Source organism: Streptomyces capillispiralis, from assembly GCF_007829875.1.
Taxonomy (GTDB): Bacteria; Actinomycetota; Actinomycetes; order Streptomycetales; family Streptomycetaceae; genus Streptomyces; species Streptomyces capillispiralis.
The window spans coordinates 2,052,086-2,166,149 of sequence record NZ_VIWV01000001.1; the positions used below are offsets into that span (position 1 = coordinate 2,052,086).

The following is a 114,064-nucleotide window of genomic DNA, read 5'->3' on the forward strand; positions in this document are numbered from 1 at the left end:
CGCGACCTGGCCTTCTCGGACATCGCGGCCCTGCTCTCGGAGCGTGAGGCCATGCTGCACGGCATCAGGGAGGGCGTCGTCGCCTTGGACCGCGGCGGCCGCATCCGCCTGCTCAACGACGAGGCGCAGCGCCTGCTGGGCATCGGTGAGGAGACCGTCGGCCGCTCCCCCGACGAGGCGCTCGGCGCGGGACGCACCTCCGATGTGCTGGCGGGCCGGGTGACCGGCACCGATCTGCTCACCGTCCGCGGTCCGCGCGTCCTGGTCGCCAACCGCATGCCGACCGGCGACGGCGGCGCCGTGGCGACCCTGCGCGACCGTACGGAGCTGGACCGGCTCGGCCGGGAACTGGACTCCACCCGCGGCCTGATCGACGCCCTGCGCGCCCAGGACCACGAACACGCGAACCGCATGCACACCCTGCTGGGGCTGCTGGAACTCGAGATGTACGACGACGCGGTGGAGTTCGTCGGCGAGGTCGTGGGGGATCACCGGGCGACGTCGGAGCAGGTCACCGAGAAGATCCGGGACCCGTTGCTGGCGGCGCTCCTGGTGGGCAAGGCGACGGTGGCCGCCGAGCGCGGGGGGGCGCTGTGGGTGTCGGACCGCACGCGGCTCCCGGACCGGCTGATCGACCCCCGGGGGCTCGTCACCATCGTCGGCAACCTGGTGGACAACGCCCTGGACGCCGTGGCCGGGACGCCGCACGCGCGCGTGGAGGTCGAACTGCGCGCCGACGGCCGCGCGGCGGTGCTGGTGGTGCGCGACACGGGCCCCGGAATTCCGCCCGGGCAGCGCGAGTTGATCTTCGCCGAGGGCTGGTCCACCAAGGAGCCGCCGGCCCACCGCGAGCGGGGGATCGGGCTGCCCCTGGTGCGCAGGCTGGCCGAGCGGCAGGGGGGCAGCGCGTCGGTGGGCGAGGCGGACGGCGGCGGCGCGGAGTTCACCGTGGTCCTGCCCGAGGCCCTGACCGAGCCCGGCGAGCGGCCCGCGCTCGCCGGGGCGTCCACGGCGCCGGCCGCCGACGAGGAGCCCAGGACCGTCAAGGAGGAGTCGCGATGATCGAGGTCCTGGTCGTGGACGACGACGTCCGGGTCGCGCGGGTCAACGCCGCGTACGTCGAGAAGGTGCCCGGCTTCCATGTCGCCGGGGAGGCGCACAACGCGGCCGAGGCACTCGGCTGCCTGGAGACACTGCCCCGGCTGGATCTCGTGCTCATGGACCACTACCTGCCCGACGAGACGGGCCTGGAGGTGGTCCAGGAGATGCGCCGGCGCGGCCACCAGACCGACGTGATCATGGTGACGGCCGCGCGTGACGTGTCCACCGTCCAGGCGGCGATGCGCCACGGCGCCCTGCAGTACCTGGTCAAGCCGTTCGCCTTCGCCGGACTGCGCGTCAAGCTGGAGGCGTACGCGGAACTGCGGCGCTCCCTCGACGGCGGCGGCGAGGCGGAACAGGCTGAGGTGGACCGGCTCTTCGGTGTGCTGTCGGCGTCGGCCGAGCCCCAGCTGCCCAAGGGCCACTCCCCCACCACCGCCGAACTCGTACGGCAGTCCCTGATCAGCGCCGACGGGCCGCTGTCGGCCCAGGAGATCGCCGAACGCACGGGGGTGAGCCGCCAGACCGCACAGCGCTATCTGAAGCTGCTGGAGCGCACGGGACGGGCCAGGCTGACCCTGAAGTACGGCGACGCGGGCCGCCCGGAACACCGTTACGTGTGGGCGACCCGCGCCTGAGGACACGGCCCGTGAAAGCAAGGGCTGTGGGCGACCCGCGCCTGGGGACACGGCCCGTGAAAGCGGGGGCGGACCGTGCCCGCCCTCCTTGGATGCCGTGCCCTCCCCGGATACGGAGGACGGCGCCGGCCGTCTCCGCCGGCCGCTACACGGCCCCCGCGCCGGTCAGTGAGCGCACCTCGGCCTCCGCGTGCCGGGCCTCGTCGGGCACCTCGGTCGAGGTGACCGTGCCGAGCCAGCCCGCGGCGAAGCCCAGCGGAATGGAGACCAGCCCCGGGTTCTGCAGCGGGAAGACCTGGAAGTCGGCGCCGGGGAAGAGGGACGCGGGGCTGCCCGACACGACGGGTGACAGCAGCACCAGCACCACGGCCGGGACCAGGCCCCCGTAGACGGCCCACACGGCACCGCGCGTGGTGAAGCCCCGCCAGAACAGGGAGTAGAGCAGCACGGGGAGGTTGGCGGAGGCGGCCACCGCGAAGGCGAGGCCCACGAGGAACGCGACGTTGAGATCGCGGGCCAGCAGCCCGAGGGCGATCGCGAGCAGGCCGATGCCGACGGCGGCGACCCGGGCCACGGCCACCTCGCTGCGCGGTCCTCGACCGCTTCGGCGCCGCAGGGAGGCGTACAGGTCGTGTGCGACGGACGCGGAGGAGGCGAGCGTGATCCCGGCGACCACGGCGAGGATCGTGGCGAAGGCGACGGCGGCGACGACCGCGAACAGGACCGTTCCGCCCGTGGAGCCGGCGCCGCCGCCGAGGTCGAGTGCCAGCAGGGGCACCGCCGTGTTCCCGGACCGGTCGGAGGCGCGTATGGCGTCCGGTCCGATGAGGGCGGCCGCACCGAAGCCGAGCACGATCGTCATCAGGTAGAAGCCCCCGATGAGGCCGATCGCCCAGACGACCGAACGCCGTGCCGCGCGGGCGGTGGGGACGGTGTAGAAGCGGGACAGGATGTGCGGCAGCCCGGCCGTGCCGAGCACCAGCGCGAGACCGAGGCTGATGAAGTCGAGGCGCGCGGTCCAGTCCCCGCCGTAGGCGAGACCGGGTGCGAGGAACGCCTCCCCGTGGCCGCTGCGCTCGGCCGCCGTGTGCAGCAGGCGGTTGATGTCACCGTGGAACCGCAGCAGGACGAGGACGGTCAGCGCGACGGTGCCGCCGAGCAGCAGGACCGCCTTGACGATCTGGATCCACGTGGTGGCGCGCATCCCTCCCAGCGACACGTAGATCACCATGAGCGCGCCGACGCCGATGACGGTCCATGCCCGCGCGGCCTCGCCGGTGCCGCCGAGCAGCAGCGCGACCAGGCTGCCCGCGCCCACCATCTGCGCCACCAGGTACAGGACGGACACGGTGACCGACGAGGTCCCGGCCGCGATGCGCACCGGCCGCTCCCGCATACGGGCCGCGACCACGTCGGCGAGGGTGAACCGACCGCAGTTGCGCACCAGTTCGGCGACCAGGAACAGGACCACCAGCCAGGCCACGAGGAAGCCGACCGAGTAGAGCATCCCGTCGTAGCCGACGAGCGCGATGAGTCCGGAGATGCCGAGGAAGGACGCGGCCGACATGTAGTCGCCCGCGATGGCAAAACCATTCTCCATCGGCGAGAAGAGCCGGCCGCCCGCGTAGAACTCCTCCGCCGAACCCTGCCGGTGGCGGCTCACCCAGGTCGTGATGCCCAGCGTGACCGCGACGAACGCGCTGAACAGCAGCAGGGCCGACGTCTGGTGATCGGCCGTCATGAGGCACCGCCCCGCTCCCGCGCCAGCTCCTGGGTGTCCCAGCGCAGTTCCAGCGCCGCCCGGTCCCTGCGCAGCCGCGCGTGCCGTACGTAGGCCCAGGTGAACAGGAAGGTGGTCAGGAACTGGCCGAGCCCCGCCAGCATCCCCAGGTTCACGGCGCCCGCGACGGGCCGTGCCATCAGGTCCGGCGCGGTCGTGGCGGTGACGACGTACGCCACGTACCAGGCGAGGAAGACCACGACCGCCGGGACCACGAAGCGCCGGTACCGGCTGCGCACCTCCTGGAAGGCCGCGCTGCGCTGGACTTCGAGGTAGACGTCGGCGCTCCGCGCGGCACCCGGCTCGCGGCGCGGCGGCGGCACCCCCGCCCCGGCCTGCTCGCCCCAGCCCGAGGCCAGGGCGTCGTACCAGGGATCGTCGTACCTCACGTCCCCCGAGTTGCTTGGCTGCATGCCCAAGGATGGACAGAACGGGAAGATCTCTGACTCTTCTTCCCGTTCCGCTTCACCCCATCAGGTGACTCGCTCCCGCCCGAGCCCACCCGAGCGCGTCCGGCGGAGCCGTTACGCGTCGATGCGCGACCGGTCGAGCGTCGCCGCGGAGCTGGAGATGAACTCCTTGCGCGGGGCGACGTCGTTGCCCATGAGGAGGTCGAAGACCTGCTCGGCGGCCTCCAGATCGGTGAGGTTGATCCGGCGCAGGGTGCGGTGACGGGGGTCCATGGTGGTCTCGGCCAGCTGGTCGGCGTCCATCTCGCCGAGACCCTTGTAGCGCTGGATCGAGTCCTTGTAGCGGACGCCCTTGCTCTGGAATTCCATGAGCTTGTCGCGCAGTTCCCGGTCCGAGTACGTGTAGACGTACTTGTCCTGCCCCTTCTTGGGCTGGACGATCTCGATCCTGTGCAGCGGGGGCACCGCCGCGAACACCCGGCCGGCCTCCACCATGGGGCGCATGTAGCGGTGGAACAGCGTCAGCAGCAGCGTGCGGATGTGCGAGCCGTCGACGTCGGCGTCGGTCATCATGATGATCTTGCCGTAGCGCGCCGTGTCGATGTCGAAGGTCCGGCCCGATCCGGCCCCTATGACCTGGATGATCGCACCGCACTCGGCGTTCTTCAGCATGTCCGTCACGGACGACTTCTGGACGTTGAGGATCTTTCCGCGGATCGGCAGGAGCGCCTGGAACTCCGAGTTCCGCGCGAGCTTGGCCGTGCCGAGCGCGGAGTCGCCCTCGACGATGAACAGCTCGCTGCGGTCGACGTCGTCACTGCGGCAGTCGGCGAGCTTGGCCGGCAGCGAGGAGGACTCCAGGGCCGTCTTGCGGCGCTGCGCGTCCTTGTGCTGGCGGGCCGCGATGCGGGTGCGGGCCGCGGCGACAGCCTTCTCCATGACGACGCGCGCCTGCTGGGCGGCGTCGCGCTTGGTGGAGGTCAGGAACGCCTTGAGCTCCTTGGCGATCACGTTGTTCACGATGCGGCGGGCCGCCGAGGTGCCGAGGACCTCCTTGGTCTGCCCCTCGAACTGGGGCTCGGCCAGGCGGACCGTGACCACCGCGGTGAGGCCCTCCAGGGCGTCGTCCTTGACGATGTCGTCCTCGGCCACGCGCAGCATCTTCTTGGCGCGCAGCACCTCGTTCATCGTCTTGGCGACGGCCTGCTCGAAACCGGCGACATGGGTGCCGCCCTTGGGGGTGGCGATGATGTTGACGAACGACCGGAGCGTGGTGTCGTAACCCGTGCCCCAGCGCATCGCGACGTCGACACCGAGCTCGCGGGTGACCTCGGTGGGCGTCATCTGGCCGTGCTCGTCGAGCACGGGGACCGTCTCCTTGAAGGTGCCCTGACCAGTGAAGCGGAGGGTGTCGCAGACGGGCCTGTCGGTGGCCAGGAACTCGCAGAACTCGCTGATGCCGCCGTCGAAGCGGAAGGACTCCTCGCCCTTGCTGCCGCCCTCGCCGAGCCCGAACTCGTCACGGACGACGATGGTCAGGCCGGGCACCAGGAACGCGGTCTGGCGGGCGCGCTGGTGCAGCGTCTCCAGGGCGAGCTTGGCGTCCTTGAGGAAGATCTGGCGGTCGGCCCAGTAGCGCACGCGCGTGCCGCTGCGGGTCTTGGGGATCTTCTTGGTCCTGCGCAGCCCGCTCCCGGCCTCGAACTTCGCGTCCGGCCCCAGGGCGGCGAAGGCGCCGGGGACACCGCGCCGGAAGCTGATGGCGTGGGTGTGCCCGCCCCGGTCGACCTCGACGTCCAGCCGCGCGGAGAGCGCGTTGACGACGGAGGCACCGACGCCGTGCAGACCGCCGGAGGCGGCGTAGGAGCCGCCGCCGAACTTGCCGCCGGCGTGCAGCTTGGTCATGACGACCTCGACACCGGAGAGACCGGTCTTGGGCTCGACGTCGACCGGGATGCCCCGGCCGTTGTCCCGGACCTCCACCGAGCCGTCGTCGTGGAGGACCACGTCGATGTGGTCGCAGTAGCCACCGAGGGCCTCGTCGACGGAGTTGTCGATGATCTCCCAGAGGCAGTGCATCAGACCGCGGCTGTCGGTCGATCCGATGTACATACCGGGGCGCTTCCGCACGGCCTCGAGCCCCTCGAGGACGAGCAGGTGCCGCGCGGTGTAGTTGGAACCGTCCCGGTCTGCTCCTGCCAGCAGCGCTGTGGACGGCACGGACGTCTCGGCGGTCACGCGGTTCGCTCCTCGCTGAATTTCGAATGGGGCCCTCATGGGTAAGGGCGCGGCTTCAGTCACCGGTGAGAGGGTACCGAGGCCTGGTAGAGCCGTTGTAACGCCACCCTCGTCTGCGCCCACCCTAGACGAGAGTCGTATGCCTGTTCGATCCCTCGATGGAGTGAAGCACACATCACGTTCCCTTCCAGGCATGAACCATTTAGGCTCCGGGCACGTCCTCATGAACAACCGGCAACCCAGCCGGGAGGGCCGACCACCGATACGACGCGAATCCGTACGACACAGAGAAACGCACTACGGCACATTCGCCGCCAACCGGCAACAGCCACCCACTTCGGAAAGATTTTTTCGAGGAGAAGCCACGAGCGGGAACGTTTTGGGGCTGGTTGGATGTTGACCCTGGTACGACAGCTCGTCGAGCTAGAGAAGAGGCGACGTGACTACTGTTCTGACCCCCGCGAGCCCGCTGACGGCCGCCGATCGCTGCGACCGCTGCGGCGCCCAGGCATACCTGCGCGTCGTCCTGCTGAGCGGCGGAGAACTGCTCTTCTGCGCCCACCACGGCCGCAAGTTCGAGCCGGAACTCAAGAAGATCGCCGCTGAGATACAGGACGAGACGGAGCGGCTGACCGCCCCTCCGGCGACCGCTTCCGAAGAAGAGCGCTGACACCTCGCGTCCGACGACGAGCAGCCCGGCACAGGCCGGCGAACGGGCGGCTGCCTCCGAAGCAGGGGCAGCCGCCCTCTCTTCGTACCCGGACGGGCCCCGGGACCGGCCCCGGGACCTCCGGATCGGGCCCGAGCGCTCCGATCGGCCCGAGCACACCGGGTCGGCCCGACCACTCCACGGCGGCCCACGTCCTCCGGGCCGACTCGCACACCCACCCTGGAGACCCCTCGTTCCGACACGGGGGCGATCCGCGGGGCGGTGCCTGGAGCCCCTGACCGACCCCGGGCCGCGGGCCGGTCCCCGGCTCCGCTGCCGGACCGGAACCCCTGAGCCGCGCTTCTGACCCCTTTCAGGCCTGCGGCCACCCGAGGGTCCGCAGGACCGCGGAGACGCGCGTGTACACCCCTGGACTGCCCGCCCAGCCGCACCCCGCCCCCCACGACACGAGCCCTATGAGCCGCCCCTGGGCCACCAGCGGCCCCCCGCTGTCCCCCTGACAGGCGTCGCGCCCCCCTGCCACCTCCCCCGCGCACAGCATCGTCTCGGCACGGTAGGTGCCGTCGGAGCCCCCCGGGTAGGCGCTCTCGCACACCCCGTCGGGCTGCACCCGTACGCGCGCCGCGTGGAGACTTCCGGCGTAGGCACCGGACCCCGTGGTGTCCCCCCACCCGTAGACCGTGGCGGCCGTTCCCGCCCGGTAGGCGGGGTCCCCCGTCCCCGCCATGGCTATGACCGAACTCGAGGGGAGCGGCTCGGCCAGGGTGAGCACGGCGAAGTCACCGGCGTTGGTGGCGCTGTCGTAGCCCGGGTTCACCCACACGTCACGCACGGCGACCTCCTGGCCGCGTTCCGAGAGCAGTTCCGTGCGCCCGGTGATCACCCTGAGGTCGTGCACGTGGTCCGGCGGTGCCCCCAGCACCTCCTCGTCCATGCAGTGGGCCGCGGTGAGCACGGTGGTCCGGCCGACCGCCACACCCCCGCAGAACTGTCCCGCCCGCGTACCGCCGAACCGGTCACGGCTGGCGAGGGCCACCGTCCACGGACTGTCCGACACATCGACGGGGGACCCGCCGACGACGATGCTGTCGGCGGCCGCGGGAAGAGCCGAGGCCAGCGGTATGACGGTCCCGGCGGCCGCGAGGGCCAGCGGCCGGGCCAGCGCCCGGACAAGAAGACGTCGCATGCGCGCTCCTCACACTGGGGTGATCCTGAAACACCCAGAGTGAGCGAGCCCGCCCGGGCCCGCACCCGCGCACCCACGCGAAAGACCCGGCTCCCGACGAGGGGAACCGGGCCTTGGGGGCCGGGGCGCCGCGACGGCCGGTCGCGGCGATCCCGACTAGTCGAGGTAGTCGCGCAGCACCTGGGAGCGGGACGGGTGGCGCAGCTTCGACATCGTCTTGGACTCGATCTGGCGGATGCGCTCGCGCGTGACGCCGTACACCTTGCCGATCTCGTCGAGGGTCTTCGGCTGACCGTCGGTGAGACCGAAGCGCATGGAGACGACGCCCGCCTCGCGCTCGGACAGGGTGTCGAGGACGGAGTGCAGCTGCTCCTGCAGCAGCGTGAAGCTGACCGCGTCGGCCGGGACGACCGCCTCGGAGTCCTCGATGAGGTCACCGAACTCGCTGTCGCCGTCCTCGCCCAGCGGGGTGTGCAGGGAGATGGGCTCGCGGCCGTACTTCTGGACCTCGATGACCTTCTCCGGGGTCATGTCGAGTTCCTTGGCCAGCTCCTCCGGGGTGGGCTCGCGGCCCAGGTCCTGGAGCATCTGGCGCTGCACGCGCGCGAGCTTGTTGATGACCTCGACCATGTGCACCGGGATACGGATGGTGCGCGCCTGGTCGGCCATGGCGCGGGTGATCGCCTGACGGATCCACCAGGTGGCGTACGTGGAGAACTTGTAACCCTTGGTGTAGTCGAACTTCTCCACCGCGCGGATCAGACCGAGGTTGCCCTCCTGGATGAGGTCCAGGAAGAGCATGCCGCGGCCGGTGTAGCGCTTGGCCAGGGAGACCACGAGACGGAGGTTGGCCTCCAGCAGGTGGTTCTTGGCGCGGCGCCCGTCCTCCGCGATGATCTCCAGCTCGCGCTTGAGCTTCGGCGCCAGCTTGTCGGAGTTGGCCAGCTTGTCCTCGGCGAACAGGCCCGCCTCGATGCGCTTGGCGAGCTCGACCTCCTGCTCGGCGTTGAGCAGGGGGACCTTGCCGATCTGCTTGAGGTAGTCCTTGACCGGGTCCGCGGTGGCGCCGGCGGCGGCGACCTGCTGCGCGGGCGCGTCGTCCTCGTCCTCGTCGGACAGCACGAAGCCGGCGTTCTCGGCGCCCTCGGGCTCCTCCGCGGCCTTGGTCTCCTCGAGGACCTCCTCGTCGACCAGCTCGGCGTCGTCCTTCTTCGCCGTGGTCTTCTTGGCGGCGGTCTTCTTGGCCGTGGCCTTCTTCGCGGGCGCCGCCTTCTTGGCGGTGGTCTTCTTGGCGGCCGCCTTCCTGGCGGGCGCCTCCTCCTCGCCGGCGGGGTCCGCGGCGGACGCCGGCGTGGCGGTGGCGGTGGCCTTCCGGGTGGTCGCCGTCTTGGCCGCGACCGTCTTGGTGGCGGTGCGCTTGGCGGGACTCTTCGCTGCGACGCTCTTTCGGGTGCGCTTGGGCTCTGCGGCACTGACCATCAGCGTCACACCCTCTTCCTCGAGGATCTGGTTGAGGCTGCGCAGTACGTTCTTCCACTGAGTGGCCGGAATCTGGTCAGCTTCGAAGGCCCGACGCACGTCATCGCCGGCGATCTGCCCCTCGGCCTTTCCCCGCTCAATGAGAGCCATGACAGAGACGGACTCGGCGATCTCCGGCGGGAGCGTACGGGATGTGCTGGCCGACACGAACAACCTCTCGGAACGTTGGAAAACGGCTTCCGGCCCCGTCCACCGTGGACAGGAGCCGACCGCCGGCTTGGAAGTGGGCCGACGGCGCGGGCGGGTGCCGGGAGGATGCACAGCGCCATGAACGGCGTCCGTATTCCCTCCGCGGCTGTCACCTCTTAGGTCATCGCGTTCTTCCCGGGAGCGTTACGCCCAATCCGCGTGGCCCGAGTCACACCCCGTAAGCACCCGGAAGCGGTCGGACAAGGACAAAAGTGTTCACCCCGGGGCAGCGGGCTCACCTCCTGGCATCTCGCCTACCCCGTCTTGCCGGTCGGACCCCACGGGATCGCCGATGATCCCGCGGGGTCCGACGGGGGACGGCTCACGGGTGGGGCACCGCCACAGGAGGGGGATGGCGGGCCGGACCGCGCCGTCCGCGGAACGCGGTCAGTGCTCGCGCGGGGCGGGCACCACGCGTTCCACCTCGGGGTGGACCGTGAGCAGTTGGCGCATGGCCGTCTCGGCGGCCGCGCCGTCGCCGTCAGCGAGGGCGGCGACGATCCGGGCGTGGTGGCCCAGCGAGGTCTCGTTCGGGCGCTCACAGCCCGTGACCGGGCCGCCCGAGACCTGGAGCGCGGAGGACACGATCCCGGAGAGGTGCTCCAGCATCCGGTTGCCGGCGACCTGGATGAGCAGGGAGTGGAACTCGACATCGGCTCGGGCGAACGTGAGCGCGTCCCCCTGGCTCAGGGTGTGCCCCATGATCTCCACCATGTCGGCCAGGCGCTGCTGGATGTCCTCCCGTCCGTGGCCCGCCGCAAGGCGTGCCGCGAGCGGCTCGATCGTCCAGCGGAGCTCGCTGAGCTCGCGGCGCTGGTCGTCGCGCTGCGGCCCGAAGGCCCGCCACTCGATGATGTCCGGGTCGAGAAGATTCCAGTCGCTGACGGGGCGCACGCGTGTGCCGACGTTCGGGCGGGCGCTGACCAGGCCCTTGGCCTCCAGGACGCGCAGCGACTCGCGGACGACGGTGCGGGAGACCTCGAAGCGCTGGCCGATCTCCTCCGGAACCAGGGGGCGGTCGGCACCCAGGTCCCCCGAAACGATCATCTGACCCAACTGCTGAACGAGTTGGCCGTGCAGTCCGCGCCCGCGGCTGCCCGCGGCGCGCCGGCTCACACGGCCCAGTTCCGGATCCGCGCCCTCCCAGACAGGGGCCCCGACACGGTCGGCGGCGGGCGCCTCGGCGTAGGGGTAGCGGTCGAGTTCGCCCGGGCTCGCGAGGCCGGAGTCTGCGGAGCGGGCGGCGGTCATCATGGTGTGCGCAAGGGTACTCACGCATCCTTTGTCGGCGCCGTTCCCAACTCCCTTGAGGTCTTTGGTGAAAAGCACACGAAAGGGTGATCGCTCACCTCGTCGCAATTGACGCCTTATCGGAAAGATACGGGCGTTTCACTGGGAGTTGCGGGCAAGGACGGTCCGATGCGCTCACGGACGGTCATCATCGGACCCTGCTCCGCAGATTGGTGAGCAGGTACGCGCAGAGCAGCGCCGCCAGCGACAACGCCAGGGCGCTCCCCACGGGTTGGGCGACCAGCCGCAGCACGGCCTCCAGATGCTGCTCCCCTGCCAACGGCCAGCGCAGCGGCACGTCCTCACGCGACCGCGGGGTGCGCGCCGGCAGCCCTTCCATCGCCTTGCGCACGAGGGGCACGACGAGCAGGGGTACGGCGACGACCACGGCGAGACCCGCGGTCGTGGACCGGAACACGCCCGCGGCCAGCACTCCGGCGCAGGCGCACCCCGTCACCAGCCCGAGCCAGCCCGCGCCCAACCGGAGCCAGTCGGCGGGAACGCGCACGACCTCCGGTCCGTAGAGGAGATGGAGGAGTTCGGCATCGCATCCGACGGTCAGGACGGCCAGCACCACCGCGGTGACCGAGGCGACGAGCAGTTTGGCGGTCAGCAGCCCCAGCCTGCGGGGGACGGTTCCGCGGTCCGCCGCCAGCGCCGGGTGACGGAACTCGTCGCCGAAGGCCAGCGCGCCGAGCAGCCCCGCGCCGAGCGCCGCGGGCGGCAGCGGCAACTCCGCCGGCCATGCGGCCAGCAGGCGCGGCTGAGGGGTGTGTCCCACGCGTGCCAGCAGTACGGCGGTGAGCGCGGACACGACGAGCACTCCGGCCCCGACGAGGAACCCCGTGCGGATGCCCGTGGCACGGCGGATCTCGTAGCGGAGGGGGCGCAGGGGCCTGGGCGCGGGGCGGACGGTGATGGGAGGCGGGAGTTCGCCCTCGGCGCCGGGTGCGCGCCTGCCCCGGCTCCCGTCCCCGGCCCGGCGCGGGCGGGGACCAGGTGGGCGGGCGTCCTCGTCGCTGGATTCCTCCGGCGCCTTCCGGTCTTCGTCGGGCGCGGCCACGGGCGTGCCGGGACCGGCGGGTACCTCGGGGTGGCGGCCCTGCGGTGCGGTCGAGGGGGAGGGCTGTGGTGCGGTGGCCGGGAAGGGCCGCGGTGCGGTGGCGGGGAGGTGGAGGGGGTCCGCCGTCGCGTGGAGTGGGGTGCGGGTGGCGGGTGACGGTGTGCGCGGGTCGGATGGGACCGATGGGGTGGACGCCGATGGGGTGGACGGGGTCGATGGGGTGGACGGGGTGGATTCCCCAGCGGTCGGTTCGGTTCCGGGGGCGGGGCCCGCTCCGTCATCCGCCGCCCGGCCGGCCGCCCCGGCTCCGGGCCCCATGTCCGCCACCTCGTCTGCCAGTTGGTGGACGACGATGCCGTTGCGGAACGCCGTTTCGCCGACCTCCGCGCAGGTACTGCCGTAGACGCAGAGGCGGTTGCCGCTCTCGCGTACCACCTCCACGGACCGCTGTGCCGCGCGGGCCTCCTGCGTGAGCAGCGCGGACAGGCGGGCGGCGTGCGGGCTGCGGACGGCGACGCGGGGGCGCAGCCGGGTGCGTGCGAAGTCCGCGGCGTCCTGGTCGGCGACGAGCCTTCCCCGGTCCAGGGTGACCACGCGATCCGCGACCCGGGCGGCCTCCTTGGGGTCGGCCGTGGTGCACAGGACCGTGCCGCCCTGGTCCGCGTGCGCCCGGAGCACGCCGTACAGCCAGCGGTTCTCCCGGACGGACAGGCCCCGTGCGGGGTCGTCGAGCACGAGTGTGTGCGGGTCCGGGAGCAACGCGCAGGCCAGGCCCAGACGGCGGTCCATTCCGCGCGAGAGGGTGCCGAGGCGTTCGTCGCGCAGGCTCACGAGTCCCACCGCTTCGAGGACCTCGTCCGCGCGGCGGCCCGGAACTCCCGCGGCGGCGCACAGCATGCGCAGGTGCCCGCGGACGGTGCGGGCGGGGTGCCCCGGGACATCACCGAGCAGCACGCCGACTTCGCGGGCGGGATGGGGGATGCGGTGCAGGGGGCGGCCCCTGAAGTAGGTGACGCCACGGCCGCGTTGGAGTTCGAGCATGAGCCCGAGCGCCGTCGTCTTTCCCGCGCCCGGTGCTCCGAGCAGCACGGTGACGCGGCCGGCGTGTGCCTCGAAGGAGACGTCGTCTACGGCGGGCGGAAGCTCTGCGCGGGGGGTGCTGGTCAGTCCGATGGCCTGGATCACCCGATGCAAGATAGCGCGCCATATCGGGTTTTTCGGGCACCCTTGGCCCGCGGCCGGACGGGGCGTACGCCCGCCGGGCCCGCCGGCCGGTCCGGTGGTCCCGGGGTCAGACCTCGGGACGCAGCATCGGGGGGTTGAGCAGGGTGGCGCCGCCGGCCCGGAAGAGCTGGGCGGGGCGGCCGCCCTGCCGGGTGGTAGTGCCCCCGGTGGGGACCAGGAAGCCCGGTGTGCCCGTCACCTTGCGGTGGAAGTTGCGGGGGTCGAGCGCGACGCCCCAGACCGCCTCGTAGACCCGGCGCAGCTCGCCGACGGTGAACTCGGGCGGGCAGAAGGCCGTCGCCAGCGACGAGTACTCGATCTTGGAGCGGGCCCGCTCCACCCCGTCCGACAGGATCTGGGCGTGATCGAAGGCGAGCGGGGCCACCGGCTCCCCGTCCCGGCCGAAACCGCCCTGCTGGAGCAGCTCCTCGACGGGTGCCCAGCGTGCGTTGCTGGCGTCACCGCCCGCCCGGGGAGCGGGCAGGTCGGGGGCGAGGGCGAGGTGCGCGACGCTGACGACCCGCATCCGGGGATCGCGCTTGGGATCGCCGTACGTGGCGAGCTGCTCCAGATGGGCGCCGTTGTCCTGGGCGGGGACGGCCGGGTCGTGCACCCGCAGCCCCGTTTCCTCGGCCAGTTCCCGGGCCGCGGCCTGCGCCAGGTCCTCGTCGGCCCGTACGAACCCGCCGGGGAGTGCCCAGCGCCCCTGGAACGGGGCTTCGCCCCTGCGCACCGCGAGCGCGCACAGGGCGTGGCGGCGCACGGTCAGCACGACCAGGTCCACGGTGACGGCGAAGGGCGGAAAGGCTGACGGGTCGTAGGGCATGCGGCGATCATAGTCGTCTGCCTGACGATAAACACTCCCTTCGCCGGTGGTCTCGACGGTTGATCAACTGCGGTCCGGCACGGATCCCGGCGCGGTCGCGCGGCCGCCGCTCGTGCCCTCCCGGCCGCCCTCGGCCGCCGCCTCACGCCAGGTCACACCCCCAGTTGCAGTCCCTCGGCCGCTTCCTCGACCACGGCCAGACCGAGCCGGCCGACCCGTACGGCGAAGGGGGCGCCCGCGACGCGCAGTCCCGTGAGGACGATCTCCCCGAGGGGGGCGCCGCGCACCGGTCTCAGCGTGACCGTCCGGGCCGGTGCGTCGGGCCGGATCCCGACGAGGGTGGTCAGCAGCAGGACTCCGGAGGCCGCCGCCGTGGCGGCGGGGCGGCAGGCCGCCGGATGCGGGAGCGGGGCGCCGTCGTCGGTCCGCCGCTCCCCGCCGAACATCTCGGGCAGGCGGTGGCCGAACGCCTCCGCCGCCGCGAGGACGCCCCGCAGCAGCGACGCCGCCTCCTTCTCGTAACCGGCGGTGGCGAGCCCGGCGACGGCGACCGCCGTCTCGTGGACCCGCACGGCGCCGGTGCGGTGGCCGAACGGGTTGTGGCCCGGTTCCCTCTCCCCCAGTCCGCGCAGCCCCCAGCCCGAGTCCAGGTCGGGGCTGCCCAGCAACCGGGCCAGCCGCTCGGTCCGCACCGCGTCGAGCAGGCCGGGCGCGAGGGTGCCCCCGCCCAGCAGGCCGGTGTCGAGGAGGTGGGCGACCGGGGCGCCCAGGTGGGGGACGGGGCGGCCGTCCGGAGCGCGGGCCGCCGCCGGCCGGGCTCCCCGCGGGTGGTCGATCCAGAAGTCGTCGGCGAAGGCCCCGCGCAGCGCCCGCGCCCACTGCCGCAGTCCGGTGCCGCCCGGTCTGCCGTACGCGTCGAGCAGGTCGGCTCCGAGCAGTGCCGCCCGGTGGGCGTGCGCCTGGGTTTCGCAGCGGACGGCGCCGCCGGGCTGCGGGTCGGGGAGGTAGGTGCCGTCACCGACCGTGTTCCGCAGCCAGGTCAGACACCGTTCGGCGGCCGGGAGCAGTTCCTCCGTCACGCGTTCGGGGAGCCCCCAGCGGCGGGCCTCGGCCAGCAGGGCGGGGAAGAGCAGCGTCGCCTGCGTTCCGGTGCAGGCCGGGGGCAGATGCGGGCCGGCGTCGCGCCGCGGGCCGGGGACCATGCCGGACTTCGGTCCGGGTCCGGTGAGCTGGGTGCGGGCGAGCGTACGGAGGGTGCCCGCGGCGAGGCTGGTGCCGAGGGGCAGTGCCATCCGGGCCGCGGCGAGGGCCTCGGCCGGGGCGAGCCCGCAGCGCCAGGGCGCGCCGGCCGCGAGGTGGAGGTCGGCGGGGTGCGCCGCGTCCCGCAGCAGCAGGGCCCGGAGGTCCTCGACACTCCTCCGCATCAGTGCGGGGACCCGGGGATCGTCGCCCGTCGCACACGCCGGGGCGAGGGGGTTCGTGGCGGCGCGGCCCGCGGGACGCAGGGGTGCCGCTCCGTCCGGCCGGACCCGCAACTCGACGCTCGCGCTGCCGCCGGGAGGCAGGTCCACCTCCCATCGCAGCAGGCCGGCGGCGGCCAGCGCCTCGCTGGGGGGCGGCTGCGCCGTGACCGTCGCGCTTCCCTCGGCGTTCGACCAGCGCAGACCGCCGTCGTGGACGCCGGCGGGCTGTTCGGGGCCCGCGCGACCGGAGGCGATCGCGCCGAGCGCGGCGAGGTCCGAGCCGAGCGCCACTTCGAGCGGGAGGCGCAACGGGCGGGCGGCCGCGCTGTGCAGCGTGATCCGTTCCGTACCGTCGGCGCGGCGCGTCCGCTCGACGACCACGTCCGGGTCCGGGCCGCGCCCGTCCGCGCCGACGCGCAGGGTCCCGACGAAACGGGCCCGGTCGGCGGCCGGCATCCGGGCCTGGACCGCGAGCGGCTCCTGCCCGGCCACACGGACCTGGCAGCGGGAGAGGAGACGCCTTCCCGCGCGGTAGAACCCCTCCAGGCCGCGGCCCGTCAACTGTCCCTGATCCGTCGAGATGACGAGGCCGGGAAGGGCCACGCAGATCAGGGCGGTGTGGGCGGGCGGCAGTTCGGGGAGTCGCCGACGGGTGGGGTGGTGCTCCCGTCGCGGTGGGCGCGGTACGCGCGGGAGCGTGTCGGTGAGGTGGGGAGTGGCGGGAGCCGCCAAGGCTCCGGCAAGGTCGTCGGCGCCGAAGGGCGGAGCCGGCTGATGCATGGAAAGGCTTTCTCTGGGCTCTGTGTGCCGCGGGCGGGCCCGGACCCGACGGGCTGCGGCCGGGCGGGTGCGGTACGGCGTCACGACCCGTCCGGGCGTTCCGCCACTCAGGTGAACGGCGCCGCCCGCCTCCTGGTCACGCCCGTGCCCGCGGCCCCGGTCACGGCGCGCCCTCACGGTCCTCGCCCGCCCCTTCTCCCCCGTCGCTGTGATCACCACGGCTCACTCCTCCCCGTCGCCGTCCCGTCGGCCGGCCTGCGTCACGCCGCCCTGGGGGACACCGGGCCGCCGCCCGGTGCCCGGACCCCCCGTGGTCGGCTTCGCCCCGCCGGGACGCGCGCCACCGGGGCGCGTGCTGCGCTCATCGGCCGTACCGGGGCGGGCCCCGCCCGGCGCGCCGCCCCCGGGGCGCGGGCTGCCCGCCGACGCCCGCGGATACGGGAGCCGTCCGCTCGGCCGGCCCGTCTCCGTCCGCACCCGGCGCGGGGACCCACCGCACCTGCCACTGCCGGCACCGGCACCAGCACCAGCACCAGCACCAGCACCAGCACCAGCACCAGCACCAGCACCAGCGTTACTGCCACTGCCGGTGCGGGGCGTGCGGGTCCGGCGTCGGCGGGGCAGGGGCGGAGCCGTCGGCGGGCCGGGAACCGCGGATTCCACGGTCTGCGGCGCGCGATCGACGCTCCTCGACGGCTCGCCGTCGTCGCTCTCGCGCGGCTCGCTCCACGGGGCCGGCTCGTCGGCCGCCGCCGTACCCCGTCCCTCGCGTTCCGTGCGCAGGCAGCGGCGGATGGACTCGGGGTCGAGGCTCTCGTTGCACGCCTGGTGCAGAAGACGGGCGAAGAGGTAGTCGGGGTCCGCTGCGAGGGCCATGGCGAAGGCCTCGCGGGCTTCCAGCTCGTCACCGGCCGACCAGGCCACCCACCCGGCGAGGGTGAGGGGCGCCGCGGCGTGTTCGCCGTACGGTCCGACGCAGCGGCGCGCCAGCGCCCGCCACAGGCGCAGGGCGGTGCCGGCCTCGTCGCCCTCCATCCACTCGGCCGCGCGGTCCCGTGTCGTGCGGTCCTGGAGGCCGAGGATCAGCGTCGCGGCCTCGTCGTGCCCGATCAGCTCGTCGTCCCGCAGATCCGCCGGAAGGGTGCCGGGGAGGGGCGGTGCCCCGGCGAGACGGCCCATGATCCGCTCGGCCAGCCGCAGTGTCTCCTCGGCGACCTCGTGCCGCTCCGCCGCGTCGAGGATCCGGGGCACGAGGGACATGCCGGCGGCGTCCAGGGCGGCCTCCTGTTCGAGGGTGGCGGAGTGCTCCCACGGCAGGAGCCTGGCGCGCAGCTCGCGCAGGGTGCCGCGGACCTGGAGCCCGGCGTACGTGGCGGCGGCGGCCAGGACCGAGGTGCCGGGCAGGCCCATCGGCGTCCCCTCGGCCGGACAGCAGCCCTGGTCGTCACAGCAGTAGGACCAGAAGCGGCCGTCCGAGACGCACAGGGCCTCCACCACCGGGATGTCCAGGGCACCGCATTCCAGGCGCAGCGTGTGGGCGAGGGGCCCCAGCCGCTCCTTGACCTGCCGTCCGGTCTCGCCCCGGCCGGGCTCCTGGCAGAGGAAGACGACCATCTGCTCGGGCCGGGCGCCCCGGCGCTCGCTGCCCTTCACCAGGCCCTGGGCCAGCTGACGGGCGGCGGAGGGCCAGTCGTCCGCGCCGACGGGGATGCCGAGCCGGGCGCGGCCGCCGAACCGGCCCTTGCCGTCCCTGTCGTGCAGGGCGACCAGCACGATGCTGTCCTCGGGGCGGTAACCGAGCAGGTAGGGCAGGGCGTCGGCGAGCTCGGCGGGGGTGCGCAGGGTGACCTGCTGCTCCTCGCCGTGGCGGTCGTACGCGGTGCAGCCGGTGGTCTCCGGGCGCGGCACGCGGTTCTCCTCGCCGCCGGGTGCCGGGGGCCCGGTGGACTCCGCGCGGTCCTCGGGTGCGTCCCGCCGCGGGGTGCCGGCGCACTCCCGCGCGTCATGCCCCGGGAGGCCGCTGTTCTCGGGGAATCCCGTCGTCTCGCTGTGGTTCGTCATGCGAGGACGATCTCCCGGATTGCCGCATTCCGGTTCAACCTGTGGATAAGTCCGATCAGGAACATGCCACTCATCTCGGACGCGACACCCCCGGACGCCCGGGATACCCAGGGCACCCAGGACACCCACGGACGGCCACCCACGGCCACCTGCGCCGAACGCCCGGCCGGATCCTCCCGGCCGGGCGTTGGCGTGCACGGTTCACGGCCCAGTCGACGCGACCGCACCCCCAGCGGCTCGGCTCAGTCGAAGCTCGGCGGCGCGGTGCGGGCCCGCTTGAGTTCGGCGAAGCCGGGGACGGACGCGGCGTGGACGACCGTGTCCCAGAGGGACAGGGCCGCGTCCGACCGCGGGACGGGGCTGACGATGGGCCCGAAGAAGCCGACCGGGGTGGCGTCCGGGCCGGGCACGGCGAGGATCGGGCTGCCCGCTTCCTCGCCCACCGCCTTCTGGCCCGCCTCGTGCGAGGCCCGGACCTCGGCGTCGTACGTCGTCGCGTCGGCGTGCTCGGCGAGTTCCGTGGGCAGCTCCGCCGACTTCAGCGCCTCGGTCAGGGCTTCCGGAGTCGGGCCCTTGCCGTCCCGGTGGAAGACGGCGCCCAGCGCGGTGTAGAGGCGGGCGACGGCCTCGTTGCCGTGGGACTGCCGGACCGCCACGAGGGTGCGCACCGGCCGCAGGCCCTTGGGGCCGAGCAGGTCGTGGTACTCCTGCGGGACCTGGTCGAGCCTGCCCTCGTTGAGGATGGCCAGGCTCATCACGTGCCAGCGGATGTCCAGGGGCCGCAGTGCGGCCACCTCGGTCAGCCAGCGGGACGTCATCCAGGTCCACGGGCACAGCGGATCGAACCAGAAGTCGACCCGGGTCCTGTCCGCGTCGGCCGTGCTTGCCATGTGTGTCCTCCTTGGTGAGTCTTCAGCCCGGTCCCTGTCCCCGGTCCCGGTTCCCGGTCCCTGTCCCCGGTCCCGGTTCCCGGTCCCTGTCCCCGGTCCCGGTTCCTGTCCCGCGGCCCGGCCCCCGGTTCCTGTCCCTCGGCCCTGGTCCCCAGTGCCCGGTCCCCGGAACCGCGGGGTTCACACCGTGGCGATGCCCAGGAGGAGCGGTGTCACGCCGAGGAGCAGCATCACCGTCGGGGCCGGGAGGCCCTTGGTGTCCTTGGCGCGCAGGTGGGTGATGATCGCGCCGACGAAGTACAGGACGACGCCGATGCCGGCGGCGATGCCGAGCGGGCGGTAGAAGATGCCGGCGACCAGACCGAGGGCACCGGCGATCTCCAGTGCGGCCAGGCCCGCGAACCAGCTCTCCTGGACGCCGATCTGGCGCATGCCGGCGGTGATCTTCTCGTCGCGGGTGAGCTTGGCCCGGGCGGAAGCGACCAGGGCGAGTGCCAGCAGGCAGGCGACGACGACGTAGGCGATGAACACGGGGATCTCCTGGAGAAGTGCGGCCCGGGTCAGACCGAGGGGATGGGGACGGCTTCCACGGCGCTGCTCGGGGAGCGCGTGGGGAGGATGCGGGTGAGGGTGAACCCGGCCCTGGTCAGCAGGCGGTCGAACTCCTCGGCGGTGCGTTCCCGGCCACCGCTGAGCACCATCATGTTGAGGTCGATGATCTTGCTGGGCGAGAAGTCGTCGCCGTCGGGGACGACCGTGTCCACCACCAGCAGGCGGGCCTCGTCGGACATCGCCCGGCGGCAGGACCGGAGGATCTCGACGGCGGCGGAGTCGTCCCAGTCGTGCAGCACCCACTTCATGGTGTAGAGGTCGCCGCCCTCGGGGACCTTCTCGAAGAAGTTGCCGCCGACCAGCTCGCAGCGGTCCGTCAGGCCGGCCCCGGCGATCCTCGCCCTGCCGCCCTCGACGACGTGCGGCAGGTCGAGGACGACGCCCGTCGCCGCCGGGTGGGCGGTGAGCAGGGAGGCCAGGAAGCCCCCCTCGCCGCCGCCGACATCGACGATCCGGCGGTACGGGGCGAAGTCGTACGCCTCCAGGACCGCGTCGGCGACCATCGCGGTCAGCCCGGTCATGGCCTTGCCCAGGTGGTCGTTCATGACCGGGTCGGTCTCGAAGAAGTCCCAGATCCTCCGGCCGACGGCGCGCTCGAAGACCGGCTCGCCCGTCCGGACGGCGTCGACCAGCCGGCCCCAGGTGAGGTGGTGCGCCTCGCCCAGTTCCATCTGCACGAAGGACGCCAGGGAACCGGGTACGTCGGTGCGCAGGGCGTCGCCCAGCGGGGTCGTGGTGTAGCGGCCCCCGCCGTCGCCGCGGAGGACTCCGACGGCGGCGAGGGCGCGCAGCAGGCGGTGCAGCGACCGCGGGTCGCTCCCGGTGAGTTCCGCCAGTTCGGGTGCGGTGCGCGGAGCCCGGGCGACCAGGTCCGGGAGCCCGAGGGCGGTGCCGGCGTGGACCGCCCGGGCGGTCCAGTACTGGGCGACGACGGCGAACACGCCGTCGAAGTCGGGTCGGGTCGGTGCGCCGTCCCCGGCGGTCCGCTCGTCCGGTGCGTTCAGGTCGTCCATGTCCGGCCTGTCCTTAGGAAGTGGGTGGAGTGTCCTGCGGAGTGGGTACGGGCGGGAGGACCGCCTCAGTCGACGCTGATCGCGATCTTCCCGAGCGTTCCGGCGCCGAAGGCGCCCAGCGCCTGGGCCACGCCGTCCAGGCCGTAGGTCTCGCCGATCCCGACCTTCAGGTCGCCCTTCGCCGCCGCCGTGGCGATGCGCTCCAGCGTCGCGGGGTCGGGGTTGGCCATCAGGGACGTCACCGTGAGGTCGCGGCCGGCCGCCTGCTCGGGTCCGAAGCCGAGGGTGGAGGCGAGGCGTCCGCCGGGCGCCACCAGGTCGAGCAGCGGGGCCGGGTCGCCCGCCAGGTGGATCACCGCGGCGACGCCCTCGGGTGCGACGGAGCGGACCTGGGCGGCGAGGTCGGCGGTGTGGTCCACGGTGTGGGCGGCGCCGAGGGCCTGGACGAAGTCGCTCTCCTCACCAGGCTTGGCCGTGGCGAGGACGGTGGCGCCCGCGGCGGACGCGAGCTGGACGGCGTAGGCGCCGACGCCGCCGGTGGCGCCCACGACGAGGACCGTCTCGCCCTCGCGCGGGGCGATCGTGTCGACGGCGTTCGCCGCCGCCGTGCCAGCCAGGGCCAGGGCACCGGCCCGGGTGAAGTCCAGGTCGTCCGGGAGGGAGGCGATGCCGTAGCCCTCCGCGACGACGACGTACTCGGCGAAGGAGCCCTCCTGGACGACGGGCTTCATCACGACGCCGAACACCCGCTCGCCCACGGCCCGCCGCACCCCCTCGCCCACGGCCTCGACCGTGCCCGCGAAGTCCTTGCCCAGGGTGACCGGGAACTTGTGCTCCAGCATGTCCTTGAAGACGCCGTAGACCACGGCTCCGTCGAAGCCGTTGAGCGACGAGGCGCGGACCCTGACCAGGATCTCACCGGGCCCCGGGGACGGCTTGGCCACCTCGGTCACGGCGGGGGCGGCTCCGAAGTCGTCGATCGTCACTGCGCGCATGGAGAGTTCTCTCTTTCTGGTGAATCCGCGGGACAAGGAAGGTGCGGTTGATTGATTCGTGCACGAATTACCGGGATCAGGCCCGCGCCTGCTCGTAGGACGCCCGGACGACCTGTGTGGCCACCTCGAGTTCGTCCTCGTCGCGCGGCGCGTAGAGCATGACGATGGTGTCGGGGAATTCCGCCCTCCGGACAATCGGATGGGGTTCGGTCCAGCCGAGTTCCTCCAGCAGGTCGAGGGTCTCCGTGGGCACCGTGAGGTGCAGGAAACCCGAGCGGTGGATGTGCCCGAACTCGTCGACCGTGGGGTGCAGGAAGGCCTCGAAGGGACGGTTGCTGCGGCGCAGGCGCAGGGCGAGCGACGACGGCTCGGACACCAGGCTCATACTGGTGAAGACGCCGGGCAGCGCCTCGGCGCGGGCCACCAGCGCCTCGCGGATCTGCGGGGGCGAGAAGTCCTCGAGCTGGTCGTGCGGGATTTCCCGGCCGGTCGTCGCGGGCCGGGTTCCCTTTCGCGGGGGCAGAGCGCTCAGATCGACGGCCATGGGTCTCCTCAGCTGCATGACGAGCGGGCGGTGCACCGGAATGCGGCCGGGAAACGGGTCCGGTAACCCAGAAATCCGGAACTGCAATTTCCGGTTCTGTTTTCGGGCCGTGGATCACTGCTCCGGTGCACCTCACGAATGGTGCGTTGGTCACTTCTTGTTCTCGCGATAATTCTGGGCGATGATGCCTGGGTGACAGAAGACGGCACTTCAAAGATCGCTACGCACATTGATGTTCCCGACCACGTCAGCGAGGGTCTGCCGACTTGCCGGCTGCGCGAGGTGCTGGACCGGGTGGGCGACAAGTGGAGCGTCCTGATCATGGCGATACTCGGCGACGGCCCCCGCCGGTACTCCGAGCTGCGCCGCTCGATCGACGGCATCTCCCAGCGGATGCTGACGCTGACGCTGCGCAGCCTGGAGCGTGACGGACTGGTGATCCGGACCGTCACGCCCACCACGCCGCCCCGGGTCGACTACGAGCTGACGCCGGTCGGGAAGACCCTCTCCTCACGGGTGAGTTCGCTCATCGAGTGGGCCGAGCAGCACCGGGAGTACATCAGCATCTCCCGGCGCAGCTACGACGCGGAGTAGCTCAGACGATCCGCATGTTGGCCATCATGCCCATCGCCGCGTGGTCGAAGATGTGGCAGTGGTACACGTAGGTGCCCCGGTACCCGGTGAACGTCGCCTGGAGTCTGACCGTCTCCCCCGGCATCAGGGAGACGGTGTCCTTCAGGCCGTACTCCGGACCGGACGTGACGGGTTGACCGTTGCGCTCCAGGACCCGGAACTGCACCAGGTGCATGTGGAAGTTGTGGGGCGCGATCTGGTTGGCGTTGGTGACGGTCCAGATCTCCGTGGTGCCGTAGGCGATCTCGGTGTCGATGCGGTCGTGGTCGTAGACCTTGCCGTCGATGTAGGCCAGGCCGTGGGGGCCGCTGGTCTCGTCCATGAACAGTTCGACGCTCCGGTCGACGGTGGCGGGCGGCAGCTCCGGGAGGGTGCGCAGCACGCCCGGCACCACGCTGCTGTCGGCCGCGGTGCGCGTCACGCGGAACTGCAGGACCTGGGAGACCAGGTCGGCCGGCCCTCCGGGCACCGCGTCCGGGCGGTTGGCGAGGACCAGTTCGGTGCCGACCGGGTACCGGGAGAAGTCCACGACGATGTCCGCGCGCTCGCCCGGGGACAGCGCGACCGACGTCGTGCGGTACGGCGCCGGCAGCAGGCCCCCGTCGGTGCCGATCAGCTGGAACTCCGAGCCGTCGGACAGGCTGAGGTCGAAGTACCGCATGTTGGCCGTGTTGTAGACGCGGAAGCGGTACTTGCGCGCGGCCACCTCGAAGTACGGCCACGCCTTGCCGTTGGCGAGGATGACGTTGCGGTGGAGGAAGTCGCCCATCTCGTAGACGAGCGCGCCGGAGTCGTCGAAGCGGGCGTCGCGCAGGGAGACCGGCACGTCGTAGGCGCCGGAGGGCAGCCCCAGGCGTTCCTCGGTGTCGTCGGTGAGGAGGTAGGTGCCGGTGAGGCCGCGGAAGACGTTCTCCGACTCGGCGTGGTGGGCGTGGTCGTGGAACCAGAGGTTCGCGTGCGGCTGGGTGTTGGGGTACGTGTAGGTCTTCCGGCCGCCGTTCGGGGCGATGAGGTCCATGGGGCCGCCGTCGCTGTCCTCCGGGACGTGCGCGCCGTGCAGGTGGACGGAGGTCGGGACGGAGAGCTGGTTGGTCTGCCGGACCACCACGCGCTCGCCGGACCGCGCCTTGATGACCGGGCCGGGGAAGCTGCCGTTGAAGGTGCGCACGGCGGTCGTCCTGCCGGGGACGACCGTCTTGTTCACTTCCTTGATCGGCATCGCGTAGTAACGCGTGGTGCCCGACACCGCGTACGGGCGCAGCACCGGCGGCACCGGCATGCGCAGCGTGAACTTGCGGATGCCGGCCGGGTCGAGGTCCGCCGCGGCGGCTTCCTGGCCGGAGGGCGGGAGGAGCAGTCCCGCGCCGCCGAGAGCTCCGGTGACCGTGGCGCCCGCCACGAGGAAGGTTCTGCGAGTGATCACTTGATGTCCCCCATGCGTACTGCCGGGGACGCTCTTGCCGCGTCCCGCGGTCGGTCCGGGCGGTCGGGTCACGAGGTGGGGGGAACGGCCGCGCCACGGCCGCCGGCTGGGTGACCCGGGACGGAGGGTGGGGCCTCGCAGCGCCGGACCGATCTTGGCCACAATTCTCCGGCGCTCCGAACTGCCGCTCAAGACAGGGCAGTTGCAGAAGCAGGTCGGATTCTCCAGGTCACGGCGTGGTTGTACCGGGCAGTGCCAGGAGAACGTCAATCCTGTGCGGGTTCCTCGCGGACGGAACCGGTCCGGTACCGGCGGCCGGAAACCGGCCTTCCGGTGCCGGGCGGGGCTCACGGTGTCCGGGCGATCGCCTCGTGGTGCCGGATCACCTCGGTGATGACGAGGTGCAGCAGCTTCTCCGCGAACGCCGGGTCGAGGCGGGCGGACTCGGCGATCTCGCGCAGCCGGGCGATCTGCCGGGCCTCGCGGGCCGGGTCGGACGGCGGCAGCCGGTACTGGGCCTTCAGCTCGCCGACCCGGCGGGTGTACTTGAAGCGTTCGGCGAGCATGTGGATCACGGCCGCGTCGACGTTGTCGATGCTCTGGCGCAGCAGTTCCAGTTCGCCGCGCACGGACTCGCCGGTGGTGGTGATGGTCGTCGCCGTCATGGGCATGGGGTCTCTTCCCTCCGCTGCTGGTTCGGATGCGGTCGGCCGCGTCTCCCGCGCGAGGAGCGGGGCACGCGGGCGCGGCTGCGGTGACGGTGCCACCGCCCGGGGACGGGCCCGCCGGGGGCGGGAGAGCGGGTCGTGCCGGGTACGGAGGGGGCCGGTCGCGCGCTGTGGCCTCGCCGTCCCGTTGGCCGTCACCGGCCGCCCCGACCTCCCCTCGCCCCACGCCCGGCCGGGACCGCCGGGACCGCCGGGACCGCCGGGACCGCCGGGACCGCCGGGACCGCCGGGGCGGCCGGGGTACGGGCGCCGGATGGCGGGTGGGCGGCGCTCACCGTACGACCAGGTGGTCCAGGTACGCGGTGACGTTGCGGCGGGTCTCGGTGACGCTGTCGCCGCCGAACTTCTCCGCCACCGCGTCCGCGAGGACCAGCGCGACCATCGCCTCGGCGACGATGCCGGCCGCCGGTACGGCGCAGACGTCGGAGCGCTGGTGATGGGCGAGCGCCGGGCGGCCCGTGCTCACGTCGACGGTCGTCAGGGCCCGCGGGACGGTCGCGATCGGCTTCATCGCCGCCCGCACCCGCAGCGGTTCACCCGTGGACAGCCCGCCCTCGGTGCCGCCGGAGCGGGCCGTGACCCGGCGGATGCCGCCGGGCGTGGGCACCATCTCGTCGTGGGCCCGGGTGCCGGGCACCCGGGCCAGTCCGAAGCCGTCGCCGACCTCCACGCCCTTGATGGCCTGGATGCCCATCAGGGCCCCCGCCAGCCGGGCGTCAAGACGGCGGTCCCAGTGCACGTGCGAGCCGAGGCCGACCGGGACCCCGTACGCCAGCACCTCGACGACGCCGCCGAGGGTGTCACCGTCCTTGTGAGCCCGGTCGATCTCCGCGACCATCGCCGCCGAGGCGTCCGCGTCCAGACAGCGCACCGGATCGGCGTCCAGCCGCTCCACATCGTCCGGGGTCGGGTGGACACCCCGGGGCGCCTCGGCGCCCGCCAGTTCCACCACGTGGCTGACGATCTCGACGCCGGCCGTCTCCTTCAGATACGACCGGGCCACCGCGCCCAGGGCCACGCGCGCCGCGGTCTCCCGGGCGCTCGCCCGCTCCAGCACCGGTCTGGCCTCGTCGAAGCCGTATTTCTGCATGCCGGCGAGGTCGGCGTGGCCCGGCCGGGGGCGGGACAGGGGCGCGTTGCGGGCCAGGTCGGCCACGGCCATCGGGGCCACCGGGTCGGCGGCCATGACCTGCTGCCACTTGGGCCACTCGGTGTTGCCGACCATGACCGCGACCGGGGAGCCGAGGGTGAGGCCGTGGCGGACGCCGCCGAGGAAGGTGACCTCGTCCCGCTCGAACGTCATCCGCGCGCCGCGGCCGTGGCCGAGTCGGCGCCGGGCGAGGTGGTCCGCCACCAGGTCCGTGGTGACCGGCACCCCGGCGGGCAGCCCCTCCAGTGTCGCGACGAGTGCGGGACCGTGGGACTCCCCCGCGGTCAGCCAGCGCAACCTGCCCACGGCAGTGCCCCTTTCGTCCGTCGGTGACCGGCGGGCGGGCGGCCCGCCGCGCGGCAGCCCGTCACGGCGGTGGCCGCCCTCGAAGTGACCTTCACCCCCTGCCGCCGCGCCGCGGGCACGGAACGCGGTGCGCCCGGGGAGCGGCCGGACGTGTGCGGCGCGAACGGTTCGGACGTCATGGCTCAGGCCGCCGGGCCGTCGGGCACCGGCCGGTCCCCGTGCAGGAACTCGGCGACCAGGAAGGCCAGGTCGAGCGACTGGCCGCGGTTCAGGCGCGGGTCGCAGGCCGACTCGTACCGGTCGAACAGGTCCGGGAAGCCGAGGTCGTGCCCGCCGCCGACGCACTCGGTGACGTCGTCACCGGTCAGTTCGACGTGGATGCCGCCGGCGTGCGTGCCCAGCGCGCGGTGCACCTCGAAGAAGCCGCGGACCTCGGCGAGGATGTCGTCGAAGCGGCGCGTCTTGTGACCGGAGGGCGCCTCCATGGTGTTGCCGTGCATCGGGTCGCACACCCAGGCCACCCGCGCGCCGGACGCGGTGGCCTTCTCCACCAGGTCGGGCAGCACGTCCCGGACCCGGTCGGCGCCGAGGCGGACGACGAAGGTGAGGCGGCCGGGCTCGCCGTCCGGGTCGAGGCGGTCGATCAGCCGCAGGACGGTGTCCGGGGTGGCGGTGGGGCCGAGCTTGACGCCGATCGGATTGTCGATCCGGGAGAAGTACTCCACGTGGGCGCCGTCGAGGTCGCGGGTCCGCTCGCCGATCCAGAGCATGTGGCCGGAGGCGGCGTGGACCCGTCCGGTGCGCGGGTCACGGCGGGTGAGCGGGCCCTCGTAGTCGAGCAGCAGCCCTTCGTGGGAGACGTAGAACTCGGCGTCGTCGAAGTGGTCGGGGCGGGCGCCGGTGGCGCGCATGAAGTGCAGCGCCCGGTCGATGCCGGCGGCGATCGTCTCGTAGGTGCCGCGCAGCGGGGAACCGGCGATGAAGTCGCGGTTCCACTCGTGCACCTGGCTCAGTCCGGCGTGGCCCCGGGCGGTGAAGGCCCGCACCGCGTTGAGGGTGCTGGAGGACGCCCGGTACATCCGCAGCAGCCGCTCGGGGTCGGGGACGCGGGCCTCGGCGGTGAAGTCGAAGCCGTTCACGGCGTCGCCGCGGTAGGTAGGCAGGGTAACGCCGTCACGCGTCTCGACCGGCTGGGAGCGGGGCTTGGCGTACTGGCCGGCCAGGCGGCCGACCTTCACCACCGGCACCGAGGCGGCGTAGGTGAGGACGGCCGCCATCTGCATCATCGTGGTGAGCTTGCGGTGCACGGAGTCGGCGGAGGCCTGAGCGAAGGTCTCCGCGCAGTCGCCGCCCTGGAGCAGCAGGGCCTCGCCCCGGGCCACGGCGGCCAGGCGGTCGCGGAGCCGGTCGCACTCGTCGGCGAAGACCAGGGGCGGGGCCCCGGCCAGTTCCTCGGTGACGCGGTGGAGGGCGGCCGGGTCCGGCCAGTCGGGTCGCTGGGCCGCCGGGAGGCCGCTCCAGGTGTTCACCAGCGCGACGCCGCTCGTCTCCGACTTCAAGGTGTCCATGTCAGAACCTCTGGATTCCGGTGCTACGAAGGGTGGTTGTGGGCAGATGGGCCGTCCCGGGGGCCGGTGCCCGGCCCCGTGTCTCAGGCGCGGACACGCCGGGCGTGCAGGCGGGCGCCCTCCAGCGCCTCCTTGAGCGAGGAGGCGGCGAACTGCTGGAAGGACGCGAGCCGGGGGACGTGTCCGGACTTGGTCATCTCGGCGTGCAGGAAGGTCAGGTCGTCGGCGAGGGCGACCATGCCCAGGGCGGCCCGCAGATAGGGCTCCTGGAAGTCGTAGGAGTGCCGGGGCGTGCCGGGGCCGTAGGCGCCGCCGCGGGCGGTGACGACGACGACCTGCTTGCCGGACAGCGGGCCGGTGCCGGTGTCCGGGTCGACCACCAGGGGCGGTATGACGAGCCGGTCGAACCACGCCTTGAAGGTGGAGGGCAGGGAGAAGTTGTGCATGGGCAGCCCGAGCAGGATCGTGTCGGCGGCCAGCACCTCGTCGATCACCTCCCAGGCCAGCAGCCAGCCGTGCTTCTCCTCGGGCGTCCGCGCGGCGTCCCGCGCCACGTCCAGGCCGCGCTGCCCGCTGCTCTCCAGCCGGTGCATGACGGCGATCTGTCCGGCGTCGATGTGCGGCACCGGCCGCGCCGCCAGGTCGCGGTGCAGGTGCGTGCCGTCCGGGTGGGCCGCCCGCCACGACGCGGCGAACTCGGCGGTGACCCGCCGTGTCGTGGAGCCCGGCCGGGGGCTGGTGTCGAGGTGCAGCAAGGTGGGCATGGGTGTTCCTTAAGAATGTTGGGCGGTCCGGGAGGACCGGGTGTGGCTGATGGGGTGTTTGCCGTTGATGGCTCCCGGAGAATGGCCGCCCGGTCCTCCGGGACGCTCCGACTGCTGATTGAGAACTGCGGGCATCGCTGGTTAAGGACCTGTCGGCGGAGTGTTCCCCGGGCCACAGAAGTGCTGGTCACGGTGGAACGGAGCGACGGGCTTGAGCAGGGCTCACGCGCGGATATGGGTCGGCATCGACGCAGGCAAGGGGCATCACTGGGCGGTGGCGGTGAACGCCGACGGTGAGACACTGTTCTCGACGAAGGTGCTCAACGATGAGGCCCAGATCCTGACGCTGATCGACACGGCCCGGGAGAAGGCCGACGAGGTGCGGTGGGCGGTGGACATCTCCGGCCGTGCCTCCGCCCTGCTGCTGGCCCTGCTGATCGCGCACGGTCAGCAGGTGGTCTACGTGCCCGGTCGCACTGTCAACCGGATGACCGGCGCCTACCGCGGTGAGGGCAAGACCGACGCCAAGGACGCCCTGGTCATCGCCGACCAGGCCCGCATGCGCCGGGACTTCGCCCCGATCGGGACTCCGCCAGAGCTGGTTTCCACACTGCAGCTGCTGACCGGCTACCGGCGGGACCTGATCGCCGACCGGGTCCGGCTCATCAACCGGCTGCGCGACCTGCTGGTCGGCATCTGCCCGGCCCTGGAGCGGGCATTCGACTACTCCGCCTCCAAGGGCCCGGTCGTCATGCTCACCGAGTACCAGACCCCGGCCGCCCTGCGGCGGATCGGCGTCAAGCGGCTGACCACCTGGCTGGAACGACGCAAGGTCCGCAGTGCCGACACCGTCGCGGCCAAGGCCGTCGAGGCCGCCCAGTCCCAGACCACCGCCCTGCCCGGCGAGGCCCGGGCCGCCAAGCTGGTGCGCGACCTGGCCCACCAGCTCCTGGCCCTGGACGAACGGATCAAGGACAACGACCAGGAGATCCGCGAGACCTTCCGCACCGACGACCGCGCCGAGATCATCGAGTCCCTGCCCGGCATGGGCCCGATCCTGGGTGCCGAGTTCGTCGCAATCGTCGGGGACCTCTCCGGCTACCGCGACGCCGGACGCCTGGCCTCGCACGCCGGCCTGGCGCCGGTGCCTCGCGACTCCGGCCGCCGCACCGGCAACTACCACCGGCCCAAACGCTACAACCGGCGCCTGCGCTGGCTGTTCTACATGTCCGCGCAGTCCGCGATGATGCGACCGGGACCTTCGAGGGACTACTACCTCAAGAAACGCGCCGAGGGCCTGATCCACACGCAGGCATTGCTCGCACTCGCCCGCCGACGGGTCAACGTGCTGTGGGCGATGCTGCGTGACAAGAGGCTGTTCACCTCCGTCCCGCCAGTCACGCAGGCGGCTTGACACGATCATTGAGATTCTCCCTGTACGCGCGGTGAGTGGTGGGTCGGGGCGGGACGAGGGGCCGGGCGGGGCAAGGGGCCGGGCGGTGACGCGGCCTTCACGGGCCGGGCGGCGCCGCGGCCTTCATTGGTCCGGGCGGTAACGCGGCCTTCATTGGTCCGGGCCGTCGCGCCGTCACGCGGCCGTGGCCCGCGGGCCGGCGGCCGTGGTGCCGGGTCGGTGGGCGCGGTCGCCGGTCCAGCGGGGGTAGCTGCCCAGGAAGCGGACGTCCACGGACCGGGCGGTGAGCGTGGAGACCGCCTCGCGGACGGCGGGGTTCTCGATGTGGCCCTCGGCGTCGACGAAGTAGCGGTAGCTGCCCAGGCGTTCGCCGGTGGGCCAGGAGTGCACCCGGCTCACCTCGATGCCCCGGGAGGCGAAGGCGCGCAGCACCTCGGCGAGCCCGCCGGGGCCGCCGTCGCCGGGGGCCACGACCAGCGAGGTGCGGTCCTCGCGGGTGCGGGCCGGCGGGAACCACGGCTGGGCCACGCGGACGAAGCGGGTGACCGCTCCGGCCCGGCGGCCGAGCCCCGTGGCCAGCGTCCGCAGGCCGTAGAGCCCGGCCGCCGGCGGGGCCGCGACCGCCGCGAGCCCGGCCGGGCCGGCCTCCGCGACCTCGCGGGCCGCGGCTGCCGTGGAGTCGGCCGGCCGGGTCCGGGCCCCCGGCAGGTGCTCGGCCAGCCAGTCGGCGCACTGGCCGAGGGCGTGCGGATGGCTGAGCACCTCGGTGACGTCCGCCAGGTCCGTGCCCGGCGGCGCCATCAGCGCGAACGCCACCTCCACCTCCACCTCGGCGGTGATGTGCAGTCCGGCGCGGGCCAGCTCGTCCATGGTGGCGGGCACCACACCCCGTACGGAGTTCTCCAGCGGTACCACCGCCGCCCCGCACTCCCCGCGCCGTACGGCGTCCAGCGCCGCCGGCACGCTCGGGAACGCCCGGTGTGCCGTCCCGGCCCCCGGCGGCGGCAGCCGGTGCAGCGCCGCCTGGGTGAAGGTGCCCTCCGGGCCCAGATAGGCGCAGGTGGTGAAGCCGTGCGTCATGGCGGGCCGTCAGCTCTCGATCAGGCGGCGGAACGCGATGGTGTCGAAGACGTCCTCCATCCGTACGGCCTTCCCCTCGCGCAGCGTCCAGGAGTGGACGAACGAGAGGGTCTCCGTGCGGCCGGACAGGGAGGTGACCTCGCGGGTGCCGAAGACGATCACCCGGTCGCCGGACTGGACGATCTCCAGCGGCTGGAGCCGCATGCCGCCCAGGACGGTGGGCACGTGCGCCAGGAACTCCTTGACGCCGGCGTGCCCGACCTTGGTGCCGCCGAGGCCGAACTCCGCCATCGACTCGGGGTGGATCCACTCCATGTCCTCGGCCATGGTCGCGAGCAGGGCGTCCACGTCCCGTGCGTGGAACGCCTGGTAGGCGGCGTGGACGACGCCGACGTTGTCCGTGTACCTGGTCATGCGCGGACCGCTCCTCGGGTGGTGGCGTACTCGGGATACATCGCCTCGACGGTGCGGCGGATGCCCTCCCGCCAGCCGACCTTGCAGGGACCGGTCAGCTCCAGGCGCCGCGTCGGGTCGAACCGGTAGGTCTCGCGGGTCACCTCGCTCGGCACGAGCCGGGCCTCGACCCCGGTCAGCTCCTCCAGGTAGCGGACGCAGTCGGTCATGCCGACGGCCTCGTCACCGCCCCAGTTGGTGAGCACGGCCGGGACCGTCGCGGCCTCCCACAGGCGCGGCACCTGCTCGACGAGGTCGTCGGTGTGGAGCAGGGAGCACCAGTTCTGGCCCTCGACGGGCACCGGGATGGGCTCCCCGGCCAGCATCCGCTTGAAGTAGAGCATCGGGACGCCGCCGTAACCGCCGGGCCCGTAGGCGATGTTGAGGCGTGCGATGACCGTCGGCAGGCCGAGGGTGCGCGCGTAGGCCCGCACCACGCCCTCCGTGGCGATCTTGACGACAGGGTAGACGGGCAGCCAGTCGGCGACGCCGTCGACCGGGTCGTCCTCGGCGTAGGCGTGGTCGAGGGTCTGCCGCTTGTACAGGGCGCCCGTGGACACGTACAGGAACGCCTCGGCGTCGCGGCAGTGGGTCATCAGTCGGCCGGTGGCGACCGTGTTGACCTCGACGGCGGTGTTGAGGTCGCCGTCCTCGCCGCGGCGGACGGCGGAGTGGATGACGTGGGTGAAGTCGCCGGGCAGGGCCGCGAGCGCGGCGCCGGTGGTGTCGTCCATGTCCCAGCGGAAGGTGGTGACGCCGTGCCGGGTCAGTTCCTCCTCCGCGCCGGGGGTGCCGAACCGGCCCAGCGCCCAGACCTCGTTGTCCGCGGCCAGGGCCTTGGCCACCGGGCCGGCGACCTGTCCGGTGCCGCCGGTGACCAGGATCTTCTTGCCTTTCACGCGTTTCCTCCTAGGACGGATGGCTGGGGTCGGGGTCATGTGCCGTCGCCGAGGGCCCGGTCCAGTTCCCGGCGCAGGATCGACTGGAAGCTCGCCACGTGCTGCGGGCCCATCAGCGTGTAGTGCTCGCCGGGCACGTCGAGGAAGCGGACCTCGTCGGAGTGCTCCCGCCAGCGGCTCAGCTCGTTGTCGAGCCAGTCCTGCTTGGTGCCGCGCAGCGGTACGGCGTAGAAGACGGACATGGTGCGCACCCGGCCGCCGGGCGCGTAGGTGCGGCCCAGGTCGGTGAGTCCGTCGGCGAGTTCGGCCCAGGCGGTGAACTTCTCCAGGGTCAGGTCGAGTTCCTCGAGCCGGGCGCGGGGCGCGATGTCGATGAAGTGGGCGAGCTGTTCGGACCGGGAGAGGTGGCGCAGCTTGCCGGGCAGGTCCAGCGACTGCTTCTTGTCGATGAGGGCCAGGAAGAAGGCCAGGTTGGCCGCGGTCTCGACGAAGTCCAGTTCGTCCATGCGGTACTTGATGTGCGGGGGCAGGTTGAAGCTGCCGACGAAGTCGACCCGCTCCCCCTGCTCCTCCAGGACCTTGGCGATCTCGAAGGCGACGGCGCCGCCGTAGGAGTAGCCGGCGACGGCGTAGGGGCCGTGCGGCTGCTTGGCGCGGATGGCCCGGACGTAGGTGGAGACCATCTCGTCGAAGGACTCGAACGGGGTCTCGCCCGGGTTGAAGCCGCGGGCCCGCAGCGCGTAGAACGGCCGGTCGCCGACGAAGTACTTGGCGAGGTTGACGAAGACGAGCACCTCGCCGACGCCCGGGTGGACGCAGAACAGCGGCGTCCTGTCGCCGGTGACCTGCATGGGCACGATCGGGTCGTACGGGCGCTCGGCCGCGTCCTCGCCCAGGTGCGCGGCGAGCAGACGGACCGTGGGCGCGGTCAGCACGGTGATGATCTGCAGGTTGTCCGCGCCGAGCCGCTGGGCGACCAGGCTGCGCAGCCGCAGGATGTCCAGCGAGGTGCCGCCGAGGTCGAAGAAGTTCGCCGTGGCGCTGATCTTCTCGGGGGCGGTGTCGAACATCTCGGCGTAGATCCCGGCGAGGATCCGCTCGGTCTCGCCCTCGGGCGGGGTGTGGCCGCCGAGGCGGCGCAGCACGAGGTCGTCGACGGCCGTGACGACTCCCTCGTAGGCGCCGGCTTCCAGCCGCTTGCGCATCAGGGAGCGCTGGATCTTGCCGAGGCTGGTCTTGGGGAAGGCGTCCTTGGGCAGCGGCAGGATGAGCGAGGGCCTGAAGCCCCAGTGCATGACGACGCTCGCGCGCACCGCGGACAGCACCCGGTACAGGCCGAGTTCGTCGCCTTCCGGGGTCTCCGGGTGGAAGGCGACGACGAGTTGCTCGGTGTCGCTGCCGGGTGCGCGGGTCGGGAAGGCGGCGACGTAGGACCGTGCCACGTCGTCGAGCTGTTCCAGCACGGACTCGATCTCGTGGCTGAAGTAGTTGACGCCGTTGACGATGATGCTGTCCTTGCTGCGGCCGACGAGCGTGAGCCGGCCGTCGTCGAGCCGGCCGAGGTCGCCGCTGCGGAACCAGCCGTCCGCGGTGAAGGCGTCCTGGGTGGCCTGCTCGTTGTTGTAGTACCCGTGGGTGATCATGGGGCCGGTCAGCTGGAGCTCGCCGGTGGCGCCCTCGGCGACCTCGTTGTCGTGCTCGTCGACGATGCGGATGCGCAGCCCCTCGACGGGCCGGCCCAGGTTGGCGAACTCCTGGCCCTGGTCGGAGGCGGGGAACTCGCGCGAGTAGACGCTGCCGGCGCAGGTCTCGGTCATGCCGAACGCGGGCCACAGGGCGTCGGGCGACAGACCGTAGGGGGCGAAGCGCTCCAGGAAGGTCTCGCCGGTGGCGCGGACGACGGCCTCGCCGCCGCTGATGATGTGGCGCAGCCGGGACAGGTCGACCGGGCCCTTCTCGGTGAGCCGGTCGGCGACGGGGTTCATCAGGCCCAGCAGGAAGTTGGGCGTGAACGTCATGGTGACGCCGTAGCGGGAGATCAGGCGCAGGAACTCCAGCGGTTCGCCGAGCACGACGGGCGCTTCGACGTGCAGCTGGGTGGCGCCCGCGTACAGCGGCAGCAGGTGGCACTCCAGGAGGGCGGCGACGTGGTCGAAGGAGACCCAGTTGAAGGAGACGTCGGCGGAGGTGAGCCGGTGGTGGCCGTTCTTGCCGGCCATGGACGCCAGCAGGTTGGCGTGGGTGAGCCGCACCGCCTTGGAGTTGCCGGTGGAGCCGGAGGTCAGCACCAGCAGGGCGGTGTCCTCGGGGGCGGCCTCGTGCAGCAGGGCGGCCGGCTCGGTCGCGTGGAGGCCCTCCAGCGGGGTGACGGCGAGGCCCTCGACGCGCGGCAGCTCCGTGGCGAGCGACTCGGTGGTGACGACGAGCGGCCGGTCGAGCAGCGCGTCCACGTGGGAGAGCTGCGCGGCCCAGCGTTCGGGGTCGCCGCCGAGGGGGGCCATCGGGACGGGCACGAAGCCGCCCAGCAGACAGGCCCAGAACGCCGTCAGGAACTCCTGGGGCCGCTCCAGCAGCAGGACGACCTTGTCCTGCGGTTCCAGGCCCTTGCCGCGCAGGCCGGTGAGCACCCGGCGGGCCTCCTCCACCAGCTCCGGGTAGCGCTGCGGCCGCGCGTCCTCGCCGTCGGCGCCGGCCAGGTGGTAGAGCAGACCGGACTCGGGGTGGTCCTCCGCGGCCAGCAGCAGGAGGTCCGCGATGGTGCGGGTCGACGATATGGCCATGGTCATGGCAGTGCTTCCCTTCTCACTCTTCTCGACGTGCGACGTACGAGGTGCGCAGGGGGGTTCGCGGTGCCGGGGGACGGGCGGGTCGGTGGGAGACGGCGGGGGTGGCCGTCGGGGGTCACAGGGCGGTCAGACGGGGCTCCATGGCGCGGGCCTCGGTCTCGCCGTAGGCGTCCCGGACGCGGGTGAGCAGCGGGGCGGGGCCGAGGACGTACTCCTGGGTGCCGACCGTCTCCAGGACCACGGCGGCGAGCGCGCAGCCGAGGCGGGCGGCGCGGGTGTCGGGCCAGTCCCAGGTCGTGGCGGCGAGGAATCCGGCGCGGAACGCGTCGCCCACGCCGGTCGGGTCGAGGACGTCGTCGGCCGGTACGGCGGCCACGCGCAGCGGCGGTTCGCCGGCCCGGGTGATGTCGGCGCCGTCGGCGCCCCGGGTGACGATCCAGGCGCCGGTGCGGGCCAGCACCTGCGCCTCGGTCCAGCCGGTGCGCTCCTTCAGGAGGGCGGCCTCGTAGGCGTTGGTGAACAGGTACCGCGCCCCGTCGACGAGCCGGCGGGTCGTGGCGCGGTCGAGCCGGGCGAGCTGCTGGGAGGGGTCGGCGGCGAAGGGCAGGTGGAGGCGGCGGCACTCCTCGGTGTGCCGCAGCATGGCCTCGGGGTCGTTCGGCGCGACGACGACCAGGGCGGGCCGGCCGGCGCGGGCGACGAGGCCGGCGAGGCGGATCTCCCGGGCCTCGGCCATCGCCCCGGCGTAGAAGGTGGCGATCTGGTTGTGGTCGGCGTCGGTGGTGCACACGAAGCGGGCGGTGTGCAGGGAGCGGCTGACGCGTACGGCGGAGGTGTCGACGCCGTGGTCGCGCAGCCAGGCCCCGTACTCCGCGAAGTCCTGGCCCGCGGCGCCCGCGACGGCGGCGCGGACACCGAGCCGGGCGAGGCCGACGGCGATGTTCGCGGCCACTCCCCCGCGCCGCACCTCGAGGGTGTCGGCGAGGAAGGACAGGGAGACCCGGTCGAGCTGGTCGGCGATCAGCTGCTCGGTGAACCGTCCCGGGTAGACCATCAGGTGGTCGGTGGCGAGGGAGCCGGTGACGACGACGGCGGGGGTCACAGGCCGGCCACCTCGCGCAGCGCGTCCACGCGGTCGGTGCGTTCCCAGGTGAACTCGGGCAGCTCGCGGCCGAAGTGGCCGTAGGCGGCGGTCTGGGCGTAGACCGGGCGCAGCAGGTCGAGGTCGCGGACGATCGCGGCCGGGCGGAGGTCGAAGACCTCGGTGACGGCGCGCTCGACCGATGCCTGCGGGACGACGGCGGTGCCGAAGGTCTCGACGAAGAGCCCGACCGGCGCCGCCTTGCCGATCGCGTACGCCACCTGCACCTCGCAGCGGGTGGCGAGGCCCGCGGCGACGACGTTCTTGGCGACCCAGCGCATCGCGTAGGCGGCGCTGCGGTCGACCTTGGAGGGGTCCTTGCCGGAGAAGGCGCCGCCGCCGTGGCGGGCCATGCCGCCATAGGTGTCGATGATGATCTTGCGGCCGGTGAGGCCGGCGTCGCCCATCGGGCCGCCGGTCTCGAAGCGGCCGGTGGGGTTGACCAGCAGGCGCACTCCCTCGGTGTCGAGCTTGATGTCGTCCTGCTCCAGCCCGGCCAGGACGTGGTCGACGACGTGCTGCCGGATGCCGGGGGCGAGCAGCGAGTCGAGGTCGACGTCGGGGGCGTGCTGGGAGGAGACGACGACGGTGTCGAGGCGGACCGGCCGGGAGCCCTGGTACTCGACGGTGACCTGCGTCTTGCCGTCGGGGCGGAGGTAGGGGACGGCGCCGCTGCGGCGCACCTCGGTCAGGCGCCGTGCCAGGCGGTGGGCCAGGTGGATGGGCAGCGGCATCAGTTCCGGTGTCTCGTCGCAGGCGTAGCCGAACATCAGGCCCTGGTCGCCGGCGCCCTGCCGGTCCAGGTCGTCGCCGCCCCCGGTCCGGGTCTCCCAGGCCGCGTCGACGCCCCGCGCGATGTCGGGCGACTGGGCGCCGATCGACACCGAGACGCCGCAGGAGGCGCCGTCGAACCCCTTCCTGGACGAGTCGTAGCCGATCCGCAGGATCGTCTCGCGCACCAGCTGGGCTATCGGGACGTACGCCGTGGTGGTGACCTCGCCCGCGACGTGTACGAGACCGGTCGTGATCAGCGTCTCGACGGCCACCCGGGAGGCAGGGTCCGCACGGAGCAGCGCGTCGAGGACGGTGTCGCTGATCTGGTCGGCGATCTTGTCGGGGTGGCCCTCGGTCACGGACTCCGAGGTGAACAGGCGACGAGACACGAGCACTCCCTGGGGGTCGCAGCGGCTGCTGGCTGTCGTGGCCGGTGGGTGGTTCCACCCGGTGTGGGGACAGCGCACCGGACCGTGGCACCCAGCCTCCGTGGCGGGCGGCGGCCGGCTCAACAGCCGCTGTGCCAGGGCCGTGTCGGGTTCGACAAATGGATCGTGCGAGTGACAGAGAAAGTTCAGGGCCGTGTCGGTTCCGGGTCGGTGCGCAGCCGCGCGACGGCGCGGGACCGTGGTCGGAGGAGGGGCGGCGCGACGGCGCGGGGTGGCGGTGGCGGTGGCGCGGGGACGGCGGCGGCGCGGGGACGGCAGCGGCGCGCCATACGGTTCTCGCGTGCGTCGGTACGGGAGTACGGGCCGGGCCACGCGACACGGAACCGCGGGCCACGGTCGGACCCGCGGAGCCCTCACACCCTTCCCCGGACACACCGCAGCCCCCGCCGGCCGTGTCGGTGGCCAACGGGGGCGTTCCATCAGGGTGTTGGGGACCGCCGGTTCCCCCGGCGTCGGTGTACGCGTCGGTGCACTCGTCGGTGCACGCGTCGGTGTACGGCGCCGCTCAGTGCGGCGCGCGGGACGGCCGGGCGGACCGCGGCGGCCCCCGGGCTCAGACGCTGCCGAGCCGGAATCCCACTCCGCGGATCGTGACGATCCAGTCGCTGTCCCCGAGTTTGCTGCGCAGACTGCTCACATGGGTGTCGACGGTCCTGCGGGACCAGGAGTCGCCCCAGACCTGCTGCATCAGACGCTTGCGCGGAATGACGTTGTCCGGATTGGCCGCCAGGAGGTACAGGACGTCGAACTCCTTCCGTGTGACGCCGATCGGCTTCCCGTCGAGGCTCACCTCGCGCGATCCGACGTCGATCCTCAGCGGCCCGCGGGAGATCACGTCAGCGGTCCGCGGCTGCGGCCGGGCGCGGCGCATGACGGCATGCATACGCGCCAGCAGCTCGCGGAATCCGTAGGGCTTGACCATGTAGTCGTCCGCGCCGGCCTGGAGGCCGAGGACGCGGTCGAGCTCGGTGGCCCGTGCGGTGAGGGCGATGATGGGCGTGTCGGACACGGTACGGATGGCCCGGCACACCTCCAGCCCGTCCAGATCGGGCAGTTCGAGATCGATCAGTACCAGGTCCGCCTGGGTGTACGCCTGTAGGGCGGCGCCTCCCGTTTCCGCGCGGTCCACCCGGTGTCCGTGGCGGCGCAATCCCAACAGGAGGGATTCCGCGTGGTGACTTTTGCTTTCCACTACGAGAACGTGCCACGCCTCGCTTCCGCTGTTGATTGACGATTTGACGGTCGCACCCACTCCTTCTCCGGGAAGCGGATTCCGTATGGGTGGTTCGAGCGCGACCTGCGAATGCTGACTCATCGTCTCCCCCTGGACTAGTACAGCTCCGGAGGCACCGACCCGAGGGCGGGGCCCCAATCGCTCGGCGAGCATAAAAACCAGGGCTTTAGTTTGTCAAAGATCGATGGCGCAAACCCGCTGCGCCCGAGCAGCGAAGAGGAGCACCCAATTCCAGGGTGACGGAATCGCACATGTTCGACACAAGCCACCGGACCGCACCGCGGAATAGATCTTTTCGCATCCTCCCCACCAGGCGAATCGATTCCCGGGACCGTCGCCGACCCCGCGTTCACCTGGGCGGAATCGATCATCGGCGGCCGGAGAACCCGGACCGATCCGACCTGACGGGGCATTTCCGGATCTTGGTCGCCCCCGTACGGTCCATAGCGGCCGAAACCGCTGAATCTGCTGGTGGCGGTGACCGTAGCGTGGCTGATTTTTCAACGAAAGGCCACTTCAGGACAGATCCCGACCGGCGCCGGGGTCACGACACCGAGCGACCGAAAACGATAGGTCACATGAATGTGCCCTACTAACCCGAAGGTTCCCGGCCGCCCTCCGCCCGCGCGCGGAATCGCGCCTCCCCGTACGCATCACGTCCGTGAGGAAAAGGCGCCCCTCCCGGCTGGAATATGCCGGACGGGCCGCCGAAGGGTACGGCGGCCCGCTTTCCGTTCACGAATGAACCATGTGAGGGTGTGGTTCCTACCCGAACTCCCGCACGCGGGCGCGTGAACGGGACAGCGCCTCGACCGCGCGGGCGGCGGCGGTGCGACCGCTGTGGAGGGAGACCTCGGCGAGGATGCCGGGCGCCGCGACGCTGTCGCCGGCCAGGAAGACCCCCTCGCCCCGGTCCACCGCGGGCCGGTCCCGCCAGGTGCGGCCCGGCAGGTCGAGCGCCCCTGTGCGGCCGCGCGAGACGTAATCGCGCTGCCAGGTCGTGCGCTCCCGCCAGCCCGGCGCGGTCAGGTCGTACAGCGAGCGCAGCCGGTCCAGGGCCGCCGCCTTCGACTCACCGGCGCGCAGCGGCATCTGCCCCTGCCACAGGTCCTCGCCCGCGGGTGCGAGCGTGGGGTCGTGATCGCTGTAGTGGCCGACGAACCCGCCCTCGTCCATGTCGAAGGTGACGTTGCCGTCCTTCTTCGACGGTGTCATCGCGACGTCGAGCAGCACGGAGGCGCCGCTCTCCCAGCGCAGGCCGGGGTCCCCGAGCAGGGTGCGCGCGGCGTCGAGGCTGGTGGCGACCACCACCGGCCCGTCCTCGGGCAGTTCGGTGATCCGGGACCCGGTCTCGACGCGTACGCCCAGCTCGCGGGCGCGGTCCGCCATCCGGTCCACGACGGCGCCCCAGCCCCCGATGACGTAGCGGGTGGGCAGCGGGTACTTGGGGGTGCCCACCCGCAGCAGCCGTTCGAAGACGAAGGCGGCCGACAGGCGCGCGGGGTCGGCGTCGTACAGGACCGGGCCGAGGAAGCCGACCGAGTCCCGCACGGCCTGTTCGCCGAAGAGCGGGGTGGCCCAGTCGCGGAAGGACAGCTCGTGCGGCGGTACCCTGCGCCGCCCCAGGAGCGTCATCCGGAGGTAGCCCGCCGGCAGCGAACCGCGCAGTTTCCCGCGGCGCCGGAACCTCATCCGCATCACCTCCTGCGAGGTGAGCCGGACGAACGGGCCGGCCAGACCGCGGCCGAGCAGCCACTGCCAGGGTTCGCCGTTGACGAAGAAGACGTGGGTGCCGTCGTTGGTGACGTACGGGGACTTCGTGGAACGCGCCCGTCCGCCCAGGGTGGAGTGGGATTCGTGGAGGGTCACCGGTGCGCCCAGTTCGGCCGCGGCGATCGCCGCCGCCAGCCCGGCCAGGCCACCACCGACGATGGTGATGTGCGCCATTAAGTCAACTCACCTCTGCTTTGGCGGTGTCGAAGGGGTGGCCGGCGCCGTCCGCCCGCAGGGTCCGGCGGGCGGACGGCGCTCACGGCCGGGTGGTCGCCGTCACGGACGGGCGACCATCACGCACAGCGCCACGAGTCCGAGCAGCTGGAGCGTGACGAGCACGCCCAGGACGCCGTCGGACCTGCGCTGCAGGGCACGTGCCTCGGGCAGTGCGCCCTGGCCGGACGCGGCCGCGGTCAGCCGGCGGTTGATGGGCGCCGGGACCTTGTTGAAGACGACCAGCCACGCGACGAGCGCGGCGCAGGCGACACCGCCCGCCACCGCGGCCGTGGTCTCGCCCGCGGCAGCGGCCGTTCCCGTGCCGCCGAGCGCGGCGAGCAGTCCGAGGGTTCCGGGGAGGGCGAGCCGCTTGTCGCCGTAGCGGTGCACGTTGCCCATGACCTGGACCAGCGTGGAGTCGTCCACGTGGGCCAGGGCCGGCCGGACGACCGTGGCGGAGAAGAAGTCCGTGCCGAAGACGACGGCGTTGGAGACGACGGCCAGGACGGCGAGGATCTGGAAGGTCGTGGTCATGCCGCCGTCGCCTCCGCCCGGATCCCGGCCCCGGCCTCGGTCCCGGTCCCGGTCTCGGTGCCGGCCCCGGTCTCGGTCTCGGCCCCGGTCTCGGGGAGCACGCCGAGCTGCTGGAGCAGTTGGTACAGGTTGATCTCGTCCCAGTGCTCGGCGAACCGCCCCTCCTCCACGCGCCATATGTCGATGGTGTGCATGCTGATCCTGCGGCCGGTGGGCTCGATGCCCATGAACGGGCCCAGGTGGGTGCCCTCGTAGGAGTACCGGCCGACCACGCGGTCACCGGACGCGATCACGTCCTCCGCCGCGGCCGTGACGTCGGGGAACGCGGCGAAGAACTCCTTCCAGAACGCCCGGTTGCCCTCCCGGCCGGGCGCGATCAGCACGTTGTGGTCGATGTAGTCCTCGACGAGCAGGTCGTCGACGGCGTCGGCGTCGCGCTCGTTGACCATGGTCACGAAGGCGTGGGCAAGCCGGGTGTGGTGCTCGGTCACGGTGGTCTCCTCGGAATCGGTGGTGGAGGCGGTCAGTCCCGCCAGGAATGCGGGGCGTGGTACGGGTGGGCGCGCCAGCGGGTCGAGGTGGCGCCGTCCTCGTCGGGCGGCCGCGGACGTGCGGCGGCCCGGGCCAGCACGAGCGCCGTGAGGGCCGCGACCTCCTCCTCGCTCGCGTGGCCCTTCTCGACCCTGAGCAACGTGGTCATGGCGGTCTCCGGTGTCGGTGGGTGGGCTGCCGGGGAGGTGCGTGCGTCACTGGGGCGGGTTGCCGTGCTTGCGGGCGGGCAGATCGGCGTGCTTGGCGCGGAGCATCGCCAGCGAACGGATCAGCACCTCGCGGGTCTCGGCGGGGTCGATGACGTCGTCGACCAGACCGCGTTCGGCCGCGTAGTACGGGTGCATCAGCTCGGACTTGTACTCCTTGACCATCCGGGCCCGCATGGCGTCCGGGTCCTCCGCCTCGGCGATCTGCCGGCGGAAGATGACGTTCGCCGCGCCCTCGGCGCCCATCACCGCGATCTCGTTCGTCGGCCAGGCGTACGTCAGGTCCGCGCCGATGGACTGGGAGTCCATGACGATGTACGCGCCGCCGTACGCCTTGCGCAGGATCAGCGAGATCCGCGGCACGGTGGCATTGCAGTACGCGTACAGCAGCTTCGCGCCGTGACGGATGATGCCCCCGTGCTCCTGGTCGACGCCCGGCAGGAAGCCGGGCACGTCCAGCAGCGTGAGCAGGGGAATACTGAAGGCGTCGCACATCTGGACGAAGCGGGCGGCCTTCTCGGACGCCTCGATGTCCAGCACACCCGCCAGCGACTGCGGCTGGTTGGCGACGATACCGACGACCTGACCGTCCATCCGGGCCAGCGCGCAGATGATGTTGCGCGCCCACCGCTCGTGGACCTCCAGGAACTCGCCGTCGTCGACGATCTCCTCGATCACCTTCGCCATGTCGTACGGCCGGTTCCCGTCGGCCGGCACCAGGTCCAGCAGCACCTCGCTGCGGCGCTCGGCGGCGTCGGAGGACTCCACCCGGGGCGGGTTCTCGCGGTTGTTCTGCGGCAGCAGCGACAGCAGGTAGCGCACCTCGTGGATGCACGTCTCCTCGTCGTCGTAGGCGAAGTGGCACACACCCGAGGTCTCGGCGTGCACATCCGCACCGCCCAGACCGTTCTGGGTGATCTCCTCCCCCGTCACCGCCTTGACCACGTCCGGCCCGGTGATGAACATCTGCGACGTCTCACGCACCATGAACACGAAGTCCGTCAGCGCCGGACTGTACGCCGCACCCCCCGCACACGGACCCAGCATCACACTGATCTGCGGGATCACACCCGAGGCCTTCGTGTTCCGCTGGAAGATCCCGCCGTACCCCGCCAGCGCCGAGACGCCCTCCTGGATACGGGCCCCCGCGCCGTCGTTCAGCGACACCAGCGGCGCACCCGCCGCGATCGCCATGTCCATGATCTTGTGGATCTTCGTGGCGTGCGCCTCACCCAGCGCACCACCGAAGATCCGGAAATCATGGGCGTAGACGAAGACCGTACGGCCCTCGACCGTGCCCCAGCCCGTGATCACACCATCGGTGTACGGCTTCCTGGCCTCCAGGCCGAACCCCGTCGCCCGGTGCCGGCGCAACTGCTCGACCTCGCTGAACGACCCCGGATCGAGGAGGAGTTCGATGCGCTCCCGCGCGGTCAGCTTGCCCTTGGCGTGCTGCGCCCGGGTCGCCTTCTCGCTCGGGCCGGCCAGGGCCCGGGCGCGGATCTCGTGCAGCTCGGCCACGCTCATGCGTCCCCCACCGGCGTCAGTTCGCTGGTGACGGAGGTCCAGCCGTGGCCGGGCTCCGCGGCCCGCCCCTCGGCCAGTTCCGCCCAGGGGTCGATGCCGTACACCTCCACGGCGGTCGTGCGCAGCCAGGTGTCGAACGGGTCGGTGGAGGCGCGCAGGCGACGCCCGGCGCGTCCCGGGTCGTGGGCCTCCAGGGAATGGACGACGACGTCCGCCCCGGCGGACCCCTGCCGCCAGAAGGACTCGCGCACGATGCCCGCGCGGCGGCGCGAGGCCTCGTACTCCCGCAACCGGGGCCCGGCCAGTTCCTCCTGGAGACGTTTCCACCGGCCGGCCGCGCCGGGCAGCAGCGGCAGGAGCGAGGTGACCGTCGAGACGGCCGCGCCGCGCGAGGCGCGGGCCCCGCCGCGCCGGCCGGGCGCGAGGCGGCGCATGCCGAGTTCGGCGAGCATGTTGGACTCGACGCCGATGCCCCAGCGTTCGCGGATCAGCCCGTCCCGCAGCCGCCACACCACCACGCCGTGGAACGCGACGGCCCGGCCGGTGGGCGGCAGGCCGAGGAAGTCGCCGAGGTGCGTCCCGCGCCAGGTGTTGTGGATGACCACGTGGTCGGCGTGGGCGCTGATGTCCTCGATGGTCACGTGCAGGTCGGGGAAGCCCTCGCGCAGGCCCGCGATGGTGTACCGCACGCCCTCCAGTCCCTCGGGGGCGCCGGGCAGGGGCTGGTGGTCGACCATGTCGTCGCCGTACAGCTCGTCGACGACGGAGAAGTCGCCCTGGTTGACGAACTCGTCGAACACCCGCCGGATGATCGCCTTGTTGCGCTCGCGCGCGGTCTCTGACTCGACTGTGGACACGGCACAGCCATCCTTTCCGTCTGGTCCGTGGAGTGGGCGCGGCCCGAAGGGGGCCGCCGCCTCAGGGGGTGGGCGCCGGGACCTCCCAGGTGAGCGTCAGCCCGGCGTACAGGTAGCGGCTGGCCTCGATGGCGAGCAGCAGGACGGTGTCGTCGGGCCGGATACGGCCCCCGGTCCAGCCCGCGTCCAGTGCGAGCGGTACGGCCGCGGAGCCGGTCGCGCCCACGTCGGCGAGGTTCTCCACGATCGTCTTGCCCAACGTCCGCTGGTCCTCGGCGCTGAGCCCGGCGGTGCCGTACTCGCTGCTGAAGTACTCGGCGTTGCCCTCCGGCAGTACGCAGGCGTCGATGTCGGCGAGCTCCAGGCCGGAGCGGCGCAGCAGGTCGTGGATGCCGTCGACGAAGACCCGGGGGCCGAACGTGGCGGTGCCCGGGATGTCGATCCGGATGTCCATCAGCCGCTTGCGGCGCTGCTGTTCGGCGAGCGGGGCGTCGGTGCCGCCGCCGGCGATGAGCATGCCGGGTTTGCGGGCGCCGCCCATCGACCGGGTCGCGAAGGCCGGGCGCGGCCGACCGGCGGCGGAGCCCTCCTCGCCGGCCCGCAGGACGGCCGCGCCCGCGCCGTCGCCGAAGGTGTGGACGGTGAGCCGGTCCCGCATCCGCACCCGGTCCGGGTCCTGGCCCAGGTAGAACGGGACCAGCAGCGGTGAGACGGACTCCGCTCCGATGACCAGGGCGGTGCGGTGGGTGCCGTCGGCCAGCAGCCGGCGGGCGATGTCGAACGCCTGCACGGCGCCCACGCAGCCGGCCCGGACCTCGATCACCGCGCAGCTGTCCAGGCCCAGTTGTTCCTGGACGCGGGTGGCGGCGACCGGTAGCGGCTGGTCGGGGCTGGCCGTCGACATGACGATCAGATCGACCTCGTCGGCCCCGACCCCGGCCCGCCGGAGGGCCTGGCGGGCGGCGGCGGTCGCCATCCGGGAGGTGCTGGTGCGGTGTTCGCCGGTCTCCGGGTCGGCGATCCAGTGGCGGCGGCGCACCTGGATGCCCTCCAGGACGTCGTCGGGCAGGGGCCCGGCGAGGCGGGCCAGGGTGGCGTTGTCGATCGGGTCACCGGGCAGGTGGGCGCCGGTGGCGAGGACCGAGACATGGCGGTCGGTGGTCTGGGACATGATCAGTTCTCCGTGGCGGGGCGCAGGACGAGGCTGATGTGGGTGCCGCCGAGCGGGGAGCTGTTGACCAGCACCGGGCCGGGGCGCCCGCCGTGCTCCCAGTCGGTCAGGGCCAGGACGGCGGCGAGCTGGGCACCGGCGCCGACGGGTTCGCCGAGCCGTCGGTGCGGGGCGTGCACGGGGCAGGCGCCGTCGGGGAGGAGACGGCGGGTGGCGCGGGCCTCGGGGGCGTCGGCGGCGCTGATGCCTCCCGCGCCGGACCAGATCGCGGTCAGCTCCTCGGGGCGGACGCCGGCGTCCGCGAGGGCCGCGCGCATCGCGCGTTCCACGCCCTCGCCGCGGGCGTCCCAGCGGCCGAGGCCGGCCGCGTCGGAGGCGGTGGCGTGGCCCGTGAACTCGGCGAGGACGCGGGCCCCTCGGGCCCGTGCGGCGGACGCGCGCTCCAGCACCAGGGCGATGCCGGCCTCGGCGAGGGTGTAGCGGCGTCCGGCCGGGCCGGCGAACAGCGGCAGTCCGCGGTAGGCGTCGAGGACGCCGGGCGAGAGGTCCTCGACCGCCGGGACCAGTACGGCGTCGGCCCGGCCGCGGCGCAGCAGGTCGTGGGCGACGGTGAGGGCGGAGGCGCCGGCCGCGTGCCCGGTGGCGGCGGTGGAGGTGGGGCCCCTGGCGCCGACGGCCATGGCGACCTGGCCGGCGGCCGCGTTGAAGACGGTGTTGGGGAAGACGGCGGGGCCGGCGTGGGCCGGACCGCCGTCCAGGACGGGCAGCAGGAAGTCCTCGGTGCTGCGCATCGGTCCGAGGCCGGTGCCCAGCACCACGCCGACCCGCTCCCCGGCGGTGAGCCCGGCGTGTTCCAGGGCGGCGCGGCAGGAGGCGACGGCGAGGCCGCCGAGCCGGTCCATCCGGCGGCGCTCGCGCGGGCCGGTGTGGCGCCGCGGGTCGAAGTCGGCGCGGGCGACGCGCAGACCGTCCTCCTCGGCGCCCAGCGCCCTGCCCGAGGTCCAGGCCCGCCACAGTGCGGCGGCGCCGTCGCCGGCCGCCGAGATCACTCCGAAGCCGGTGACGACGACCGTCTCGTCCGGCGGCGCGGGCGGCGCCTCGAAGCGGTGGCCCGGGGATCCGAAGGCGACACAGGCGTTGGCGCCGGCGAAGGCGAAGTTGTTCGACAGGGCGGCGTTCAGGTCGAGCGGCCGGGCGGTGTGCGGCACCGCGTCCAGGCCGCACCGGGGGTCGGTGCCGGTGAAGTTGGCGGTGGGCGGCGCGGTCTGCTCGCGCAGGGCGAGGACGGTGACGACGGCCTCGACCGCCCCGGCCGCGCCGAGCAGGTGCCCGACCATGGACTTGGTGCTGCTCAGGGTGGTCTTCTCGGCGGCCTCGCCCAGGGCCGCGCGGACGGCGTTGGACTCGGCGGAGTCGTTCTTCGGGGTGCCGGTGCCGTGCCCGTTGATGTAGCCGACGTCCTCCGGGACGAGCCCCGCGGTGTGCAGGGCCTGGCGGATGGCGCGGGCGGCACCCTCGCCCTGCGGGTGCGGGGCGGTGGCGTGGTAGCCGTCCGCGGACAGGCCGTATCCCAGCACCTCGGCCAGGACCGGTGCGCCGACGGCCCGGGCGACGTCCTCGGCGACGAGGACGAGCATGCCGCTGCCCTCGCCGAGGGACAGTCCGTCGCGGTCCCTGGAGTACGGCGCGGCGGGTGTGGCCGACAGGGACTGGAGGCTGGTGAACCCGGCGAAGGCCGTCTCGGTGAACGCGTCGCTGCCGCCGACCAGCATGGCGTCGGCCCGTCCGGCGCGGATGGCCTCGGTGGCGTGGGCGAGGGCGTGGGCGCCGGACGCGCAGGCGGTGTTCACCGACAGCAGCGGGCCCTTGAGGACGAAGGCGCCGCTCAGCGCCTCCGCCATGGCATGCGGCGGGACCAGCAGGTAGTGCCGGGGGTCGCCCGGGGCCGGGCGGCCCTCGCGGGAGCGGCGCAGTACCTTCTCGGCGCTGCGCAGACCGCCGTTGCAGGTGCCGAAGGCGACGCCCCAGCGTTCGGCGGGCACGGCGCCGGTGAGGCCGGAGGCGGCCAGCGCCTCCTCGGCGGCGGTGAGCGCGAAGTCCAGGGCCGGTTCGCGGTCGTGGCCGCCGATGTCCGCCAGGTAGTCGTAGGCGGGGCGGCGGACCCGGGGCACCTCGCCGCCGACGGTGGTCAGGTAGCCGTCCATGGGCAGGCCCCGCACGGGCCGGATCGCGGTGATGCCGGCGCGGACGTTCTCCCACAGCGGTCCGGCGCCGTCGCCCTGCGCGGTCACCGCGCCCACGGCGCACACGACGATGCGCCGGGCGGCGGCCCCGGGGCCCGGTGGGTGACCGGTGATCGGACCGTGGACGCCGTTCGGGTCGGCGGGGGTGCCGAGGCCGTCGCCGCCTTCGGGGGCTCGGGAGGGGGCGTAGGAAGGGTCGTCCATGGCTGCCGTCCTCTCCGCCGGTTCGCGGCGGTCGGTGCTCGGTCCGGTGCTGCGGGGCGCGGGCAGGCCGCTGCCGTGGGTCATGCGGCACGCTCCAGGGCGACGGCGACCGCCTGCCCCTCCAGGCCCCGGGCGAGGGCCAGGGCGGAGGCGGGGCGGCTCTCGCGGGGCGTGCCGGGTACGTAGTCCAGGTCGCAGGCGGGGTCGGGGTGTTCGAGGTTCCGGGTCGCCGGGACGACCCCGGAGTCCAGGCTCAGCGCGGCCACGGCCACGTTGAGCGCCCCGGCGGCGCCGACCAGGTGCCCGGTCTGCGGTTTGACGCTGCTGATCTGCGCCCGCTCGGCGGAGGCGCCGAGCGCGTCGCGCAGGGCCGCGGTCTCGCCCACGTCGCCGAGCCGGGTGGCGCAGCCGTGGGCGGCGACGTAGTCGACGTCCGTCGAGTGGCCGGCGTCGCGCAGGGCGGCGCCGATGGCCCGCCGCAGACCGCGGGCGCGCGGCTCGGAAGCGGGCGGGCGGACGCAGTCGTTGCCCGCTCCGAAGCCGGTGATCTCCGCGTAGACGCGGGCGCCGCGGGCCAGCGCGCGCTCCCGTTCCTCCAGGACGAGCAGGGCGGAGCCCTCGCCGAACACGGAGCCGCCGCGGTCGCGGTCGTACGGCCGGAAGGCCGCCGGGCCGAGGGCGTTGCGGGTGGAGAGCACCCCCAGCCCGTCCATCTTGGACATCGCCCACCAGCCGGTCGCGTCGTCGTACCCGCCGGCCAGCACCACGTCGGCCTCGCCCCGGCGTACGGCGCGCAGGCCGCGGCCGACCGCCATGGCGCCGGAGTCGGCGGTACCGGCGAAGTAGGCGTTGGCGCCACGGATGCCGTACTGCTCGGAGATGTGGAAGCCGGCGGCGGGCTGGAGGCCCTCCACGAAGAACAGGGGCGCGATCACGGAGCCGGCCGTCTCACCGAGCCGGCGCAGGTCGGGGCTGCCGTCGTCGGCGCGCACCGCCTGGAGCTGGGCGATCAGCTCGTCCATGCGGGGCATCTCCTTGTTGCTGCCGAGGAAGAGGCCCGTGCGGTGGCCCAGTTCGGCCCGTCCGCCGTCGTCCAGGCCCGCGTCGCGCAGGGCGAGGGTGGCGCCCGCGAGGGCGAGCCGGTCGCCGCGGCACAGCATGCGCAGGGTGCGCCGGGAGGCCCAGGCCGCCGGGTCGAAGCCGTGGATCTCGGCGCCGATGGTGGTGCGCAGGGGCGCGGGGTCGTAGGCGCGCAGCGGGCCGATGCCGGAACGGCCGGCCAGCAGGGCGTCCCAGGTGGCCTGGTGGCCCTCGCCGAGCGCGGTGAGCAGCCCGATGCCGGTGACCACCACGCGTCGTCGCTCGCCGCTCATGCCGTGCCCTCCCAGGGGTCCCGAACCGGTTCCAGGGCGAGCGTGCGGGCGGTGGCGACCACCCGCCCACCGGCCTTGGCGACGGCCCTCAGTTCGGTCAGCCGCTCGCCGCGGCCGGTGACGTCGACGGTGATCTCGACCTGGTCGCCCGGGCCGACGAAGTGCTTGAACCGCACGCCCCGCACCGCGCGCAGCCGCCAGGAGCCGCCGTCGCCGGCCGCGGCCTTGGCGAGGGCGGTCATGCTCTCCAGGAGCAGTACGCCCGGCAGGACGGGGTGGCGCGGGAAGTGCGTGGCGAAGACGGGCAGGGTGCCGGGGACGTTGCGGACGGCGACGGCCCGTTCCCCGGGGACCAGCTCCACCAGCCGGTCGAAGGAGGGGAGCAGTACGGAGGTGGTCATGCGTCCTCCCGGTGGGCGCCGATGACGAGGCTGGTGTTGGAGCCGCCGAACGCGAAGGCGTTGACGAGGACCGCGGAGACGGCGGCCGGGCGGGCGGTGTGCGGGACGAAGTCGAGGTCGAGTCCGCGGTCGGGGGTGTCGAGGTTGAGGGTCGGCGGGACCAGCGAGTGCCGGATCGCGCCGATCCCGGCGAGCACGTTCAGGCCGAGGCTCGCCGCCGTGAGGTGTCCGGTCATGGACTTGGGCGAGCTGACCAGCAGGCGGCCGGCGTCGTCGCCGAACACCTTCTTGATGGCGGTGGTCTCGGAGCGGTCGTTGCCGTGGGTGCTGGTGCCGTGGGCGACGACGTAGTCGACGGCGCCGGTGGGCAGGCCGGATTCGGCGAGGGCGCCCTCCATGGCCTGGATCGCGCCGGAGCCGTCGGGCGGGGAGTCGGTGATCCGCCAGGCGTTGAGGGTGCTGCCGTAGCCGAGGATCTCGGCGAGGACGCGGGCGCCGCGGGCCAGGGCGGACTCGCGTTCCTCCAGGACGAAGGCGACGGCGCCCTCGCCGATGACGAAACCGGAGCGGTCCGCGTCGAACGGGCGGGAGGCGCGCTCCGGGTCGTCGTTGTACCGGTCGGTGAGCGCGCCCAGGAGGCTGAAGCCGAGCAGGTCGAGCCAGGTGGTGAGCGAGTCGTGGCCGCCGGCCAGCATCAGCCGGGCGTCGCCCTCCTGGATGGCCCGGAACGCCTCGCCGAGGGCGTGCCCGGAGCCGGCGCAGGCGGTGCTGACGCCGATCATCGGTCCGGTGGCCGCGAGGGTGCGGGCCATGGCGCTCATCGGCAGGTTCTGGTTGTCGGTCAGCGCGGTGCGCGGCGGCTGGGTGACGAACGCGTCGGGCCGGCCGGTGGTGGCGCGCAGGTGGCCGACGTCGAGCAGGGCGCGCAGTTCGGGGCGTCCGACGCTCGCGCCCATGGCGACACCGCGGTCCTCGGGGGCGTACCACCGCTCGCCGGTGGTGTCGATGCCGGCGTCGCGCTGCGCCTCGTACGCCGCCGCGACACCGAACCGGCCCACGCGGGACAGGTGGCCGCGGTGGACGTCGGGGGGCAGGGCGGCGGCCGGGTCGAAGTCCTTGACCTGGGCGGCGATCCGCACTGGGAAGCCGGCGGCGTCGAACAGGGTGAGCGGTCCCACGCCGGAACGGCCGGCCGCCAGGGACGCCCAGGTGGTGGGGGCGTCGTTGCCCACGGGGGTGACGGCGCCCATGCCGGTGATGACCACGCGCTTCATCGGACCGGCCCCCCGCCCTGCAACTGGTGGGCCATGCGGGCGGTGTCGGCGGGGTCGTCGAGCCGCTCGTTGGCGACGAGCGCGCACAGGATGCCCCTGGCCTCGAGGACGGTCTCGCCGTCGACGGTGACCGTGCCGTCGACGAGCGCCGCCTCGTCGTTCATCGACTCGACGGTGGCGTCCATGCGCAGGACGTCGCCGGGGACGATCTCGCGGTGGGCGGTGGCCTCGTGCACGGCGAGCAGGGCGGCGCGCAGCCGGTGGTCGGTGGAGAGCATGACGAGCCAGGTCGCCGACTGGCAGAGCGCTTCGAGTGCCAGCCCGAAGGGCAGCACCGGGCCGGCGCCGACGGGCTGCCACAGGTCCTCGTCGACGGAGGTCACCTTGCGGGCGGCGATGTGCCGGTGGGGGGTCCAGGACTCGATCCTGTCGATCAGGTGGAATCGCATCGTCTCTTCCTTCTTCACGCGTCGTCGCCTCCCGACGGGGGCGGGGCCTTCCGGATCGCCCCGGGGCCGGTGCGAAGGCGCGGCCTACGGGCGGCCGGTGCCGAGCTGGGCGGAGAACCCGCCGTCGACGGCGAGCAGTTCCCCGGTGGTGTACGCGGAGTCGGGCCCGGCCAGGAACGCCGCGGCGGCGGCGACCTCCTCGACGGTGGCGAAGCGGCGCAGCGGGACCTGCCGCTTGATGCCCCGGCCGCCGTCCTTGTGCAGGACCTCGCCGACGAGTTCGGTGGGAGTGAACCCGGCGAGTACGGCGTTGACGCGGATGCCGAACCGGGCCAGCTCGATCGCGGAGCTGCGGGTGAAGGCGTTCAACGCGCCCTTGGAGGCGGAGTAGTTGGACTGGCCGATCCAGCCGCGTTCGCCCATCGCGGACGAGATGTTGACGATCGTGCCGTCGCCCTGGGCCATGAACCGGCCGACGACGGCGTGGGTGCAGTGGTAGGCGCCGCCGAAGTTGACCTTCATGACCCGCCACCAGGCGTCGGCCGCCACGGTGTGGAGCAGCCCGTCGTCGCTCACCCCGGCGTTGTTGACCAGGATGTGCAGCCCGCCGAGCAGCCGGGCCGCCTCCTCGGCCAGCCCGGCCGCGGCGCCGGGGTCGGAGACGTCGGCGCCGACGGCCACGGCCCGGCCGCCCGCGGCCTCGATCTCCTTCACCACGGCCGCGGCGTCCTCGGCGCGCGTGCGGTAGTTGACGGCGACGGCCGCCCCCTGCTCCGCCAGTGCCAGCGCGACGGCCCGGCCGATGCCCCGGGAGCCCCCGGTGACCAGGGCCGCGCGGTCCTTCAGCTTCATCAGTGTCTTCCCGTCCGATTCGGGTGCTGTGGGTGGTCAGGGGGCCGGGTCCGTGCCGTCGTCGCCGGCGGCGCACACCAGGACGACGTGGGCCAGGGCGAGCCCCGCGGTGTGGGTGAGGGAGACCTCCGCCTGCCGCAGGTGCCGGCGGTGGGCGAGTTCGGCGGCCCGGCCGTGCAGCCGGAGCCGTGGCCGGCCGTCGCGCCGGTTGACGACCTCGATGTGGGTCCAGTCGACGCCGGCCGAGACGCCGGTGCCGAGCGCCTTCATCACGGCCTCCTTGGCGGCGAACCGGGCGGCGAGGTGGTCGTGGGTGCGCCCGGTGCGGCCGGCGCAGTAGGCGAGCTCGCGTTCGGTGAACACGCGCCGGGCCAGTTCCGGCCGGCCGTCCAGGAGGCGTTCGACGCGCTCGGTGCCCACCAGGTCGGTGCCGATCAGCACCCGGGGGCCGGGCGGCCCCGGGTGCCGGCCGGTGGCGGGCCCCGGCGCCCGCTCAGGCCGCATCGGCGCCGGCCGCGGCGGCGCGCTCGGTCAGCAGGTCGGTCAGGTTCCGCACGGTGAACAGGCCGAGGACGCCGTCCGCGGTGAGCGGCTCGGTCAACTGGCTCCGGTCGAACTGCGGGAGGACCTTCTCCAGGTGGGTGAGGCCGGTGTCGTTCACCACCTCGTTCTCGTCGCCGAACTCCTCGTCCGGTATGCCCCCTTGGAGCAGGTCGGCCATGTCGGCGACGGTGATCTTCACCTGGGTGGCGCGCTCGATGCGGAAGAGGATGTCGAGCAGGTCGATCGACTCGGCGCCCAGGTCACCGAGGAGGGTCGCCTCGGGGACGGCCTCGGTCTCGTCGATGCCGAGGGCGTCGGCGATCGCGGCCCGCACGGCGCGGAGGTGGCTGGGGAGGGTCAGGGTCTCGGACACGGTGACTTCCTTTCGGTTCCGGTGTGTCGTTCTCGCGGTGCGTCCGCACGGCTGCGTGCGGGGGTTTCGGTGGTCCGGCGGCGTCCCGGAGGGGCGCGCGGACCGTCGCGAACGGTCGGTGCCATGGAGGGCGGGCGGCGCGGGCGCTTCCCGTGCGGCGCTCAGGCGGCCTCGGCACCGCTCCCGGTGGCGGGCGGGGACAGGTCGCGGACGAGGGCGCCGAGCCGGCGCGCGTCGTTGGTGCTGCGCACCGTCGCGTCCGGCACGGTCCGGTGGGCGAAGCCGCTGAGCACCCGCCCCGGGCCGATCTCGACGTAGGCCGTCACGCCGTGCGCCCGGGCGGCGTCGAGGACGTCCACCCAGCGCACGGGGCCGACCAGCTGGCGGCGGAGCAGTTCCCGGGCGTGGGCGCCGTCGCGCACCGGGCCGCCGCTGACCGAGCTGAGGACGAGGACGTCCGGGTCGGCGAAGCGGCAGCGTTCCAGCTCGGCGCCGAACTCGTCCTCGATCTCGCGCATCAGTGAGCAGTGGAACGGCGCCGACACCTTCAGCGGCACGGTCCGTTCGGCGCCCGCCTCCTCGGCGAGCCGGGCGGCCTCGGCGACCGCGGCGCGCTCGCCGGAGACGACGGTCTGGCCGCGTTCGTTGTAGTTGGCGACCTCCACCCGTCCCAGCGGGGCGCTGCGGGCGCAGATCGCCTCGATGTGCCGCGGTGCGAGGCCCATGACCGCCGTCATCGCGCCGGAGACCCGGCGCGAGACGGCGGCCATCAGTTCCCCTCGGCGGCGCACCAGGCGCAGCGCGTCCGCGGGGGAGAGGACGCCGGCCGCGACGAGTGCGGTGTACTCGCCGAGGCTGTGGCCCGCGACGACCGAGGGGAGGTGTCCGGCCTCCTCGCGCAGGACGGCGAGGACGGCCAGGCTGGTGGCGAGGATCGCCGGCTGGGCGATCTCGGTGGGCTCGAGTGCGGCGGCGTCCGCGGTGGTGCACAGCTCCGTCAGCGGGAGCCCGAGCACGTCGGTCGCCTCGGCCAGCACGCGGCCGGCCGTCCGGGGGTGGTCGTGTGTCAGGTGCCCGGCCATGCGGGCCCGCTGCGACCCCTGGCCGGGAAACATCGAGAGAGTGGTCTCGTTCACGTGGACCACGCTGACAGGGAGGCCTTGACGACTTCCTTGAAGCGTCCTGAACCACGGCCTTGACGAGCTTGCGGGTTTCTGTACGGGACGGTCCGCGCGGGTCACCGATGGTTCCGTACGCCGCCGTGAGCACCGCTCCGGTCACGGCGCCCGTGGACACACGTGCGCCCGGCGGGGGTGACCGGACGTCTTCGGTCACCCCCGCCGGGCGCACGGGCGGGCGGGGAATTCAGGCGCTCAGGCTCTCCGGCCCGACGTCGAGGGGCGCGGGGCGTATGCCGCCGCACAGCACGGGGCCCCGCCGGGCGACCGCGCGCGCGTAGATGCGGTGCAGGTCCTGGAGCCGGTAGAGGATGCGTCCGGCCGAGTCCTGCCCGGCGACCTGGAGGAAGTGGTGGTCCACGAGCTGGTCGAAGGCGTCCGCGTACGCGGCGTCGTCCGGGCCGAGGTCCGGTCCGGGCACCAGGGTCTGGCCGGCCCCGCCGTGGACGGTGCCGAGCCGGCGCAGCAGCCGGGAGGCGGCGGGGGTCAGCCGCCGGTAGGACAGTTCCAGGCTGGCCCGCAGGTCGAGGGTGCCGTAGGCGAGTTCGTCCAGGCGGTGGTCCTCGTCGGAGATACGTTCCAGCATCCGGCGCAGCGTCCAGTGGGGGTGGCTGATCAGCCGGTTGGCGACCGCGCGCAGGGTCAGCGGCAGCCCGCAGCAGTACCGGGCGAGGCCGACGGCGGCCTGCTGTTCGCGCTGGACGCGGGCGCGGCCGACGATGCGGGCGAGCATCTCCACCCCCTGGGCGGGCAGCAGTTCGCGCAGCAGCGTGAAGCGGGCGCCCGCCAGTCCGCTCAGCAGGGTCCGGCTCGTCACCATGACGGCGCAGCCGGGGCCGCCGGGCAGCAGCGGCTGGACCTGCTCCTCGTCGCGGGCGTCGTCGAGGACGACGAGCACCCGGCACCCGGTGAGCCGGTTGCGGTACACCTCGGCGCGTTCGTCCAGGCTCTCGGGTATCGCGGCGGCGTCCGTGCCGAGCGCCCGCAGCAGCCGGCCGAGCACGTCCCGGGGGTCGGCGGGCCGGGTGCCGCTGCCCCGCAGGTCGACGTAGAGCCGCCCGTCGGGGAAGGAACGGCGCAGCCGGTGCCCGGTGTTGATGGCCAGCGCGGACTTGCCCACCCCGGGTCCGCCGCTGATGGCGACGAGGGGAGCCATGCCGGTGGCGTCGGAGGTCAGCTCCGCGCACACCCACTCGGTCTCCTGGTCCCGTCCGCAGAAGTCGGCGTAGCCCATGGGCAGCAGGTCGGGCCCGCTGGTGACCGGGGCGGCCGGCACCGGGGCCGCTTCGCCGGGGCGCTGGGCCGGCACCCCGGGCAGGGCGTCCGCGGCGGACGGACCGGTGCCGGACAGCGCGCCGGAGCCCTCGTGCCGGACCTCGGGGCGGCCGGCGCCCACCGCGACGGGGCAGTACAGGGAGGTGAGCGGCTTGCCCTGGAGCATCAGGTGCTGCATGGACTGCAGGCCGGGGCCCGGGTCGGCGCCGAGTTCTGAGGCGAGGGTGCGGCGCATGTACTCGTACTGGTTGAGTGCCTCGGCCCGGCGGCCGCCGGAGTACAGGGCGTACAGCAGCCGTTCGTGCAGCGGTTCGGAGAGGGGGGCCTCCAGCAGTGCCTGGCGCAGCGGTCCGACGACGCTGTCGGTCCGGCCGAGGCCGAGTTCCGTGTCGGCCCACTCGGTCAGCGCCTCGTACTTCTGCGGCAGCAGCGACTCCCGGAAGCGCTCCGCCCAGTCGCTGTTGAGCCCGGCCAGCGCGTCCCCGCGCCACAGCGCGAGGGCCTGGCTGAGCCAGTCGCGGCGGCGCGGGTCGTCCGCCGGTGCGGTGCGCGCGCGTTCCAGGAGGCGGCGGAACCGGAACAGGTCGACCATGTCCGGGCCGATGTCGATCCGGTAGCCGGCCGGGTCGCGGTGGACCGAGACGGGGGTGCCGGTGTGTTCCGTCGCGTCGGCGAGGAGCCTGCGCAGGCGGGCGATGTAGGTGTAGATGACGCCGCGCGCGTCGCCGGGCGGTGAGTCGCCCCAGACCCGGTCGATCAGGAGCTGGATCGATGTGGCGCGCTCGGGTTCGACCAGCAGCGCGGCGAGGATGCCGCGCTGCCGGGCGGGCCCCAGGTCGACCCTTCGCTGCTCGACCCACAGTTCCACGGGTCCGATCAGGCGGAACTCGATCACGTTCTCTCCTTGGTTGGTGTGCTTGTGCCGCGTGGAGAGACACCCCTGTCGGGCGGCGGTCCGGGCCGTGTCGGCTCTCAGGAGGCGGCGAGGGCGACGCAGAGGGCGCCGAGGGCGAGGGTCTGGAGCAGGACCCTGGCGTTGATGACGCCGTCCCAGGTGTGCTGGAGGGAGCGGGCGTCGGGTGCGGTGCGGCCGGCCTGGGCGGCGGCCGTGAGCTTCTTGTTGACCGGTGCGCTCACCGTGCCGTAGACGACGAGCCAGACGATCAGGGCGAGGGACGCGACACCGGCGGCGACGGAGACGGTCGCGTCGCCGTCGATCCCGGCGGTGGCGGCGACCGCCAGGGCGGCGACCAGTCCGGTGACGCCCGGGACGGGCATCCGGCGGTCGCCGAAGCGGTGGACCTGGCCCATGGACTGGGTGAGCGCCGAGTCGTCGACGTGGGCGAGGGCGGGCCGCTGGACGATCGCGCAGAACACGTCCGTGCCGTAGACGACCGCGTTGGCGAGGATCGACAGCATCGTCAGCGCCTGGATGAGCGTTTCCATAAGAATTGTCCCTACCTGGTCGAATTCTTAGAGTTAGCAACGCTAGCATGGCTAGCCGGTGCGCGCCAACTCCCTTGCTTGCGACGCAAGTTGACCCTTCGCTGACCCGTCACCGCACGGCGGCCCGGACCGGCCGTCACCGACCGGACCGCCGGCGGAGAGGGGTCAGCGACGGTCACCGCCCACGGGTGCGGGCGCGGGTGGGGCGTACTCCCCCGCCGGTACCGCGGTGTCCTCGGTGCCGGCCCGGGCCACCACCTCGCCGCCGGGTGCCGCCGGGCTCTTCTCGGTGGCGAGCATGGCGATGGCGCCCACCGCCACGGCGCCGGCGCCGACCCACAGCGCGGGCACCAGCCCGTCGACGAAGGCCTGCGGCGTCCCGAGGTCGCCCCGCGCGGCGAAGACGGCGGTCAGCACGGCCACGCCGAGCGCCCCGCCGATCTCGCGCAGCGCGTTGTTGGCGCCGGAGGCGACGCCCTGTTCCCGCGGCCGGACCGAGCCCATCAGGACGTTGGCGACGGGGGCGTAGAACATCGCCATGCCGACGCCGTTGAGGATCATCGGACCGAGCTGCGCGGCGTAGCCGACGTCCGTGGACGCGACCTGGGCCCACCAGCCGAGGCCCACGCCCTGGAGCAGCAGGCCGACGACGACGATGGCGCGGCCGCCGATCCGGTCGGAGAGCATTCCGGCGATCGGGGCCACCACGATCGGGGCGCCGGTCCAGGGAAGCATCCGGACACCGGCCTCCAGCGGGCTGTAGCCCTGGAGCTGGAGGTACTGGCTGAGCAGGAAGATGGCGCCGAAGTTGCCGAGCGCCATCAGCAGGCTCGCCGCGTTCACGCCGCTGAAGGTGCGGTTGCGGAACAGGCGCATCGGGAGCATCGGCTCACGGGCGCGCAGTTCCCAGATCACGAAGGCGACGAGCAGCGCGCCGCCGCCGATCAGGCCGGCCAGGATGAGCGGGTCGGTCCAGCCGTCGGCGTTGCCTCGGATCATGGCGTAGACGATGCCGAACAGGGCGATGCTGGCCAGGACCGTGCCGGTGACGTCCAGCCGGGAGTTGGCGCCGTGGCTCTCGCGGAGCTTCCAGGCGGCGAGCGGGACGAGGGCGATCCCGATCGGCACGTTGAGCCAGAAGATCCAGCTCCAGTCGGCGTGTTCGACGATGGAGCCACCGATGAGCGGCCCCGCGGCGATCGCGAGGCCGTTGACCGCGCCCCACACACCGAGCACCACACCGCGGTACGTGGCGGGCACGGCCGTGATCAGCAGCGTCAGGGTCAGCGGCATGATGATCGCCGCGCCGACGCCCTGCACCGCGCGGGCCACGATCAGTTCGTCGATGCCGGGGGCCAGGGCCGCCGCCGCCGAGGACGCGGTGAACAGCGCCATCCCGACGAGGAACATCCGCTTGCGGCCGTAGCGGTCACCCAGCGACGCGCCGAGCATGAGCAGCACGGCGAAGGTCAGGGTGTACGCGCTCACGGTCCACTCGAGCGCCTCCATGCCACCGCCGAGGTCCTCCGCGATCGCGGGCAGGGCCATGATGACGACGAGATTGTCCAGCATCGCCATGAATCCGGCCAGGCCGGTCACGACGAGGACCCACGCCACCGATCCGTTCTTGCGGCCGGTGACGCTCTCCGCGGCAGGATCGACAGACATGACTTCACCTTCTTCCTTCGGGGGGTGTGCGCGCGGTCTCGGTGCGCGCGCCTTTCCGCGCGGTCGGGCCGCGCGGACTTCTCGCGGCTGCCGCCGGAGGGGCTGAGCGGCACCGGCGGCGACGCCGGCTGCCGTGCCCGGTCGGCGGCTGCTCGAAGAGCACCGCGCACTGATCAATGCGGAACACGCGAGGCGGCTGCCGCACGGGCCCTCGCGGGGGTGCGGGACCGCATGACGCGGTATTACGGAATTACGGGATCGCGTGAACGCGGGACTACGGGATCGCGTGAACGCGGTGATGCGGGACTGCGGGAAGCGCAGAGGGCGCGGGAATCACGAGTTGTGCGAATGGCCGGCGCGCCCGGGCAGGGCGGATCCCGGCCACGGCGCCGCCGCGGGCCCCGGGGCCCGCCGGTCGGAGCCGGTCCGTCCTTGCGGTGCGGTGCGGTGTGGTCTGGCGCAGTGAGGACTGGCGCAGTGCGGTGTGGTCCGGTGCCGTGCGGTCCCCGGTCCCCGGAAGGTCGTTCCGGGAACCGGTCGTGCGGCTGTCGGTTGTTCCGCGGACGCCCGGGTCGGGGTTCAGCCCCGGGGATCGTCCGGCTGCGGCTCGAAGTGCTGCTGTACGAACATCGCGAGCCGTTCCTCCTGGTGGCTGGCCCGCAGCCGACCGGCCCGCTCCAGCGTGACCAGGCCGTGCAGCGAGGCCCAGACGACCTCGGTGAAGGTCTCCGGATCACGCGGACCCGCGACGTCGAGGACCGACGACTTCAGTTCCTCGAAGCACCGGATCAGGTTCTCCGGCGAGTCCGGTCCGCCGAAGGTCAGATCGGTGTTCAGCATGAACATGGCCTCATAGAGGGTGCGGTTGACGGACGCGAACTCGGTGTAGCACCGCGCCGCGGCGGCGAACCTCTCCCGGGGAGTGTCGGCTCCGACCCGTGCCTTCTGCAGCGCGTCGGCCATCTCGCCGAACCCCTCGAGGGCCACGGCCCGGACGATGTCCTCCTTTCCCTTGAAGTGCTTGTAGAGCACCGGCTGGCTGTACTCGATGTGATCCGAGAGCCGCCTCGTGGTGACGGCGTTCCAGCCCACGGACTCCGCGAGTTCCCGAGCCGCCGAGATGATCAGCTTCCGCCGCTGCTCCTGCTCACGTTGTCGGCGTTCGTGTACGGACATGACATGACGATAGCAAAGACAGGACCGCTGTCAACGCTAGCGTTATCGATGACAGCTCTGCTAGCGTCGATAACACGCCTTCCCGGCAAGGACCTGTCACCTCTGGCAGAAGGAAGCCACGATGAAGCTTCGCAAGCTCGGCAGTCAGGGCCTCACCGTCTCCGAGCAGGGGCTCGGCTGCATGGGGATGTCCGTCGCCTACGGCCCCACGGACGACGCGGAGTCGATCCGCACCGTGCACCGCGCCATCGACCTCGGTGTGACGCTCCTGGACACCGCGGACATGTACGGCCCCTACACCAACGAACGCCTGCTGGGCCGCGCGGTGAAGGGCCGCCGCGACGGGCTGGTGATCGCCTCCAAGGCCGGCAACGAGATCGCCGACGACGGCACCTTCACCGGCCGGGTCAACGGCCGGCCCGACTACCTCCGCAAGAGCGTCGACGGCACGCTCCGGCGCCTGGGCGTCGACCACCTCGACCTGTACTACCTGCACCGCGTCGACCCGGCGACCCCGATCGAGGAGAGCGCCGGCGCACTCGGCGAGCTGGTCGCCGCCGGCAAGGTGCGCCACCTGGGACTGTCCGAGGCCTCCGCCGCCACCATCCGGCGCGCCCACGCCGTGCACCCCTTCACCGCCGTCCAGACCGAGTACTCGCTGTTCACCCGCGAGGTGGAGACCAACGGCGTGCTGGCGTCCTTACGCGAGCTGGGCATCGGCTTCGTCGCCTACAGCCCCCTCGGCCGCGGTTTCCTGTCCGGGCGCATCACCAGCGTGGACGATCTGCCCGAGGTCGACTTCCGCCGGATCGCCCCGCGCTTCCAGGGCGCGAACTTCGACCGGAACCTGGAAGTGGTGCGCGCCGTGGTGGAGCTGGCCGCCCGCAAGGAGGTCACGCCCTCCCAGCTCGCCCTCGCCTGGGTCCTCGCCCAGGGCGACGACGTGGTGGCCCTGCCGGGCACCAAGCGCCGCGCCTACCTGGAGGAGAACGTCGCGGCCTCCCGCCTGGAGCTGACCGCCGAGGACCTGAAGACCCTCGACGAGATCGCCCCGCCCGGCGTCGCGGCCGGCGACCGCTACCCGGCCGACGCCATGGCCTTCCTCGACGGCTGACCACCCCGGGCAACCGCCCCGGCACGCCGCACCACGCACGCCCGCGACCGCACGACAACGCGACCACCGCACCCCGCACCCCGCACCCCGCACCCCCGACTACCGCTACCGCACCGGCACCACCCGCCCCGGAAAGGAGCAGGCCATGCCCGTAGGAGGCGCCCGCCGCGTGCTGATCGCGGGTGGGGGCATCGGCGGCCTCGCCGCCGCACTCGCCCTCCAGCGCAGGGGCTTCGACCCCGTCGTCTACGAACGCGCCGAGGAACTGCGCGACGGCGGCGCCGGTCTGCACATCTGGACCAACGGCGTCCTCGCCCTCGACCACCTGGGCCTCGCCGACCAGGTCCTCGCCGTCGCCCCCGCCCAGCAGACCGCGCGCTTCACCACCTGGCGCGGCGAGACCCTGGGTGCCTGGCCGATCGGCGACTTCACCGCGCGCTACGGCCGGCCCACCATCGCCGTCGAACGGTCCGTGCTGCACGGCGTCCTGCGCGAGGCCCTGGCGCGGCGGGGCGCCGAGCCCGTGCACACCGGGGCGCACGTCGTCGGCTTCGACCAGCGTCCGGGCGGCGTCGTGGTCCGGTTCGCCGACGGCACCTCGGCCTCCGGGGACGTACTGATCGGCGCCGACGGCATCCACGGAGCCGTGCGCCGCGTCCTCCTCGGCGACACCCCGCCCCGCCACACCGGCTACATCGCGTGGCGCGGCCGGGCGCCCCTGGACCACCCCGACATCCCGCCGGGCACGTTCAACGCCGTGTTCGGACCCGGCACCCGCTTCACCTACTACGACGTCGCCCCGGGCCTCGTGCACTGGATGAGCGTCGCCAACGGCCCCGCCGGGGGGCGTGACGAGCCCGGCGTGCGCGACCTGCTGCTGCGGCGGCACCGCGACTGGGCGGGACCCGTCGCGGACCTCCTGGCCGGCACGCCGGAGGAGTGGATCATCCGCGGCGACGTGCAGTACCGCCGGCCGGACCGCCGCTGGAGCGAGGGCCTGGTCACGCTCCTCGGTGACGCCGCGCACCCGATCACCTTCAACATCGGCCAGGGGGCCTGCCAGGCCCTGGAGGACGCCCTGGTCCTCGCCGAACACCTGGAACGCGACCGCGGCGATCCGGCCTCCGCCCTGCTCAGGTACGAGCGGGAACGCCGGGCGCGCACGGCGCCCATGCAGCGCGTCGCCCACTGGATCGGCCGCATGGGCGCCGTGGAACACCCCCTGGCGATCCGGGCCCGCGAGGCCTTCATGCGCCGGAACTGGGACACCCGCGCCTTCGCCGCCGCCGAGAAGGAGCAGGTCGCCTACGGAACCAGGTGGACCCGCACCGCCCTGCCCGCCTGACCATCCCTCACGCCCTCTGGAAGGACACGACCATGACGCACCAGCAGCTCTCCCCCGCCCAGGACACCTACTTCTTCGCGGACTACGCCGACACGTGGTGGACCGACGACTCCAAGATGAACCCGCTGCGGTCGTTCAACCCCTACCGCTTCGAGTACTTCGACCAGTTCGTCGAGGGCTCCTGGGCCGACAAGAAGGTCCTGGACGTCGGCTGCGGCGGCGGCTACACCTGCGAGTTCCTGCACCAGCGCGGCGCGCGGGTGTCGGGCCTCGACCCCTCCCCGCGACTGGTCGAGGCGGCCGCCCGGCACGCGAAGGACACCGGCAAGGACATCGACTACACGGTCGGCAAGTCCGAGTCCCTGCCCTACCCCGACGCCTCCTTCGACGTCGTGACCTGCGTGGACGTACTGGAGCACGTGGAGAGCCCCGGTCTCGCGGTCAGCGAGATACACCGGGTCCTCAAGCCCGGCGGGGTCTTCCTGTACGACACCATCAACCGCACCGTCCGGTCCCGCGTGATGATGATCTGGCTGCCCGAGCGGATCCTCGGCATCGTCCCCAAGGGCGCCCACGACTGGAACGACTTCATCACGCCGACCGAGATGATCGCCTACCTCGGGGCTGCGGGCTTCACCCCGCTGGGCCGCCCGGCGGGCCTGGCCATCCGGGGCCAGAACAAGAACGGCAGCCTCAAGATCCACCCCACCCGGGACCTGTCGTCCCTCTACCTGGGCGCGGCCCGCGCCTGACACCGGCCCGGACACCCGAGGGCGGCCGCAGCGCCGGACTCCCGAGGACGGAAGCGGGGGTCCGGCTTCCGAGGACAACCGCAGGGCCGGCCGGCGTGCGCGGCTCGCCGTGCCGGCCCGCCCCCGGGCCGCACGCGGGCACTCCTCACGCCTCGGCGGCCCGCCCACCGGTGCGGACGGGCACCCCTCACGCCTCGGCCGCCGCCTCGGCCGCCGCCTCGGCCGCACCCGCACGCCCGCCCGCCCGGACCGCTCAGCCCGCCGCCGCCAGCACCAGCGGCAGGACCGCTCCCCCGCCCGCCCGCCGGATCATGCGGGCGGCGACCGCGAGGGTCCAGCCGGAGTCGGTGAAGTCGTCCACCAGCAGCACGGGGCCGGGCGAGCGCGCCAGCGCACCGGCCAGCTCCTCGGAGACGGTGAAGGCACCGGACAGCGCCCTGAGCCGCTGGGCGGAGTTGCTGCGGCGAGCCGCGTGCGCCCCGTCCGGTCCCGTGTACGTCAGGGTGCCCAGGAAGGGGAGGCGTCCGACGGCCGCGATCCCCTGGGCGAGCGAGCCGACCAGCTCCGGGCGGGCCAGGGACGGCACGGCGACGACACCCACCGGCCGGGCAGCGGCCCCCGCGTCGTTCGACGCCCAGCCGCCGGGCGAACGCGCCCAGTCGGCGAGGACCGCCACCGCGGCCTGCAGCACGTCGTCGGGGACCGGCCCGTCGGGTGCGTTCTCGGCCAGCAGCGGGCGCAGCCGGTTGCCCCAGCCGATGTCCGACAGCCGCCCCAGGGCACGCCCGGTGGAGCACTGCTCATCGGCCGGGATGCGTCCCTTGAGGTCGATGCCCAGCGCGGGCATGCCCGTCGGCCACATCCGGCGCGGCTCGACCTCCACGCCCGGGCGGTCGAGTTCCTTCGTCGCGCCCGTCAGCGCCTCGGCGGAGACGGACGCGTCCGTCCAGGCTCCCGCGCAGTTGTCGCAACGCCCGCAGGGGGCCGCGCCCTCGTCGTCCAGTTGCCGGCGCAGGAACTCCATCCGGCACCCGGTCGTACTCACGTAGTCGCGCATGGCGTGCTGCTCGGCCGCGCGCTGCCGGGCGACCCAGGCGTACCGCTCGGAGTCGTAGGACCACGGCTCGCCGGTGGAGATCCAGCCGCCCTTCACCCGCTTGACCGCCCCGTCCACGTCGAGCACCTTCAGCATGGTCTCCAGACGGGTGCGCCGCAGGTCCACCACCGCCTCCAGGGCCGGCACGGACAGCGGCCGGCCCGCGTCGGCGAGGGCCGAGAGGGTCTGGCGCACCTGTGCCTCGGGCGGGAAGGCGGTGTCGGCGAAGTAGCGCCAGACGGCCTCGTCCTCCTTGCCGGGCAGCAGCAGCACGTCGGCGTGGTCCACACCGCGCCCCGCGCGGCCGACCTGCTGGTAGTAGGCGATCGGTGAGGACGGCGAGCCGAGGTGGACCACGAAGCCCAGGTCCGGCTTGTCGAAGCCCATGCCGAGCGCCGAGGTCGCGACCAGCGCCTTGACCCGGTTCTGCAGCAGGTCGGTCTCGGCCTGCAACCGGTCCGCGTTCTCCGTGCGCCCCGTGTAGGAGGCCACCCGGAAGCCGCACTGCCGCAGGAAGGCGGTGGCTTCCTCGGCCGCGGCCACCGTGAGCGTGTAGATGATCCCCGAGCCCTCGAGCTCGTTCAGGTGCTCGGCGAGCCAGGCCAGGCGGTGTGCGGCGTCCGGCAGCCGCACCACCCCCAGCCGCAGGCTCTCGCGCTCGAGCGGGCCGCGCAGCACCAGGGCCTCGCTGCCGCCGGTGCCCAGCTGCTCGGCCACGTCCGCGGTGACCCGGGCGTTGGCCGTGGCGGTGGTGGCCAGCACCGGCACGCCCGGGGCGAGGTCGGCGAGCATCGCCCGCAAGCGCCGGTAGTCGGGGCGGAAGTCATGGCCCCAGTCGGAGATGCAGTGCGCCTCGTCGACCACCAGCAGACCGGTGGTGGCCGCCAGCTCGGGCAGCAACTGCTCGCGGAAGTCCACGGAATTGAGGCGCTCGGGGCTGACGAGGAGGATGTCCGTCTCGCCCCGCTCGACCTCCGCGTGGATCGCGTCCCACTCCTCGGGATTGGCGGAGTTGATCGTGCGCGCCCGGATGCCGGCCCGGGCCGCCGACTCGACCTGGTTGCGCATCAGCGCCAGCAGCGGCGAGACGATCACCGTCGGGCCGGAACCGCGCCGGCGCAGCAGAGCCGTGGCGACGAAGTACACCGCCGACTTGCCCCATCCGGTGCGCTGCACCACCAGCGCGCGCCGACGCTCCCGCACCAGGGCCGCCACCGCCTGCCACTGGTCCTCCCGCAGGCGCGCCGCGCCCGCCGGGGCGCCGACGAGCTCGGCGAGGATGGCATCGGCTTCGGTACGGAGCTCCAGGTCGTCCATGCCCCCATGCAACCCGATGACGGGCACCATCGGCCACTTGACCGTACGTGACACCCGCCTCGCCCCACCCGTAGGGACGGAAGGTTCGCTCCGCCCAACAGGTGGGGATATTAGCCGTGGAACGTCCGATAACGGTCCGCTGCCCCAATTGCTCGTTGCCGCATCCCAGTTCGACAGGAAGAATTGAAGTCCGCACCCGCACGGTCCGCCCGCCGGTCAGGTTGGGCTCCGTTGCGTGCGCGCTCCCCCGAATCCGACCCCGCCCGCAGTCTGGGCGTAGCCGAAGGGAGGACCGTGACCTTCGGATTCGCTCCGTCCTCGGCGGCATCGTTGTCGACGCCCGCCGCTTCCGCCCACCGTGTGCTCGAACCCGCGGAGTGGGCCGCCGCGGGAATCCCGCTGCTGCGCAGTCCGCGCGAGGTCGTCAGCGGACTGCACGCCCGGCACCGTCCCGGGCCGGCGACCGCGGTCGTCGCCGTGCTCGACCCGGACGAGCGGCTGCGGGCGAGCGCCTCGTTCACCCGGCACAGCGCGTCGGCGGACGGCTGGCTGCTGCGCAACGCGCTGCTGGCCCAGTTGCGCCGGGTCATCCCGCACGACCTGCGGCGCCGCACCCCGGTGCGCACCGCCGTGCTGCTCTACTGCCGTGACGGCGACGCGCGTTGGACGGAGGAGGACGGCGCGTGGATGTGGGGCCTGCGGGACGCCTGCACGCTGCACGGGCTGCGCTGCGGGGCGTACATCACGCTGACCCGGGACGGCTGGCAGGTGCTCGGCGAAGGGCGCGGCGGCCGTCACCCCAGTGCCGGTTCGGACCCGGAGCCGTTCGCCACGTACGGGGCACCGCCGCGGATCCCGCGTACGGGCGGCGCCGCGTCGGACGTGCTGCGCCGCGCGGCGGCACGCTGACGTCACGCCCCTGCCGCCCGGTTCCCCGGCCCCGCACGGTCGTGGGGCTCGGGTCACGGAGCGGCACAGGGCGTCCGCCGCGCGGCGCCGGGCCCGGCCCGCCACGGGACAGCGCGGGCACACACCGGCGCCCCCGCTGCCCCGGGCCTGCCGAGCACCCGGCAGGCCCGGACACCGCGACCGCGGCGCTCGCGTCACCCCCGGTGTCCGCCGGACGCCGGGATGTCGGCTCAGACGCCCGCGCCCAGCACCGAGTTGATCCACTGCGGGTCGCCGCAGACGATCAGCAGGGCGCCGGCCCGTGCGTGGGCCACCGACAGGGCCGAGGCGGCCGCGGGCTCCGGACCGCCGTTCACGGCGACCACGACGACGGGCCGCGCACCGGCGCGCTCCGCGAGCCGGGCGTCCGTGTAGAAGACGTCGTCACCGGCGTCGTGCTGGGCCCAGTAGGCGGCTTCACCGAAGGACAGTTCGTGGGTGGCCCACGGGTGCGGGTCGCCGGTGGTGATCACCAGCACGTCACCTGGGGCACGGCCCGATTCCAGCAGCAGGTCCACGGCCTCTTCGGCGGCGTCGAGCGCCCCCTGGGCCGAGGCCGGGATCAGCTGGAGCTGCGGGGTGGCCGCGGCGGGCGCGGCCGGCCCCGAGGGGCCGGGCTTGGCCGCGTCGCGCGGCGCACGCTGCACCGGCGGCGCGGGCCGCGGCGGGCCGGGACGACCGGGACGCGACGGAGCCGCGGGGCGGGGACCGGGTACGGGGCGGGGGGTCGGCGCGGTGCGGCCACTGGCCGGCGTGGCGCGGGGACCCTGGGCACTCTCGTGAATCTGAGGCTCCTCGGGAATGAGAGGCATGGGCTGATTTTTATCAAACACTGGTACGGCTCGCACCGTCGGGTGGCACATCAGTGCGAGCGATCCGTCAGAAGTCGAAGCCGAGTTGACCCTCGATTGCCGGAACACGCGCATCCGCCCAGCTGCGGACCTTCTTGAGGTGCCGCCACTGGGGCAGCGCATCAAGATACGCCCACGACAACCGGTGGTACGGGGTGGGTCCCCGGACCTCCAGTGCGGCCTTGTGCACGGGCGACGGATACCCGGCGTTGTCCGCGAAACCGAAGTCTGCATGGTCGATACCCAGTTCGGCCATCATTTTGTCGCGCCGGACCTTGGCGATCACCGAGGCCGCCGCGACGGCCACGCACGACTGATCGCCCTTGATCACCGTACGGACCTTCCAGGGGGTGCCGAGGTAGTCGTGCTTGCCGTCGAGGATCACCGCGTCCGGCCGGACCGGCAGCCCCTCCAGCGCACGCACCGCCGCCAGCCGCAGGGCCGCCGTCATCCCCAGGTCGTCGATCTCCTCGGGGGAGGCGTGCCCCAGGGCGTAGGACGTCACCCAGCCCCGCAGCACCTCGGCGAGCTCGGTGCGCCGTTTGACGGTGAGGAGCTTGGAGTCGGTCAGCCCCTGCGGGGGCCGGCGCAGTCCGGTGATCGCCGCGCAGACGGTGACAGGGCCGGCCCACGCGCCGCGCCCCACCTCGTCGACACCTGCAACGATCTTCGCCCCGGTCGTGGCGCGGAGGGAGCGCTCGACGGTGTGAGTAGGTGGTTCGTACGGCATGGCGCCCTTAGCGTACGCCGCCGGGAACGGCCCGCGACACCCCGGTTCCCCGAGTGGCACCGGCACCTCTCCCGCACCCGGATCAGGCGCCGTCGCGCCGCAGTAGCGGAACCATCAACTGGTCGATCATCTCCTCCACATCGACGTCCGGCCATTCACTTCCGCACACCTTCGAGCGGTACATCATCATCGCCGGGATGGCGTCGAAGACATATCCGTTCGCCGCGTCGGGGCGCACCTCACCCCGCTCGATTCCGCGCTCGATCACCTCGCGCAGCATCTTGATGGTCGGCTCCACGACCCCCTCGAAGATGACGGCGTGGAAGCTTTCCGCCTGCACGGCGTCGCATTCGTGAATCACCGAGCGCACGGCGGAACCCGACGGCGAGAACATCGCGTCACGCGCCCGCAGACACAGGTCCAGCAGGTCCTCGCGCACACCCCCCAGATCCGGCACCACGTCGAAGCGCGGCAGTCCGGCCCTCAGGGCGTCCGCGACCAGATCCTCCTTGGACGGCCAGCGCCGGTAGACGGCGGCCTTCCCGGTCTGGGCGGCCGAGGCGACGCCCTCCATCGTCAGGCCGTTCCAGCCGACCGTGCTGAGCTGCTCCAGGGCGGCATCGAGGATCGCACGTTCCAGCACGGCACCACGGCGACGGGGAGCGGCCGTCTGGGCGTGGGCGGCCGCCCAGCTCGAAGTAACCATCGGACTCTCTCCAACGAGCAGAGGAAGCGGGCATTCGGGGATGTGGCTCGCGCCGCGCGGCGACTGACGGGGACGCACCGAGCGACGACGCATTGAGTGAACGCTTGCGTTCACTGTCGGGGACTCATACCGTTGACGCAACAGTGAACGCGAGCGTTCACTGACGCACTCGTGGGGGACCCATAGTGACAACCTCTCCTCTGATCCAGGACAAAAGGCCAGGTGCGGCCCGCCGGGAGGGACATCCCGGCATCGCGCTCACCGTCATCGCGGCCTGCCAACTCATGGTGGTACTCGACGCGACGATTGTGAATATCGCGCTGCCGCACATCCAGAACGCTCTCGAGTTCAGCACGACCGAGCTGACGTGGGTGGTCAGCGCCTACACCCTGACCTTCGGCGGCCTGCTGCTGCTCGGCGGCCGGGCGGGCGACATCCTCGGCCGCCGCCGCGTCTTCATGAGCGGCATCCTGCTCTTCACCCTCGCCTCGCTGCTCGGCGGGTTCGCCCAGGAACCGTGGCAGTTGCTGGCCGCGCGTGTCCTGCAAGGGGTGGGCGGTGCGATCGCGTCGCCCACCTCGCTGGCGCTCATCACCACCACCTTCCCCGAGGGACCCGAGCGCAACCGGGCCTTCGGTGTCTTCGCGGCGGTCTCCGCGGGCGGCGGCGCCATCGGTCTGCTCGCGGGCGGCATGCTCACCGAGTGGCTCGACTGGCGGTGGGTGCTCTTCGTCAACGTACCGATCGGCCTGCTGATCGCCGTCCTCACACCGATGTACATCAACGAGTCCGAGCGGCACACCGGCAGGTTCGACATCGCCGGTGCGGTGACCTCGACGGCCGGCATGGCCTCGCTCGTCTACGGCTTCATCCGCGCGGCGGAGGAGGGCTGGCGCGACGGCCTGACCATCGGCTCGTTCGTCGCCGCCGTGGTGCTGCTGGTGGCCTTCGCGCTGATCGAGTCCCGCGCCAAGGAGCCGATCACCCCGCTGCGGATGTTCGCCGACCGCAACCGCTCGGGCACGTATGTGATCATGCTCAGCCTGGCCGCGGCGATGTTCGGCATGTTCTTCTACATCGTCCTCTTCGTGCAGAACGTGCTCGGCTACACCCCGATCGAGGCAGGTCTCGCCTTCCTGCCGGTGACCGTGGTGATCGCGCTCGGGGCGGGTCTGTCGCAGCGGTTCCTCCCCGTCTTCGGCCCCAAGCCGTTCATGCTCGTCGGGTCGGCCCTCGCCGCCACCGGCCTCGCCTGGCAGACACTGATCGACTCCGACAGCTCCTATGTCGGCGGCATCCTCGGCCCGATGCTGATCTTCGGCTTCGGCATGGGCCTGAACTTCGTGACGCTGACGCTCACCGCCGTCTCCGGGGTGGCCCAGCACGAGGCCGGCGCGGCGTCCGGACTGCTCAACGCGACCCAGCAGGTGGGCGGGTCGGTGGGCCTGGCCCTCCTGACGACCGTGTTCGGCACGGCCAGCAGGGACGAGGGCGAGAAGCAGCTGCCGGCCTTCCTCGCCGAGGGGACTCCGGAGCAGAAGGCGGAGTTCGCCCAGACGCACCAGCTGCCGGCCCCCTGGGGCCACGAGGTGCTCGCGCAGGGCATCTCGACGGCCTTCGTCCCGGCTGCCGCGATGGCCGTACTCGCCCTGGCCACCGCCTGGCTGGTCATCCGGGTCCGCAGGAGCGACCTGGAGGCGCTGTCCGGCTCGGCCGGACCCGGCGTCGGCTGACGGAAGCACACCGCGGGTCCGGCCCGGCGGCTCCCCGAACGACGTCGAGCGCGTCGGCAGGAGAGCGCCGGGCCGGCCCGCACTCCGCACCACCGCGACCCGCACCACCGCGACCCGGCAACCTCGCAGCACGAAGACCACGAAGGCCACGAAGAGCGCGAAGACCACGAAGAGCAGCAGTACGCGGTGCGTCAGCACCAAGAACTCGGTGATCACTCCGCTCCCCTCCCCACGACACTCCCGCACGCCGCCTCTCCACCTGTCAGGCCTCATGCCTCACACAGTGGCTGCTTCGACAACGAGCGGCCGGTCACGGAGAGTTCCCGGCATGCACGGAGAGTTTCGAGTGTCGCCCTCAGGTCGAGGCCGGCATCCAGTCCGGCAGCGGCTCGACCCGGCCGGCCCACTCGGCCGGCGGCGCGCCCGCCTTCCCGGCGGCGATCACCCCACCCACGATCGCGCACGTCGTGTCGACGTCCCCGCCCACCTGCGCCGTGGTCCAGAAGGCCCGCTCGTAGTCACCGAGGGCCCGGGCCGCCGACCAGAGCGCGAAGGGCACGGTGTCGTGCGCCGTGGTGCGCCGGCCGCAGCCGAGCACGGCCGCGACGGTGGCCGCGTCGCCGTAGTCGAGCATGTCCCGGGCCCGGCGCAGTCCGGCACCGACCGCGCTCCTCGCCGGGACCAGAGCGATGACGCCCCCGAGGAGCGCGTCCGCGCCGGGCGGCCCGCCGGGGTCGGCGGCGAGGGCGGCGGCCGCGGCGACCGCCATGGCCCCGACCACGGCCTCACGATGCTGATGGGTGGGATAGGCGGAGATCTCGGCCTGGTGCGTGGCCTGCTCGGGGTCGTCCGCGTACCAGGCGCCGAGCGGCGCGATCCGCATCGCGGCGCCGTTGCCCCACGACCCCTGCCCGTCGAAGAGCGCGGCGGCGAGCTCCCGCCAGTCGCCGCCCTCGCGGACCAGCCGCAGCAGCCGGTTGACCGCGGGCCCGTAGCCCCGGTCGAAGTCGTGGTGCGTGGCGAAGGACCGGGCGAGGGCGTCCTGGTCGATCCGGTGGTGCGCGGCCAGGACGGCGACGATGGAGCACGCCATCTCCGTGTCGTCGGTCCACTGCCAGGGCCCGTCGGGCAGGGCGCGGCGCTTGAGCAGCGGGTAGTTCACCGGCACGAGAAACTGCGAGCCGAGGGCGTCCCCCACCGACAGTCCGCGCAGGCTCGCCAGGGCGCGGTCCATGCGCCCGGCGGGAGAGGAATCAGCGGTCATCGCCCTGCCACTCTATCCGGTGACCCCCTGTCATCCGGTGATTCCGTACGGTTCCGGATCCCGCCACCGTCCGAAGGGGCGGTCGAGGGTGTACTTGCCGTCGTCCCCGAGAACGAGCATCCGCATCTCGGCGTTCCCCGGGTTCGACAGCGACTCGAACTCCGCCACCGTCCAGTGGAACCACCGCATGCAGAACAGCCGCATGGCCAGACCGTGGGTGACGATCAGGACGTTCGGCGGGTGGTCGGGCGCCTCGAAGCTGCGGAACAGGCTCTCCAGGAAGCCGCCGACCCGGTCGTAGACGTCGGCTCCGGACTCGCCCTGCGCGAAGCGGTAGAAGAAGTGCCCGTACGCGTCCCGGTAGGCCTTCTGCAGACGCACGTCCTCGCGGTCCTGCCAGTTGCCCCAGTCCTGCTCACGCAGCCGGGGCTCCTCGCGCACGCGTATCAGCGCCGGGTCGAGGCCGAAGGCGGTCAGTGTCTGGTGGGTGCGGCGGTAGGGGGAGACGTAGACGCTGACGCGCTCCTGGCCGAACAGTTCCCGCAGCCGCTCCCCCGTCTCCTCCGCCTGCAGTCTGCCCCGTTCGGTCAGGGCCAGGGAGTGGTCGGGTTCGCGTTCGTAGACGGAGTCGTCAACATTGCCCGTTGATTCACCGTGCCGGACAAGGACGATGCGCCGTGGTCGTGCCATGCCGAAACCCTAGATCGGGTGACGGCCCGGCGAGCACTCGTGCGGGCCCTGTACGGCGTAGGTCACACACCTCCCGCACCGTACGCCACAGAGGAGCACACACCCGCGGTGCGTGCGGGCGTCACACCGTCCAGGCCTGCTCCATGTCCACGATGTCCCCCGCGAGGGCCGCGACGTCGGCCTCCGTCTGGGCCCTGAGGGCGAGGCGCTCCACCCGCTCGGTGCGGTACTTGCCGTGCTCGGCGGCCGACTGCCACATCGACAGCACCAGGTACTCGTGGCCCGGCGCCTCGCCGAACAGTCCCCGGACCATGCCGGGCGAGCCGGCCATCGCCGGGTTCCACACCTTCTCCTGCATCAGCACGAAGTGCTCCGACCGCTCCTCGTGCACCCGGCACAGCGCCACCCTGAGCAGGTCGGCGTCCGTGAAGCGCGGTTCGAAGCCGGTCTTCACGTCGAAGCGGTGGTCGAAGAGTCTGACCTGGGCGTCCTTGAAGGTTCCCGACTGGGCCGAGGCGAGCCGGTCATGGGAGCGCGCCATGAAGGAGTCGTAGAAGGCACGGCTCTCCCAGAACGAGAAGATGTGGGCCACGTCCGAACGCCCCCGGCTCCAGCCTCCGCCCTGCCCGCGAAACCCCGGCTCCCCCAGAAGCCCCGCCCACTTCCGCTGCCCCCGCTCGAAACCACGGCGGTCCACCACGGTGCAGCGAATCCACTTGACCAGCACCGCGCCATCGTACGGCCAGGGAGCGTGGCGCCGGTCACCCTCGGGTGGACTGGTTCCGGGCGCCCACCGCCGCGCGCGTGGCAGGATGGACAAACTGCCGGGACCGACCGGCAGTTGGGGTGAGCCGGCAGGACGGTCACGGGGAAGGGGAAGACTGGTGAACGGCCTCAACAAGGGCATCCGCAAGGTCGAGATCTCGCTGAGGTGGGACCCGAGTGCGTCGGGGCAGCCCTCCACCGACCTGGATCTCGTCGCCGCCCCCTATCCGGCGGGCGACCCGCACGGCGATCCCGCCTACGTCGTGCACTTCGACAGTCGCTCCCCCGACGGCACGATCACGCTGAACCGGGACAGCAAGGACGGCCAGGGCTTCGGTTACGACGAGGTCATGACGCTGGAGCTGGACCGGCTCGACCAGCGCTACGCGCGCGTCGTCGTCGGCGTCGTCATCCAGCAGCACCAGGCGCGACGGACGTTCTCCGGGGTGGGCAATCCCGGACTGCGCATCCGCGAGGGGTACACCGTCCTGGCCGAGGACGACTTCGGCGGTGTCCTCGGGGCCACGGCGGCGACGGTCGCGGAGTTCGTCCGCGACGGTTCCGGGGCGTGGGAGTTCCGCCCGGGTGTCCTGGGTTTCGAGGGCGACCCGGCGTCCTTCACCCGCGCGATGGGGGCGGTACGCCGATCGTGACGGGGCGGCCTCGGGCCGCCAGGACCGCCTGTCCGGGCGGGCCGCCGCCGTAGACGCGCACACGCCGTGGGGCGGGCAGACCTCGATGAGATCTGCCCGCCCCTCGGCTCATTCGGTGGCCCGTGGGCCGCCCTGGATCAGCTGCAGCCGCTCGTCGAGCCGCAGCCCTCGCAGATGTAGCAGGAGCCGGCGCGCTGCATCTTCGTGCCGCAGGAGAAGCACAGCGGGGCGTCCGCCTGGATGCCGAGCTGCATCTCGACCAGCTCGGCGCTGGTGTGCGCCTGCTTCGGGGCGGGCTTGGCCGCCTCCTCGGCCTCGGCCTTCGGCGCGGACACCGCCTTCAGCTCCTGGGCGCGCGGCGCCGACTGGGCCAGGCCCTCGACGTCGACCTCGTCGTCGGCCGGCTCGTACGAACCGGTCTCCAGGTGGCGCTGACGCTCCTCGGCGGAGTGGATGCCGAGCGCGGAGCGCGTCTCGAAGGGCAGGAAGTCCAGCGCCAGGCGGCGGAAGATGTAGTCGACGATCGACTGCGCCATCCGCACGTCCGGGTCGTCCGTCATGCCGGCCGGCTCGAAGCGCATGTTGGTGAACTTCGAGACGTACGTCTCCAGCGGCACGCCGTACTGCAGACCCACCGAGACGGCGATGGAGAAGGCGTCCATCATGCCCGCGAGGGTCGAGCCCTGCTTCGACATCTTCAGGAAGACCTCGCCGAGACCGTCGTCCGGGTAGGAGTTGGCGGTCATGTAGCCCTCGGCGCCGCCGACCGTGAAGGAGGTGGTGATGCCGGGACGACCCTTCGGGAGACGCTTGCGGACCGGGCGGTACTCGACCACCTTCTCGACCGCGGTACGGATCGTCTCCTCGGCCTTCTCGGTGATCTCGACCTTCTCCTTCTCCTTGGTCTTGGCGGAGAGGGGCTGGCCGACCTTGCAGTTGTCGCGGTAGATGGCGAGCGCCTTGACGCCCAGCTTCCATGCCTCGAAGTAGATCTCCTCGACCTCCTCGACGGTCGCCGTCTCCGGCATGTTGACCGTCTTGGAGATGGCGCCGGAGATCCAGGGCTGGATCGCGGCCATCATGCGGACGTGGCCCATCGGGGAGATGGCGCGCTCGCCCATGGCGCAGTCGAAGACCTCGTAGTGCTCCTGCTTGAGACCGGGGGCGTCGATCACATTGCCGTTGTCGGCGATGTGGGCGACGATCGCCTCGATCTGCTCCTCCTGGTAGCCCAGGCGGCGCAGGGCCTGCGGGACGGTGCCGTTGACGATCTGCATCGAGCCGCCGCCGACGAGCTTCTTGAACTTCACCAGCGCCAGGTCGGGCTCGACACCGGTGGTGTCGCAGGACATCGCCAGACCGATGGTGCCGGTCGGGGCGAGCACGGACGCCTGGGAGTTGCGGAAGCCGTTCTTCTCGCCGAGGCGCAGCACGTCCTGCCAGGCCTCCGTGGCGGCGGCCCACACCGGGGTGTCCAGGTCGTCCATGCGCACGGCGGTGCCGTTGGCGTCGGCGTGCTGCTTCATGACGCGCTTGTGGGCGTCGGCGTTGCGCGCGTAGCCGTCGTAGGGGCCGACCACCGCGGCGAGTTCGGCGGAGCGCCGGTACGCCGTGCCCGTCATCAGGGAGGTGATCGCGCCGGCCAGGGCGCGGCCGCCGTCGGAGTCGTAGGCGTGGCCGGTCGCCATCAGCAGGGCGCCGAGGTTGGCGTAGCCGATGCCGAGCTGGCGGAACGCGCGGGTGTTCTCGCCGATCTTCTCGGTCGGGAAGTCGGCGAAGCAGATCGAGATGTCCATCGCGGTGATGACCAGCTCGACGACCTTCTGGAAGCGCTCGGCCTCGAAGGACTGGTTGCCCTTGCTGTCGTCCTTGAGGAACTTCATCAGGTTCAGCGAGGCGAGGTTGCAGGACGTGTTGTCCAGGTGCATGTACTCGCTGCACGGGTTCGACGCGGTGATCCGGCCGGACTCGGGGCAGGTGTGCCAGTTGTTGATGACACCGTCGTACTGGATGCCCGGGTCGGCGCAGGCCCACGCGGCCTCGGCGATCTTGCGGAAGAGCGCCTTGGCGTCGACCTCCTCGATGACCTCGCCGGTCATCCGGCCGCGCAGCCCGAACTTGCCGCCCTGCTCGACCGCCTGCATGAACTCGTCGTTGACGCGGACCGAGTTGTTGGCGTTCTGGTACTGGACGGACGTGATGTCGTCGCCGCCCAGGTCCATGTCGAAGCCCGCGTCACGCAGGACGCGGATCTTCTCCTCTTCCTTGACCTTGGTCTCGATGAAGTCCTCGATGTCCGGGTGGTCCACGTCGAGGACGACCATCTTGGCGGCGCGCCGGGTGGCACCACCGGACTTGATCGTTCCGGCGGAGGCGTCGGCTCCGCGCATGAAGGAGACCGGGCCGGAGGCGTTGCCGCCGGAGGACAGCAGCTCCTTGGAGGAGCGGATGCGGGACAGGTTCAGGCCGGCGCCGGAACCGCCCTTGAAGATCATGCCCTCTTCCTTGTACCAGTCGAGGATCGACTCCATGGAGTCGTCGACGGACAGGATGAAGCAGGCGGAGACCTGCTGGGGCTGGGGCGTGCCCACGTTGAACCACACGGGGCTGTTGAAGCTGAAGATCTGGTGCAGGAGGGCGTACGCCAGCTCGTGCTCGAAGATCTCGGCGTCGGCGGGCGAGGCGAAGTACTTGTGGTCCTCACCGGCCTTCCGGTACGTCTTCACGATGCGGTCGATCAGCTGCTTGAGGCCGGTCTCGCGCTGCGGGGTGCCCACGGCGCCCCGGAAGTACTTGCTGGTGACGATGTTGACCGCGTTCACCGACCAGAAGTCGGGGAACTCGACGCCGCGCTGCTCGAAGTTGACCGAGCCGTCGCGCCAGTTGGTCATGACGACGTCACGGCGCGCCCAGGCCACCTCGTCGTACGGGTGGACTCCGGGAGTGGTGTGGATGCGCTCCACACGCAGTCCCTTGCCGGTCTTGTTGCTCTTGGCTCGGGGACTCCGTGCCGGACCGCTCGCCGTCTCTGTCATGCCGCCTCCCTCTACGGGCGAAAACGCCCTGAAGTGCCCCGATGTTCCCGGGACACGGTGTTCTGTCTGGTGCTGCGAGCGCACAGGCATCCGCCCGCAGCAGGTCTTCTCATCGCCGCCGCCCGGCCGGTCCGCGCCTGCGCACGGGCCCGGCCCGCCGGGTCAGCCGGCGGCGGGAGCGGGGGCGGGGACCTGGGCAGTCCCCGCGGGCCCGCTGTCGTCTTCCTGGCTCCCCGGGACGGCTCCGTCGCCGTCCCCGTCGTCCGCGGCCGTCCGCTCCGCCCGGCGGAGTTCCGCGATCGCGGCCTCGAAGTCCTCGAGCGAGTCGAACGCCCGGTAGACGGACGCGAACCGCAGGTAGGCGACGAGGTCGAGCTCCTGCAACGGGCCGAGTATGGCCAGCCCCACGTCATGGGTGGTCAGCTCGGCGCTTCCGGTGGCCCGCACCGCCTCCTCGACACGCTGGCCGAGCTGGGCGAGGGCGTCCTCGGTGACGGGCCGCCCCTGGCACGCCTTGCGCACCCCGTTGATGACCTTGGTGCGGCTGAACGGCTCGGTGACCCCGGACCGCTTGACCACCATGAGCGAACACGTCTCCACGGTCGTGAAACGACGGGAGCAGTCCGGACACTGGCGGCGCCTGCGGATCGACGTGCCGTCGTCGGTCGTACGGCTGTCGACGACGCGGCTGTCGGGGTGCCTGCAGAAGGGGCAGTGCATGAACTCCCAACCCTCCTCACAGCAGACTCAATGGCCTCGCCAGGCCTCTTGGGCCTCACGAAGCAGCACCAGCATAGGCGATCTCGGAGGGCGCTGAGACCCGGGGGACCACAACTTCTGGGCTGCCGCCGCAATCCAACCACTAGATGTGGGGATTGGCTCATACATCCACGCCGGGCACGCGTGTCGCGCCCTCGGGGCCGGCCACGGCGCCGCGGCCCGCCCCCGCAGTACCCCCGCACGGCCGACGCACTCCCGCGAGAACTCCGTGAGGACTCCGCGCAGACGGTGGAGAAGCGGTGCACGGGACGAGGAGGCGGGGTGCGACTCCCGAAGAGAGCGGGCCCCCCTCCCCGCACCACGGAGTGTCCGATGGCAGACTGGGGCCGGCCGGGGAGGTCATCACCCCGGCGGTGAAGAGTACAACAATCAGCCCGTTTGCCCGGCGGGAAGCGTGGCGGTCAATACACCTCGACAAGAGATCGCGGAAGGCAATTCGCGATTTTTCACTCGAACGTGTGTTTGGCGCAACCTTTCGAAAGCAACTACCGTTGTGCTGCAGGGAGACCATCGAGAGGGGCCGACGTGACCACCACCGCAGACAGTGCCGCCATCACTGCCCAGGACCGCTCCCAGGGCCGACTCGAGCCGGTGCATGCGATGAACGAAGCCACGAATCCCGAGGCGCACAAGCGCTCCCTGCCGGGGCGACCTCCCGGCATCCGGGCGGACAGTTCCGGACTCACCGACCGGCAGCGCCGGGTGATCGAGGTCATCCGGGACTCGGTGCAGCGGCGCGGCTACCCGCCGTCGATGCGTGAGATCGGCCAGGCGGTCGGGCTCTCCAGCACCTCCTCCGTGGCACACCAGCTCATGGCACTGGAGCGCAAGGGCTTCCTGCGCCGCGACCCCCACCGCCCGCGGGCGTACGAGGTGCGCGGCTCCGACCAGGCTGCCTCCGTCCAGCCGACGGACACCGCGGGCAAGCCCGCCGCGTCGTACGTGCCGCTGGTCGGCCGTATCGCCGCCGGTGGCCCGATCCTCGCCGAGGAGTCCGTTGAGGACGTCTTCCCCCTGCCCCGGCAGCTCGTCGGCGACGGCGAGCTGTTCGTGCTGAAGGTCGTGGGCGACTCCATGATCGAGGCCGCGATCTGTGACGGCGACTGGGTCACGGTCCGCCGCCAGCCGGTCGCCGAGAACGGTGACATCGTGGCGGCGATGCTCGACGGCGAAGCGACCGTCAAGCGCTTCAAGCGCGAGGACGGCCACGTCTGGCTGCTCCCGCACAACGCGGCCTACGAGCCGATCCCCGGCGACGACGCGACCATCCTGGGCAAGGTGGTGGCCGTTCTGCGCCGCGTCTGAGTTCGGCGCGGGGCCGGCCTCGACCGCCGCCCCGCCCCTGGACCGGACCCCGGGACCCCTGCGCCGGTTCCGGGGTCCTGTGCTGCCCGGACCCCGGGTCACGTACTCCTGGTTACGTCCTCCGCGGTCACGTGCTCCGGGGTCACGTACTCCCTGGTTACGTCCTCCGCGGTCACGTCCTGCGTCGCGTGACGGCAACCGTTGTCGCGGGAGCGTGTCGTGCCGGCACGACACGCCCTCCCGCCCCGCCGCGCCGCCGCCCTGGACACCCCGGGGCAGGACCTAGGCCTGCGCCTCCGCCTCCGTGCGTTTCGCCGCCGCGTCGATCGCGGCCAGTGACTTCCTGACCTGGTTGGGGTCCGTGGTGTACCAGAAGTCGGGCAGCGAGGCCTTCAGATAGCTCCCGTAGCGAGCGGTCGCCAGCCGCTGGTCCAGGACGGCCACCACACCCCGGTCACCCGACGCGCGTACGAGACGTCCGGCGCCCTGCGCCATGAGCAGCGCCGCGTGGGTCGCCGCGACCGCCATGAAGCCGTTGCCGCCCGCTTCCTCCACCGCCTTCTGGCGGGCGCTCATCAGGGGGTCGTCCGGACGCGGGAAGGGGATCTTGTCCATGACCACCAGCTGACAGCTCGGGCCCGGGACGTCGACGCCCTGCCAGAGCGACAGCGTGCCGAAGAGGCAGGTCTCCGGGTCGGCCGCGAAGTTCTTGATCAGCTCGCCAAGGGTCTCCTCGCCCTGGAGGAGGATCGGGAACTCCGGGATCCGGGAGCGCAGCTCCTCGGCGGCGAGCTGCGCGGCCCGCATCGACGAGAACAGCCCCAGGGTGCGACCGCCCGCCGCTTGGATCAGCTCGGTCAGCTCGTCCAGCATGTCCGCGCGATCACCGTCACGGGCCGGCCGCGCCAGGTGCTTCGCGACGTACAGGATGCCCTGCCTGGGGTAGTCGAACGGCGAGCCGACGTCCACGCCCTTCCACTCCGGGAGATCGTCGCCCTTCACGCCCTCGGCGCCGAGGCCCAGCGACGCCCCCACACCGTTGAAGTCGCCGCCCAGCTTCAGCGTCGCGGACGTCAGGACGACGGAACGGTCGGTGAAGAGCTTCTCCCGCAGCAGACCGGAGACGGACATGGGGGCGACCCGCACGGACGCGCCGAAACGGTCGTGCCGCTCGTACCAGACCACGTCCCATTCGGAACCGTTCGTGATCCGCTCCGCCACGTCGTGCACGCTCTCCACGGAGGCCAGCGCCTGTTTGCGGACCGCGTCCTCGTCCTGGACGGACTTGTCCCGCGTGTTCCCGAGCGCGGAGATGACGGTCCGGCAGGCGTCGCGCAGGGCCATGAGCGCGTAGCCGAGGTCCTCCGGGATCTCCTCCAGCCGGCCGGGCAGTGCCAGCTCCATGAGCCGCTCGAACCCCTCCGCGGCGGTTTGGAGCTGGTCGGCGGCCTTCTCGTTGACCAGCTTCGCGGCGCGCCGCACCGCGCGGTTGACCTGGCCGGGGGTGAGTTCCCCGGTGGCGACTCCGGTGACCCGGGAGACCAGTTCGTGGGCCTCGTCGACGATCAGCACCTCGTGCTGCGGGAGCACCGGCGCGCCCTCGATGGCGTCGATGGCCAGCAGCGCGTGGTTGGTGACGACCACCTCGGCCAGCTTGGCGCGCTCGCGGGCCATCTCGGCGAAGCACTCGGCGCCGTAGGCACACTTCGTGGCGCCCAGACACTCGCGTGAGGACACCGACACCTGGGACCAGGCCCGGTCGGACACGCCCGGTGTGAGGTCGTCCCGGTCGCCGCTCTCCGTCTCGTCGGACCAGTCGCGCAGGCGCAGCAGGTCCTGGCCCAGCTTGCTGGTGGGGGCGGCCGCCTCGAACTGGTCGAAGAGCCCCTCCTCCTCGTCCTGCGGCACTCCCTCGTGCAGACGGTGCAGGCACAGGTAGTTGGACCGGCCCTTGAGCATCGCGAACTCCGGCCGGCGGCGCAGCAGCGGATGCAGCGCCTCCACCGTGCGCGGGAGGTCGCGTTCCACCAGCTGGCGTTGCAGGGCCAGGGTGGCTGTGGCCACGACGACCCGCTCCCCGTGCGCCAGGGCGGGCACCAGATAGCCGAGCGACTTTCCGGTGCCGGTGCCGGCCTGGACGAGCAGATGGGCGCCGCCGTTGATCGCCTCGGCGACGGCTTCGGCCATGGTGACCTGGCCGGGACGCTCCGTGCCGCCGACGGCGGTGACGGCGGCGTGCAGGAGTTCGGGGAGTGAGGGCTTCGTCATAGCGCGACCACCCTACGACCCGGCACTGACATTCGTGCGCTCACGGCGGACGCGGGGGGTGCGATCAAGACGGGGCTCCAGTATCGGGACGGGGCGGGGGCGGGGGCGGGGAAGGTGCCGCTGTGCGCCAGGGGTGGGGTGACGGCGACGCAGCGCTACATCAGATGGCGCAGGGAGCGGTCCCGGATCACGAGGGCCGCCCGCTTGGCGGGCAGGTCGACCTCGGCCGAGAAGCGGAACCCTGCGCTCAGGAAGGCGGCGACGGAGGGCACGTTGCGCAGATCGGGTTCCGCGAGGACGCGTGCCGAGGCCGGCCTCCGGTCGAGGACCAGGTCGGCGACGGCCCTGAGCAGGATGCTGCCCAGTCCCCGTCCCCGGGCGCCGGCGGTACCGAGGAGGAGGTGGACTCCCGAGTCGTGGGGCCGGGCCGGGTAGTGGTGTGCCAGCGGGTCGAGGTCCGCGCGGTAGATCTCCCAGTAGCTCATCGGCGTACCGTCCAGCACGCCCATGCAGGGAACGCTGTGTCCCTCGCCGTCCAGCTGGGCCCGCAGGTGCTCCGCCGTCACGGCCGGCGGTCCGGACAGGTCCCAGTAGGCGGCGACGGCGGGGTCGTTCATCCACGTCGTCAGGAGCGGCAGGTCACGCTCGATCGTGACGGGGACCAGTCGGAACAGGCCCGCGGGGGTGGGCGTCGGACCCCAGTCGTCGATGGCGTCGAAGATTTCACCGCCGGCCTCGCCGCAGGTGCCCCCGGGGCCCGTGGCGGTCCCGCCCGGGGAGTCGTCGCATGTCATGGGTGGAGGGGGTTGGCGATGGAGACGTAGACGGACTGGGTGTCGACCGGACCGACGAGTTCGTCGAGGCCGTGCAGCCGGGTCAGGAGGTTGGCCTTGCAGCGCAGCACGGGTGAGTCGAGCAGGAGGGCGGGCAGCGTGCTGCGCGTGCCTGCCGCCGCGGAGGCCAGGAACCGGCGGAAGGCCGCGAGCAGCAGCCGTTCGTCGGCGAGGCGCTGGGAGCCGAAGGCACCGACGAGGCCGAGGACGTTGTTGATGCCCACGTAGTAGGCGAAGCGTTCGTCGGCGACCTCGTCGGGGACGAAGGTGTCGCTGTGCTCGCCGATGCCGGGCAGCCGGGCGTCGAGTTCCGCGCGGCGCGACTCGCGGAAGTAGTAGCCCTGGTTGTCCCGGTAGCGGCCCCCGCCGGGCCAGCCGTCGGCGTCCAGCAGGACCAGGGTGTTCTGCTGGTGCGCCTCCAGGGCGATACCGGCCGCTCCGTCGAGCCGGAGCACGGGCCGCACCACATGGTGGAGGTACCGCAGGAACCACTCGGCGGCGACCGTCCCGGCGGATCGCCCCGTCCGGGCGGCGAGGCGGGTGACGAGTTCGGCGAGCCGGGACCGCGTCCGTGCCCCGGGGCGGGGAGAGACGAGTCCGGCGAGGCAGGCGACGTCGTCCTGCGGCCGGAACGGGTTGTGCCGGATCACCACGTCGAGCCCGTGCACCGGGTCGCCGTCCGGCTCGTTCACGGCGAGCCAGGCCGGGTCCCGGACGATGTCGAAGCCGGGGTGCTCGGCCCGCCACTGCCGGGACAGTCCGGTGCGCAGCAGCCGGTGGACCTCGACGCCCCGGTGGAGTTCCTTGCGGAGGTTCTCCCGCCGGGAGTTGGTGATGCGCAGACCGAGGGACAGCTTGAGCATGGCGGGCGCACCGGTGCGGTGAACGGTGCGTACGGAGGAGGTGGGGTGCCAGGGGGCGCCGTGGGCGCCGAGGTCGCGGAGCAGTCCGGCGTCGAGCAGGCCGGCCGTCTCGGGGCGGTGGCGGATCTGGCGCTGTTGCCAGGGGTGGACGGGGAGGGCGGCGTAGCCGTCCGGCAGGGGCAGTCCGCTTCCGGCGAGGCGTGCGGTGAGCCGGGCCGCGGTGACCGGACGACCGCTTTCCGTCCAGGCGGAGTCGGTGGCGAGCAGCGAGGGGGCGACGGCCATCCAGTGCAGGGGGAAGGAGCCGCGCAGCTCGGGTGAGTAGTGCCGCGCCTCGGCGTCGGCGAGGCCCTCGCGGCTCTTGGGGTCCGGGTGCAGCGGATGCCCCAGGACGAGGGCCTGTTCCGCGGTGAGGAAGAGGTCGGGGTGGCCGGCCGGGTCCGCCCGCCGGGCGGCGACGAAGGATTCCACGCGCCGGACGGAGTCGGCGACGCGCGAGACGAGGTCGGTGCAGTCGCCGGGCTCCGCGGCGCGGGGAGCCGGCTCGGCGGGAGTGGGCGGCGAGCCGGCCGTCCGCCCGGGCCGGGTGCCGGGGTGAGCCGGTGTCGGGACACCGGCGTTCTCCCTGCTCAGGAGGGCGGCGAGCAGGACGGCGTCGACCGGTGGGGCGGGGGGCGGCGCGTCGGCCAGGTGCGGGAGGCCGAAGCGGTGCCAGCCCGTCGGAGACCAGTACAGGACGGGGACGAGCAGGGCCGTGCCGCTGGACGGCAGGAGGAGGCGCAGGACGTCACCGTCCGGAGCGGGCACGCCGGTCTCGCGCACCCAGCAGCGCAGCAGGTTCTCCAGGGCCGCCGCCTGGGCCACCCGGCGGGGGTCCGGATGCTCCAGGGGGCACGTGTCCCGGAACCGCGCGGTGTCGTGCGGCTCCGTCTTCTGGTGGGGGACCGGGGAGTGCGTGCGGTCGGCCGGGGCGGGGGTCGTGTGCAAGGCGGGTCCTCGTCGAGTGGTTCGGGGACGTCCGGTGGGAGTCCGGGCGGGGCGTCGGTCCCGCCCGGCCCGCGCCGGGCCGGGGGCGGACCGGCGCCCGCGACGGCGGTGGGAGGGACCGCGGCCGCTCGTCGTCCGCCGGTGCGGGCGCGGAGCCCTCACCGCTACCAACCCCGGACCGCTCACCGGGTTACGGGCTGCCTCGGGTCGCCCGGTCGCCTGCGCCGGCGGCTCCGGGGCCCGTCGGCCTCAAACCGGCAGATCTCCGGACGAGTGGCCAGGTCAGGCGGCTTGTAGCCGAACCGTTGCCGTTCCGGCGGACGTCCCCCACGGCGAGCGCATAGTGTGTGGTGCCGTTCCCGCAGGCCGTGGGAGCGACCGCGCACCCCTCGCCGGGTCCGGGTCGGAGCACGGCCGAAGCGCCAAGTCCGTTCGTTCCAGGGGGAGTCAGATCATGCGATCCATACGGCCGTCGTCCAGCCCGCGTCGAGGGGGGAGGGCGCGCCGCTCAACCTCCCCCGTTCTCGCGGCTGTTGCGCTCGCCTCGGCGCTCGCCCTCACCGCCACCGCCTGCGATTCGGGGGACGCCGACGCGAGCGCCGACACCTCCGCGACCGCCGGCGCCGACGACGGCAAGCTCAAGATCCCGGACGACATCAGGGACCGGCTCAAGGAGCACGGGATCGACATCGACCAGTGGAAGAACGGCGCCTGGAAGAACTGGGACAAGGACGACTGGCTGCGCGAGGCGCAGGACTACGTCAACCCGATCATCGAGGACCTGTGGGACCCGGACCGCATGCGGGACGCCGAGGAGCCGGACCAGGGGGTCGACGAGAGCGACATCTCCCGTGACCAGGGCGTGACCGACCCCACGCCTGACCCGGTGCGGGCGGAGGCCGTCGCGGCGTCGTACCACGCCAACGCCCCCACCTCGGGCAAGGTGTTCTTCGACTCCCCCGAGGGCACGATGGTGTGCTCGGCGACGGTGGTGCAGGACCCGGCCAACCCGGGCAAGTCCAACATGGTGTGGACGGCGGGCCACTGCGTGCACGCGGGCAAGAAGGGCGGCTGGTACCGCAACATCGCGTTCGTGCCGTCGTACAACGACTCGGGCAAGTCGGCGCAGGAGCTGGAGACCGCCACCAAGGAGGAGATCGCTCCGTACGGCGTCTGGTGGGGTGACTGGGCCCAGACCTCGGACCAGTGGATCGAGCAGGGCGGCTCCACGGGCGGTGACGGCGCCTCGTACGACTTCGCCGTCATCCATGTGACGCCGGAGAAGGGCGGAAACGGCAAGTCGCTGGAGGAGACGGTCGGTTCGGCGCTCCCGGTGGACTTCGACGCCCCGGCGGTGCCCGAGGTGAAGGAGATGACGGCGATCGGTTACCCGGCCGCTCCGCCGTACGACGGTCAGACGCTGTTCCGCTGCCAGGACCGGCCGGGCCGGCTGTCGCTCACCGCCTCCGACCCGACCATGTACCGCATCGGGTGCAGCATGACCGCGGGTTCGTCCGGCGGCGGCTGGATCGCGGCCGGCGCGGACGGGAAGCCGGCGCTGGTGTCCAACACCTCCATCGGCCCGGTGACGTCGGGCTGGCTGGCCGGCCCGCGCCTGGGTGACGAGGCCAAGGGCGTGTACGACGCGGTCAGCGGGAAGTTCGCCGGACAGTGACCGCCACGCCCGGTCCCGGTGCCGCCGCGCACCCGGGGCCGGGCGGGGGCGGCGGCACCAGCTGCCGCCCCGGCTCGGGATCGACGCGCGGCAGGACATTCATTCACCACAACGGGGGTCATCGCACCATGCGTTCCATTCGTACGTCCGCTCCGCCCAGGCGTGGACGCCGCACCGTCCTCACCGCCACCGGGCTCGTCGCCGCGCTGGCGCTCACCGCGACCGCGTGCGGCGGTTCCGGTAAGGACGAGGCGAGCGACAAGCCCGACGCCACCACCTCGCAGGCCGCCGGCGGCGACGGCGGCAAGGTCACGATCCCGTCCGACCTGGCGGACAGGCTCAAGGAGCACGGGATCGACGTCGACCGGTGGAAGGACGGCGGCTGGGAGGACTGGGACAAGGACAAGTGGCTCAGGGAGGCCAAGGACTTCGTCAACCCGGTGATCGAGGGCCTGTGGAAGCCGGAGCGGATGCGCTCCGCCGAGGAGGCGGACAAGACCGTCACCACCCAGGACGCCTCCGCGGCCGAGGGGGTCAGTGACCCCGAGCCGGCCCCGGTCGATGCCCAGGCCGAGAAGACGCCGTACCACGAGAACGCGGCCCCGGTCGGCAAGGTCTTCTTCGACTCCCCGGAGGGCCCGAGCGTCTGCTCCGGCACCGTGATCAAGGACGTCAACCACCCGGGCAAGTCCAACCTGGTGTGGACGGCCGGGCACTGCGTGCACGCCGGCGGCGAGGGCGGCTGGTACCGCAACCTGGTCTTCGTCCCCGCCTACAACGACCTCGGCAAGTCCGAGGCCGAGCTGGGCAGCGCGAGCGCCTCCGAGGTCGCCCCCTACGGCAACTGGTGGGCGGACTGGGCCTCGACCTCGGGCGGCTGGATCCAGGGCGGCTCGGACACCGGCGGCGACGGCGCGCCGTACGACTACGCCGTGCTGCACGTGAAGCCGGAGCAGGGCGGCAAGTCCCTGGAGGAGACCGTCGGTGCCGCGCTCGACGTGGACTTCTCGGCCCCGTCCGCGGCCGAGGCGGGCGAGATGGGCGCCTGGGGCTACCCGGCCGCGCCGCCCTACAACGGTCTGCAGATGTTCAAGTGCCTGGACACGCCGGGCCGTTTCTCGCTCAGCCCCGGCCTGCCGGCGATGTACCGCATCGGCTGCACCATGACCGGCGGATCGTCCGGCGGCGGCTGGTTCCGGGTGCGCGACGGCGAGACGGTGCTGGTCTCCAACACCTCGATCGGCCCGATGGACAACACCTGGCTGGCGGGCCCGCAGCTGGGCGAGGACGCCGAGGCGCTGTACCAGAACATGAGCAGGACCTACGGCGGTCAGTGATCCGCACACGTGAAGGCCCGCCTCCGCACTGCGCGCGCGGGGGCGGGCCTTCGTCCTGCCGGAGGGCCGGTCAGCCGGCCGGGGCCGGAACGTACGGCGTGAGTTCCGCCGCGAGCTCCTCGTGCACCCGCACCTTGAGCAGGGTGCCCTCCCCGGTGTGCTCCTCGGAGATCACCTCGCCCTCGTCGTGGGCGCGGGCGACCAGCTTGCCGTGGGTGTACGGCACGAGTGCCTCGATCTCCACCGACGGACGCGGCAGCTCGTTGTCGATGAGCGCGAGCAGCTCGGCGATGCCCTGGCCGGTGCGGGCCGAGACCGCGATGGAGCGCTTCTCCACCCGCAGCAGCCGCTGGAGCGTCAGCGGGTCGGCCGCGTCGGCCTTGTTGATCACCACGATCTCGGGTACGCCGGTGGCGCCGACGTCCCGGATGACCTCGCGCACGGCGGCCAGCTGCTCCTCCGGGACCGGGTGCGAACCGTCCACCACGTGGAGGATCAGGTCGGAGTCGCCGACCTCCTCCATGGTGGAGCGGAACGCCTCGACCAGGTGGTGCGGCAGATGGCGCACGAAGCCGACCGTGTCGGCCAGCGTGTAGAGCCGTCCGCTCGGCGTCTCGGCCCGGCGCACGGTGGGGTCGAGGGTCGCGAACAGGGCGTTCTCGACCAGGACGCCCGCGCCCGTGAGGCGGTTGAGCAGCGAGGACTTGCCGGCGTTGGTGTAGCCGGCGATGGCGACGGAGGGCACCTTGTGGCGCTTGCGCTCCTGGCGCTTGATCTCGCGGCCGGTCTTCATCTCCGCGATCTCACGGCGCATCTTCGCCATCTTCTCGCGGATCCGGCGCCGGTCCGTCTCGATCTTCGTCTCACCGGGACCACGGGTGGCGAGGCCGCCGCCCTTGCCGCCGCCCATCTGCCGGGACAGCGACTGACCCCAGCCGCGCAGTCGCGGCAGCATGTACTGCATCTGCGCGAGCGCCACCTGCGCCTTGCCCTCGCGGGACTTGGCGTGCTGGGCGAAGATGTCGAGGATCAGCGCCGTACGGTCGATGACCTTGACCTTGACGACGTCCTCGAGGTGGATGAGCTGGCCCGGGCTGAGCTCACCGTCGCAGATGACGGTGTCCGCGCCCGTGTCGAGCACGATGCCGCGCAGCTCCTCGGCCTTGCCGGATCCGATGTAGGTCGCCGCGTCGGGCTTGTCGCGGCGCTGGATCACGCCGTCGAGCACGAGGGCACCCGCCGTCTCCGCGAGGGCGGCGAGCTCCGCCAGGGAGTTCTCCGCGTCCTGCACGGTTCCCGAGGTCCACACCCCGACGAGCACGACCCGCTCCAGACGGAGCTGCCGGTACTCGACCTCGGTGACGTCCTCGAGCTCGGTGGAGAGGCCGGCGACACGGCGGAGTGCCGCGCGCTCGGAACGGTCGAACTGGTCGCCGTCCCGCTCCGAGTCGATCTCGAGGCTCCAGGCGACGTCCTCTTCCATCAGGGCATCGGCCCGAAGACCCTCGGGATGGGTGTGCGCGAAGCGCTTGGTGTCCTGGGAAGGGGAAGAAGAGGAGGTCATTGGGTCCTTACGTCGTTGGGAAACCGTCTGCGGCGACGGACCGGTCCGCGGACCCGCCGTCACTGTGCACAACGTCCGGGCGCCCCGGGAGATTCCCGTGCCCCGCGCTGTGCGGACCGGACGATGGTCGCACGGCGCGGCCCGCCCGGTCACCGTGTTATTCCCGGCTTCCGCGCGGTCGATGCGCGCCCGTGTCCGGCAGGGCCGCGGTCCGGTGGTCGTGCGTGCCCGGGCGGGGGTCGGCCGTCGTGGTCCGGGCCGTGGACCTCCACTTTGGGTGGCCGGGCATGGGCGGTGTCCTGGTTCCGTACAGCCAGGGGTACAGGAAGCCGGTCAGGTCGCGTCCGGCGACCTGGGAGGCGAGACGGACGAAGTCGGAGGTCGTGGCCGTGCCGTCGCGGTGGCGGGCGACCCAGTCGCGTTGCAGGCGGTCGAAGGCGGTGCGGCCGATCTCCTGGCGCAGGGCGTACAGCACGAGCGCGGCACCGCCGTAGACGTTCGGCCGGAAGATGCCGATCTTCCGGCCCGGCTCGGGCGGCTTCGGGGCGGCGGGCGGTCCGCCGGACGCGCGCCAGCCGTCGGAGGCCTCGTAGGCGGCCTTCATCCGGGCCTCGAGGGGCCGGCCGCCCCGCTCCTGCGCGTACAGCGCCTCGTACCAGGTGGCGTGGCCTTCGTTGAGCCACAGGTCGGACCAGGTGCGGGGGCCGACGCTGTTGCCGAACCACTGGTGCGCCAGTTCGTGCACCATGATCGACTCGACGTACCAGGCGGGCAGGGCGGGATCGGTGAACAGGTCCCGTTCGAAGAGGGAGAGCGTCTGCGTCTCGAGCGCGAAGCCGGTGGACGCGTCGGCCATGAGCAGCCCGTAGGTGGCGAACGGGTAGCGTCCGGCCTTCCCCTCCATCCACGTGATCTGACCGGGGGTCCTGGCCAGCCACGGTTCGAGCCTCGCGCGGTCCCGGGTGGGGACGACGTCCCGCAGCGGCAGACCGTGCGGGCCGGTGCGGTGCAGGACGGTGGAACGGCCGATGGACACCTGGGCGAGCTCGGTGGCCATGGGGTGCGGGGTCCGGTACGTCCATGTGGTGGCCCGGCGCGTGCGGTCGGCGCCGGCGGGCAGCCCGTTGGCGACGGCCGTGTGACCGTCCGGCGCGGTGATCCGGAAGGTGAACACGGCCTTGTCGGACGGGTGGTCGTTGCACGGGAACACCAGGTGGGCGGCGTCGGCCTGGTTGGCCATGGCGAGGCCGTCCGCGGTGCGCACCCAGCCGCCCTCGCGGTCCCCGGCCACGGGATCGCTGGTGTGCCGCACGGTGACGCGCGTCCGCTCGCCCCGGTCCGGTACGTCCTCGGGGGTGATCACGAGGTCCTCGCCGGCGGCGGCGAAGACGGCCGGAGCCCCGTCGACCTCGACCGAGGCGACGGTGCCGTGGGCGAAGTCGAGGTTGATCCGGTCCAGGTCGGCGGTGATCCGGGCGTCGATCGTGGTGACGGCCCGCAGCGGCCGGTCGTTGCGACCGGGGTAGGTGAGGGCGAGGTCGTACGCCAGCACGTCGTAGCCGGGGTTGCCCAGGTGGGGGAAGAGACGGTCGCCGATGCCCAGCGGGACGGCGGGGGGACTCGCGGCGAGGAGGCAGACGGAGACGGCGGGGGCGAGCAGCGCGGTGGCCGTCCGCCGGCGGTGCGCGTGACCGGTGTCGGCACGGGAGGCACGGTGGCGGGCCGGGGCCCGGACGGTCCGGTCGTGGGGTGCGGCGCCGTCGGAGGCGTGGCGGTGGGGGGTGAGCGGCATGCCTCACGGCTATCAGCGCGCGCGGGTGCCGCGGCGACGGCGCGCTCCCGGCCCACCCGATCGGGTAATCACACCGCTGGGCCGGTGCGCCGAGTGCCGACGCCCGTCGGCCGTCGGCCGTGGTGGTGAGGGTGGGCGGGGCCCGGGTCAGGCGCCCGGAGCCGACGACTGGGCTCTGGTCACGTCGTACACACCGGCCACATTGCGCATGGCGCGCATCAGGACGGGCAGGCGGGCGGCGTCCGGCAGCTGGACGGTGTACGTGTGCCGCACCTGCTGCCGGTCCGGCGGTTCGACGGTCGCGGAGACGATCTCGGCGCCTTCGAGGGCCATGGCCTCGGTGAGGTCCGCGAGCAGGTGCGGACGGACGAACGATTCCGCGACCAGCGTGACCCGGCACTCGGCGCCCTCCCCCCAGCGCACGCCGACCTCCGCCCGCCCGGCGCTCTTCATGCGCGCCACCGCGGGACACTCGACCCGGTGCACGGTGACCGCTCCCCCGCGCACGGCGAATCCGGTCACCCCGTCGGGCGGTACGGGCGTGCAGCAGCCGGCGAGCCGTACGGTCGCGCCGTCCCGGTCGGCCAGGACCTGGGCGGCGGCCGGACGGCCGGATGCCGCCCCCGGCGCGTCCGGCACCTGCGGAACGGCGGCGCCGCCAGGGACGGGCCGGGAGGCCGTCGGCGCCTCGGGCGCGGGCGCCTCGTCCTGTGCGGGGTGGGCGGTCAGCCGGCGCTGGATGGCGATCCGGGCCGCGGGGGTGTGGGCGTGCTCCAGCCACTCCCTGGACGGCTCGGAGGCGGGGTCCTGCCCCATGAGGAGCTGGACGGTGTCGCCGTCCTTCAGGACGGTGCTCAGCGTCGCCAGCCGCCCGTTGACCCTGGCCCCCATGCACGCGTGCGCGTCCTCGCCGTACTGCGCGTAGGCGGCGTCCACGCAGGTCGCCCCCTCGGGCAGGCCCAGCGTGCCCCCGTCGGGGCGGAAGACGGTGATCTCGCGGTCCTGGGCGAGGTCCTCGCGCAGGGTGGACCAGAAGGTGTCGGGGTCGGGCGCGCCGCGCTGCCAGTCCAGGAGCCGGGAGAGCCAGCCGGGCCGGGTGGGGTCGACGCGTTCGCCGTCGCTCGCGGACTGCTCCTCGGGCGGGGTGGCGTAGGGGTTGCCGAGGGCGACGACGCCGGCCTCGGCGACCTTGTGCATCTGGTGGGTGCGGATGAGGACTTCGACGACCTGGCCGTCCTCGCGGGCCACGGCGGTGTGCAGCGACTGGTACAGGTTGAACTTCGGTACGGCGATGAAGTCCTTGAACTCCGAGACCACGGGGGTCATGCAGGTGTGCAGTTCGCCGAGAACGCCGTAGCAGTCGGCGTCCTCGTTCACCAGCACCAGCAGGCGGCCGAAGTCGGCGCCGCGCAGCCGGCCGCGTTTGCGGGACACCCGGTGCACGGACACGAAGTGGCGCGGGCGGATGAGGACGTCCGCGCTGATGTCGGCCTCGCGGAGCACCTTGCGCACGTCCTCGGCGACCTCGGCGAGCGGATCGTCCGCGCGGGCCGCGTTGCCGACGATCAACTCCCGTGTGTGCGCGTACTCCTCGGGGTGCAGGATGGCGAAGACCAGGTCCTCCAGCTCGGTCTTGAGCGCCTGGACGCCCAGGCGTTCGGCGAGCGGGATGAGGACGTCCCGGGTGACCTTGGCGATGCGTTCCTGCTTCTCCTGGCGCATCACGCCGAGGGTGCGCATGTTGTGCAGCCGGTCGGCTAGTTTGATCGACATCACCCGGACGTCGTTGCCGGTGGCGACGAGCATCTTGCGGAAGGTCTCGGGCTCGGCGGCGGCGCCGTAGTCGACCTTCTCCAGCTTGGTGACGCCGTCGACGAGATAGCGGACCTCCTCCCCGAACTGCTCACCCACCTGATCGAGCGTCACGTCCGTGTCCTCGACGGTGTCGTGGAGCAGGGAGGCCGTCAACGTGGTCGTCTCGGCGCCGAGTTCGGCGAGGATGAGGGTCACGGCGAGCGGGTGGGTGATGTAGGGCTCACCGCTCTTGCGCATCTGGCCGCGGTGCGAGGACTCGGCCAGGACGTAGGCGCGGCGCAGGGGTTCGAGATCGGCGTCGGGGTGGTGGGCGCGGTGGGCGTCGACGACGTGTCCGATGGCGTCGGGGAGCCGGTCGCGGGCGGCGGGGCCGAGCAGTGCGGCACGGCCCAGCCGGCGCAGGTCGAGCCGGGGGCGGGCCTTCCTACGCGACCCCGCGGGGGTGACGTGACCAGAGGTCACCGGGCCTGGGGTCGCGGGATTGACGGCCTCCGCGTTCATGGGCACCTCCGGCTGCGTGGACCGGCGGACGGCGTGCCCCAGGGCGGACTCGGGCTCAGGGGACGTCGTTCGTCCCCCCGTCCGGGCCGGTGCTTGATGCTACCGAGCCCGGCACCCTCGGGCTCACCGCCTCCGGCCGAGCGTGAAACGGATCACCCCAACGAGCGATGGCCGATGAAGCGTCACTTTCACGCCAACGGGTCGGCGGTTCGCCATGATCTCGAAGCCGGACCCCGCCCCCGTCCTGCGGAAGTGCGTGCCTTAGGGTCCGGAGGCTGGGTTACCGGGGCGTCCGTCCGGTCAGCGGAGGGCGTTCTCCAGCCACCCGGCCTCGATCACGCCCTCGGCGACGATCACCGCGGGACCGGTCATCTCGATCTCGCCGTCGGGCCGTTCGGTGATCACCAGGGTGCCGCCGGGCACATCGACCGTGTACGTCACGGGGGTGCCGGTGGCGGCCGGGTCGGCCCCGTCCCTGCGGGCGGTGGCCACGGCGACCGCACACGCGCCCGTGCCGCAGGAGCGGGTCTCGCCGGCCCCGCGCTCGTGCACCCTGAGCGCCACGTGCCGCGGACCGCGGTCGACGACGAACTCCACGTTCACCCCGTCCGGGTAGGCGGCGGCCGGGCTGAACGGGGGGGCCGTGTACAGGTCGCCGGCGTGGGCCAGGTCGTCCACGAAGGCGACGGCGTGCGGGTTGCCCATGTTCACGTTCCGCGCGGGCCAGCTGCGCTCGCCGACGCTCACAGTGACGTCGCCCGCCGGGAACACGGCCTTCCCCATGCCGACGGTGATGTCACCCCCGGCGGTACCGCCGTCGGACGCCTCCTTGGCGATGTGCACGGTCTTCACGCCCCCGCGCGTGGCGACCGCGATGTCTCCCTCGGCCACATGTCCGGCGTGCTGGAGGTAGCGCGCGAACACACGTACTCCGTTGCCGCACATCTCCGCGATCGAGCCGTCGCCGTTGCGGTAGTCCATGAACCACTCGGCCTCGCCGGCCATGTCCCGGGCCTCGGGGTGGGCCGCCGACCGCACGACGTGCAGCAGTCCGTCGCCGCCGATGCCCGCGCGGCGGTCGCACAGGGCGGCGACGGCGGCCGGGGGGAGGTCGATGGCGTTCTCGGGGTCCGGGACGATCACGAAGTCGTTCTCCGTGCCGTGCCCCTTGAGGAAGGCGATCCGCGTGCTCATTCCTCGATCGTACGGGGTGGTGGTGACGGCGTGCCGCCGCCGGCCGACGGGCCCGCGCGGGGGCGTCAGCGGAGCCGGGCGACCCGCCAGACCGCCAGGGCCACCACGGCGGCGACCATCACGACGTAGGCGATCACGACCCGCCAGTCGGGCCTGCGTCCCGAGCCCCGGGCCGGCAGTCCCGGCCAGGTGTGGCCGACCCTGCGGGCGGCCGTCATGCCCCAGCCGGCCGCGCAGGAGCAGATCAGCAGGCCCAGCATGGCGATCACCGCGCCGCTGTCGCCGAAGTCGAAGGCGAGCGGGAACGCGAACATCAGGGAGCCGACCGCGGCCAGCCCGACGATGGGCGCGAGCTGCCAGATGCGCAGCCGGCGCTGCGGGCGCAGCTCCACCTCGACCTCGTCGCCGCCCGCGAACATCTCGTCCGGCTCGGGGCCGTCGTCGGTCACACCGCCCTGCGTCTCCTCCGGCCCGTCGGGGCTGAGACGGTCGGTTTCCTGCTCCGGTGCACCTCGCTCGGTGGTGAGGTGTTCGGTGCCGTGTGCGGTGTCGCGAGGGCCGGCCTCCATCGCCACGCGCCCTCCCAACTAGGACTCCACTTGGTCGATCGAAGCTCGATGATGGCACGGCGCCACAGGGCCGGATGACGGCCTGGGCGTCCCGATGCCAGGACGTGATCAGGCTGTAACCGGTCGTTCGACCAACGACATCGCGAGCTGCGGAAGTTCCGTCAGGTCCGCCGCGGCCCCACTCAACCAGTGCACCCGGGGATCGCGCCTGAACCACGAATCCTGACGGCGCGCGAAGCGCTTGGTCGCACGCACGGTCTCCAGCCGTGCCTCCTCCAGGGTGCACTCCCCGGCGAGCGCGGCGAGGACCTGCTGGTAGCCGAGGGCGCGGGAGGCCGTACGCCCTTCGCGCAACCCCTGCGCCTCCAGTGCGCGGACCTCGTCCACGAGGCCCGCCTCCCACATCCGGTCGACCCGGCGGGCGATGCGCTCGTCCAGTTCGGGGCGGGCCACGTCGACACCGATCTGGAGGGTGTCGTAGACCGAGTCGTGACCCGGGAGGTTGGCGGTGAAGGGGCGTCCGGTGATCTCGATGACCTCGAGGGCGCGGACGATGCGGCGGCCGTTGCTCGGCAGGATCGCCCGCGCGGCCCCCGGGTCGGCGACGGCGAGGCGCGCGTGCAGCGCCCCCGGACCGCGCAGCGTGAGCTCCTCCTCCAGGCGGGCCCTGACCTCGGGGTCGGTGCCGGGGAACTCCAGGTGGTCGACCGCGCCGCGGACGTAGAGGCCGGACCCGCCGACCAGGACGGGCCAGCGCCCCTCGGCGAGCAGTGCGTCGATCCGCTCGCGGGCCAGCCGCTGGTACTCGGCCACGGACGCGGTGACCGTGACGTCCCAGATGTCGAGCAGGTGGTGCGGGACGCCGCCGCGCTCCTCGGTCGTCAGCTTGGCGGTGCCGATGTCCATCCCCCGGTAGAGCTGCATGGAGTCGGCGTTGACGACTTCGCCGCCGAGCCGCTGGGCCAGGAAAACACCCAGATCGGACTTTCCGGCCGCAGTGGGTCCGACGACGGCGATGACGCGGGGGGCGTGGGGTGCGCTGCTCACTGATCCAGTCTCGCAAACCTCGCACCCGGCTCTCGAACGGGTTACGTGACGCGACGGAGGCCGGGTCGTTGCCCGTTGCGAGATTCCTGCCGCCGGATCGCAGGGGCGGCAGCCCGGGTCACACGAACGGACACACCGGGCGACGCGGGATTTCGCCCGCACGAGTAACGTATGGAGTGGAAATGGGCGTTTTTGCACGGATTTTTCGGAGGTCGAAGGCCGCGGAGGAGACGGGGACCGTCGAGGCCGGCGGGGCACGGGCCGGCGGGGCGACGGCCGATTCCGGAACGGAGGACGCGGCCGACGCCGCTGAGCCGAAGGGCTCGGCCGAGGCACCGGAGGACGCCGGTACGGCGGTGAGGGAGGCCGGCGACAAGGTAACCGGCGCGGGGAGCGTCGAGATCCCGAAGCAGCAGTCCTCCGAGGCGGCCGGTAACGAGGCCGGTGAGGGCGCCCGCACGTAGATGGCCGCGAGGGAAGGTACGCCATGGGTCTCCTGGACAGTCTGAAGGCCAAGCTCGGCCCCGCCAAGGACAAGGCCTCCGGCCTCGCACAGCAGCACGAGGACAAGATCCAGCACGGCCTGGAAAGGGCCGCGCGGACCGTCGACGAGCGGACCAAGGGCAAGTACAGCGACCGGATCCGGACGGGTACGGGCAAGGCCAAGGATGCCGTGGACCGCTTCGCGCACAAGAAGGACCACGGTCCGGACGCGGGCGGCACCACCCCGCCGCCGGCCGGGCCCCCGCCCGCTTCCTGAGCGGCGAACCGGCGGACGGCCGTGGAGCGCGGTGAGCGCTCCCGGCCGTCCGCCGCTTCACGGACGGGCTGCGGCCCGCGCGTGACCGGGGACCGGGCGGCCGGTTCCGCAACCTAGGACCAGGTGGCCACGAGGTAGCCGACCCCGTAGGGGGCGTCCTCGTAGAGCAGCGTGCCCTCCAGCGCGGCGTTGCCCGCGGCCGCGCCGGCGAGGACCTGCCAGGGGGCCCGGCCGGAGACCTTCAGTTCGCGCGCCAGTCCGGTGTCCAGCGCCCGCAGGGCCTCGGTGTCGGCCGCGCCCAGCGCCCGCGCGATCTCCGCGTCGAACGGGGCCGCACGGTCGTCGAGGTAGCCGGGCGCCTTCAGGGTGCGGCAGGCGCTGGCGTCCCCCATCACCAGCAGCGCCACCCGCTCCGCCCGGGCCGCGACGGCCTCTCCCTCCTGGACGCACCGCTCGGCCGTGAGCGGCTCCCCCACGCCCCGGCCCTCGACGGGGGCGTCGGCCCAGCCGGTGCGGCCCAGCAGCCAGGCGCCGACGGCGAGCCCGTGGGGAAGCCTGCGCCCGGCCAGCGTGCCCTCGCCCTGTCCGAGCCGTACGCCCAGGTCGACGCCGAAGCCGCGGAAGGACCCCTTGCTGCCCTCCGGATAGGTCTCGGGGCCGGTGCCGTCCGCCGGGCCGACGACCACGAGCAGGTCGGGCCGGGAGGCGGCGAGCACACCCAGCGCGTCCGTGCAGGCGGCACGCGCGGTGTCCAGCTCGGGGGCGGCACCCGCGGCGATCTCGGGCACGAGCAGCGGCGGGCAGGGGCAGACGGCGGCGGCGACAAGCATGATCGGCAGCGTAGCCCCCACGGGGCGTCCCGCCCCGCCGGTCGGCCCGTCCACTGCCCGGGTCGGCCCGTTCGCCGCGGGGGTCGGAGCCCGCGGCCCGGGGCAGTCTCCACGGGCCGGGGGCCTGGGCGACCTCGACGGGCCGGGGCGACCTCGACGGGCCGGGGCGGCCTGTGCGGCGCCTCGGTACGTCTCTGCGGTGTCAGTCGCAGCCGCAGCCGCTCGTGGCCATCGGGAGCGGTTCCGGGACGCCGATCTTCGGCAGGCCCAGCATCACGCCCGCGCCCTGCGGCGCGGCCGCCTTCTCGGCGTTCCGCTTCTCCCAGGCGTCTCCCGCGCGGGTGCGCCGCACGTCGAGCACGGCGCCCTCGGCGAGGAGGTGGTGCGGTGCGGCGTAGGTGATCTCCACGGTGACCACGTCGCCAGGGCGCACCTCCTGCTCCGGCTTGGTGAAGTGCACCAGACGGTTGTCGGGGGCGCGGCCGGAGAGGCGGTGGGTGGTGTCGTCCTTGCGGCCCTCGCCCTCGGCGACCATCAGTTCCAGGGTGCGGCCGACCTGCTTCTTGTTCTCCTCCCAGGAGATCTCCTCCTGGAGGGCCACCAGCCGCTCGTAGCGCTCCTGGACGACCTTCTTGGGGATCTGGCCGTCCATCTCGGCGGCCAGGGTGCCCGGACGCTTGGAGTACTGGAAGGTGTACGCCTGCGCGAAACGGGCCTCGCGCACCACGTGCAGCGTCTGCTCGAAGTCCTCCTCGGTCTCGCCGGGGAAGCCCACGATGATGTCCGTGCTGATCGCGGCGTGCGGGATGGCGGCGCGGACCTTCTCGATGATGCCGAGGTAGCGCTCCTGCCGGTAGGAGCGGCGCATGGCCTTCAGGACCGGGTCCGAGCCGGACTGGAGCGGCATGTGGAGCTGCGGCATCACGTTCGGCGTCTCGGCCATGGCGGCGATCACGTCGTCGGTGAAGTCGCGCGGGTGCGGCGAGGTGAAGCGGACCCGCTCCAGGCCGTCGATCCTCCCGCAGGCCCGCAGCAGCTTGCTGAACGCCTCGCGGTCACCGATGTCGGAACCGTAGGCGTTGACGTTCTGGCCGAGCAGGGTGATCTCGGAGACGCCCTCGGCGACCAGGGCCTCGATCTCGGCGAGGATGTCGCCGGGACGGCGGTCCTTCTCCTTGCCGCGCAGCGCCGGGACGATACAGAAGGTGCAGGTGTTGTTGCAGCCGACGGAGATGGACACCCAGGCCGCGTAGGCGCTCTCGCGCCGGGTGGGCAGCGTGGACGGGAACGCCTCCAGCGACTCGGCGATCTCGACCTGCGCCTCCTCCTGCACGCGGGCGCGCTCCAGGAGGACGGGCAGCTTGCCGATGTTGTGCGTGCCGAAGACGACGTCCACCCAGGGGGCCCGCTTCACGATGGTGTCGCGGTCCTTCTGCGCCAGGCAGCCGCCGACCGCGATCTGCATCCCGGGCCGGCTCGCCTTCTTCGGGGCGAGGTGGCCGAGGTTGCCGTACAGCTTGTTGTCGGCGTTCTCGCGGACGGCGCACGTGTTGAAGACGACGACGTCGGCGTCGCCGTCGGAGCCCTCGGGGGCGCGGACGTAGCCCGCGCCCTCCAGCAGCCCGGCCAATCGTTCGGAGTCGTGGACGTTCATCTGGCACCCGTAGGTGCGTACTTCATAGGTGCGCGTGCCGCCCACTGACTGGCTCCGGTCGATGCTGCTCATGCCCATAAGGGTAGGCGGTACCACGGACAGCCTTCCGCCACGGCAGCCGCACCCCCCGGTGGGACGCGCTCAGGCCCCGTCCCCCGGCGCCCATCCCTGCCGGCGCAGCACGGCCGACACGTCCGGGGCCTCGTAGTGGTCGCCCTTGAGGACCTTGCCGTCGGCACGGCGGCTGACCTGGCCGTCGGGGCCCAGCTTGGTCATGTTGGAGCGGTGGATCTCGGCGATCACCGCGTCGAGGTCGATGCCGTGGACCAGCGCGGTGCCGTACGCGACGTAGACCACGTCCGCCAGTTCGTGCGCGAGCCGGTCGAGCGGGCCCGTCACGGACACCTCGGCGACCTCCCTGGCCTCCTCGGCGAGCAGTTCGCCGCGGTGGGCGGCCAGCTCCGGCGGGACCTCGGACGGTATGTCGCGGGCGTCCAGCCCGAAGGCACGGTGGAAGTCACGGACCAGATCGGCGGGCGAGGAACTCATGCGGCGACTGTAACGGCCGCCTCGGCCACTCCCCCGCCCCGCGCGACGGGCACGCCTGTGAGCGCCGCCCTGGTCAGCGGGGCACACGGGCTGGCAGGATCGCGCGCATGTCCAACGCGCTGTCCCGGATCGGCAGGCGGCGGGTCCTGCGGGGCGCGACCGCCGCTCTCGTCGCGTTCGGACTGCTGCTGTGGTGGCTCGCGCCCTGGGGCGAGGAGCCGCCCGGCGGGACCGTCACCCTGAGCACGGGCACCCGCGCGGGGGTCTACCAGAAGTACGGCGAGCTGCTGCGCAACTCGCTCGGCAGGCACATGCCCGACCTCGAGGTGCGGCTGACCACGAGCGACGGCTCGCAGGAGAACGTGCGGCGGGTGGCGACCGGGCAGGCCGACTTCGCGATCGCCGCGGCCGACGCGGTGGAGACGTACCGGCTGAGCGGCCGCGAGGGCGCCGACCGGCTGCGCGGCGTGGCCCGCCTCTACGACGACTACGTGCAGTTGGTCACCGCGCGGGACTCCGACATCCGCTCCGTCGCGGACCTGCGGGGCAAGCGGGTCGCCATAGGACCGCCGAAGTCCGGGGTCCGGCTCATCGCCAACCAGGTCCTGAAGACGGCGGGCATCGACCCGGAGACGGACATCCGGCCCTCCGCGGACGGCATCGACACCGGCCCGGAGCGGCTGGGGCACGGGCTGGACGCCTTCTTCTGGTCCGGCGGGCTGCCCACGGACGGTCTCAAGGCGCTCGCCGAGAAGTCCGCGCTGCGCTTCGTGCCGATCGACGCGGGCCTGGTCGCCGAGCTGCACGAGCAGGGCGGCGCCACCCGCTACTACCGCGCGACCAACATGCCGGAGTCGGCCTACCCGGGCAGTCAGCTCGGCGCGACCGTCCCGACGATGGCGGTGTCGAACCTCCTGATCACCCGGGCGGACGCGGATCCCCGGCTCACCGAGTGGCTGACCCGCATCGTGCTCAAGAGCCGGGACGGCATCGGGGCGCACGTCCACTCCGCCCAGCTGGTCGACGTCCGCACCGCGATCTACACGGACCCGCTCCGGCTGCACGAGGGCGCGCGCCGCTACTACCGCTCCGTGAAGCCCTAGCGGCCGGCCGTCACACCCCGGTTCCGCTCCTCGGCACCGTCACGGTCACCCGCAGCCCGTGCGGCTCGTGCCGTTCGTACGCGATGGAGCCGCCGCCCGCCGCGAGCAGGGCCCGGGAGATGGACAGGCCGAGGCCCGAGCCCCTGATGTTCTGGTGCCGGCCACTGCGCCAGAAGCGGTCGCCGACGCGGGTCAGCTCCTCGTCGGTCAGGCCCGGGCCGTTGTCGGTGACGACGACCGTGGTGGTGTCGCCGTTGGAGGTGACGGCGACCTCGACGCTCTCGCCCTCGGGCGTGAACTTCACCGCGTTGTCGATGACCGCGTCCAGGGCGCTGGACAGCGCGACCGGGTCGGCCCACGCGGTGGTCGGCGGACAGGTCCCGGTCAGGCGGACGCCCTTGGCCTCGGCGGTGGGGGCCCAGGCCGCGACGCGCTCGGCGGCCAGGGCGCCGATGTCGGAGATCTGGAGGCTGGCCTCGCTGTGCTCGGCGAGCGCCAGGTCCAGCAGGTCGTCCAGGACCTGCGCGAGGCGCTTGCCCTCGGCCCGGACGGAGGCGATCTCCTCGTTGCCCTCGGGCAGCTCCAGGGCGAGCAGTTCGATGCGCAGCAGCAGGGCCGAGAGCGGGTTGCGCAGCTGGTGGGAGGCGTCGGCGACGAAGGCACGCTGCTGTTCCAGCACGCTCTCCACGTTGTCGGCCATCTCGTTGAACGAGCGGGCGAGCCGTCTGAGCTCCGGCGGTCCGCCCGCCGCCGCGACCCTGGACTTCAGCCGCCCGGTGGCGATGTCGTGGGTGGTGGCGTCCAGGATCCGTACGGGTTTGAGCACCCAGCCGGTCAGGCGCAGGGCCGCGCCGACGGCGAGCAGCATCGCGGCCGCCTCGCCGGCGGCGATGACCAGCCACCCGTCGAGGATGCGGGAACGCATCTGCCCGGTGGGCGAGTCGGTGACCACGACCGCGACGACGTCACCGTCACGGATCACCGGGGAGGCCACCACCAGGCTGTGCCGCTGCCAGGGCCACACCTGCTCGGGGTCGTGGCTGCGGCGGCTGAGCAGCGCCTCCTCGAAGGCGTCGCGCACCTCGCCCGCCCGGGGCAGGAACCAGTCGTCCGGGGCGTGCGCCATGGGCGAGTCGTTGCGGTAGAAGACCCCCGCGCGGATGCCGTAGACCTCGTGGTAGCTGCGGAGCTCGCTGCTGAGGGTCTCACGGCGCTCGTTGATGTCCCCGCCGGCCGGGTCGGCGGGCTCGGTGACGAACTGGGCAAGGGCCGCGAAGCGTGCCGTGTCGTCGATGCGGTCGACGACGACCTTCTGCTGCTGCGCGCCGGCCAGGCTCACGGCCAGCGGGACACCCAAAGCGAGCAGCACGGCCGCCATCAGGACGATGAGCAGCGGAAGCAGACGCGTGTGCACCCGGCCCCGCTATGCCGCGGGCGCGACGAGCCGGTAGCCCACGCCGCGCACGGTCTCGATGAGGGCGGGCATGCGCAGCTTGGCGCGCAGGGAGGCGACGTGCACTTCCAGGGTGCGTCCGGTCCCCTCCCAGCTGGTGCGCCACACCTCGCTGATGATCTGTTCCCGGCGGAAGACGACCCCCGGCCGCTGGGCGAGCAGGGCGAGCAGGTCGAACTCCTTGCGGGTCAGCTGGACGACCGCGCCGTTCACGCTGACCTGGCGGGTCGGCAGTTCGATGCGGACCGCGCCGAGCCGCAGTTCGGTCTCCGTGCTGCCGGTCGCCTCCTCGTGGACGGTGCGGCGGCTGACGGCGTGGATCCGCGCGAGGAGTTCCCCCGTGTCGTACGGCTTGACCACGTAGTCGTCGGCGCCCAGGTTGAGGCCGTGGATGCGGGAGCGCACGTCGGACCGCGCGGTGACCATGATCACCGGTGTGCTGGTGCGCTTGCGGATCTTGCCGCAGACCTCGTAACCGTCCTGGTCGGGCAGCCCCAGGTCGAGCAGGACGACGCCGAAGCCGTTGCCCTCGGGGACCAGCGCCTGGAGGGCCTCCTCGCCGCTGCGCGCATGGGTGACGTCGAACCCGTGCCGCGCCAGGATCGCCGACAGGGCGGCGGCGACGTGGTTGTCGTCCTCGACGAGCAGCAGCCTCACCCGGGACCCCTTAGGTTCATCGGCCGTACGATCTCCATGTGTACAAAAACGTGTGCACGCCCGCGTGCACCTTGCAGTGAGTCCGACGGACGAGGTCGGCGTCAAGGGTGTTCCGGTTGCTGTTGCGTACCGTTACCTGGCCGATATGAGCCCTGCTCACAAGTGCTACGACAAGTGTCCGATTGCTATCGGATCGTGATGCTCAGATTCCCCTCAGATGTAATGACGCAGGTCTGAAGGATCACTACTGTCCTCCGAAACCGAGGAGGACGGAGCCTGAGAGCGATGACCGAAGTATCGGCGGCCAAGGACAGTGTGGCCGCGACCGGCGAGCTGGTCGTCCTGAAGAGCGTCAACAAGCATTTCGGCGCGTTGCACGTACTCCAGGACATCGACCTGACGATCGCCCGCGGCGAGGTCGTCGTGGTCATCGGACCCTCCGGGTCCGGGAAGTCCACCCTGTGCCGCACCATCAACCGCCTGGAGACGACCGATTCCGGGTCGATCACCATCGACGGCAAGCCCCTGCCCCACGAGGGCAAGGAACTTGCCCGCCTGCGGGCCGACGTGGGAATGGTCTTCCAGTCCTTCAACCTCTTCGCGCACAAGACCGTGCTGGAGAACGTCGTGCTGGGCCAGGTCAAGGTCCGCAAGAAGGACAAGAAGGCGGCCGAGGAACGGGCCCGCGCCCTGCTCGACCGGGTCGGCGTGGGTGCCCAGGCGGAGAAGTACCCCGCCCAGCTCTCCGGTGGCCAGCAGCAGCGTGTCGCCATCGCGCGGGCCCTGGCGATGGAGCCCAAGGTCATGCTCTTCGACGAGCCCACGTCGGCTCTCGACCCGGAGATGATCAACGAGGTGCTGGAGGTCATGCAGCAGCTCGCCCGCGACGGGATGACGATGATCGTCGTCACCCACGAGATGGGATTCGCCCGTTCGGCCGCAAATCGCGTGGTGTTCATGGCGGACGGTCGCATCGTCGAAGAGGCTTCGCCGGATCAGTTCTTCAGCAATCCGCGAAGCGACCGCGCCAAGGACTTCCTGTCGAAGATCCTTCACCACTGACGGCGCAGCCCGCGCCCTGACGACTCGCGTCACCGGCCACCGACCGGGCCGCATCACTTCACCAGTCAAAGGATGTGCACCATGAAGCTCCGCAAGGTCACCGCCGCCTCGGCCGCCGTGTTCGCCCTTGCCCTGACCGCCACCGCCTGTGGTGGTGACGACGGCAACGACAGCGGTTCGTCCTCCGGTGGCGGCGACAAGATCAAGATCGGCATCAAGTACGACCAGCCCGGTCTCGGCCTGAAGGAGCCGGGCGGTTCCTTCTCCGGTTTCGACGTGGACGTCGCGACCTACGTGGCCAAGGAGCTCGGCTACGAGGCCGACCAGATCGAGTGGGTCGAGACCAAGAGCGCCGACCGTGAGAACGCCCTCGCCCGCGGCGACGTGAAGTTCATCGCGGCGACGTACTCGATCACCGACGAGCGCGCGGAGAAGGTCGACTTCGCCGGTCCCTACCTGCTGGCCCACCAGGACCTGCTGGTGAAGAAGGACGCGGACGTCACCGAGGCCACCGACCTCAACGACAAGAAGCTGTGCTCGGTCACCGGCTCCACCTCGGCGCAGAACGTCAAGAAGGACTTCGCCCCGAAGGCGCAGCTGCGGGAGCGGGGCACGTACTCGGAGTGCATCGCCGCCCTGCAGAGCGGTGCCGTCGACGCGCTGACCACCGACGACTCGATCCTCGCCGGCTTCGCCGCGCAGGACCAGTACAAGGGCCAGTTCAAGCTCGTCGGCCTGAAGCTGAGCAACGAGAACTACGGCATCGGTGTCAAGAAGGGCGACACCGAGACCGTGAACAAGATCAACGACGCCCTGGAGAAGATGGTCGGCGACAAGTCCTGGGACAAGGCGGTCGAGGCCAACTTCGGTCCGGCCGAGTACAACAACGAGCCGGCCCCGAAGATCGGCAACATCGTCAAGTAACCCCCAGGACCGCCCAGTAACGCGGGTTCTCGGAGGCGTGCCGCCGTCCGTCACGATCAGGGCGGCGGCGCGCCGTGTCCGCCACGTACGCCACACACCCGGAAGCGCGGGAGATCGTGTTCGACTTTATTTCTGACTATGACGATCCAACCTTGTTGGGTGCCTTCTGGGTAACGGTGCAGCTCACCGTGTTCTCCGGCATCGGCTCCCTGGTCTGGGGCACGTTGCTGGCAGCGATGCGGGTCAGCCCGGTCCCGCTGATGCGCTGGTTCGGCACCGCCTATGTGAACATCGTCCGGAACATCCCCCTGACGGTCATCATCGTCTTCACCTCGCTCGGTCTCGCCGACATCTTCGGCGTGACCATGGGCGCGCGGGACGACTTCGAGCTCCAGGGCTTCCGGCTCGCGGTGCTCGGTCTGATCGCCTACACCGCGGCCTTCGTCTGTGAGGCGCTGCGCTCCGGCATCAACACCGTGCCGGTCGGGCAGGCCGAGGCGGCCCGCGCCATCGGGCTGAACTTCACCCAGGTCCTCACCCTGATCGTGCTGCCGCAGGCCTTCCGAGCGGTCATCGGCCCGCTCGCGAACGTGCTGATCGCACTGACCAAGAACACCACGGTGGCGGCCGCGATCGGTGTGGCCGAGGCCGCTCTGCTGATGAAGGAAATGATCGAGAACGAGGCGCAGACGCTGCTCATCGGTGCGGTCTTCGCCTTCGGATTCGTGGTACTGACCCTGCCCACCGGCCTGATCCTCGGCTGGCTGAGCAAGCGACTGGCGGTGAAGCGGTGACCTCCGTTCTGTACGACGCCCCCGGCCCCCGGGCCAAGCGGCGCAATGTCATCTTCTCGGTCGTCTTCGTGGCCGCCCTGCTCCTCCTCCTGTGGTGGGTCTACCGCACGATGGACGACAAGGGGCAGCTGGAGTGGGCGCTGTGGAAGCCCTTCACCCAGGCCGAGGCGTGGACGACGTATCTGCTGCCCGGCCTCGGTGACACCCTCAAGGCCGCGGCCCTGTCCATGGTCATCGCCCTGCCGCTGGGCGCGGTCCTGGGCATCGCCCGGATGTCGGACCACCGGTGGGTGCGCGTCCCGGCCGGCGCGGTGGTGGAGATCTTCCGCGCCATCCCGGTCCTGCTGCTGATGCTGTTCGCCAACGAGTTCTTCGCGCGCTCCACGGACGTCACCAGCGAGGACCGGCCCCTGTACGCGGTCGTCACGGGCCTGGTCCTCTACAACGCCTCGGTCCTCGCCGAGGTCGTCCGGGCCGGCATCCTCTCCCTCCCCAGGGGGCAGACGGAGGCGGCCCAGGCGATCGGCCTGCGCAAGAGCCAGACCATGAGCAGCATCCTGCTGCCGCAGGCGGTCACGGCGATGCTCCCGGCGATCGTCAGCCAGCTGGTCGTCATCGTGAAGGACACCGCGCTGGGCGGCGTGATGCTCGGCTTCACCGAGCTGCTGAACTCGCGCGGCACGCTGGCGGCCAACTACGCCAACGTCATCCCCAGCTTCATCGTCGTGGCGGTCATCTTCATCGTCCTGAACTTCATCCTCACCTCGTTCGCCTCCTGGCTCGAGGCACGTCTGCGCCGCAGCAAGCGCAGCACGGGTGCGGTGCTCGGCGCCGAGGACGTCGACGACCTCAACGCGGCCGAGGTCGGGGGCCCGCACAAGGCCGGTGGCGGCGCCGTCTGACGCACGCCTGCCGTACGACATGACTGTGGCCCGCCGTTTCCCGGCGGGCCACAGTCATGTGGAGTGGCGGGCCGCCCCAGGCGGTGCGGAAGAGCGGTGCGCCCCGGACACATGTGATGAACAGTCAAGTGATGGGACCGGTCCGGCTCCATGTCATGATCGCCACTGGCCTTCGGTCACTTGACGCAAGCACCGGCAATAGGTTGCATACGTTCTGTGATCGTGCACCCTGCTCCATCTTCCTGTTCCGCTCCGTCCCTTCGGACGTCACTTCGAGCAGGGGGCGCCGCGCCGTGGACCCGGTGATCATTGTCGGAGCCGGCCCCGTCGGGCTGGCGCTCGCGCTGGCACTGGCCCGTCAGGAGGTGCCGTGCGTGGTCCTCGACGAAGGACCGGGCAAGGAGGAACCCCGCCCGGCCCGCACCGTCGTCCTGCGCGAGGACACCGCCGCCCTGATGGAACGGCTCACCGGCGTGCCGCTCGCACGCGCCGGTGTCCGTTGGGCCGGATGGCGGTCGATGCGGCGCAAGCAGGTGATGTGTGAGATCACCTTCGGCGACGCGGAGCCCGCTCCCCTGCACATCGCCCAGCACGTCCTGACCGGAGCCCTGCGGCGGGCCCTCGCCGGCGAAGGGCTCGTCAGAATCGCCGTGGACAGCCGTCTGGACGCCGTGGAACAGGAGCCGGCGGGCGTCTCCGCGCACACCCGCGGCCCCAAGGGCACCTGGTGGCGGGGCAGTTACCTGGTCGGCTGCGACGGCCCGCGCTCGACCGTGCGCAAGCTCCAGGACATCCGCTTCCCGGGCCGCACCGCGGTGGAACGTCACGCCGTGGCCGCGCTGCGCACGGAGCTTCCGTGGCCTGACGAAGCGTTGCTGCACCGTGCGCCGCCGTGGCGCACGTCCGGGCCCTCGGCCGGTGAGATCAGCGCGCGGCCGCTGCCGGACGGGGTGTGGCGCCTGGACTGGCTGCTGCCGCCGGGCAAGGACCTGGTCACCCCCGAGCTGCTGCTGGCCCGCGTCCGGGAGACCCTGGCCGGCTGGACCGGCGGCCCGACCCCGCCGTACGAACTCCTGGACACCGGGGTGCACACCGTCCATCACCGGCTGGCCCGGCGCTGGCGGGCCGAGCGGGTGTTCCTCGCCGGGGACGCGGCCCATCTGCTGGGCACACTGGGCACGCACGGTCTGGACGAGGGGCTGCGTGACGTCGACAACCTCGCCTGGAAGCTGGCGCTGGCCTGGCACCACGGTCCGCACGAGGCGCTGCTGGACAGCTACCAGACCGAGCGGCGCGCGATCCTCGCCTCCCGGCTGCGCGCAGCCGACCAGGCACTGCCGCTGGTGCGGGGCGGCGGCGGGCTGCGTTCCTACGTCCCCGGCTCGGCGCGCGGGCACGATGCGCTGCTGCTGGACGGGCATCTGGGGCGGGGCGCGCTGGGCGCGCCGGGGATCCACGCCGACTCGCCGCTCGCGCCCGGCCGCCTCGAGGGCGAGGTGGCCGTCGGGACGGTTCCCGGTGCGGCCGTGACGGACGTGCGCGTCACCGCGGAGGACGGAACGTTCGTCCGGCTGCGCAGCCGGCTGGGCCGGGGCGCGCTGCTGGTGGTGCTGGTCGCGCCGGGTACGGGGGTGTGGGAGCGCCGGCACTGGGTGTCCGCGGGGATCATGCCCCGGCTGGCGGCGGCCGTCTCGGCGTTGCCGCACCCGGCCGAGCTGCTGGTCGCGGAGAGCTATCCCGGGGCGGCTGCCCACACCGTGCTGCTGGTGCGCCCCGACGGTCACCTCGTCACGGCGTTGAGCGGGGTACGCCCGGCGGATCTGTACGCGGCGGCCCGGGCGGCGCTCGGCGGGTCCGCGACGGAGGAGGCGGGCGCCGAAGAGGAGTCCGGGACCGGGGACAGCCACGGGGCCGATGCCAGGGCCGATGCGGGGGCGGGGTCGCGCTGAGGGAACCGGGGCGCGGGGCAGCCGCGCCCCGCTCCGGGCGCGCACGGTCACGCTGCGGTCCGCATGGTGACGATGAGTTGAACCGGGGGGCGGCCTCGTGGTGTACTCCGCGATGTGACCGACACCTGTGTGCACCTGTGGCGGAGGGTCCATATGGACCTCGTCCGCTATGCGGGCTGCGTGTGTCGCCCGTCCTGCTGATTCGCCTCTCCCCCTCCTCGCGCGCCCTCCGTAGCGGCCCCCGTATGCCGCCGCCGCGCGCCTGAGCGAACCCACTTCAGGACGGTGCACATGTCTGTCTCCCCTTCTGGCCCTCCCCCGGCCGCCCCGGTGTCGGCCGCCGCCTCCGCGCCCACTCAGGCGGAACTCCTGGACTTCGTACGGCGTACCGCCGCCGACGCGGAACTGATCGCCTCGCTTCCGCTCGACCCGGAGGGACGCACCTGGGTGCGGCTCGACGGGCCGGGTGGCAGCGAGGCCTGGCTGATCGGCTGGCCGCCGGGCACCGGCACCGGCTGGCACGACCACGCCGACTCCGTCGGTGCCTTCATGACGGCTTCGGGCGAGCTGAAGGAGAACTCGCTCGCCGCGCGGCTGCCCACCGACGGCTGGAAGACCCTGGAACTCACCGACGGCGTGGACCGGGAGCGCCGGCTGCCGGCCGGGCAGGGCCGCGCCTTCGGACGGCATCACGTCCACGAGGTGCTCAACCTGTCCCCGGACCGGCACGCGGTCTCCGTGCACGCCTACCATCCGCCGTTGCCGCGGATCCGCCGCTACAGCCGCAGTGGCGGCATCCTCCGGCTGGAGCAGGTCGAGCGCCCGGAGGACTGGCAGTGAGCGGGGCGCGGGAACGGGCTGACGGCGCCCTGGCGAGCGAAGCGGTGGGGAGCGGAAGGACGGGAATCGTGACGAGCGACGCGGTGGGTACTGGAGCTGCGGACACCGGCGCGGTGGGTACCGGAGCTGCGGACACCGGCGCGGTGGGTGGTGAATCCGTGGGGATCGACGCGGTGGGTACCGGACCTGCGGACACTCACGCGGTGGATACCGGAACTCTGGAGACCGACGAGGTGGGTGGCGAATCGGTGACGACCGACGAGGTGGGTGGCGAATCGGTGACGACCGACGCGGTGGAGACCGGACCTGGGGCCACCGGCGCGGTGGGTGGTGAATCCGTGGGGATCGACGCGTTGTTGGAGCGGGTACGCGCGACGTACGCGCGCATCGGGCCCGTGGACGCGCACGAGGCCGCCCGCGCCGGCGAGGCGCTGCTGGTGGACATCCGTTACGCCGCGCTGCGCGAGCGGGACGGACTCGTCCCCGGCGCCCTCGTCGTCGAGCGCAACGAGCTGGAGTGGCGCCTGGACCCGCGCGGCAGCCATCGCCTCCCCGAGGCAACGGGCCATGACCTGCGGGTCGTCGTGATCTGCAATGAGGGCTACGCCTCCAGCCTGGCGGCGGAGTCCCTGCACCGGCTGGGGCTGAGCCGGGCCACCGATCTGGTGGGCGGTTTCCAGGCATGGCGGGCGGCGGGGCTGCCGGTGGTGCCGGGTCCGGGTTCGCATACCGGTCCGGTGTAGGGCTGCTCAGAAGCCCCCGTCGCCGAGGAACTCCGTGTCCTCGCCCTCCTCCTCCAGCGCCTGCCGGACCACGCGGAGGGCGAGGCCCTCGGGGTAGCCCTTGCGGGCGAGCATGCCCGCGAGGCGGCGGATCCGCTTGTCGCGGTCGAGCCCACGCGTCGCACGGAGCTTGCGGGAGACCAGTTCCCGCGCGGTCTCCTCCTCCTGCTCGGAGTCGAGCCGGGAGACGGCCGCGTCGATCAGCGTGGGGTCGACGCCCTTGGTGCGCAGTTCCTGGGCGAGCGCCCGCCGGGCGAGCCCCCGGCCGTGGTGCCGGGACTCCACCCAGGCGTCCGCGAAGGCGCTGTCGTTGATCAGTCCGACCTCCTCGAACCGGGACAGCACTTCCTCGGCGGCCTCGTCCGGGATCTCCCGCTTGCGCAGGGCGTCGGCAAGCTGTTTGCGCGTGCGCGGGGTCCCGGTGAGCAGGCGCAGACAGATCGCCCGTGCCCGCTCGACCGGGTCCCCCGGAGGCTCCTCCCGCTCTGCCCTCGATGAGGAAGAGGCGTCTCCGTCCGCCGCGGCCGCCTCGCCGAAGTCCCGGCGCCTGCGCCCGCGTCCACCGCGCGACCCGCCGTCACGCGAGCCGCCCGCCCGTGCGCCCCCGGCACGCCGGCGGCCACCACCGGAACCGGTGTCCCGGGGACCGCTCGCGTCGGTGCTGTCGTCGTACGCCGTGTCACCGCCCACGGCTGAGCCCTCGTCGCCTCCGGTGCCCCTCCCCCGTGGGGCGCCGGAGGCGGCGAACTCGTACTCGGCCCAGTCGGTTCGTCGGGTCACGGGTCAGCTCTTGGCCGCCGCGGCCTTGGACTTGGTGGCCTTGGCCGCCGGGGCGGGCACCGCGGCCGCCTCCGGTGCGGTGGTGTCCGCCGCGTCCGCGGCCGGCTCGGCGGCCGGCGCCTCGGGCCGCACGCCGACGCCCAGCTTCTCCTTGATCTTCCGCTCGATCTCGTTGGCGAGGTCGGGGTTGTCCTTGAGGAAGTTGCGGGCGTTCTCCTTGCCCTGGCCGAGCTGGTCGCCCTCGTACGTGTACCAGGCACCGGCCTTGCGGACGAAGCCGTGCTCCACGCCCATGTCGATCAGGCCGCCCTCGCGGCTGATGCCCTGGCCGTAGAGGATGTCGAACTCGGCCTGCTTGAAGGGCGGTGCCACCTTGTTCTTGACGACCTTGCAGCGGGTGCGGTTGCCCACTGCCTCGGTGCCGTCCTTCAGGGTCTCGATGCGGCGAATGTCGATGCGCACCGAGGCGTAGAACTTCAGCGCCCGGCCACCGGTGGTGGTCTCCGGGGAGCCGAACATCACGCCGATCTTCTCGCGGAGCTGGTTGATGAAGATCGCGGTGGTCTTGGACTGGTTGAGCGCGCTGGTGATCTTCCGCAGGGCCTGGCTCATCAGGCGGGCCTGCAGACCCACGTGGCTGTCGCCCATCTCGCCCTCGATCTCGGCGCGGGGGACGAGCGCGGCGACGGAGTCGATGACGATGAGATCGAGGGCGCCGGAGCGGACCAGCATGTCCACGATCTCCAGGGCCTGCTCGCCGTTGTCCGGCTGGGACAGGATCAGGTTGTCGATGTCGACGCCGAGCTTCTTCGCGTACTCGGGGTCGAGGGCGTGCTCCGCGTCCACGAAGGCGACCTGGCCGCCGGCCTTCTGCGCGTTCGCCACCGCGTGCAGGGTCAGGGTGGTCTTACCGGAGGATTCCGGTCCGTAGATCTCCACCACACGGCCGCGCGGCAGGCCGCCGACGCCGAGGGCCACGTCGAGCGCGGTCGACCCGGTCGGGATGACCTCGATGGGCTCCATCGACCGCTCGCCCATGCGCATGACCGCGCCTTTGCCGAATTGCCGTTCAATCTGTGCGAGCGCGGCGTCGAGCGCCTTCTCGCGGTCGGTTCCTGCCATGGGTTCCACCCGATTTGCTTGTGTCGATCGCTTCACGTCAAAGACGCTAACGCCTGCCACTGACAACGCGCCCCGACGCACGTCCGGCCTGTGGATAACGCGGGTGCATTCCTACCCGAATTAGGGCAGAGCACCCGCCGTTGAGCCTCACCGGCTCTCCCATGAGAATGGATGTTCGATTTTTGTGTCAAGCCGCACCCTCGCGGCGTGGCACCGGGCCCCGTCGACTTGCCCACTCGGAAAGTCGACGGTAACTTTCCCACCAGGAAAGTAGAACGCCGTGTCGCACAGGGGAGGCGATGGCCGTGAGTACGCCGGTGGATGCCGAACAGGCATGGAAGGACCTGCAGCGCATCCGGGTGCCGCAGGAGCGGGTGTACGACGAGATGGAGCGGTCGGGGTCCGGGGGCCCGGGTGCCACCTACGCCGCGGCTGCCCTCATGTGGGCCTTCCTGGCCGGCGTGGGCCTGGACCTCCCCCTGTGGGGCGTCTGGCTGGCCGTCGCCGTCTACGTCGCGCTGCTGAGCGCGCTCCTCGCGATCCAAAGCCGCAGGAGCCGCATGCGGCTGCACCACTCCCGCTACAACAGGCGGACGTTCGTGACGTTCGCCGGAGGCGCGCTGGTGACCGGCGGGACGGCCCTGCTGGCCGGCCTGCTGGTCGAGCCGCTGGAGCCGCCGCTCGGCGGCCTGATCCGGGCGACGGTCACGACGGCCGCGTTCCTGCTGTTCACCGGGCCGGCGAGCCGCTGGGCGATCGGCTCGCTGCGGGGGCACGCGGCCCGGGCGGCCCACGGAGGTGCCGGCCACACCGGGCGGGCGGCCCACGGAGGTGCCGGCCACACCGGGCGGACGGCCCACGAAGGCGGGGACCACACCGACGGGGCACCGCGCGGAGGTGCGGACCGATGAGCACCCCCGCGGGCTTCGACGAGCTGATCCATCCCGCCACCCGGCTGTCGGTGGTCGCGCTGCTCGCCACCACCGAATGGGCGGAGTTCGCGTTCGTCCGCGACAGCCTCTCGCTCAGCGACTCCGCGCTGTCCAAACAGCTGCACACCCTGGAGGACGCCGGATATCTGGAAGTGCTGAAGGAGGGCGGCGGCCGCAAGCGGCGCACGAAGGTCCGGCTGACGGACCGCGGCCGCGCCGCGTTCGAGGGGCATGTGGCCGCGCTCCGGGCGATCGTCGAGGGTGCCGGGGCCCCCGGGGCCGAGTCCGGCCCGGCCGCGCGGCGGCCCGCGGAGGCGGGGCGATGACGGCCGCCGTCCCCGCCGACCGCACCGTCGTCCGGGCCCGCGACGTCCGTATGTCGTACGGCGCCGTCGACGTGCTCCACGGCGTCGATCTGGACATCCGCCGCGGCGAGGTCTTCGCCCTGCTCGGCCCCAACGGCGCGGGGAAGACCACCACCGTGGAGATCCTCGAGGGCTTCCGGAAGCGGTCCGCCGGGGAGGTCCGCGTCCTCGGCGCGGACCCGGAGCGGGGTGACGACGCCTGGCGCGGCCGCATCGGACTGGTGCTGCAGTCCTGGCGCGACCACCGCCGCTGGCGGGTGGCCGAGCTCCTTGCGCACTTCGGGACCTACTACCCCGACCCGCGCGACCCGGTGGAGCTGCTGGGCCTGACCGGGCTGACGGGGCAGGCCGACCGGCGGGTGGAACTGCTGTCCGGCGGCCAGCGGCGGCGCCTGGACGTCGCACTCGGGATCGTCGGCCGGCCGGAGCTGCTCTTCCTCGACGAGCCGACCACCGGCTTCGACCCCGAGGC

Annotated in this window: 100 protein-coding genes (2 of these 100 cut by a window edge); 28 read left to right on the plus strand and 72 right to left on the minus strand. The window is 72.6% G+C overall.

Features of this window, described 5'->3' with window-relative positions; all coding sequences use genetic code 11:
- Together FHX78_RS08260 and FHX78_RS08265 are read left to right on the plus strand one after the other, a co-directional pair.
- Positions 1 to 1,062 carry the 3' portion of a sensor histidine kinase gene (locus tag FHX78_RS08260; RefSeq protein ID WP_145866801.1) on the plus strand. 633 nt of this gene lie to the left of the window's left edge, so the window shows 1,062 of its 1,695 coding nt (coding positions 634-1,695); its start codon lies beyond the left edge, outside the window; its stop codon occupies positions 1,060 to 1,062.
- Positions 1,059 to 1,739 carry a response regulator gene (locus tag FHX78_RS08265; protein ID WP_145866802.1) on the plus strand — a complete coding sequence of 227 codons (681 nt, stop codon included), beginning with the start codon at positions 1,059 to 1,061 and terminating at the stop codon, positions 1,737 to 1,739. Before FHX78_RS08260 ends, FHX78_RS08265 begins: the two co-directional genes overlap by 4 nt.
- Before the next feature lie 145 nt (positions 1,740 to 1,884).
- On the opposite strand, the gene FHX78_RS08270 is transcribed toward FHX78_RS08265, so the two are convergent.
- The 3 genes from FHX78_RS08270 to FHX78_RS08280 all read right to left on the minus strand — a co-directional run bounded on the left by FHX78_RS08270 (position 1,885) and on the right by FHX78_RS08280 (position 6,167).
- On the minus strand, positions 1,885 to 3,480 hold the full coding sequence (locus tag FHX78_RS08270) for a solute symporter family protein (RefSeq protein WP_145866803.1): 1,596 nt from the start codon (positions 3,478 to 3,480) through the stop codon (positions 1,885 to 1,887).
- Entirely contained in the window at positions 3,477 to 3,932 is a 456-nt protein-coding gene (locus tag FHX78_RS08275; protein WP_145866804.1) for a DUF485 domain-containing protein, read from the minus strand. Before FHX78_RS08275 ends, FHX78_RS08270 begins: the two co-directional genes overlap by 4 nt.
- A 111-nt stretch (positions 3,933 to 4,043) precedes the next feature.
- Positions 4,044 to 6,167 (minus strand): DNA gyrase/topoisomerase IV subunit B, encoded by a 2,124-nt coding sequence (locus FHX78_RS08280; RefSeq protein ID WP_145866805.1) that lies wholly within the window; start codon positions 6,165 to 6,167, stop codon positions 4,044 to 4,046.
- A gap of 439 nt (positions 6,168 to 6,606) precedes the next feature.
- Between FHX78_RS08280 and FHX78_RS08285 the strand changes: the two genes are divergently transcribed.
- On the plus strand, positions 6,607 to 6,837 hold the full coding sequence (locus FHX78_RS08285) for a DUF7455 domain-containing protein (protein ID WP_142192716.1): 231 nt from the start codon (positions 6,607 to 6,609) through the stop codon (positions 6,835 to 6,837).
- Between the two features lie 352 nt (positions 6,838 to 7,189).
- On the opposite strand, the gene FHX78_RS08290 is transcribed toward FHX78_RS08285, so the two are convergent.
- From FHX78_RS08290 to FHX78_RS08345, 12 genes are all read right to left on the minus strand, one after another.
- Positions 7,190 to 8,023, minus strand: a complete 834-nt coding sequence (locus FHX78_RS08290; RefSeq protein WP_145866806.1) for a S1 family peptidase — start codon at positions 8,021 to 8,023, stop codon at positions 7,190 to 7,192.
- A gap of 156 nt (positions 8,024 to 8,179) precedes the next feature.
- A complete protein-coding gene (locus FHX78_RS08295) occupies positions 8,180 to 9,709 on the minus strand; it encodes an RNA polymerase sigma factor (RefSeq protein ID WP_145866807.1) in 1,530 nt (509 codons plus the stop codon).
- A 429-nt stretch (positions 9,710 to 10,138) separates the two neighbouring features.
- Complete coding sequence (locus tag FHX78_RS08300; RefSeq protein WP_145866808.1) at positions 10,139 to 11,026, minus strand: FadR/GntR family transcriptional regulator; 888 nt, start codon at positions 11,024 to 11,026, stop codon at positions 10,139 to 10,141.
- Positions 11,027 to 11,189: 163 nt separating this feature from the next.
- Positions 11,190 to 13,289, minus strand: coding sequence for an ABC transporter ATP-binding protein (locus FHX78_RS08305; RefSeq protein ID WP_145866809.1), 2,100 nt, complete (start codon positions 13,287 to 13,289; stop codon positions 11,190 to 11,192).
- A 106-nt stretch (positions 13,290 to 13,395) separates the two neighbouring features.
- The gene (locus FHX78_RS08310; protein WP_145866810.1) at positions 13,396 to 14,154 is read right to left on the minus strand and encodes an NUDIX hydrolase; all 759 of its coding nucleotides are present in this window, start codon (positions 14,152 to 14,154) and stop codon (positions 13,396 to 13,398) included.
- 152 nt (positions 14,155 to 14,306) lie between these two features.
- Entirely contained in the window at positions 14,307 to 16,397 is a 2,091-nt protein-coding gene (locus FHX78_RS08315; RefSeq protein WP_145866811.1) for a glycogen debranching N-terminal domain-containing protein, read from the minus strand.
- Positions 16,398 to 16,619: 222 nt separating this feature from the next.
- Positions 16,620 to 18,458: a DUF4192 domain-containing protein gene (locus FHX78_RS08320; protein ID WP_145866812.1), complete on the minus strand. Its 1,839-nt coding sequence runs from the start codon at positions 18,456 to 18,458 to the stop codon at positions 16,620 to 16,622.
- A 242-nt stretch (positions 18,459 to 18,700) separates the two neighbouring features.
- Positions 18,701 to 19,348, minus strand: a complete 648-nt coding sequence (locus FHX78_RS08325; protein WP_145866813.1) for a mycothiol-dependent nitroreductase Rv2466c family protein — start codon at positions 19,346 to 19,348, stop codon at positions 18,701 to 18,703.
- 180 nt (positions 19,349 to 19,528) lie between these two features.
- The gene (locus tag FHX78_RS08330) at positions 19,529 to 19,879 is read right to left on the minus strand and encodes a DoxX family protein (RefSeq protein ID WP_145866814.1); all 351 of its coding nucleotides are present in this window, start codon (positions 19,877 to 19,879) and stop codon (positions 19,529 to 19,531) included.
- Between the two features lie 29 nt (positions 19,880 to 19,908).
- Positions 19,909 to 20,973 (minus strand): methyltransferase, encoded by a 1,065-nt coding sequence (locus tag FHX78_RS08335; protein ID WP_145866815.1) that lies wholly within the window; start codon positions 20,971 to 20,973, stop codon positions 19,909 to 19,911.
- 65 nt (positions 20,974 to 21,038) lie between these two features.
- Positions 21,039 to 21,968 (minus strand): NADP-dependent oxidoreductase, encoded by a 930-nt coding sequence (locus tag FHX78_RS08340; RefSeq protein ID WP_145866816.1) that lies wholly within the window; start codon positions 21,966 to 21,968, stop codon positions 21,039 to 21,041.
- 76 nt (positions 21,969 to 22,044) lie between these two features.
- Positions 22,045 to 22,512 carry a luciferase domain-containing protein gene (locus tag FHX78_RS08345; protein WP_145866817.1) on the minus strand — a complete coding sequence of 156 codons (468 nt, stop codon included), beginning with the start codon at positions 22,510 to 22,512 and terminating at the stop codon, positions 22,045 to 22,047.
- A gap of 192 nt (positions 22,513 to 22,704) precedes the next feature.
- Here FHX78_RS08345 and FHX78_RS08350 point away from each other — a divergent pair, with 192 nt between their 5' ends.
- Entirely contained in the window at positions 22,705 to 23,106 is a 402-nt protein-coding gene (locus FHX78_RS08350) for a winged helix-turn-helix transcriptional regulator (protein ID WP_229924158.1), read from the plus strand.
- A 1-nt stretch (position 23,107) separates the two neighbouring features.
- Here the strand turns inward: FHX78_RS08350 and FHX78_RS08355 are convergent, their stop codons facing one another.
- The 5 genes from FHX78_RS08355 to FHX78_RS08380 form a co-directional block, all read right to left on the minus strand.
- On the minus strand, positions 23,108 to 24,568 hold the full coding sequence (locus FHX78_RS08355; RefSeq protein WP_145866819.1) for a multicopper oxidase family protein: 1,461 nt from the start codon (positions 24,566 to 24,568) through the stop codon (positions 23,108 to 23,110).
- 347 nt (positions 24,569 to 24,915) lie between these two features.
- Entirely contained in the window at positions 24,916 to 25,239 is a 324-nt protein-coding gene (locus FHX78_RS08360) for a chorismate mutase (RefSeq protein WP_373313125.1), read from the minus strand.
- A gap of 328 nt (positions 25,240 to 25,567) precedes the next feature.
- Positions 25,568 to 26,752, minus strand: a complete 1,185-nt coding sequence (gene aroC, locus FHX78_RS08370; protein ID WP_145866822.1) for a chorismate synthase — start codon at positions 26,750 to 26,752, stop codon at positions 25,568 to 25,570.
- A gap of 182 nt (positions 26,753 to 26,934) precedes the next feature.
- Positions 26,935 to 28,320, minus strand: coding sequence for a class II 3-deoxy-7-phosphoheptulonate synthase (locus FHX78_RS08375; RefSeq protein ID WP_145866823.1), 1,386 nt, complete (start codon positions 28,318 to 28,320; stop codon positions 26,935 to 26,937).
- 83 nt (positions 28,321 to 28,403) lie between these two features.
- Positions 28,404 to 29,084: an FMN-dependent NADH-azoreductase gene (locus tag FHX78_RS08380; RefSeq protein WP_145866824.1), complete on the minus strand. Its 681-nt coding sequence runs from the start codon at positions 29,082 to 29,084 to the stop codon at positions 28,404 to 28,406.
- A 211-nt stretch (positions 29,085 to 29,295) separates the two neighbouring features.
- Between FHX78_RS08380 and FHX78_RS08385 the strand changes: the two genes are divergently transcribed.
- Positions 29,296 to 30,498 carry an IS110 family RNA-guided transposase gene (locus FHX78_RS08385; RefSeq protein WP_145866178.1) on the plus strand — a complete coding sequence of 401 codons (1,203 nt, stop codon included), beginning with the start codon at positions 29,296 to 29,298 and terminating at the stop codon, positions 30,496 to 30,498.
- Positions 30,499 to 30,672: 174 nt separating this feature from the next.
- On the opposite strand, the gene pheA is transcribed toward FHX78_RS08385, so the two are convergent.
- From pheA to FHX78_RS08515, 27 genes are all read right to left on the minus strand, one after another.
- Complete coding sequence (gene pheA / locus FHX78_RS08390; RefSeq protein WP_145866825.1) at positions 30,673 to 31,578, minus strand: prephenate dehydratase; 906 nt, start codon at positions 31,576 to 31,578, stop codon at positions 30,673 to 30,675.
- Between the two features lie 9 nt (positions 31,579 to 31,587).
- Complete coding sequence (locus FHX78_RS08395) at positions 31,588 to 31,992, minus strand: nuclear transport factor 2 family protein (RefSeq protein WP_145866826.1); 405 nt, start codon at positions 31,990 to 31,992, stop codon at positions 31,588 to 31,590.
- On the minus strand, positions 31,989 to 32,930 hold the full coding sequence (locus tag FHX78_RS08400; protein WP_208766183.1) for an NAD-dependent epimerase/dehydratase family protein: 942 nt from the start codon (positions 32,928 to 32,930) through the stop codon (positions 31,989 to 31,991). The genes FHX78_RS08395 and FHX78_RS08400 overlap by 4 nt, the downstream gene beginning before the upstream one ends.
- Before the next feature lie 35 nt (positions 32,931 to 32,965).
- On the minus strand, positions 32,966 to 35,710 hold the full coding sequence (locus FHX78_RS08405; RefSeq protein WP_145871785.1) for a non-ribosomal peptide synthetase: 2,745 nt from the start codon (positions 35,708 to 35,710) through the stop codon (positions 32,966 to 32,968).
- A gap of 121 nt (positions 35,711 to 35,831) precedes the next feature.
- The gene (locus FHX78_RS08410) at positions 35,832 to 36,770 is read right to left on the minus strand and encodes a carbohydrate kinase family protein (protein WP_145871787.1); all 939 of its coding nucleotides are present in this window, start codon (positions 36,768 to 36,770) and stop codon (positions 35,832 to 35,834) included.
- A 44-nt stretch (positions 36,771 to 36,814) separates the two neighbouring features.
- The gene (gene metK / locus FHX78_RS08415) at positions 36,815 to 38,020 is read right to left on the minus strand and encodes a methionine adenosyltransferase (protein ID WP_145866828.1); all 1,206 of its coding nucleotides are present in this window, start codon (positions 38,018 to 38,020) and stop codon (positions 36,815 to 36,817) included.
- A 613-nt stretch (positions 38,021 to 38,633) separates the two neighbouring features.
- On the minus strand, positions 38,634 to 39,395 hold the full coding sequence (locus FHX78_RS08420; RefSeq protein WP_145866829.1) for a response regulator transcription factor: 762 nt from the start codon (positions 39,393 to 39,395) through the stop codon (positions 38,634 to 38,636).
- Between the two features lie 684 nt (positions 39,396 to 40,079).
- Positions 40,080 to 41,261, minus strand: a complete 1,182-nt coding sequence (locus tag FHX78_RS08425) for an FAD-dependent oxidoreductase (RefSeq protein ID WP_145866830.1) — start codon at positions 41,259 to 41,261, stop codon at positions 40,080 to 40,082.
- 102 nt (positions 41,262 to 41,363) lie between these two features.
- Positions 41,364 to 41,837, minus strand: coding sequence for a DUF1772 domain-containing protein (locus FHX78_RS08430; protein WP_145866831.1), 474 nt, complete (start codon positions 41,835 to 41,837; stop codon positions 41,364 to 41,366).
- A complete protein-coding gene (locus FHX78_RS08435; RefSeq protein WP_145866832.1) occupies positions 41,834 to 42,328 on the minus strand; it encodes an ester cyclase in 495 nt (164 codons plus the stop codon). Before FHX78_RS08435 ends, FHX78_RS08430 begins: the two co-directional genes overlap by 4 nt.
- A 32-nt stretch (positions 42,329 to 42,360) precedes the next feature.
- Positions 42,361 to 42,537 carry an acyl-CoA carboxylase epsilon subunit gene (locus tag FHX78_RS08440; protein ID WP_145866833.1) on the minus strand — a complete coding sequence of 59 codons (177 nt, stop codon included), beginning with the start codon at positions 42,535 to 42,537 and terminating at the stop codon, positions 42,361 to 42,363.
- A gap of 46 nt (positions 42,538 to 42,583) precedes the next feature.
- Complete coding sequence (locus FHX78_RS08445) at positions 42,584 to 44,116, minus strand: acyl-CoA carboxylase subunit beta (RefSeq protein ID WP_167531955.1); 1,533 nt, start codon at positions 44,114 to 44,116, stop codon at positions 42,584 to 42,586.
- A 2-nt stretch (positions 44,117 to 44,118) separates the two neighbouring features.
- A complete protein-coding gene (locus tag FHX78_RS08450) occupies positions 44,119 to 44,979 on the minus strand; it encodes an ester cyclase (RefSeq protein ID WP_145866835.1) in 861 nt (286 codons plus the stop codon).
- 61 nt (positions 44,980 to 45,040) lie between these two features.
- Positions 45,041 to 46,150 carry a 3-oxoacyl-ACP synthase III family protein gene (locus tag FHX78_RS08455; RefSeq protein ID WP_145866836.1) on the minus strand — a complete coding sequence of 370 codons (1,110 nt, stop codon included), beginning with the start codon at positions 46,148 to 46,150 and terminating at the stop codon, positions 45,041 to 45,043.
- 2 nt (positions 46,151 to 46,152) lie between these two features.
- A complete protein-coding gene (locus FHX78_RS08460) occupies positions 46,153 to 48,681 on the minus strand; it encodes a beta-ketoacyl-[acyl-carrier-protein] synthase family protein (RefSeq protein ID WP_229924178.1) in 2,529 nt (842 codons plus the stop codon).
- Positions 48,678 to 49,970, minus strand: a complete 1,293-nt coding sequence (locus tag FHX78_RS08465) for a beta-ketoacyl-[acyl-carrier-protein] synthase family protein (RefSeq protein WP_145866837.1) — start codon at positions 49,968 to 49,970, stop codon at positions 48,678 to 48,680. The genes FHX78_RS08460 and FHX78_RS08465 overlap by 4 nt, the downstream gene beginning before the upstream one ends.
- The gene (locus FHX78_RS08470; protein WP_145866838.1) at positions 49,967 to 50,371 is read right to left on the minus strand and encodes a 3-hydroxyacyl-ACP dehydratase FabZ family protein; all 405 of its coding nucleotides are present in this window, start codon (positions 50,369 to 50,371) and stop codon (positions 49,967 to 49,969) included. Before FHX78_RS08470 ends, FHX78_RS08465 begins: the two co-directional genes overlap by 4 nt.
- Positions 50,368 to 51,645: a beta-ketoacyl-[acyl-carrier-protein] synthase family protein gene (locus FHX78_RS08475; RefSeq protein WP_145866839.1), complete on the minus strand. Its 1,278-nt coding sequence runs from the start codon at positions 51,643 to 51,645 to the stop codon at positions 50,368 to 50,370. Before FHX78_RS08475 ends, FHX78_RS08470 begins: the two co-directional genes overlap by 4 nt.
- On the minus strand, positions 51,642 to 52,094 hold the full coding sequence (locus FHX78_RS08480) for a hotdog family protein (protein ID WP_145866840.1): 453 nt from the start codon (positions 52,092 to 52,094) through the stop codon (positions 51,642 to 51,644). The genes FHX78_RS08475 and FHX78_RS08480 overlap by 4 nt, the downstream gene beginning before the upstream one ends.
- Before the next feature lie 84 nt (positions 52,095 to 52,178).
- The gene (locus FHX78_RS08485) at positions 52,179 to 52,946 is read right to left on the minus strand and encodes an SDR family NAD(P)-dependent oxidoreductase (RefSeq protein WP_145866841.1); all 768 of its coding nucleotides are present in this window, start codon (positions 52,944 to 52,946) and stop codon (positions 52,179 to 52,181) included.
- Positions 52,947 to 52,982: 36 nt separating this feature from the next.
- On the minus strand, positions 52,983 to 53,450 hold the full coding sequence (acpS, locus tag FHX78_RS08490; RefSeq protein ID WP_145866842.1) for a holo-ACP synthase: 468 nt from the start codon (positions 53,448 to 53,450) through the stop codon (positions 52,983 to 52,985).
- Positions 53,440 to 53,862 (minus strand): acyl carrier protein, encoded by a 423-nt coding sequence (locus FHX78_RS08495; RefSeq protein ID WP_145866843.1) that lies wholly within the window; start codon positions 53,860 to 53,862, stop codon positions 53,440 to 53,442. The genes acpS and FHX78_RS08495 overlap by 11 nt, the downstream gene beginning before the upstream one ends.
- Positions 53,863 to 54,023: 161 nt before the next feature.
- Positions 54,024 to 54,998 carry an ACP S-malonyltransferase gene (gene fabD, locus FHX78_RS08500; RefSeq protein WP_145866844.1) on the minus strand — a complete coding sequence of 325 codons (975 nt, stop codon included), beginning with the start codon at positions 54,996 to 54,998 and terminating at the stop codon, positions 54,024 to 54,026.
- A gap of 229 nt (positions 54,999 to 55,227) precedes the next feature.
- The gene (locus tag FHX78_RS08505; protein ID WP_167531716.1) at positions 55,228 to 57,210 is read right to left on the minus strand and encodes an AfsR/SARP family transcriptional regulator; all 1,983 of its coding nucleotides are present in this window, start codon (positions 57,208 to 57,210) and stop codon (positions 55,228 to 55,230) included.
- A gap of 77 nt (positions 57,211 to 57,287) precedes the next feature.
- Positions 57,288 to 57,761: a DUF1772 domain-containing protein gene (locus FHX78_RS36730; RefSeq protein ID WP_167531717.1), complete on the minus strand. Its 474-nt coding sequence runs from the start codon at positions 57,759 to 57,761 to the stop codon at positions 57,288 to 57,290.
- Between the two features lie 165 nt (positions 57,762 to 57,926).
- Positions 57,927 to 59,429: a DHA2 family efflux MFS transporter permease subunit gene (locus tag FHX78_RS08510; protein ID WP_145866846.1), complete on the minus strand. Its 1,503-nt coding sequence runs from the start codon at positions 59,427 to 59,429 to the stop codon at positions 57,927 to 57,929.
- Between the two features lie 579 nt (positions 59,430 to 60,008).
- On the minus strand, positions 60,009 to 60,605 hold the full coding sequence (locus tag FHX78_RS08515) for a TetR/AcrR family transcriptional regulator (protein ID WP_145866847.1): 597 nt from the start codon (positions 60,603 to 60,605) through the stop codon (positions 60,009 to 60,011).
- Positions 60,606 to 60,726: 121 nt separating this feature from the next.
- On the opposite strand from FHX78_RS08515, the gene FHX78_RS08520 reads away from it, so the two are divergent.
- The 3 genes from FHX78_RS08520 to ubiG all read left to right on the plus strand — a co-directional run bounded on the left by FHX78_RS08520 (position 60,727) and on the right by ubiG (position 63,816).
- Positions 60,727 to 61,719, plus strand: a complete 993-nt coding sequence (locus FHX78_RS08520; protein ID WP_145866848.1) for an aldo/keto reductase — start codon at positions 60,727 to 60,729, stop codon at positions 61,717 to 61,719.
- Between the two features lie 145 nt (positions 61,720 to 61,864).
- The gene (locus FHX78_RS08525) at positions 61,865 to 63,064 is read left to right on the plus strand and encodes an FAD-dependent monooxygenase (protein WP_145866849.1); all 1,200 of its coding nucleotides are present in this window, start codon (positions 61,865 to 61,867) and stop codon (positions 63,062 to 63,064) included.
- A 32-nt stretch (positions 63,065 to 63,096) separates the two neighbouring features.
- Positions 63,097 to 63,816: a bifunctional 2-polyprenyl-6-hydroxyphenol methylase/3-demethylubiquinol 3-O-methyltransferase UbiG gene (gene ubiG / locus FHX78_RS08530; protein ID WP_145866850.1), complete on the plus strand. Its 720-nt coding sequence runs from the start codon at positions 63,097 to 63,099 to the stop codon at positions 63,814 to 63,816.
- Between the two features lie 253 nt (positions 63,817 to 64,069).
- On the opposite strand, the gene FHX78_RS08535 is transcribed toward ubiG, so the two are convergent.
- The gene (locus FHX78_RS08535; RefSeq protein WP_145866851.1) at positions 64,070 to 66,229 is read right to left on the minus strand and encodes a RecQ family ATP-dependent DNA helicase; all 2,160 of its coding nucleotides are present in this window, start codon (positions 66,227 to 66,229) and stop codon (positions 64,070 to 64,072) included.
- Positions 66,230 to 66,523: 294 nt separating this feature from the next.
- Between FHX78_RS08535 and FHX78_RS08540 the strand changes: the two genes are divergently transcribed.
- A complete protein-coding gene (locus FHX78_RS08540) occupies positions 66,524 to 67,138 on the plus strand; it encodes a hypothetical protein (RefSeq protein ID WP_145866852.1) in 615 nt (204 codons plus the stop codon).
- 230 nt (positions 67,139 to 67,368) lie between these two features.
- Here the strand turns inward: FHX78_RS08540 and FHX78_RS08545 are convergent, their stop codons facing one another.
- The 3 genes from FHX78_RS08545 to FHX78_RS08555 all read right to left on the minus strand — a co-directional run bounded on the left by FHX78_RS08545 (position 67,369) and on the right by FHX78_RS08555 (position 69,464).
- Entirely contained in the window at positions 67,369 to 67,989 is a 621-nt protein-coding gene (locus FHX78_RS08545) for a hypothetical protein (protein ID WP_145866853.1), read from the minus strand.
- Positions 67,990 to 68,056: 67 nt separating this feature from the next.
- Positions 68,057 to 68,758: a ribonuclease HII gene (locus FHX78_RS08550; protein ID WP_145866854.1), complete on the minus strand. Its 702-nt coding sequence runs from the start codon at positions 68,756 to 68,758 to the stop codon at positions 68,057 to 68,059.
- 82 nt (positions 68,759 to 68,840) lie between these two features.
- Positions 68,841 to 69,464, minus strand: a complete 624-nt coding sequence (locus FHX78_RS08555) for a TetR/AcrR family transcriptional regulator (RefSeq protein WP_145866855.1) — start codon at positions 69,462 to 69,464, stop codon at positions 68,841 to 68,843.
- 185 nt (positions 69,465 to 69,649) lie between these two features.
- Here FHX78_RS08555 and FHX78_RS08560 point away from each other — a divergent pair, with 185 nt between their 5' ends.
- On the plus strand, positions 69,650 to 71,197 hold the full coding sequence (locus FHX78_RS08560) for an MFS transporter (protein WP_145866856.1): 1,548 nt from the start codon (positions 69,650 to 69,652) through the stop codon (positions 71,195 to 71,197).
- A 355-nt stretch (positions 71,198 to 71,552) separates the two neighbouring features.
- Here FHX78_RS08560 and FHX78_RS08565 read toward each other — a convergent pair whose 3' ends face one another.
- The 3 genes from FHX78_RS08565 to FHX78_RS08575 form a co-directional block, all read right to left on the minus strand.
- A complete protein-coding gene (locus FHX78_RS08565; RefSeq protein ID WP_145866857.1) occupies positions 71,553 to 72,461 on the minus strand; it encodes an ADP-ribosylglycohydrolase family protein in 909 nt (302 codons plus the stop codon).
- A gap of 30 nt (positions 72,462 to 72,491) precedes the next feature.
- A complete protein-coding gene (locus FHX78_RS08570) occupies positions 72,492 to 73,151 on the minus strand; it encodes a histidine phosphatase family protein (protein WP_145866858.1) in 660 nt (219 codons plus the stop codon).
- 121 nt (positions 73,152 to 73,272) lie between these two features.
- Positions 73,273 to 73,878 carry a YdbC family protein gene (locus FHX78_RS08575; RefSeq protein WP_145866859.1) on the minus strand — a complete coding sequence of 202 codons (606 nt, stop codon included), beginning with the start codon at positions 73,876 to 73,878 and terminating at the stop codon, positions 73,273 to 73,275.
- Between the two features lie 157 nt (positions 73,879 to 74,035).
- On the opposite strand from FHX78_RS08575, the gene FHX78_RS08580 reads away from it, so the two are divergent.
- Positions 74,036 to 74,569: a TerD family protein gene (locus tag FHX78_RS08580; RefSeq protein ID WP_145866860.1), complete on the plus strand. Its 534-nt coding sequence runs from the start codon at positions 74,036 to 74,038 to the stop codon at positions 74,567 to 74,569.
- A 137-nt stretch (positions 74,570 to 74,706) separates the two neighbouring features.
- Here FHX78_RS08580 and FHX78_RS08585 read toward each other — a convergent pair whose 3' ends face one another.
- Positions 74,707 to 77,604 carry a vitamin B12-dependent ribonucleotide reductase gene (locus FHX78_RS08585; RefSeq protein ID WP_145866861.1) on the minus strand — a complete coding sequence of 966 codons (2,898 nt, stop codon included), beginning with the start codon at positions 77,602 to 77,604 and terminating at the stop codon, positions 74,707 to 74,709.
- 162 nt (positions 77,605 to 77,766) lie between these two features.
- Positions 77,767 to 78,324, minus strand: a complete 558-nt coding sequence (gene nrdR, locus FHX78_RS08590) for a transcriptional regulator NrdR (RefSeq protein ID WP_145866862.1) — start codon at positions 78,322 to 78,324, stop codon at positions 77,767 to 77,769.
- Between the two features lie 585 nt (positions 78,325 to 78,909).
- Between nrdR and lexA the strand changes: the two genes are divergently transcribed.
- On the plus strand, positions 78,910 to 79,689 hold the full coding sequence (gene lexA, locus FHX78_RS08595) for a transcriptional repressor LexA (protein ID WP_145866863.1): 780 nt from the start codon (positions 78,910 to 78,912) through the stop codon (positions 79,687 to 79,689).
- A 282-nt stretch (positions 79,690 to 79,971) separates the two neighbouring features.
- Here the strand turns inward: lexA and FHX78_RS08600 are convergent, their stop codons facing one another.
- The 3 genes from FHX78_RS08600 to FHX78_RS08610 all read right to left on the minus strand — a co-directional run bounded on the left by FHX78_RS08600 (position 79,972) and on the right by FHX78_RS08610 (position 84,640).
- On the minus strand, positions 79,972 to 81,957 hold the full coding sequence (locus FHX78_RS08600) for an ATP-dependent DNA helicase (protein ID WP_145866864.1): 1,986 nt from the start codon (positions 81,955 to 81,957) through the stop codon (positions 79,972 to 79,974).
- Positions 81,958 to 82,112: 155 nt separating this feature from the next.
- Positions 82,113 to 82,853: a GNAT family N-acetyltransferase gene (locus FHX78_RS08605; RefSeq protein WP_229924180.1), complete on the minus strand. Its 741-nt coding sequence runs from the start codon at positions 82,851 to 82,853 to the stop codon at positions 82,113 to 82,115.
- Positions 82,748 to 84,640: an IucA/IucC family protein gene (locus FHX78_RS08610; protein ID WP_145866866.1), complete on the minus strand. Its 1,893-nt coding sequence runs from the start codon at positions 84,638 to 84,640 to the stop codon at positions 82,748 to 82,750. Before FHX78_RS08610 ends, FHX78_RS08605 begins: the two co-directional genes overlap by 106 nt.
- Positions 84,641 to 85,094: 454 nt before the next feature.
- Between FHX78_RS08610 and FHX78_RS08615 the strand changes: the two genes are divergently transcribed.
- Positions 85,095 to 86,315: a trypsin-like serine peptidase gene (locus FHX78_RS08615; protein ID WP_145866867.1), complete on the plus strand. Its 1,221-nt coding sequence runs from the start codon at positions 85,095 to 85,097 to the stop codon at positions 86,313 to 86,315.
- Positions 86,316 to 86,443: 128 nt separating this feature from the next.
- A complete protein-coding gene (locus FHX78_RS08620) occupies positions 86,444 to 87,652 on the plus strand; it encodes a trypsin-like serine peptidase (RefSeq protein ID WP_145866868.1) in 1,209 nt (402 codons plus the stop codon).
- 70 nt (positions 87,653 to 87,722) lie between these two features.
- Here the strand turns inward: FHX78_RS08620 and hflX are convergent, their stop codons facing one another.
- The 6 genes from hflX to miaA form a co-directional block, all read right to left on the minus strand.
- Complete coding sequence (hflX, locus tag FHX78_RS08625; RefSeq protein ID WP_145866869.1) at positions 87,723 to 89,216, minus strand: GTPase HflX; 1,494 nt, start codon at positions 89,214 to 89,216, stop codon at positions 87,723 to 87,725.
- Between the two features lie 157 nt (positions 89,217 to 89,373).
- Positions 89,374 to 91,008, minus strand: a complete 1,635-nt coding sequence (locus tag FHX78_RS08630) for a M1 family metallopeptidase (protein ID WP_145866870.1) — start codon at positions 91,006 to 91,008, stop codon at positions 89,374 to 89,376.
- A gap of 147 nt (positions 91,009 to 91,155) precedes the next feature.
- Positions 91,156 to 93,324 carry a RelA/SpoT family protein gene (locus FHX78_RS08635; RefSeq protein WP_145866871.1) on the minus strand — a complete coding sequence of 723 codons (2,169 nt, stop codon included), beginning with the start codon at positions 93,322 to 93,324 and terminating at the stop codon, positions 91,156 to 91,158.
- Between the two features lie 300 nt (positions 93,325 to 93,624).
- A complete protein-coding gene (dapF, locus tag FHX78_RS08640; RefSeq protein WP_145866872.1) occupies positions 93,625 to 94,518 on the minus strand; it encodes a diaminopimelate epimerase in 894 nt (297 codons plus the stop codon).
- Positions 94,519 to 94,583: 65 nt separating this feature from the next.
- Entirely contained in the window at positions 94,584 to 95,087 is a 504-nt protein-coding gene (locus tag FHX78_RS08645) for a hypothetical protein (RefSeq protein WP_145866873.1), read from the minus strand.
- A gap of 108 nt (positions 95,088 to 95,195) precedes the next feature.
- Positions 95,196 to 96,134, minus strand: coding sequence for a tRNA (adenosine(37)-N6)-dimethylallyltransferase MiaA (miaA, locus tag FHX78_RS08650; protein ID WP_145866874.1), 939 nt, complete (start codon positions 96,132 to 96,134; stop codon positions 95,196 to 95,198).
- 182 nt (positions 96,135 to 96,316) lie between these two features.
- Here miaA and FHX78_RS08655 point away from each other — a divergent pair, with 182 nt between their 5' ends.
- Both FHX78_RS08655 and FHX78_RS08660 read left to right on the plus strand, forming a co-directional pair.
- On the plus strand, positions 96,317 to 96,598 hold the full coding sequence (locus FHX78_RS08655; protein WP_145866875.1) for a hypothetical protein: 282 nt from the start codon (positions 96,317 to 96,319) through the stop codon (positions 96,596 to 96,598).
- 23 nt (positions 96,599 to 96,621) lie between these two features.
- Complete coding sequence (locus FHX78_RS08660) at positions 96,622 to 96,894, plus strand: antitoxin (RefSeq protein ID WP_145866876.1); 273 nt, start codon at positions 96,622 to 96,624, stop codon at positions 96,892 to 96,894.
- 113 nt (positions 96,895 to 97,007) lie between these two features.
- Here the strand turns inward: FHX78_RS08660 and FHX78_RS08665 are convergent, their stop codons facing one another.
- The 3 genes from FHX78_RS08665 to FHX78_RS08675 form a co-directional block, all read right to left on the minus strand.
- Positions 97,008 to 97,724 carry a class III extradiol dioxygenase subunit B-like domain-containing protein gene (locus FHX78_RS08665; protein WP_145866877.1) on the minus strand — a complete coding sequence of 239 codons (717 nt, stop codon included), beginning with the start codon at positions 97,722 to 97,724 and terminating at the stop codon, positions 97,008 to 97,010.
- Between the two features lie 202 nt (positions 97,725 to 97,926).
- Positions 97,927 to 99,450 carry a tRNA (N6-isopentenyl adenosine(37)-C2)-methylthiotransferase MiaB gene (miaB, locus tag FHX78_RS08670; protein ID WP_145866878.1) on the minus strand — a complete coding sequence of 508 codons (1,524 nt, stop codon included), beginning with the start codon at positions 99,448 to 99,450 and terminating at the stop codon, positions 97,927 to 97,929.
- A gap of 69 nt (positions 99,451 to 99,519) precedes the next feature.
- Entirely contained in the window at positions 99,520 to 99,927 is a 408-nt protein-coding gene (locus FHX78_RS08675; RefSeq protein ID WP_145866879.1) for a pyrophosphohydrolase domain-containing protein, read from the minus strand.
- 107 nt (positions 99,928 to 100,034) lie between these two features.
- On the opposite strand from FHX78_RS08675, the gene FHX78_RS08680 reads away from it, so the two are divergent.
- Positions 100,035 to 101,030 (plus strand): TAXI family TRAP transporter solute-binding subunit, encoded by a 996-nt coding sequence (locus FHX78_RS08680; RefSeq protein WP_145866880.1) that lies wholly within the window; start codon positions 100,035 to 100,037, stop codon positions 101,028 to 101,030.
- A gap of 10 nt (positions 101,031 to 101,040) precedes the next feature.
- Here FHX78_RS08680 and FHX78_RS08685 read toward each other — a convergent pair whose 3' ends face one another.
- Positions 101,041 to 102,444 (minus strand): sensor histidine kinase, encoded by a 1,404-nt coding sequence (locus FHX78_RS08685; protein ID WP_145866881.1) that lies wholly within the window; start codon positions 102,442 to 102,444, stop codon positions 101,041 to 101,043.
- A 9-nt stretch (positions 102,445 to 102,453) separates the two neighbouring features.
- Positions 102,454 to 103,140 (minus strand): response regulator transcription factor, encoded by a 687-nt coding sequence (locus tag FHX78_RS08690; protein WP_145866882.1) that lies wholly within the window; start codon positions 103,138 to 103,140, stop codon positions 102,454 to 102,456.
- Positions 103,141 to 103,425: 285 nt separating this feature from the next.
- Between FHX78_RS08690 and FHX78_RS08695 the strand changes: the two genes are divergently transcribed.
- The 8 genes from FHX78_RS08695 to FHX78_RS08730 all read left to right on the plus strand — a co-directional run bounded on the left by FHX78_RS08695 (position 103,426) and on the right by FHX78_RS08730 (position 110,354).
- Positions 103,426 to 104,202, plus strand: coding sequence for an amino acid ABC transporter ATP-binding protein (locus tag FHX78_RS08695; protein WP_145866883.1), 777 nt, complete (start codon positions 103,426 to 103,428; stop codon positions 104,200 to 104,202).
- A gap of 81 nt (positions 104,203 to 104,283) precedes the next feature.
- Positions 104,284 to 105,126, plus strand: coding sequence for a glutamate ABC transporter substrate-binding protein (locus FHX78_RS08700; protein WP_145866884.1), 843 nt, complete (start codon positions 104,284 to 104,286; stop codon positions 105,124 to 105,126).
- Positions 105,127 to 105,242: 116 nt separating this feature from the next.
- Positions 105,243 to 105,920: an amino acid ABC transporter permease gene (locus tag FHX78_RS08705; protein WP_145871791.1), complete on the plus strand. Its 678-nt coding sequence runs from the start codon at positions 105,243 to 105,245 to the stop codon at positions 105,918 to 105,920.
- Positions 105,917 to 106,822, plus strand: a complete 906-nt coding sequence (locus FHX78_RS08710; RefSeq protein WP_145866885.1) for an amino acid ABC transporter permease — start codon at positions 105,917 to 105,919, stop codon at positions 106,820 to 106,822. The genes FHX78_RS08705 and FHX78_RS08710 overlap by 4 nt, the downstream gene beginning before the upstream one ends.
- Positions 106,823 to 107,115: 293 nt before the next feature.
- A complete protein-coding gene (locus FHX78_RS08715) occupies positions 107,116 to 108,771 on the plus strand; it encodes an FAD-dependent monooxygenase (protein WP_145866886.1) in 1,656 nt (551 codons plus the stop codon).
- Positions 108,772 to 108,924: 153 nt separating this feature from the next.
- Complete coding sequence (locus tag FHX78_RS38050; protein WP_309506048.1) at positions 108,925 to 108,972, plus strand: hypothetical protein; 48 nt, start codon at positions 108,925 to 108,927, stop codon at positions 108,970 to 108,972.
- Positions 108,973 to 109,062: 90 nt separating this feature from the next.
- Positions 109,063 to 109,611, plus strand: a complete 549-nt coding sequence (locus tag FHX78_RS08720; RefSeq protein ID WP_145866887.1) for a cupin domain-containing protein — start codon at positions 109,063 to 109,065, stop codon at positions 109,609 to 109,611.
- Between the two features lie 293 nt (positions 109,612 to 109,904).
- Entirely contained in the window at positions 109,905 to 110,354 is a 450-nt protein-coding gene (locus FHX78_RS08730) for a rhodanese-like domain-containing protein (RefSeq protein WP_145871792.1), read from the plus strand.
- A gap of 6 nt (positions 110,355 to 110,360) precedes the next feature.
- Here FHX78_RS08730 and recX read toward each other — a convergent pair whose 3' ends face one another.
- Positions 110,361 to 111,173 (minus strand): recombination regulator RecX, encoded by an 813-nt coding sequence (recX, locus tag FHX78_RS08735; RefSeq protein WP_145866888.1) that lies wholly within the window; start codon positions 111,171 to 111,173, stop codon positions 110,361 to 110,363.
- A gap of 3 nt (positions 111,174 to 111,176) precedes the next feature.
- Positions 111,177 to 112,295, minus strand: a complete 1,119-nt coding sequence (gene recA, locus FHX78_RS08740; protein WP_145866889.1) for a recombinase RecA — start codon at positions 112,293 to 112,295, stop codon at positions 111,177 to 111,179.
- A 299-nt stretch (positions 112,296 to 112,594) separates the two neighbouring features.
- On the opposite strand from recA, the gene FHX78_RS08745 reads away from it, so the two are divergent.
- The 3 genes in view from FHX78_RS08745 to FHX78_RS08755 are tightly spaced (each overlapping or abutting the next) and all read left to right on the plus strand, a layout consistent with a single transcriptional unit that may run on beyond the window.
- Positions 112,595 to 113,206: a hypothetical protein gene (locus FHX78_RS08745; protein ID WP_341874747.1), complete on the plus strand. Its 612-nt coding sequence runs from the start codon at positions 112,595 to 112,597 to the stop codon at positions 113,204 to 113,206.
- Entirely contained in the window at positions 113,203 to 113,553 is a 351-nt protein-coding gene (locus FHX78_RS08750; protein WP_145866890.1) for a transcriptional regulator, read from the plus strand. Before FHX78_RS08745 ends, FHX78_RS08750 begins: the two co-directional genes overlap by 4 nt.
- Positions 113,550 to 114,064, plus strand: the 5' portion of a protein-coding gene (locus FHX78_RS08755) for an ABC transporter ATP-binding protein (RefSeq protein WP_167531718.1). 397 nt of this gene lie beyond the right edge of the window; 515 of the gene's 912 nt are visible here — the first part of the coding sequence; its start codon is at positions 113,550 to 113,552; the stop codon falls past the right edge of the window. The genes FHX78_RS08750 and FHX78_RS08755 overlap by 4 nt, the downstream gene beginning before the upstream one ends.

Excerpts from the sequence above, each read along its gene's own strand:
- FHX78_RS08265 (WP_145866802.1), top strand. The coding sequence starts at position 1,059 with ATGATCGAGGTCCTGGTCGTGGACGACGACGTCCGGGTCGCGCGGGTC.
- FHX78_RS08270 (WP_145866803.1), bottom strand. The coding sequence starts at position 3,480 with ATGACGGCCGATCACCAGACGTCGGCCCTGCTGCTGTTCAGCGCGTTC.
- FHX78_RS08275 (WP_145866804.1), bottom strand. The coding sequence starts at position 3,932 with ATGCAGCCAAGCAACTCGGGGGACGTGAGGTACGACGATCCCTGGTAC.
- FHX78_RS08290 (WP_145866806.1), bottom strand. The coding sequence starts at position 8,023 with ATGCGACGTCTTCTTGTCCGGGCGCTGGCCCGGCCGCTGGCCCTCGCG.
- FHX78_RS08310 (WP_145866810.1), bottom strand. The coding sequence starts at position 14,154 with ATGCCCTACGACCCGTCAGCCTTTCCGCCCTTCGCCGTCACCGTGGAC.
- FHX78_RS08315 (WP_145866811.1), bottom strand. The coding sequence starts at position 16,397 with ATGCATCAGCCGGCTCCGCCCTTCGGCGCCGACGACCTTGCCGGAGCC.
- FHX78_RS08320 (WP_145866812.1), bottom strand. The coding sequence starts at position 18,458 with ATGACGAACCACAGCGAGACGACGGGATTCCCCGAGAACAGCGGCCTC.
- FHX78_RS08325 (WP_145866813.1), bottom strand. The coding sequence starts at position 19,348 with ATGGCAAGCACGGCCGACGCGGACAGGACCCGGGTCGACTTCTGGTTC.
- FHX78_RS08335 (WP_145866815.1), bottom strand. The coding sequence starts at position 20,973 with ATGGACGACCTGAACGCACCGGACGAGCGGACCGCCGGGGACGGCGCA.
- FHX78_RS08340 (WP_145866816.1), bottom strand. The coding sequence starts at position 21,968 with ATGCGCGCAGTGACGATCGACGACTTCGGAGCCGCCCCCGCCGTGACC.
- FHX78_RS08345 (WP_145866817.1), bottom strand. The coding sequence starts at position 22,512 with ATGGCCGTCGATCTGAGCGCTCTGCCCCCGCGAAAGGGAACCCGGCCC.
- FHX78_RS08360 (WP_373313125.1), bottom strand. The coding sequence starts at position 25,239 with ATGCCCATGACGGCGACGACCATCACCACCACCGGCGAGTCCGTGCGC.
- FHX78_RS08375 (WP_145866823.1), bottom strand. The coding sequence starts at position 28,320 with ATGGACACCTTGAAGTCGGAGACGAGCGGCGTCGCGCTGGTGAACACC.
- FHX78_RS08380 (WP_145866824.1), bottom strand. The coding sequence starts at position 29,084 with ATGCCCACCTTGCTGCACCTCGACACCAGCCCCCGGCCGGGCTCCACG.
- pheA (WP_145866825.1), bottom strand. The coding sequence starts at position 31,578 with ATGACGCACGGCTTCACCACCTGCGCCTATCTGGGCCCGGAGGGCACC.
- FHX78_RS08395 (WP_145866826.1), bottom strand. The coding sequence starts at position 31,992 with ATGACCAGGTACACGGACAACGTCGGCGTCGTCCACGCCGCCTACCAG.
- FHX78_RS08405 (WP_145871785.1), bottom strand. The coding sequence starts at position 35,710 with ATGGCCATATCGTCGACCCGCACCATCGCGGACCTCCTGCTGCTGGCC.
- FHX78_RS08410 (WP_145871787.1), bottom strand. The coding sequence starts at position 36,770 with ATGGTCTACCCGGGACGGTTCACCGAGCAGCTGATCGCCGACCAGCTC.
- FHX78_RS08420 (WP_145866829.1), bottom strand. The coding sequence starts at position 39,395 with ATGAGTCAGCATTCGCAGGTCGCGCTCGAACCACCCATACGGAATCCG.
- FHX78_RS08425 (WP_145866830.1), bottom strand. The coding sequence starts at position 41,261 with ATGGCGCACATCACCATCGTCGGTGGTGGCCTGGCCGGGCTGGCGGCG.
- FHX78_RS08430 (WP_145866831.1), bottom strand. The coding sequence starts at position 41,837 with ATGACCACGACCTTCCAGATCCTCGCCGTCCTGGCCGTCGTCTCCAAC.
- FHX78_RS08440 (WP_145866833.1), bottom strand. The coding sequence starts at position 42,537 with ATGACCACGTTGCTCAGGGTCGAGAAGGGCCACGCGAGCGAGGAGGAG.
- FHX78_RS08455 (WP_145866836.1), bottom strand. The coding sequence starts at position 46,150 with ATGTCCCAGACCACCGACCGCCATGTCTCGGTCCTCGCCACCGGCGCC.
- FHX78_RS08460 (WP_229924178.1), bottom strand. The coding sequence starts at position 48,681 with ATGACCCACGGCAGCGGCCTGCCCGCGCCCCGCAGCACCGGACCGAGC.
- FHX78_RS08465 (WP_145866837.1), bottom strand. The coding sequence starts at position 49,970 with ATGAGCGGCGAGCGACGACGCGTGGTGGTCACCGGCATCGGGCTGCTC.
- FHX78_RS08470 (WP_145866838.1), bottom strand. The coding sequence starts at position 50,371 with ATGACCACCTCCGTACTGCTCCCCTCCTTCGACCGGCTGGTGGAGCTG.
- FHX78_RS08475 (WP_145866839.1), bottom strand. The coding sequence starts at position 51,645 with ATGAAGCGCGTGGTCATCACCGGCATGGGCGCCGTCACCCCCGTGGGC.
- FHX78_RS08480 (WP_145866840.1), bottom strand. The coding sequence starts at position 52,094 with ATGCGATTCCACCTGATCGACAGGATCGAGTCCTGGACCCCCCACCGG.
- FHX78_RS08485 (WP_145866841.1), bottom strand. The coding sequence starts at position 52,946 with ATGAAGCTGAAGGACCGCGCGGCCCTGGTCACCGGGGGCTCCCGGGGC.
- acpS (WP_145866842.1), bottom strand. The coding sequence starts at position 53,450 with ATGCGGCCTGAGCGGGCGCCGGGGCCCGCCACCGGCCGGCACCCGGGG.
- FHX78_RS36730 (WP_167531717.1), bottom strand. The coding sequence starts at position 57,761 with ATGGAAACGCTCATCCAGGCGCTGACGATGCTGTCGATCCTCGCCAAC.
- FHX78_RS08510 (WP_145866846.1), bottom strand. The coding sequence starts at position 59,429 with ATGTCTGTCGATCCTGCCGCGGAGAGCGTCACCGGCCGCAAGAACGGA.
- FHX78_RS08515 (WP_145866847.1), bottom strand. The coding sequence starts at position 60,605 with ATGTCCGTACACGAACGCCGACAACGTGAGCAGGAGCAGCGGCGGAAG.
- FHX78_RS08520 (WP_145866848.1), top strand. The coding sequence starts at position 60,727 with ATGAAGCTTCGCAAGCTCGGCAGTCAGGGCCTCACCGTCTCCGAGCAG.
- FHX78_RS08525 (WP_145866849.1), top strand. The coding sequence starts at position 61,865 with ATGCCCGTAGGAGGCGCCCGCCGCGTGCTGATCGCGGGTGGGGGCATC.
- ubiG (WP_145866850.1), top strand. The coding sequence starts at position 63,097 with ATGACGCACCAGCAGCTCTCCCCCGCCCAGGACACCTACTTCTTCGCG.
- FHX78_RS08535 (WP_145866851.1), bottom strand. The coding sequence starts at position 66,229 with ATGGACGACCTGGAGCTCCGTACCGAAGCCGATGCCATCCTCGCCGAG.
- FHX78_RS08545 (WP_145866853.1), bottom strand. The coding sequence starts at position 67,989 with ATGCCTCTCATTCCCGAGGAGCCTCAGATTCACGAGAGTGCCCAGGGT.
- FHX78_RS08550 (WP_145866854.1), bottom strand. The coding sequence starts at position 68,758 with ATGCCGTACGAACCACCTACTCACACCGTCGAGCGCTCCCTCCGCGCC.
- FHX78_RS08555 (WP_145866855.1), bottom strand. The coding sequence starts at position 69,464 with ATGGTTACTTCGAGCTGGGCGGCCGCCCACGCCCAGACGGCCGCTCCC.
- FHX78_RS08565 (WP_145866857.1), bottom strand. The coding sequence starts at position 72,461 with ATGACCGCTGATTCCTCTCCCGCCGGGCGCATGGACCGCGCCCTGGCG.
- FHX78_RS08570 (WP_145866858.1), bottom strand. The coding sequence starts at position 73,151 with ATGGCACGACCACGGCGCATCGTCCTTGTCCGGCACGGTGAATCAACG.
- FHX78_RS08585 (WP_145866861.1), bottom strand. The coding sequence starts at position 77,604 with ATGACAGAGACGGCGAGCGGTCCGGCACGGAGTCCCCGAGCCAAGAGC.
- nrdR (WP_145866862.1), bottom strand. The coding sequence starts at position 78,324 with ATGCACTGCCCCTTCTGCAGGCACCCCGACAGCCGCGTCGTCGACAGC.
- FHX78_RS08600 (WP_145866864.1), bottom strand. The coding sequence starts at position 81,957 with ATGACGAAGCCCTCACTCCCCGAACTCCTGCACGCCGCCGTCACCGCC.
- FHX78_RS08615 (WP_145866867.1), top strand. The coding sequence starts at position 85,095 with ATGCGATCCATACGGCCGTCGTCCAGCCCGCGTCGAGGGGGGAGGGCG.
- FHX78_RS08620 (WP_145866868.1), top strand. The coding sequence starts at position 86,444 with ATGCGTTCCATTCGTACGTCCGCTCCGCCCAGGCGTGGACGCCGCACC.
- hflX (WP_145866869.1), bottom strand. The coding sequence starts at position 89,216 with ATGACCTCCTCTTCTTCCCCTTCCCAGGACACCAAGCGCTTCGCGCAC.
- FHX78_RS08630 (WP_145866870.1), bottom strand. The coding sequence starts at position 91,008 with ATGCCGCTCACCCCCCACCGCCACGCCTCCGACGGCGCCGCACCCCAC.
- FHX78_RS08635 (WP_145866871.1), bottom strand. The coding sequence starts at position 93,324 with ATGAACGCGGAGGCCGTCAATCCCGCGACCCCAGGCCCGGTGACCTCT.
- dapF (WP_145866872.1), bottom strand. The coding sequence starts at position 94,518 with ATGAGCACGCGGATCGCCTTCCTCAAGGGGCACGGCACGGAGAACGAC.
- FHX78_RS08645 (WP_145866873.1), bottom strand. The coding sequence starts at position 95,087 with ATGGAGGCCGGCCCTCGCGACACCGCACACGGCACCGAACACCTCACC.
- FHX78_RS08655 (WP_145866875.1), top strand. The coding sequence starts at position 96,317 with ATGGGCGTTTTTGCACGGATTTTTCGGAGGTCGAAGGCCGCGGAGGAG.
- FHX78_RS08660 (WP_145866876.1), top strand. The coding sequence starts at position 96,622 with ATGGGTCTCCTGGACAGTCTGAAGGCCAAGCTCGGCCCCGCCAAGGAC.
- FHX78_RS08665 (WP_145866877.1), bottom strand. The coding sequence starts at position 97,724 with ATGCTTGTCGCCGCCGCCGTCTGCCCCTGCCCGCCGCTGCTCGTGCCC.
- miaB (WP_145866878.1), bottom strand. The coding sequence starts at position 99,450 with ATGAGCAGCATCGACCGGAGCCAGTCAGTGGGCGGCACGCGCACCTAT.
- FHX78_RS08675 (WP_145866879.1), bottom strand. The coding sequence starts at position 99,927 with ATGAGTTCCTCGCCCGCCGATCTGGTCCGTGACTTCCACCGTGCCTTC.
- FHX78_RS08680 (WP_145866880.1), top strand. The coding sequence starts at position 100,035 with ATGTCCAACGCGCTGTCCCGGATCGGCAGGCGGCGGGTCCTGCGGGGC.
- FHX78_RS08695 (WP_145866883.1), top strand. The coding sequence starts at position 103,426 with ATGACCGAAGTATCGGCGGCCAAGGACAGTGTGGCCGCGACCGGCGAG.
- FHX78_RS08700 (WP_145866884.1), top strand. The coding sequence starts at position 104,284 with ATGAAGCTCCGCAAGGTCACCGCCGCCTCGGCCGCCGTGTTCGCCCTT.
- FHX78_RS08720 (WP_145866887.1), top strand. The coding sequence starts at position 109,063 with ATGTCTGTCTCCCCTTCTGGCCCTCCCCCGGCCGCCCCGGTGTCGGCC.
- recA (WP_145866889.1), bottom strand. The coding sequence starts at position 112,295 with ATGGCAGGAACCGACCGCGAGAAGGCGCTCGACGCCGCGCTCGCACAG.
- FHX78_RS08745 (WP_341874747.1), top strand. The coding sequence starts at position 112,595 with ATGGCCGTGAGTACGCCGGTGGATGCCGAACAGGCATGGAAGGACCTG.
- FHX78_RS08750 (WP_145866890.1), top strand. The coding sequence starts at position 113,203 with ATGAGCACCCCCGCGGGCTTCGACGAGCTGATCCATCCCGCCACCCGG.